This window comes from Roseomonas sp. CAU 1739 (assembly GCF_039839775.1).
In the GTDB taxonomy this organism is placed as follows: Bacteria; Pseudomonadota; Alphaproteobacteria; order Acetobacterales; family Acetobacteraceae; genus Neoroseomonas.
On record NZ_JBDOQQ010000002.1, the window covers coordinates 1 to 113,120 of the forward strand.

At 69.0% G+C, this 113,120-nt stretch carries 106 protein-coding genes, 2 tRNA genes and 1 pseudogene (1 of these 109 running past the window's edge); 50 read left to right on the forward strand and 59 right to left on the reverse strand.

The features are described from left to right. The 6 genes and pseudogenes from AAFN86_RS03585 to dndA all read left to right on the forward strand — a co-directional run. Positions 1–106: pseudogene (locus AAFN86_RS03585) on the forward strand (IS5/IS1182 family transposase); the annotation flags it as partial. A 163-nt stretch (positions 107–269) separates the two neighbouring features. Then, a complete protein-coding gene (gene dndB, locus AAFN86_RS03590; RefSeq protein WP_347541859.1) occupies positions 270–1,382 on the forward strand; it encodes a DNA sulfur modification protein DndB in 1,113 nt (370 codons plus the stop codon). Continuing rightward, a complete protein-coding gene (gene dndC, locus AAFN86_RS03595; RefSeq protein WP_347541860.1) occupies positions 1,382–2,869 on the forward strand; it encodes a DNA phosphorothioation system sulfurtransferase DndC in 1,488 nt (495 codons plus the stop codon). Before dndB ends, dndC begins: the two co-directional genes overlap by 1 nt. Then, positions 2,866–4,881 (forward strand): DNA sulfur modification protein DndD, encoded by a 2,016-nt coding sequence (dndD, locus tag AAFN86_RS03600; RefSeq protein ID WP_347541861.1) that lies wholly within the window; start codon positions 2,866–2,868, stop codon positions 4,879–4,881. Before dndC ends, dndD begins: the two co-directional genes overlap by 4 nt. Further along, a complete protein-coding gene (gene dndE / locus AAFN86_RS03605; RefSeq protein WP_347541862.1) occupies positions 4,862–5,239 on the forward strand; it encodes a DNA sulfur modification protein DndE in 378 nt (125 codons plus the stop codon). The genes dndD and dndE overlap by 20 nt, the downstream gene beginning before the upstream one ends. 10 nt (positions 5,240–5,249) lie before the next feature. Further along, positions 5,250–6,416: a cysteine desulfurase DndA gene (gene dndA, locus AAFN86_RS03610; RefSeq protein ID WP_347541863.1), complete on the forward strand. Its 1,167-nt coding sequence runs from the start codon at positions 5,250–5,252 to the stop codon at positions 6,414–6,416. 6 nt (positions 6,417–6,422) lie between these two features. Here the strand turns inward: dndA and AAFN86_RS03615 are convergent, their stop codons facing one another. The 6 genes from AAFN86_RS03615 to AAFN86_RS03640 all read right to left on the reverse strand — a co-directional run bounded on the left by AAFN86_RS03615 (position 6,423) and on the right by AAFN86_RS03640 (position 13,372). Then, a complete protein-coding gene (locus AAFN86_RS03615) occupies positions 6,423–8,240 on the reverse strand; it encodes a DUF262 domain-containing HNH endonuclease family protein (RefSeq protein WP_347541864.1) in 1,818 nt (605 codons plus the stop codon). A gap of 21 nt (positions 8,241–8,261) precedes the next feature. Beyond that, complete coding sequence (locus AAFN86_RS03620) at positions 8,262–8,726, reverse strand: hypothetical protein (RefSeq protein WP_347541865.1); 465 nt, start codon at positions 8,724–8,726, stop codon at positions 8,262–8,264. Continuing rightward, positions 8,723–10,660: an AAA family ATPase gene (locus AAFN86_RS03625; protein WP_347541866.1), complete on the reverse strand. Its 1,938-nt coding sequence runs from the start codon at positions 10,658–10,660 to the stop codon at positions 8,723–8,725. Before AAFN86_RS03625 ends, AAFN86_RS03620 begins: the two co-directional genes overlap by 4 nt. Position 10,661: 1 nt before the next feature. Continuing rightward, entirely contained in the window at positions 10,662–10,805 is a 144-nt protein-coding gene (locus AAFN86_RS03630) for a hypothetical protein (RefSeq protein WP_347541867.1), read from the reverse strand. Positions 10,806–10,897: 92 nt separating this feature from the next. Beyond that, positions 10,898–12,817 carry a DEAD/DEAH box helicase family protein gene (locus AAFN86_RS03635; RefSeq protein WP_347541868.1) on the reverse strand — a complete coding sequence of 640 codons (1,920 nt, stop codon included), beginning with the start codon at positions 12,815–12,817 and terminating at the stop codon, positions 10,898–10,900. A gap of 480 nt (positions 12,818–13,297) precedes the next feature. After that, positions 13,298–13,372, reverse strand: a tRNA-Gly gene (locus AAFN86_RS03640). Positions 13,373–13,509: 137 nt separating this feature from the next. On the opposite strand from AAFN86_RS03640, the gene AAFN86_RS03645 reads away from it, so the two are divergent. Together AAFN86_RS03645 and AAFN86_RS03650 are read left to right on the forward strand one after the other, a co-directional pair. Continuing rightward, positions 13,510–14,481, forward strand: coding sequence for a tripartite tricarboxylate transporter substrate binding protein (locus tag AAFN86_RS03645; RefSeq protein WP_347541869.1), 972 nt, complete (start codon positions 13,510–13,512; stop codon positions 14,479–14,481). Then, positions 14,482–14,988 carry a prolyl-tRNA synthetase associated domain-containing protein gene (locus tag AAFN86_RS03650; protein ID WP_347541870.1) on the forward strand — a complete coding sequence of 169 codons (507 nt, stop codon included), beginning with the start codon at positions 14,482–14,484 and terminating at the stop codon, positions 14,986–14,988. Positions 14,989–14,996: 8 nt separating this feature from the next. Here AAFN86_RS03650 and AAFN86_RS03655 read toward each other — a convergent pair whose 3' ends face one another. Further along, positions 14,997–15,584 carry a 2'-5' RNA ligase family protein gene (locus AAFN86_RS03655; protein WP_347541871.1) on the reverse strand — a complete coding sequence of 196 codons (588 nt, stop codon included), beginning with the start codon at positions 15,582–15,584 and terminating at the stop codon, positions 14,997–14,999. 134 nt (positions 15,585–15,718) lie between these two features. Here AAFN86_RS03655 and AAFN86_RS03660 point away from each other — a divergent pair, with 134 nt between their 5' ends. Genes AAFN86_RS03660 through AAFN86_RS03675 form a run of 4 tightly spaced genes read left to right on the forward strand, consistent with a single transcriptional unit; the run spans position 15,719 to position 17,909 of the window. Further along, entirely contained in the window at positions 15,719–16,657 is a 939-nt protein-coding gene (locus AAFN86_RS03660) for a tetratricopeptide repeat protein (protein ID WP_347541872.1), read from the forward strand. 6 nt (positions 16,658–16,663) lie between these two features. Beyond that, on the forward strand, positions 16,664–17,329 hold the full coding sequence (locus AAFN86_RS03665; RefSeq protein ID WP_347541873.1) for an LON peptidase substrate-binding domain-containing protein: 666 nt from the start codon (positions 16,664–16,666) through the stop codon (positions 17,327–17,329). A gap of 12 nt (positions 17,330–17,341) precedes the next feature. Further along, entirely contained in the window at positions 17,342–17,539 is a 198-nt protein-coding gene (locus AAFN86_RS03670; protein WP_347541874.1) for a Trm112 family protein, read from the forward strand. A 4-nt stretch (positions 17,540–17,543) separates the two neighbouring features. Continuing rightward, complete coding sequence (locus AAFN86_RS03675; protein WP_347541875.1) at positions 17,544–17,909, forward strand: DUF971 domain-containing protein; 366 nt, start codon at positions 17,544–17,546, stop codon at positions 17,907–17,909. 26 nt (positions 17,910–17,935) lie between these two features. Here the strand turns inward: AAFN86_RS03675 and AAFN86_RS03680 are convergent, their stop codons facing one another. Beyond that, positions 17,936–18,619, reverse strand: a complete 684-nt coding sequence (locus AAFN86_RS03680; protein WP_347541876.1) for a class I SAM-dependent methyltransferase — start codon at positions 18,617–18,619, stop codon at positions 17,936–17,938. A gap of 68 nt (positions 18,620–18,687) precedes the next feature. Between AAFN86_RS03680 and gloB the strand changes: the two genes are divergently transcribed. From gloB to AAFN86_RS03695, 3 genes are read left to right on the forward strand one after another with little or no spacing between them, the layout of a single operon-like run. Then, entirely contained in the window at positions 18,688–19,413 is a 726-nt protein-coding gene (gloB, locus tag AAFN86_RS03685) for a hydroxyacylglutathione hydrolase (protein ID WP_347541877.1), read from the forward strand. A gap of 16 nt (positions 19,414–19,429) precedes the next feature. After that, positions 19,430–20,029 carry a glutathione S-transferase N-terminal domain-containing protein gene (locus AAFN86_RS03690; protein WP_347541878.1) on the forward strand — a complete coding sequence of 200 codons (600 nt, stop codon included), beginning with the start codon at positions 19,430–19,432 and terminating at the stop codon, positions 20,027–20,029. After that, on the forward strand, positions 20,029–20,493 hold the full coding sequence (locus tag AAFN86_RS03695; protein ID WP_347541879.1) for a cupin domain-containing protein: 465 nt from the start codon (positions 20,029–20,031) through the stop codon (positions 20,491–20,493). The genes AAFN86_RS03690 and AAFN86_RS03695 overlap by 1 nt, the downstream gene beginning before the upstream one ends. A 109-nt stretch (positions 20,494–20,602) precedes the next feature. Here AAFN86_RS03695 and AAFN86_RS03700 read toward each other — a convergent pair whose 3' ends face one another. After that, positions 20,603–21,640 carry an amino acid ABC transporter substrate-binding protein gene (locus AAFN86_RS03700; protein ID WP_347541880.1) on the reverse strand — a complete coding sequence of 346 codons (1,038 nt, stop codon included), beginning with the start codon at positions 21,638–21,640 and terminating at the stop codon, positions 20,603–20,605. Positions 21,641–21,754: 114 nt separating this feature from the next. After that, on the reverse strand, positions 21,755–22,792 hold the full coding sequence (locus AAFN86_RS03705; protein WP_347541881.1) for an amino acid ABC transporter substrate-binding protein: 1,038 nt from the start codon (positions 22,790–22,792) through the stop codon (positions 21,755–21,757). Between the two features lie 98 nt (positions 22,793–22,890). Here AAFN86_RS03705 and AAFN86_RS03710 point away from each other — a divergent pair, with 98 nt between their 5' ends. Then, entirely contained in the window at positions 22,891–23,643 is a 753-nt protein-coding gene (locus AAFN86_RS03710) for an SDR family oxidoreductase (protein ID WP_347541882.1), read from the forward strand. A gap of 327 nt (positions 23,644–23,970) precedes the next feature. Here AAFN86_RS03710 and AAFN86_RS03715 read toward each other — a convergent pair whose 3' ends face one another. From AAFN86_RS03715 to AAFN86_RS03730, 4 genes are read right to left on the reverse strand one after another with little or no spacing between them, the layout of a single operon-like run. Beyond that, positions 23,971–24,663 (reverse strand): ATP-binding cassette domain-containing protein, encoded by a 693-nt coding sequence (locus tag AAFN86_RS03715; protein WP_347541883.1) that lies wholly within the window; start codon positions 24,661–24,663, stop codon positions 23,971–23,973. Next, positions 24,663–25,931: an ABC transporter permease DevC gene (gene devC / locus AAFN86_RS03720; RefSeq protein WP_347541884.1), complete on the reverse strand. Its 1,269-nt coding sequence runs from the start codon at positions 25,929–25,931 to the stop codon at positions 24,663–24,665. The genes AAFN86_RS03715 and devC overlap by 1 nt, the downstream gene beginning before the upstream one ends. Continuing rightward, positions 25,928–26,968, reverse strand: a complete 1,041-nt coding sequence (locus AAFN86_RS03725; protein ID WP_347541885.1) for an efflux RND transporter periplasmic adaptor subunit — start codon at positions 26,966–26,968, stop codon at positions 25,928–25,930. The genes devC and AAFN86_RS03725 overlap by 4 nt, the downstream gene beginning before the upstream one ends. Continuing rightward, positions 26,965–27,543 (reverse strand): TetR/AcrR family transcriptional regulator, encoded by a 579-nt coding sequence (locus AAFN86_RS03730; RefSeq protein WP_347541886.1) that lies wholly within the window; start codon positions 27,541–27,543, stop codon positions 26,965–26,967. The genes AAFN86_RS03725 and AAFN86_RS03730 overlap by 4 nt, the downstream gene beginning before the upstream one ends. 185 nt (positions 27,544–27,728) lie before the next feature. Between AAFN86_RS03730 and AAFN86_RS03735 the strand changes: the two genes are divergently transcribed. From AAFN86_RS03735 to AAFN86_RS03765, 7 genes are all read left to right on the forward strand, one after another. Further along, positions 27,729–28,703: a tripartite tricarboxylate transporter substrate binding protein gene (locus AAFN86_RS03735; RefSeq protein ID WP_347541887.1), complete on the forward strand. Its 975-nt coding sequence runs from the start codon at positions 27,729–27,731 to the stop codon at positions 28,701–28,703. A 382-nt stretch (positions 28,704–29,085) separates the two neighbouring features. After that, complete coding sequence (locus AAFN86_RS03740) at positions 29,086–30,108, forward strand: amino acid ABC transporter substrate-binding protein (protein ID WP_347542374.1); 1,023 nt, start codon at positions 29,086–29,088, stop codon at positions 30,106–30,108. A 94-nt stretch (positions 30,109–30,202) separates the two neighbouring features. Then, positions 30,203–31,405, forward strand: coding sequence for an amino acid ABC transporter permease (locus AAFN86_RS03745; protein ID WP_347541888.1), 1,203 nt, complete (start codon positions 30,203–30,205; stop codon positions 31,403–31,405). Between the two features lie 10 nt (positions 31,406–31,415). Continuing rightward, on the forward strand, positions 31,416–32,552 hold the full coding sequence (locus tag AAFN86_RS03750) for an amino acid ABC transporter permease (protein WP_347541889.1): 1,137 nt from the start codon (positions 31,416–31,418) through the stop codon (positions 32,550–32,552). A gap of 138 nt (positions 32,553–32,690) precedes the next feature. Continuing rightward, the gene (locus tag AAFN86_RS03755; RefSeq protein WP_347541890.1) at positions 32,691–33,485 is read left to right on the forward strand and encodes an amino acid ABC transporter ATP-binding protein; all 795 of its coding nucleotides are present in this window, start codon (positions 32,691–32,693) and stop codon (positions 33,483–33,485) included. Positions 33,486–33,863: 378 nt separating this feature from the next. Then, entirely contained in the window at positions 33,864–35,825 is a 1,962-nt protein-coding gene (locus AAFN86_RS03760) for a potassium transporter Kup (RefSeq protein ID WP_408906583.1), read from the forward strand. A 2-nt stretch (positions 35,826–35,827) separates the two neighbouring features. After that, on the forward strand, positions 35,828–36,193 hold the full coding sequence (locus tag AAFN86_RS03765; RefSeq protein ID WP_347541892.1) for a hypothetical protein: 366 nt from the start codon (positions 35,828–35,830) through the stop codon (positions 36,191–36,193). A gap of 179 nt (positions 36,194–36,372) precedes the next feature. On the opposite strand, the gene AAFN86_RS03770 is transcribed toward AAFN86_RS03765, so the two are convergent. Beyond that, positions 36,373–36,448, reverse strand: a tRNA-Ala gene (locus AAFN86_RS03770). A 124-nt stretch (positions 36,449–36,572) separates the two neighbouring features. Between AAFN86_RS03770 and AAFN86_RS03775 the strand changes: the two genes are divergently transcribed. Further along, on the forward strand, positions 36,573–37,310 hold the full coding sequence (locus AAFN86_RS03775) for a CoA transferase subunit A (protein ID WP_347541893.1): 738 nt from the start codon (positions 36,573–36,575) through the stop codon (positions 37,308–37,310). 13 nt (positions 37,311–37,323) lie between these two features. Beyond that, positions 37,324–37,977 (forward strand): CoA transferase subunit B, encoded by a 654-nt coding sequence (locus AAFN86_RS03780; RefSeq protein ID WP_347541894.1) that lies wholly within the window; start codon positions 37,324–37,326, stop codon positions 37,975–37,977. 283 nt (positions 37,978–38,260) lie between these two features. Here the strand turns inward: AAFN86_RS03780 and hrcA are convergent, their stop codons facing one another. Next, positions 38,261–39,334, reverse strand: coding sequence for a heat-inducible transcriptional repressor HrcA (gene hrcA / locus AAFN86_RS03785; RefSeq protein ID WP_347541895.1), 1,074 nt, complete (start codon positions 39,332–39,334; stop codon positions 38,261–38,263). Between the two features lie 114 nt (positions 39,335–39,448). Between hrcA and AAFN86_RS03790 the strand changes: the two genes are divergently transcribed. The 4 genes from AAFN86_RS03790 (at position 39,449) to rdgB (ending at position 42,478) form a co-directional block, all read left to right on the forward strand. Then, entirely contained in the window at positions 39,449–39,766 is a 318-nt protein-coding gene (locus tag AAFN86_RS03790; RefSeq protein WP_347541896.1) for a hypothetical protein, read from the forward strand. Next, positions 39,763–40,953 (forward strand): hypothetical protein, encoded by a 1,191-nt coding sequence (locus AAFN86_RS03795; RefSeq protein ID WP_347541897.1) that lies wholly within the window; start codon positions 39,763–39,765, stop codon positions 40,951–40,953. Before AAFN86_RS03790 ends, AAFN86_RS03795 begins: the two co-directional genes overlap by 4 nt. A 39-nt stretch (positions 40,954–40,992) precedes the next feature. Beyond that, complete coding sequence (gene rph / locus AAFN86_RS03800; RefSeq protein ID WP_347541898.1) at positions 40,993–41,709, forward strand: ribonuclease PH; 717 nt, start codon at positions 40,993–40,995, stop codon at positions 41,707–41,709. Between the two features lie 145 nt (positions 41,710–41,854). Further along, entirely contained in the window at positions 41,855–42,478 is a 624-nt protein-coding gene (gene rdgB / locus AAFN86_RS03805; protein WP_347541899.1) for an RdgB/HAM1 family non-canonical purine NTP pyrophosphatase, read from the forward strand. Positions 42,479–42,847: 369 nt separating this feature from the next. Here rdgB and AAFN86_RS03810 read toward each other — a convergent pair whose 3' ends face one another. Then, complete coding sequence (locus AAFN86_RS03810) at positions 42,848–43,321, reverse strand: hypothetical protein (protein ID WP_347541900.1); 474 nt, start codon at positions 43,319–43,321, stop codon at positions 42,848–42,850. A 100-nt stretch (positions 43,322–43,421) separates the two neighbouring features. Continuing rightward, entirely contained in the window at positions 43,422–44,954 is a 1,533-nt protein-coding gene (locus tag AAFN86_RS03815; RefSeq protein WP_347541901.1) for a class I adenylate-forming enzyme family protein, read from the reverse strand. Positions 44,955–45,546: 592 nt separating this feature from the next. Between AAFN86_RS03815 and AAFN86_RS03820 the strand changes: the two genes are divergently transcribed. Beyond that, a complete protein-coding gene (locus AAFN86_RS03820; RefSeq protein WP_347541902.1) occupies positions 45,547–46,656 on the forward strand; it encodes an alpha/beta hydrolase in 1,110 nt (369 codons plus the stop codon). Positions 46,657–47,032: 376 nt separating this feature from the next. Continuing rightward, positions 47,033–47,683 (forward strand): Hint domain-containing protein, encoded by a 651-nt coding sequence (locus AAFN86_RS03825; RefSeq protein WP_347541903.1) that lies wholly within the window; start codon positions 47,033–47,035, stop codon positions 47,681–47,683. A 230-nt stretch (positions 47,684–47,913) separates the two neighbouring features. Here the strand turns inward: AAFN86_RS03825 and AAFN86_RS03830 are convergent, their stop codons facing one another. Then, the gene (locus AAFN86_RS03830; protein ID WP_347541905.1) at positions 47,914–49,476 is read right to left on the reverse strand and encodes a hypothetical protein; all 1,563 of its coding nucleotides are present in this window, start codon (positions 49,474–49,476) and stop codon (positions 47,914–47,916) included. Positions 49,477–49,956: 480 nt separating this feature from the next. Between AAFN86_RS03830 and AAFN86_RS03835 the strand changes: the two genes are divergently transcribed. Then, complete coding sequence (locus AAFN86_RS03835) at positions 49,957–52,257, forward strand: NADP-dependent malic enzyme (protein WP_347541907.1); 2,301 nt, start codon at positions 49,957–49,959, stop codon at positions 52,255–52,257. 51 nt (positions 52,258–52,308) lie between these two features. Beyond that, the gene (locus AAFN86_RS03840) at positions 52,309–52,752 is read left to right on the forward strand and encodes a DUF488 domain-containing protein (protein ID WP_347541908.1); all 444 of its coding nucleotides are present in this window, start codon (positions 52,309–52,311) and stop codon (positions 52,750–52,752) included. A gap of 625 nt (positions 52,753–53,377) precedes the next feature. On the opposite strand, the gene AAFN86_RS03845 is transcribed toward AAFN86_RS03840, so the two are convergent. From AAFN86_RS03845 to AAFN86_RS03855, 3 genes are all read right to left on the reverse strand, one after another. Continuing rightward, positions 53,378–53,737 carry a hypothetical protein gene (locus AAFN86_RS03845; protein WP_347541909.1) on the reverse strand — a complete coding sequence of 120 codons (360 nt, stop codon included), beginning with the start codon at positions 53,735–53,737 and terminating at the stop codon, positions 53,378–53,380. Positions 53,738–53,811: 74 nt separating this feature from the next. Further along, on the reverse strand, positions 53,812–54,024 hold the full coding sequence (locus AAFN86_RS03850; protein ID WP_347541910.1) for a hypothetical protein: 213 nt from the start codon (positions 54,022–54,024) through the stop codon (positions 53,812–53,814). Positions 54,025–54,073: 49 nt separating this feature from the next. Continuing rightward, positions 54,074–55,036, reverse strand: a complete 963-nt coding sequence (locus tag AAFN86_RS03855; RefSeq protein WP_347542375.1) for a tripartite tricarboxylate transporter substrate binding protein — start codon at positions 55,034–55,036, stop codon at positions 54,074–54,076. Positions 55,037–55,374: 338 nt separating this feature from the next. Between AAFN86_RS03855 and AAFN86_RS03860 the strand changes: the two genes are divergently transcribed. The 5 genes from AAFN86_RS03860 (at position 55,375) to AAFN86_RS03880 (ending at position 59,840) form a co-directional block, all read left to right on the forward strand. Continuing rightward, positions 55,375–56,370 (forward strand): methyltransferase, encoded by a 996-nt coding sequence (locus AAFN86_RS03860; protein WP_347541911.1) that lies wholly within the window; start codon positions 55,375–55,377, stop codon positions 56,368–56,370. A 241-nt stretch (positions 56,371–56,611) separates the two neighbouring features. Next, complete coding sequence (locus AAFN86_RS03865; RefSeq protein ID WP_347541912.1) at positions 56,612–57,271, forward strand: EI24 domain-containing protein; 660 nt, start codon at positions 56,612–56,614, stop codon at positions 57,269–57,271. Between the two features lie 271 nt (positions 57,272–57,542). After that, the gene (locus AAFN86_RS03870; protein ID WP_408906584.1) at positions 57,543–58,037 is read left to right on the forward strand and encodes a polymer-forming cytoskeletal protein; all 495 of its coding nucleotides are present in this window, start codon (positions 57,543–57,545) and stop codon (positions 58,035–58,037) included. 392 nt (positions 58,038–58,429) lie between these two features. Beyond that, a complete protein-coding gene (locus tag AAFN86_RS03875) occupies positions 58,430–58,909 on the forward strand; it encodes a hypothetical protein (protein WP_347541914.1) in 480 nt (159 codons plus the stop codon). A gap of 16 nt (positions 58,910–58,925) precedes the next feature. After that, the gene (locus AAFN86_RS03880) at positions 58,926–59,840 is read left to right on the forward strand and encodes an AEC family transporter (RefSeq protein WP_347541915.1); all 915 of its coding nucleotides are present in this window, start codon (positions 58,926–58,928) and stop codon (positions 59,838–59,840) included. Positions 59,841–59,858: 18 nt separating this feature from the next. Here the strand turns inward: AAFN86_RS03880 and AAFN86_RS03885 are convergent, their stop codons facing one another. Then, a complete protein-coding gene (locus AAFN86_RS03885) occupies positions 59,859–60,539 on the reverse strand; it encodes a hypothetical protein (protein WP_347541916.1) in 681 nt (226 codons plus the stop codon). Positions 60,540–60,700: 161 nt separating this feature from the next. Here AAFN86_RS03885 and AAFN86_RS03890 point away from each other — a divergent pair, with 161 nt between their 5' ends. Further along, complete coding sequence (locus tag AAFN86_RS03890; RefSeq protein ID WP_347541917.1) at positions 60,701–61,681, forward strand: adenosine kinase; 981 nt, start codon at positions 60,701–60,703, stop codon at positions 61,679–61,681. 139 nt (positions 61,682–61,820) lie between these two features. Here AAFN86_RS03890 and AAFN86_RS03895 read toward each other — a convergent pair whose 3' ends face one another. The 3 genes from AAFN86_RS03895 to AAFN86_RS03905 all read right to left on the reverse strand — a co-directional run bounded on the left by AAFN86_RS03895 (position 61,821) and on the right by AAFN86_RS03905 (position 64,850). Next, entirely contained in the window at positions 61,821–62,936 is a 1,116-nt protein-coding gene (locus AAFN86_RS03895) for a glycosyltransferase family 4 protein (protein WP_347541918.1), read from the reverse strand. A 253-nt stretch (positions 62,937–63,189) separates the two neighbouring features. Further along, positions 63,190–63,687, reverse strand: coding sequence for a L,D-transpeptidase (locus AAFN86_RS03900; RefSeq protein ID WP_408906577.1), 498 nt, complete (start codon positions 63,685–63,687; stop codon positions 63,190–63,192). Further along, complete coding sequence (locus AAFN86_RS03905) at positions 63,684–64,850, reverse strand: GTP cyclohydrolase II (protein WP_408906578.1); 1,167 nt, start codon at positions 64,848–64,850, stop codon at positions 63,684–63,686. Before AAFN86_RS03905 ends, AAFN86_RS03900 begins: the two co-directional genes overlap by 4 nt. Before the next feature lie 252 nt (positions 64,851–65,102). Between AAFN86_RS03905 and AAFN86_RS03910 the strand changes: the two genes are divergently transcribed. Beyond that, positions 65,103–65,819 carry a response regulator transcription factor gene (locus tag AAFN86_RS03910; protein ID WP_347541919.1) on the forward strand — a complete coding sequence of 239 codons (717 nt, stop codon included), beginning with the start codon at positions 65,103–65,105 and terminating at the stop codon, positions 65,817–65,819. Between the two features lie 35 nt (positions 65,820–65,854). After that, a complete protein-coding gene (locus tag AAFN86_RS03915; RefSeq protein WP_347541920.1) occupies positions 65,855–66,241 on the forward strand; it encodes a carboxymuconolactone decarboxylase family protein in 387 nt (128 codons plus the stop codon). A gap of 44 nt (positions 66,242–66,285) precedes the next feature. On the opposite strand, the gene AAFN86_RS03920 is transcribed toward AAFN86_RS03915, so the two are convergent. Together AAFN86_RS03920 and AAFN86_RS03925 are read right to left on the reverse strand one after the other, a co-directional pair. After that, positions 66,286–67,590, reverse strand: coding sequence for an AMP-binding protein (locus AAFN86_RS03920; protein ID WP_347541921.1), 1,305 nt, complete (start codon positions 67,588–67,590; stop codon positions 66,286–66,288). Between the two features lie 5 nt (positions 67,591–67,595). Next, positions 67,596–67,865, reverse strand: coding sequence for a phosphopantetheine-binding protein (locus AAFN86_RS03925; protein WP_347541922.1), 270 nt, complete (start codon positions 67,863–67,865; stop codon positions 67,596–67,598). A 51-nt stretch (positions 67,866–67,916) separates the two neighbouring features. On the opposite strand from AAFN86_RS03925, the gene AAFN86_RS03930 reads away from it, so the two are divergent. Next, positions 67,917–68,876 carry a polysaccharide deacetylase family protein gene (locus tag AAFN86_RS03930; RefSeq protein ID WP_347541923.1) on the forward strand — a complete coding sequence of 320 codons (960 nt, stop codon included), beginning with the start codon at positions 67,917–67,919 and terminating at the stop codon, positions 68,874–68,876. Between the two features lie 125 nt (positions 68,877–69,001). Here the strand turns inward: AAFN86_RS03930 and AAFN86_RS03935 are convergent, their stop codons facing one another. Then, positions 69,002–69,436, reverse strand: a complete 435-nt coding sequence (locus AAFN86_RS03935) for an RES family NAD+ phosphorylase (RefSeq protein WP_347542378.1) — start codon at positions 69,434–69,436, stop codon at positions 69,002–69,004. After that, the gene (locus AAFN86_RS03940; protein ID WP_347541924.1) at positions 69,433–69,822 is read right to left on the reverse strand and encodes an antitoxin Xre/MbcA/ParS toxin-binding domain-containing protein; all 390 of its coding nucleotides are present in this window, start codon (positions 69,820–69,822) and stop codon (positions 69,433–69,435) included. Before AAFN86_RS03940 ends, AAFN86_RS03935 begins: the two co-directional genes overlap by 4 nt. A gap of 311 nt (positions 69,823–70,133) precedes the next feature. Between AAFN86_RS03940 and AAFN86_RS03945 the strand changes: the two genes are divergently transcribed. Beyond that, on the forward strand, positions 70,134–70,976 hold the full coding sequence (locus tag AAFN86_RS03945; RefSeq protein ID WP_347541925.1) for a hypothetical protein: 843 nt from the start codon (positions 70,134–70,136) through the stop codon (positions 70,974–70,976). A gap of 110 nt (positions 70,977–71,086) precedes the next feature. Here the strand turns inward: AAFN86_RS03945 and typA are convergent, their stop codons facing one another. From typA to AAFN86_RS03985, 8 genes are all read right to left on the reverse strand, one after another. Then, positions 71,087–72,925, reverse strand: coding sequence for a translational GTPase TypA (gene typA / locus AAFN86_RS03950; protein ID WP_347541926.1), 1,839 nt, complete (start codon positions 72,923–72,925; stop codon positions 71,087–71,089). A 254-nt stretch (positions 72,926–73,179) separates the two neighbouring features. Beyond that, entirely contained in the window at positions 73,180–73,896 is a 717-nt protein-coding gene (locus AAFN86_RS03955; protein WP_347541927.1) for a hypothetical protein, read from the reverse strand. Between the two features lie 389 nt (positions 73,897–74,285). Then, complete coding sequence (locus AAFN86_RS03960; protein WP_347541928.1) at positions 74,286–75,164, reverse strand: DUF6683 family protein; 879 nt, start codon at positions 75,162–75,164, stop codon at positions 74,286–74,288. A gap of 117 nt (positions 75,165–75,281) precedes the next feature. Continuing rightward, complete coding sequence (locus tag AAFN86_RS03965) at positions 75,282–75,878, reverse strand: malonic semialdehyde reductase (protein WP_347542379.1); 597 nt, start codon at positions 75,876–75,878, stop codon at positions 75,282–75,284. A 313-nt stretch (positions 75,879–76,191) separates the two neighbouring features. Continuing rightward, positions 76,192–76,761, reverse strand: coding sequence for a NifU family protein (locus AAFN86_RS03970; RefSeq protein ID WP_347541929.1), 570 nt, complete (start codon positions 76,759–76,761; stop codon positions 76,192–76,194). A gap of 304 nt (positions 76,762–77,065) precedes the next feature. Continuing rightward, positions 77,066–77,572, reverse strand: a complete 507-nt coding sequence (locus AAFN86_RS03975; RefSeq protein WP_347541930.1) for a universal stress protein — start codon at positions 77,570–77,572, stop codon at positions 77,066–77,068. A gap of 8 nt (positions 77,573–77,580) precedes the next feature. Then, on the reverse strand, positions 77,581–78,360 hold the full coding sequence (locus tag AAFN86_RS03980) for a TIGR02186 family protein (protein ID WP_347541931.1): 780 nt from the start codon (positions 78,358–78,360) through the stop codon (positions 77,581–77,583). Next, positions 78,357–79,271 (reverse strand): sulfite exporter TauE/SafE family protein, encoded by a 915-nt coding sequence (locus tag AAFN86_RS03985; RefSeq protein ID WP_347541932.1) that lies wholly within the window; start codon positions 79,269–79,271, stop codon positions 78,357–78,359. Before AAFN86_RS03985 ends, AAFN86_RS03980 begins: the two co-directional genes overlap by 4 nt. Before the next feature lie 210 nt (positions 79,272–79,481). Between AAFN86_RS03985 and AAFN86_RS03990 the strand changes: the two genes are divergently transcribed. After that, the gene (locus AAFN86_RS03990; RefSeq protein WP_347541933.1) at positions 79,482–81,068 is read left to right on the forward strand and encodes a 5'-nucleotidase C-terminal domain-containing protein; all 1,587 of its coding nucleotides are present in this window, start codon (positions 79,482–79,484) and stop codon (positions 81,066–81,068) included. A 363-nt stretch (positions 81,069–81,431) separates the two neighbouring features. Continuing rightward, a complete protein-coding gene (aqpZ, locus tag AAFN86_RS03995) occupies positions 81,432–82,139 on the forward strand; it encodes an aquaporin Z (protein WP_347541934.1) in 708 nt (235 codons plus the stop codon). Between the two features lie 242 nt (positions 82,140–82,381). On the opposite strand, the gene AAFN86_RS04000 is transcribed toward aqpZ, so the two are convergent. After that, positions 82,382–82,918 carry a Yip1 family protein gene (locus AAFN86_RS04000; RefSeq protein WP_347541935.1) on the reverse strand — a complete coding sequence of 179 codons (537 nt, stop codon included), beginning with the start codon at positions 82,916–82,918 and terminating at the stop codon, positions 82,382–82,384. 106 nt (positions 82,919–83,024) lie between these two features. On the opposite strand from AAFN86_RS04000, the gene AAFN86_RS04005 reads away from it, so the two are divergent. Then, the gene (locus AAFN86_RS04005; RefSeq protein ID WP_347541936.1) at positions 83,025–84,320 is read left to right on the forward strand and encodes an AmpG family muropeptide MFS transporter; all 1,296 of its coding nucleotides are present in this window, start codon (positions 83,025–83,027) and stop codon (positions 84,318–84,320) included. A gap of 27 nt (positions 84,321–84,347) precedes the next feature. Next, on the forward strand, positions 84,348–86,378 hold the full coding sequence (locus tag AAFN86_RS04010; protein WP_347541937.1) for an FUSC family protein: 2,031 nt from the start codon (positions 84,348–84,350) through the stop codon (positions 86,376–86,378). Between the two features lie 474 nt (positions 86,379–86,852). Here AAFN86_RS04010 and AAFN86_RS04015 read toward each other — a convergent pair whose 3' ends face one another. The 5 genes from AAFN86_RS04015 to metK form a co-directional block, all read right to left on the reverse strand. Next, positions 86,853–88,460 (reverse strand): ABC transporter substrate-binding protein, encoded by a 1,608-nt coding sequence (locus tag AAFN86_RS04015; RefSeq protein WP_347541938.1) that lies wholly within the window; start codon positions 88,458–88,460, stop codon positions 86,853–86,855. A gap of 147 nt (positions 88,461–88,607) precedes the next feature. Then, positions 88,608–89,156, reverse strand: a complete 549-nt coding sequence (locus tag AAFN86_RS04020; protein WP_347541939.1) for a hypothetical protein — start codon at positions 89,154–89,156, stop codon at positions 88,608–88,610. Between the two features lie 105 nt (positions 89,157–89,261). Next, complete coding sequence (locus tag AAFN86_RS04025; RefSeq protein WP_347541940.1) at positions 89,262–90,020, reverse strand: SDR family NAD(P)-dependent oxidoreductase; 759 nt, start codon at positions 90,018–90,020, stop codon at positions 89,262–89,264. Beyond that, complete coding sequence (locus AAFN86_RS04030; RefSeq protein WP_347542380.1) at positions 90,011–90,754, reverse strand: tRNA (guanine(46)-N(7))-methyltransferase TrmB; 744 nt, start codon at positions 90,752–90,754, stop codon at positions 90,011–90,013. Before AAFN86_RS04030 ends, AAFN86_RS04025 begins: the two co-directional genes overlap by 10 nt. A gap of 14 nt (positions 90,755–90,768) precedes the next feature. After that, positions 90,769–91,956: a methionine adenosyltransferase gene (metK, locus tag AAFN86_RS04035; RefSeq protein ID WP_347541941.1), complete on the reverse strand. Its 1,188-nt coding sequence runs from the start codon at positions 91,954–91,956 to the stop codon at positions 90,769–90,771. 440 nt (positions 91,957–92,396) lie between these two features. Here metK and AAFN86_RS04040 point away from each other — a divergent pair, with 440 nt between their 5' ends. Continuing rightward, positions 92,397–94,193: an ATP-binding protein gene (locus AAFN86_RS04040; protein ID WP_347541942.1), complete on the forward strand. Its 1,797-nt coding sequence runs from the start codon at positions 92,397–92,399 to the stop codon at positions 94,191–94,193. Between the two features lie 178 nt (positions 94,194–94,371). Here AAFN86_RS04040 and dapB read toward each other — a convergent pair whose 3' ends face one another. Next, positions 94,372–95,145 carry a 4-hydroxy-tetrahydrodipicolinate reductase gene (gene dapB / locus AAFN86_RS04045; protein WP_347542381.1) on the reverse strand — a complete coding sequence of 258 codons (774 nt, stop codon included), beginning with the start codon at positions 95,143–95,145 and terminating at the stop codon, positions 94,372–94,374. A gap of 207 nt (positions 95,146–95,352) precedes the next feature. Between dapB and AAFN86_RS04050 the strand changes: the two genes are divergently transcribed. After that, complete coding sequence (locus AAFN86_RS04050) at positions 95,353–95,739, forward strand: PRC-barrel domain-containing protein (protein WP_347541943.1); 387 nt, start codon at positions 95,353–95,355, stop codon at positions 95,737–95,739. Positions 95,740–95,947: 208 nt separating this feature from the next. Here the strand turns inward: AAFN86_RS04050 and dnaJ are convergent, their stop codons facing one another. Together dnaJ and dnaK are read right to left on the reverse strand one after the other, a co-directional pair. Further along, the gene (gene dnaJ / locus AAFN86_RS04055; protein ID WP_347542382.1) at positions 95,948–97,102 is read right to left on the reverse strand and encodes a molecular chaperone DnaJ; all 1,155 of its coding nucleotides are present in this window, start codon (positions 97,100–97,102) and stop codon (positions 95,948–95,950) included. A 315-nt stretch (positions 97,103–97,417) separates the two neighbouring features. Next, a complete protein-coding gene (dnaK, locus tag AAFN86_RS04060) occupies positions 97,418–99,340 on the reverse strand; it encodes a molecular chaperone DnaK (protein WP_347541944.1) in 1,923 nt (640 codons plus the stop codon). Between the two features lie 352 nt (positions 99,341–99,692). On the opposite strand from dnaK, the gene AAFN86_RS04065 reads away from it, so the two are divergent. Continuing rightward, a complete protein-coding gene (locus tag AAFN86_RS04065; protein ID WP_347541945.1) occupies positions 99,693–101,066 on the forward strand; it encodes an FAD-dependent oxidoreductase in 1,374 nt (457 codons plus the stop codon). Between the two features lie 128 nt (positions 101,067–101,194). On the opposite strand, the gene AAFN86_RS04070 is transcribed toward AAFN86_RS04065, so the two are convergent. From AAFN86_RS04070 to bchC, 12 genes are all read right to left on the reverse strand, one after another. Further along, positions 101,195–101,836: a biliverdin-producing heme oxygenase gene (locus AAFN86_RS04070; protein WP_347541946.1), complete on the reverse strand. Its 642-nt coding sequence runs from the start codon at positions 101,834–101,836 to the stop codon at positions 101,195–101,197. A 14-nt stretch (positions 101,837–101,850) separates the two neighbouring features. After that, entirely contained in the window at positions 101,851–104,034 is a 2,184-nt protein-coding gene (locus tag AAFN86_RS04075) for a GAF domain-containing protein (RefSeq protein WP_347541947.1), read from the reverse strand. Beyond that, entirely contained in the window at positions 104,031–105,383 is a 1,353-nt protein-coding gene (ppsR, locus tag AAFN86_RS04080; RefSeq protein ID WP_347541948.1) for a transcriptional regulator PpsR, read from the reverse strand. The genes AAFN86_RS04075 and ppsR overlap by 4 nt, the downstream gene beginning before the upstream one ends. Positions 105,384–105,503: 120 nt before the next feature. Continuing rightward, on the reverse strand, positions 105,504–106,526 hold the full coding sequence (pufC, locus tag AAFN86_RS04085; RefSeq protein ID WP_347541949.1) for a photosynthetic reaction center cytochrome PufC: 1,023 nt from the start codon (positions 106,524–106,526) through the stop codon (positions 105,504–105,506). Next, the gene (gene pufM, locus AAFN86_RS04090; RefSeq protein ID WP_347541950.1) at positions 106,523–107,500 is read right to left on the reverse strand and encodes a photosynthetic reaction center subunit M; all 978 of its coding nucleotides are present in this window, start codon (positions 107,498–107,500) and stop codon (positions 106,523–106,525) included. The genes pufC and pufM overlap by 4 nt, the downstream gene beginning before the upstream one ends. A 14-nt stretch (positions 107,501–107,514) precedes the next feature. Further along, the gene (gene pufL / locus AAFN86_RS04095; RefSeq protein ID WP_347541951.1) at positions 107,515–108,342 is read right to left on the reverse strand and encodes a photosynthetic reaction center subunit L; all 828 of its coding nucleotides are present in this window, start codon (positions 108,340–108,342) and stop codon (positions 107,515–107,517) included. 108 nt (positions 108,343–108,450) lie between these two features. Then, the gene (gene pufA / locus AAFN86_RS04100; protein ID WP_170055584.1) at positions 108,451–108,615 is read right to left on the reverse strand and encodes a light-harvesting antenna LH1, alpha subunit; all 165 of its coding nucleotides are present in this window, start codon (positions 108,613–108,615) and stop codon (positions 108,451–108,453) included. A gap of 14 nt (positions 108,616–108,629) precedes the next feature. Next, on the reverse strand, positions 108,630–108,839 hold the full coding sequence (pufB, locus tag AAFN86_RS04105) for a light-harvesting antenna LH1, beta subunit (RefSeq protein ID WP_347541952.1): 210 nt from the start codon (positions 108,837–108,839) through the stop codon (positions 108,630–108,632). Between the two features lie 196 nt (positions 108,840–109,035). Further along, positions 109,036–110,490, reverse strand: coding sequence for a chlorophyllide a reductase subunit Z (gene bchZ, locus AAFN86_RS04110; protein WP_347541953.1), 1,455 nt, complete (start codon positions 110,488–110,490; stop codon positions 109,036–109,038). Positions 110,491–110,495: 5 nt separating this feature from the next. Further along, positions 110,496–111,989: a chlorophyllide a reductase subunit Y gene (gene bchY, locus AAFN86_RS04115; protein WP_347541954.1), complete on the reverse strand. Its 1,494-nt coding sequence runs from the start codon at positions 111,987–111,989 to the stop codon at positions 110,496–110,498. A 4-nt stretch (positions 111,990–111,993) separates the two neighbouring features. Continuing rightward, positions 111,994–112,917, reverse strand: coding sequence for a chlorophyllide a reductase iron protein subunit X (locus AAFN86_RS04120; protein ID WP_347542383.1), 924 nt, complete (start codon positions 112,915–112,917; stop codon positions 111,994–111,996). 92 nt (positions 112,918–113,009) lie between these two features. Next, on the reverse strand, positions 113,010–113,120 hold the 3' portion of the coding sequence (gene bchC / locus AAFN86_RS04125) for a chlorophyll synthesis pathway protein BchC (protein ID WP_347541955.1). It continues 846 nt past the right edge of the window; 111 of the gene's 957 nt are visible here — the last part of the coding sequence; its start codon lies off the right edge, out of view — the gene reads right to left on this strand; it ends in the stop codon at positions 113,010–113,012.

Below are 113,120 nucleotides of genomic sequence, written 5' to 3' on the forward strand. Positions count from 1 at the left end.
CTCCAAGCTCAAGCAGTTCCGCCGCGTCGCCACACGCTACGAAAAGACCGCCCGCAACTTCCTCGCCGTCGTCACCATCGCCGCCACCATCCTTTGGCTCAGGTAACTGTCCACGGAACCTAGGGCAACGCATCGCACGCGGCAGCAGACTTACTTCCGAGCCGCATCCGGAAGTCGAATTCCAGCAGAAATATGACGTCCGCAACTCCAAAATTGACTTCCTGACGATTCGCAGGTATTCATGGTTAGGTGCACCGGATCACGGGTCGATGGACGGAAACAGCTTGGATTTCACCGCTATCCGCGGCGTGCAGGCCGGCAGCGCCTACTACGTCATCATGGTGCCGCTGAAGGTGGTTCCACGGTTGTTCAAATTCGATGACGAGGCCATGCCTGCCGAGCTTCGCGCGCAACGGGTCCTGAACAAGGCGCGGGTTCCAGCCATCGCGACCTACATCACCAACAATGCGTCCGAGTACATCCTTTCGTCGCTCTGCGCTTCAATCGACGGAGAGATTGAATTTGAGCCCGCCGCAGCGGATGGGTCCTTGCGAGCCGTTGGCAAGCTCCGCATTGCAATGTCCGCCACAATTCTCATCAACGATGGCCAGCACCGGCGCGCGGCAATCGAAGAGGCCATCCGGGAGCGGCCGCTGCTTGGCGACGAAACCATCTCGGTCGTGGTCTTTGCGGATCGCGGCCTGAAGCGATCGCAGCAGATGTTCGCCGACCTGAACATCCATGCCGTCCGGCCGACTAAGTCGATCAAGCTGCTCTACAACCATCGCGACGCCCTGGCCGCTCTTTCCCGCGGCGTCGTGGCGGCCGTGCCGCTCTTCAGGGATTTCACCTGCTACGACAGCAGCAGCATCTCCAACCGCTCGATCAAGCTGTTCACCCTCAGCAGCCTGCACCAGGCGACGGCCGAATTGATCGGCAAAAGCAGCGTGGGCCAGGTTGAAGCAACGGACAAGGATCTCGCGATTGCCTTCTGGACAGAGGTGATCGCCAACATGCCTGATTGGCAGAGAGTTGGAACGCGTGAGGTCGCCGCCTATGAGCTGCGCCGCGACTACATCCACGCGCACGGCGTTGCGGTTCAAGCGATCGCGGCCGCTGGGGCGCAGTTGATCAAGAGCGCGCCGAAGGATTGGGGTGCGCGGTTGACCAAACTGCGCACGATTGACTGGTCCCGTGCAAATCGGGGGCTTTGGGACAATCGCGCGCTCGTCGCCGGCAAAGTGAATAAATCGAAGAATAACGTCACGCTCGTAACGAATATCGTCATGAAGGCTTTGGGGCTGCCGCTGTCGGTCGAGGCCCAGCGGGTCGAGGACATGTACGCCCCGTCGACCGACGTCTCGTTCAAGGCCGCTAGCTGATGGCACGCAACTCGCCTCTGGACGGAGCGGTAATTGAAGACCGGTGCCGGGAAATCCGGGAGGTCTATCTTTCCGACAATCGGCCCTGGGTCATCGGCTATTCCGGCGGCAAGGATTCGACCTGCGCGCTCCAGCTCGTTTGGACGGCCTTGCTCGGCCTCTCGCCTGAGCAGCGTACGAAGCCGGTCTATGTGATTACCTCCGACACCTTGGTCGAGACGCCGGTGGTCGTCCGCTACATCGACGTCACCCTGGCGCGCATCGCCGCGGCGGCGGCAGAGCAAAGTCTTCCGATCAAGACCGAGAAGGTGACGCCAAACGTCGACCGGAGCTTCTGGGTTAACCTGATCGGCCGCGGATATCCGGCGCCCTCGCGGCGGTTTCGCTGGTGCACCGAACGCCTGAAAATCGAGCCTGCCAACGACTTTATCAAGGCGCGGGTGGCCGAGTTCGGCGAGGTCGTCATGGTGCTCGGCGTTCGCTCCTCCGAAAGTGCGACCCGTGCTCAGGTCATGTCGTTCCACCGCATCAAGGGCTCGGTGCTGTCGCGGCATTCGTCGCTGCAAAATGCGTTCGTGTACGGGCCGATCGAAGCTTTTTCGACGGACGACGTCTGGACTTACCTGCTGCAAAGCCCGTCCCCCTGGGGCAACGACAATCGCGACCTTGTGGCGATGTACCGTAACGCCCAGGCCGGCGAGTGTCCGTTGGTTGTGGACAAGACGACGCCGAGCTGTGGCAACTCACGGTTTGGGTGTTGGGTATGCACGGTCGTCGAGCGGGATCGCTCGATGGAGGCGATGATCGACTCTGGCGAGGACTGGCTTGAGCCGTTGCTGGAGTTTCGAGACCTCCTCGCTGAAACCCAAACACCCGAGAAGAAAAGGCTCTACCGGGAGTTCCGTCGGCGGAACGGCCATGTGGCGTTCATCCGGGGAACCGACACGCCTGTGCCCGGGCCCTACACGCTCGACTTCTGCAAGACGCTCTTGGAGCGCTTGCTCGAAACGCAGGTGAAGGTGCAACGCGAGGCGCCCCCTGGTGACGACACCCTGCTCATTCATGACGCGGAACTGCATGAGATCCGGCGCATCTGGCGCGCCGAGCGGGGCGATTGGGCCGACTCCGTTCCCGCCATCGTTCGGGCAGAGCTCGGCCGCGATCTCGACTGGGTTATGGAGGACAGCGTCAGCTTCACGGCTGAAGACAGTCGGCTGCTCGATGAGGTCTGCCATGACCATTCGGTTCCGACCGAGCTGGTCATCCGGCTGCTCGATGTGGAACGCGCCGCTCATGGCCTGAAGCGCCGCCACGCGATCCACACCCGTATTGAAGAGCTGTTCCGACAGGAGTGGCGTGATCTCGACTTGGTTTTGCAGGAGCGCTTGGCGAGCCGACCCGCTGACGCCGCCGACGTTGACGACATCGACGAGGCGGTTGAGCCGGAATTGCCCTTCCTCGACGCACAGACGGAGGGGGCGCGGTGATCCTGCGAAATGTCCGACTTGAGGACTTCGGCCTCTACGTCGGGGTCACGGATTTCGACCTGATTCCACGGCGGCGGCTTGGCGGCCCGACCCCGATCATTCTGATCGGCGGGAAGAACGGCGCCGGAAAGACAACGCTTTTGGAAGCGGTTCGGCTGGCTCTCTACGGTCGGCGCGCCCTCGGCGCTCGCGTCGGCCAGGCGGACTACGAGGCCTACCTACGCGAACGCATCAACCGCAACGCCTCGACGCAGGCGGCCGCTGTGGCGCTGGAATTCGACTATGCCGAAGCGGGTACCGTTCATCGCTACCGTGTCCGCAGAGAGTGGGCGGTCCGAGGCAAGAGCTTGGTCGAGAGCCTGCTGCTCGACAAGGACGGTTCCGCGATCGCCTCCGTCCCACGGGAGGAATGGCATCACTTCCTGCAGGAGCTGATACCGCCGGGCGTTTCGCAGCTGTTCTTCTTCGACGGCGAGAAGATCGGCGAGCTCGCCGACGGCGAGGAGGACAATGAGCAATTGGCCGAAGCCGTTCGGGGCTTGCTCGGGATCGAACTCGTCGGGCGCTTGCGGACAGACCTCGGACTCTATCTCGCGCGGCATCAGCGACACGATGATGGCGCCCTGTCGGCGCGGCTGGAAAGCGTCATCCGCGACATCGGGATCGCGGAACGGAACGCCTCCGTGCTGGCTGATGAGGTCGCTGAACTCACCTCGAGCCGTGACTCCCAGGCGCGCGCTGCGGAGCAGGTGAGACGCAGGTTTGTCGCCGAAGGAGGCGACGCGGCGGTTCATCGCGCCCGGATAGAGGCAGAACGGGGTGAAGTTCAGCGCGCGATAAGCCGAGGCGAGCACGAGCTTCGGGAACTCGCCAACAAACTGCTTCCATTCGCGATGGCGCCCAAGCTCATCAGCGCATTCCGCATGGCACTGCATCGGGCCAGCGGGACCGACGGCCAGCAACTATCAGCGGAAGCGATCGAAGATGCGGTGATGGCGTGGCGCGCCGGTGATGGACCGGAGCGACAGGCGCACTGGAATGAAAAGCACTGGGCTGATCTTCGTCGATTCCTGGCGCTTCAAGTGCGACCAGCGCCGTCGGCGCTCACCTCGCCCGCGTTCCGGGAAGTGGGCGATGGGGCGACCGCGCTATCCCGCCTCGCGGAGGTGGGCACCGTGGTGCGGCCGCGGGCGATCGCGCTTTTGGATGAACTCGATGCTCTTGCTCGACGCAGCCGTGAGTTGGACGTTTCCCTTTCCCGCGCCGACAACGCAGCGTCGGGAGTGATACTGGACGAGCTGCGCCTGGCCGATCAAAGGGTGGGATCGACTGAAGCCACCCTCAAAGCGCGGCAGGAAGAGCTCAAGCTCGTTCGCGGTCAACTGGTCACCCTGGAGCGTGAGCGTCGTCGTCTTTTGGAAGAGCAGGCCGGTTCGACCGCCGCGACCCAGAGGGCGGAGCTCGCCGCCAGGGCGGCGCAGGCGTTGGCAGACTACGAACGCCGTCTCTTGGACCACAAGCTCATGCAACTGCGAGCGGAGTTCGTGCGCTGCTTCAATCGGCTCGTCCGGAAGGACGACCTGATCGCCGATGTCCGAATCGACGTGAACTCGTTCGCCACCACCCTGTTCGACAGCGATGGGCGAGAGGTCCCGAAGGCCGCACTTTCGGCAGGCGAAAAGCAGGTCTACGCGATCGCCATGCTTTGGGCGCTCGCACGAACCAGCGGTCGGCCGCTTCCGATGATCATCGACACGCCGTTGGCGCGGCTCGATTCCGAGCACCGGTCCAATCTTGTCGAGCGCTATTTCCCAGCCGCGTCGCATCAGGTCATCCTGCTGTCGACGGACACCGAGATCGACGACCGGCTGATCAAGAGCCTCGAAGCGAGTGTCTCTCATGCTTACCGGCTCGACTATGATCCCGCCTGCGGCCGCACGGTGGCCTCGCACGGATACTTCGCAGACGCAGACCTGAAGCGGGAGGCTCGGCGTGCACTACAGCAAGCTTAGGATCTCGGCAGACGCCACCAGCAAGCTGCGATCGCTCCGACAACGCACCGGGGTGACGCCTAACCTCCTCTGTCGGATGGCGATCATGTTGTCGCTTGAGGAAGGACCGCTCGGCGGCGCCGTGATCCCCGACGAAGACGGCTCGGAGTTCAACGCCTACACGCTCACGGGTGAGTATGCGGCTTTAATCGCAGCCTTGTTGCGGTTCGTCGAAGAGGGACACGAGCCCGAGGCACCGCTTGAGGACTCGATGTTGCTCGATCGCCTGCGGGGGCACATTCACCGGGGCGTCGGGACCTTGTCAGTGCGGGCGAAGTCGCCAGCAGACATCCTTCGCCTCCTGCCCGCAGCCGCCTGACAGCCACCTCATGCCCAATCCCATCTATCTCGACCACAATGCGACGACGCCGATCGATCCGGCGGTCGTAGCCGCGATGGAGCCCTATCTGCGGGAGGTGTTCGGCAATCCTTCGAGCGTCGAACATGCCCACGGGCATGCGGCGGCTTCGGCGGTCGATCGGGCCCGCGCGCAGGTGGCCGAGGCCCTCGGCGCCCAGCCTAAGGAAATCGTGTTCACGGGCAGCTGCACCGAGGCGAACAACTTAGCGATCCTGGGCGTCGCGCGCGCCCACGCCGACAAGAAGCACATTGTCACCAGCGCCATCGAGCATCCCGCGATCCTCGAGCCAGCCCGGGCACTGCAGCAGGACGGTTGGCGGGTCACCTATTTGCCCGTGGACGAGATGGGCCAAGTGAGCGTCGCAGCCGTCGCCAGTGCGATCCAGACCGACACCGCCTTGGTTTCGATCATGGCGGCGAACAACGAAGTCGGCACGCTGCAGCCTATTCGCGCGATCGGTGAAGTCTGCGAAGCGCGCGGCGTGCTCTTCCACACCGACCTCGCCCAGTTTGTCGCCTATGGCGAGGTGAACGTCGAGCGGGACCACATCCACCTGGCCAGCGTGTCCGCCCACAAGGCTTACGGCCCCAAGGGGATTGGGGCGTTCTACGTCCGCGCCCGCAAACCGAAGGCTCGCGTCGCGCCGATCCTCTTTGGCGGCGGTCAGGAACGGGGATTGCGGCCCGGGACCTTGAACACGGCGGCCATCATCGGCATGGGCGAAGCCCTCTCAATCGCGCGGCGTTCGGCGGAAACGGAGGGCCGGCGCCTACGCACCATGTGCGACACGTTCCGCGATCGGCTGCTCGCCGGTTTGCCCGCTGCCACCCTTAATGGGCATCCGGTGGAGCGGCTGGCGAACAACCTGTCGTTCTCGATCGAGGGGGTCGAGCCCTTAGCCCTGATCCGCAACTTGCGGGAGGATCTGAGCTTCTCTGCGTCGAGCGCATGTGCGACCGATAAGATCGAGACCTCGCACGTATTGAAGGCCATGTTTGGAGATACGGCGCGGGCGCGAACCGCGTTTCGGATCGCGCCCGGACGTCACACCCGGCAAGAGGATATGGATCGCGCCTTCGACCTCATCGTCGCCGAGGCGAGGCTGCTCACCAGCTTCGCGCGGCCCGCAGCCTGAGCTGCGTCAGGCCGTCATTCGAAAGACCTTCAAGGCGACCTTCTCCAAGTCGGTCTGCCGCGCCTCGACGACCGCGGCGGTCCAGGCGGTGTTCTTGGCGATTTCCTGATTGAGGCCGACCAGGGACTTCTCGAAGATGGTCTTCTTTTTCGAGAAGGGCTTGTTGCCGGCGGCGTCGTTGTCGGTGGAGCCGAGAAGCGTCAGGTTGCCCAGAGTGTCGAGCAACGGTTCGAGCGTCCCGTCGGCCGGCGACGCCTTCTCTGGATAGACGTGCTCCACCGTCGTGGCTGACGGGTCGAACACGACCATCTTGTCGAGGCACTTGGGCGCGCCCTTCGCTCCGGCGCGATACCAGCGCAGATAGCTCTCCAGCGTGATGAGTAGGTACTTCAGAGGCTTATTGGTCAGCTCCCGCGAATACATCATGCCCTGAAGGCGGCTTTTGAAGACCATGTCGTTGGCGCTCTTGTCCAGGAGCCCCTGAAGCTCTTTTCTTAGCTCGGCGATCTTGTAGGACGTCGACGCTTTGCGAATTTTGACCGCCTGGGCGTGATAGATGCTCGTGGCGGCGCCGATATGGGCGTCGCAAATGATCTTGTAGCGGAACATGAGCCGCTCGAGCATCTGAACGACCTCGGCAAAGTCCTTCTCGACGAGTTGGGCGGCCGCCAGCAACAAGGGCATGCAGTTGGTGTGCTTGAGCTCGTTGATGAGCAGCCCCAGACGGCTACGGTCCCAGGCGGTGACCTTGGTGCTGGAAGGGAAGGGCCATTCGCCGCCCTGAAGCTTCACGAGGAGATTGATCTCGACGTGAAGCCGTTGGACTTTGGCGACCACCTCTTGCACCGCGCTTGCGGACAGCGGAAGGCTGGCGAGCTCAGGAAAGCAGCCTGCGAGGAACTCGTCCAGCAAGGTGGTTTTGCCGGGCCGCTTGCCGATCATGGAGGCGTAGATCGAACGCAGCTGCTGTTCGACGACCTCCGGCGGCTCGCCCAAGATGGTGTCCCAGGTTTCCTCTACGCTCTGCATCTGAGCGCTGGTGGCGACGCCGTCGAGCGCCTCCAGAAGCTGCGCCCGCAGGAGCTCCCCTTCGGTGAGGCCGGTCCCGCGATCATTGAGTACTCGGAACAGGCGATAGGCCTCCGCCTTAGAGTCCGTGATCATATGGATGAGGATCCAGTCCTCCTCCATCACGGTGTCGACCCGCGACAAGGCCTCCGCCTTCGCAACGTCCGCGCTCTCGGCGGCGACAATTTGCGCCAGCTTCGCGCCGATCCGGTCCCACGCCTGCTTCAGAAGTTTGTGCGAGGTGCGGCTCGTGGTCGGGTTTCGCCCCTCGATCAGATCCTTGAAGAAGACCAGATCGGGTTTTGAAAGCTCCAGGCGGTCAATCTCGACCACCTGGAGTTTGATCTTGTCCTCGTACCGCTCGTATTTGGCCTTCAACGTCTTGGCGAACGCCTGGAGGAATTCCTTCGGATTATCGGCCGCACTGGTGTCGACGGCGTCCGCCAGCTGCAAGGCCGCATTCCTCAGTTGGGCCGCCAACATGAAGAACGACGCCAGCCGCTGCTGGCCGTCGATGACTTCCATGTTTTGCCGAGAGCTGCCTTCAACATTGGTCCGCACAGTGACCAGACCGCCAAAGAAGTGCTCCCGGGTCGTTCCCGCGGCTCGCGCCTTCACGCAAAGCTCCAGGTCCGTCAGGAAGTCGGCGATCTGCTCGGCATCCCAGGCGTAGTAGCGCTGATAGCGCGGCACACGGAAGATGAGGTTGGTGCCGAAGAGGTGGCCGACGCTCTCAAGCGCGGGATGGATCGACATGTTCTGGGAACTCTTTCAAGCTCAGGCTTCGGCCGACTCGGCGCCGACATGCCAGAAGCGATGATAGGCGACCAGGAACTCCTCGATCGTGCTCGGCGGCATGATCTTGTCCTGGATGAGGGCTAAGCCTGCGGCGGCGTAGAGGTTCAGCAGCTTGTTGCCGTCATTGTTCAGGCGCGTGGCGGACGTCGGATCGATCAGGCGAGTCATCTCGCGTTCAATACTGGCACGGTCCTCGGCCAGGATGTCCTTACGGTCAAGTTCCGCGTCGATGAGGAGCCCGGCGATGATGTCGGCCTGGCCTTTGAAGTCGTCCGGATAGCCATTGAGGAACGGGTCGCTGTCAAGCTCCTCCGGAGCCCCGACTTTGCGGGCGTCCAGCCCCGCCATCAGGCAACAGTAGTAGGCGTCGAACATCAGGAACTTCGGCGGAGAGATGATCCCCCGGAAGAAGGTTCGGCCGGCTTGGCTGATGACGAAGCTCATGCTGCGGCCTCGACCTGGTGGAAGGCCTGGAAGAACGGCAGCCCGTCGCGGACTTCCGTACGCTCGTCATCGGCGCGCCAGAGCGTGATGTAGCGCACGCTCTCGCGGCCATAGAAGGCGTCGGCGAAGCCTTCCCGTTCGCTGGAGATCACGAACATGATCATCTGATCGAACAGGTCCGGGATCAGATCCCCAACTTCCCGCCGGACGGCCGTGTCGAGGGAGACCGCCGGGCTGTCGACGATGAAGGGCAATTTGTAGGGCGCCTCGGTTAGCAGAGATGTCAGGAACGCATAGGCGACCGCCAAGCTCTGGCCTTCGCTGACGCCTGCCTTGGACGCCAGTCCTCCAGCGCCGAGCTCCAGGGAACCGCCGATCCGCGCCACCTGAAGGGACTCGCTGGGGACGAACTGGACGAGCTTTTCATTGGTGGCGAGACGGACGCGCTCGCGCAGCCGTTCAAGCGCAAGCGTCGCGACCGTGCTCACCAGCTCCTTCACCCGCTCGGACTGGAGTACAAAGCGCAGGGTGTCGGTCGCGGTCGCGAGCTTCTCCTGACACCGCTTCACCTCCGCATCGCAGAGCGCGATGTTGTTTTCGTCAGTGGCGCCCAATACCCGCTGCCGGATCGGATCGCGGGTGGTGAGCTTCTCGAGCCTGGTTTCCGAAGCTTCAAGGTCGTGGCCGAGCTGCCTCACCTCTTCGCGCAGACCCTCAAGCTCCGTGTCGCCAGCTTCGACCCGTTCAAGCTCCAACTGGTCATGCGCCATCTTATTGCGCCTCAGATTCCGGAGCGCTCCGTTTAGCGTCGTCGCAACGGTGGTGTATTCGCTGGCGTCGGCGCTGCTCTCCCGGAGCGCCAGCTTCATCTTGTTGATGACCAAGATCTGGTCCTCGGCCAGATAGCTCTCGGCACGAGACAGGATCGCCGCTTTGAACGGCGGCGTGATCTCCCTACCGCAAACGCACTCGGGCTGTTCCGCCAGTTCCTTGAAGAACTCAGCGGAGATCGTTTTGGGAAGCTTGAGGCGGGTGAGCTTCTCGCCGAGCGCTCGGAGCCGTTCTACGACCTTCGGATGGACCTTGGCCGGCGAGCGCAAGACGCTCATGCCCTGCGTCGTCGCCTCGAAGATGGCGCGGTCGATCGCTTCGCGTTCGGTGTCCAACTGCGCCTTGCGCTGCTTGAGCGCATCGTCCTGCTCAATTCGCTCGTTGATCTCGGCCGCCAGCTTTGTCCGCCGCGCCTCCATCTCCTTGCGACGCTTCTGGAGATCGCGCTGCTCGGCCGCCAAGGCCGTCTTGCGCCCGACGGCGGCGTCGTAGGCGCGTTTCCAACGGGTGACGCCCTTGCGTTCTGTCGCAGTGGAGACCGCCGCCGCGCGCTGCTGCTGTTCTTCTACCAATCGCCCAATCTGTACGTTCAGGTGTTCCAGCCGGTCCAACCGGTAGAGGGTGCGGATCGCCATCGCCGCGCGGTCCTTGCCGACCGCACGAATCTCCTTGGCCAACTCCCCGTCGAAGACGAAAAGCCGGGTGAAGTCGGGGGTAAGGAGCCGCTTCAGATCGATCGGAAGGGAAAGCCCCTCTTCCAGTCCGCCGGTTCGAACTTCGGATCGAGCCGTCCAGTACTGATGGGTTCCATCCTTGAAATTCAATCTGAGCTGGATCCGAAAAGGCTTGCCGTCGATCGAGAGCCGCACCTCGAAAAGGCCGCTGTCGACATCGTCGGAGGCACGCAGGTCGCGGACGAAGTCCGGCGAAAGATTCTCGCCCGAGAATGCCGCTCTGAACAACGACATGGTGGTGGTCTTCCCCGTGCCGTTGGGCATCTGGATAAGGGTCCATCGGCCTGGAGCGCTCTCCAGGTCGATGTTGACCTCACGCAACCCGCCGCGAAGGTTCTCGTATCGCCAACCCAGGACGCGAATATTCACCTTAGTCCTCCAGGCCGTCGTCGACGGTGGCGAGTTCGATGACTTCCCGCACATCATCGTCGCCGAGGTTTGAGGTGGTCGCGTTCTCGATAAGCTTGCGCAGGCGCCGCCTGAATTCCGGCGATTGGTCAGCGGCCGCGGCCATGGCTTCCGTGACGGCGCTTTCTAGATCTGGATGCAAGGCTGCCAAAGCGGTCCCCCCGGGTTGTCAATTGCGGCGACGCAACGAGAAAATCCTTAATGCTGCATGCGCTGGGTGGCGGCCAGGTCTCGAAACCAGTCCCGCCGATCTTCGTCGGCGCTCAGCTCGCCCGTCGGGTCCTCTTTGTCGTCATGGTCCACACGAATGAAATCGACGACGGTGGCCCGCTTATCGGGATTGTTCGGATCGATCCTCAAGCAACGACCCAGGCGCTGCACAGTCTCCAGACGTGCGCGCGCCGACGCAAACAGTACGATGTTGTTGACCGATCGTATGTCGATCCCCTCAGAGATTCGATGGCAGGTTACGAGACAATCGAGCTCCCCGCGGGCAAACCGCCCCAGATTTGCACGGTCATCGTCCCCATAGTAGGTGTGGAAGTCGATGTTCTGCGCCATTAGGATGTCTTGCACGAGCATTCCATATTCAGCCGTCTCGACGAAGATCAGGGACCGCTGTAGGACTTCAGGGTGAGCTCTTACATAAGCCTGAAACGGCAGAATCTTCTGTTGAGAGAGCTTTCGGATGCGCGCGATGTCCTGATAGAGGGCCTCGATCGGTGGAGCTTCGCCAGCACGGGCCTTCGCATGATACCGACGGATCGCCTGGACTACGGCAGCTCGGTCCTCATCGGAGAACTCGTACTCCAACTCCACATAGTCGAAGCCGCATAGGATGCCCTTCTTGATTGCATCCTTGAGGCCGAACTCAAAAATGACCGGCCCGATCTCATCTTCGATGAAACGATTGCCATCGCCATCATACTCACGCTCCGGCGTTGCACTTAAGCCCAGCCTAAAGGCGAAAGGCTTTAAGCGTCCGGAAAGCGAGGCGACGAGACTGGGCGATCCTATCCCGTGAACCTCATCGCAGATAAGAAGAGCCTTCGTATACGAATTCGCGTGCAGTTTTGGGAGGATATCGGCGAGTGCTTGGCGCGACGCCAGCAAAATCGCGCCTTCCGGGTCATTGAGAAATGACTGGGCCTCGTGGTGCCTTTCATAGGCTCGAAAGACAGGCAGGCCGGTACGACGTACCAGTTCCTTATGCCACTGGTCGAGAAGGTCGGTGCCATAGGCGGCCACGACTGCAGTATTGATCGCGCCGCGCTCCTGAAGTTCTTCAGCGATGGTCAACGCCGTACGCGTCTTTCCCGTGCCAGTCGCCATCTCAAGGATCCCGGCTTTCGCCCTAAGAAATGCGGCGACCGCGTCGCGCTGGTGCTCCCACCGGGCAGCACTTTCTCTTTTCCCAGTGCGTGGCGCCGGGTAGGGCCGCCGCGAATGGGTCGTGAACTCGATCAGATTACGCCGAACTGCGTCAGGAAGCTCGTAGACGCGCAGATTGATATCCCCATTCCCCCAAATGAGGTTGAATCGCTCCTGTTCGTTTCGAACGCGGTTCGCTTCACGGTCATCGATCCAGGAGTAGAAAACGCTGATCGACTCGTAGTTCCGGAAGGCATTTTCGCTGTCGTTGGGCGAGCCGTGGAACGCGACGGCATCTTGCATCCCGTCTCGAAAGACGCCGAACTTGTCGTGAAAATCCCCGTCAAGCTCACCTGCGGGAATCGCGATTCGAAATTCCAGGAGCTCATCGGCGATCATCCAGGCAAGGGCCGCCAGAGTATCGTGGGCCAGGTCGTGCTCGAGATCCACAATCGTGCGCTCCAGGGCGGCCCGCAGTTTGGGATCGTTGCGGGCATCCGCCCCTTGGTTCAGGGCGGCGCAGTCCTCGCGATCCAACTTAGGGCTGGCGATGATCCGGGCCTTGCCGGCGTTGGTGGCGAGCGCAGCCAGACCCGTCGCAGCGAGCCGGAGCCAGTTCGACGTGAAGTAACCAACACCTCGATCGTAGCTTGTCGCGAGGGTCAGCGCCGGCACGTAAAAGAGCTCCAGGACCTTGTGAGTCGATGTCGTAAAGTGTGGCGTTGTAGGAAGTTCGCGAAGGCTCATGGTTCCGCCGAATCCCATAATCAATCTAAATTACAATTGGCGCTTGTCCAACGTGGATCGAGTGCATCGCCTACGAGGCGAACGCAGGCTGCTTGACGCGAGAGCGCCTATGAACTGGCCCAAATCGGTCTTGCCAACGTCGCCATGGGGGTATGGTCGGGGATAGTTGCGCCCCAAGCTACTGCTGCGCCTCAGGGAACTTAGCGTGCGATCAACGATTCGCAGCAATGAATGATTGCTGGGCCAATCGGATTACTGAATTTCGGACGCGGCCGCGGAAAAACAGGCCCATAGTTCAACGGCTTAAGCTTGAGGGTAAAATCGACCTACCCTCAAGGTTCGGAGACTCTCCGCTCTCTCCGGCCGAAATTCCGCGGTGGTTGCGCCCTCGAACCATCAAGGTCCACGCGCAAACCCCGGCCAAACCTGTGCCTCAGCGCAATGCACCGTGCAGGAGAGACAGGTTGTGAGAGAGAAGAATGGAGCGGGCGAAGGGATTCGAACCCTCGACCCCGACCTTGGCAAGGTCGTGCTCTACCCCTGAGCTACGCCCGCGCTCCGTGCGGGCCGGGCTAATGACATGGGCCGTTGGCGATTGCAAGCCACCCTCATGAGGATTCTGCCATTCCCCTCGACAGCCCGATGGCGCCGGCGCGATCATGCCCGCAACGACAACCCCGGGAGAATAGTTCATGGACCGCCGCACTGCCCTCGGCCTCGCTGCCGGGGCCCTTGTCGTGCCAGCCTTGCGCAAGGCCTCGGCCCAGACCTTCGACCATGCAGTCCGCTTCATCGTGCCGTTCGCCCCGGGTGGCACGTCGGACATCCTCGCCAGGCTGCTGTCCCCTGAACTGACGCGCGCCTTCGGCCAGAATGTCGTGGTCGAAAACCGCACCGGCGCCGGCGGCAACATCGGCGCCGACCTGGTCGCGAAATCCCCGCCCGACGGCCACACGCTGCTGGTCATCGACGTCTCGACGCTGGCGACGGCGCCCTCGCTCTACACCCGCCTGCCCTTCGACCTGAAGCGGGACCTCGCGCCGGTCACCATGCTGATCTACGCGCCCTACATCCTCGCGGTGCACCCGTCCCTGCCTGTGCAGAACGCGGCGGAACTGGTGGCCTATGCCAAGGCCAACCCGCAGCGGGTCAATATCGGCCACGCGGGGATCGGGGTGGGCAACCATCTCACCGGCCTGCTGGTGGCGCAGCATTGGGGGGCGGATCTCACCCAGGTGCCCTATCGCGGCGGCGCGGCCGCCCTTACCGCGGTGGCCGCGGGCGAAGCGCAGGTCATCATCAACGGCGCCACCGCCACCGCGCCTTTCTGCAAGCAAGGCACGCTGCGCGCCATCGCGGTGACCGGGCCAAACCGCCTGCCGGACTTCCCCGACGTGCCGACCTTCAAGGAACTCGGCTGGCCAGCGGCCGAATCGGGCACCTGGCAGGGCGTGCTCGCCCAGGGCGGCACGCCAGCCCCAATGGTCAACCGCATCTCCAACGAATTGCGCGCCGCCATGGCCGTGCCGGCAACCGCTGAACGCATTACCGCGCTCGGCGCCTTCAACCGCGTGGAAGGCCCGGACAGTTTCCGCACCTGGCTCAACAATGAGATCGAGGTATGGGCACGCGTGGTGCGCGCCAACAACATCAGACTGGACTGAATGCCCGAATCGCCCGAAGGCCTGCTCGCCCGCCTCGCCGCCGCCGGCATCGCCGCCGAGACCCGCCGCCACCCGCCCGTCTTCACGGTGGCGGAAAGCCGCGACCTGCGCGGCGAGCTGCCCGGGGGCCACACCAAGAACCTGTTCCTGAAGCCCGCCAAGGGCGACGGCCCCTTCCTGCTGGCCACGCTGAAGGAGGACCGGCAGGTCTCGATCAACGCGCTCGCCCGGTTGGCCGGCGCCGGCAAGGTGTCAATGGCCAGTGCCGCGGAACTGGACGCCACGCTCGGCGTGCCGCCTGGTTCCGTGACACCCTTCGGCTTGGTCAATGCCGCGCCCGGATCAGTCCGCTTCGTCCTGGATCGCTATCTGGCCGAAGGCTTCGACCGCATCTGGGTTCATCCGCTGACCAATGCGGCCAGCACCGGCCTCGCGCCCGCCGACCTGCTGCGCTTCCTGGCGGGTATCGGGCATCCGGCCACGCTGCTGGACCTCGACGCCGCCTGAGTCGCTTGTCACAGCGCGAAGGTCGCAACCGTCTCGAAGGCCAGCGTGGGATAGACGGTCTCGCGCACCAGTCGCAGCTGACGGACTTCCACCGACACGTCCAGCGCCTCCGGAATGCTAACCCGCGCCGCCTGGCGGAAGCGCGCAAGAGTCACATGCGTGATCCCCGGAAGGCGCACCGGGCGTTCGGGCAGCGCGCAGCCACCGGCCAGCCGGGCGCGCAAGGCCGCCAGCGGATTGATCCCGTCCAGCGCGACGATCGCCCGTGGAAAGGCGCGCAACCGGGCGAAGTGCATGCGGAACGGCGACGTCGCCCGGCAAGCGTCGGCAATGGCCCGCTGCCAGGTGGCACCGTGCCGGTCCCACAGGACGGCGGGGGGTGCGGAAAGCCGTTCCGCCACATCGATCAAGGGCAGCACCGTGACATGCAGGAAGGCGGGCGGAATGACATGCAAGGCCGCGTCACCATGCGCGCTGACCAATGCCTGCGCCGCCACCAGCCCCGGCTCCGCCGCGAGCCCGATCTGCAGCTGCCAGGCCTCGCAGCCCGTGCCATACAGCGGGTCCGCCTCGCCGCAAGTCGAGGTGACGCTCATCCCCTCCATCATCGCCCCCATGTTCCGCCAGCAGCATCCGGCTTGCTTCCCGCCGCGGACAGCGCATCTATGGGGCTGAACACCAGCCCGGCCGCCCACCCGCCGGACCCGCCAAGACCTGAGGAAAGCCTGCCATGGACGTGATCTTCGACCCCGCCCGCCAGGGTGCGCCCGCCGCCGCCGACGGCGTCATCAAGGACGGCGACCAGAAGACCTTCATGCAGGACGTCATCGAGGCATCGCGCCAGGTCCCCGTCCTGGTTGATTTCTGGGCAACCTGGTGCGGCCCCTGCAAGACCCTGACCCCGGCGATTGAAAAGGTGGTCAAGGCCGCCGCCGGCCGCGTCCGGCTGGTCAAGATCGACATCGACCAGAACCGCTCGCTGGTCCAGCAGTTGACCCAGATGGGCCTGCCGCTGCAATCCGTGCCGACCGTCGTCGCCTTCTGGCAGGGCCAGATCCTCGACCTGTTCCAGGGCGCGCTGCCTGAATCCGAAGTGAAGCGTTTCGTCGAAGGCCTGCTGAAATCCGCCGGCGGCCAGATGCCCACGGCCGACCTGCTCGCCGAGGCCGAGGCCGCCGTGGCCGAGGGCGACCACGCCGCCGCGCTCGAGCTGTTCGGCGCCCTGTCGCAGCAGGAACCGGAGAACGCCAAGGCATTGGCCGGCGTGGCCCGCGCACTGCTCGCGCTGGGCGAGGATGCGCAGGCGCTCGCCGTGCTCGACAGCGCGCCCGCGAAGATCAAGGAGGCCCCCGAGGTCACCGCCGCGCGCAGCGCCATCGAGATCGAGGTCGAAAGCCGCCGCGCCCGCGACCAGCTCACCCAGCACCAGGCCCGCGTCGATGCGGATGCCGACGACCACGCCGCGCGCATCGACCTCGCCATCGCGCTGTCCGCCAACGACCAGCGCGACGCCGCCGTGGACACGCTGATCGAAGCGATCCGCCGCGACCGCGCCTGGAACGAGGAAGCCGCGCGCAAGCAGCTGCTCAAGCTGTTCGACGCCTGGGGCTTCGACGACCCCGCCAGCAAGGCCGGCCGCCGCAAGCTGTCCGCCGTCCTGTTCCGCTGACGACCCATGCCGGCCTTCCACCCGCGCTTCGCAGACCTGCCGGAGGAGATCGCGGTCTTCCCGCTCTCCGGCGCTCTGCTGCTGCCGCAGGGAAGGCTGCCGCTCAACATCTTTGAGCCGCGCTACCTGGCGATGGCGCTCGACAGCCTGGCGCAGGGGCGGATGTTCGGCATGGTGCAGCCCGATGCGCAGAAGCCCCGCGGGGCGACTGGACCGGCGCTTTATCGCGTCGGCTGCCTCGGGCGCCTGTCCTCCTTCAGCGAGACGGATGACGGGCGGCTGCTGGTCACGCTCGCCGGGTTGATCCGCTTCCGCATCGCCGGGGAACTGCCGCTTGCCCCCGGCGGCTATCGCCGCGTGCGCACCGACTACGCCGAATTCGCCGCCGACCTGGTGGTTCAGGACGGCGCGCCGCCCTATGATCGGTCGGCATTGCTCGCCGCCCTGCGCCCCTATTTCCGCGCCCGCGGCATCGAGGCGAACTGGGACGCGGTGGAACAATCCGCCGACACCATGCTCGTCACCACCCTGTCCATGGTCTGCCCCTTCGAAGTGCCGGAGAAGCAGGCCCTCCTGGAAGCCCCCGACTGTGCGGAGCGTGCGCGCATGCTCGTCGCGCTGATGCGGATGGGGGCCGCCGCCAATGCGCCGCCCGAAGGGCGGCCGAGCTAAAGGACGACCGACATGTCCGACACCATCCAGCCCGGCGGCGCGGTCGATCCGCGCCTGCTCGAGATCCTGGTCTGCCCGGTGACCAAGGGCCCGCTGCGCTACGACCGCGAGAAGGGCGAACTGGTCAGCGACCGCGCCGGCCTCGCTTATCCGATCCGCGACGGCATCCCGATCATGCTGCCGGACGAGGCGCGCAAGATCGCCGGCTGAGCGCGTGGCCGCCCCCTCGGAAATCCGCCTCAAGCGGGCGGAGCAATTGCTTGAGGTCGCCTGGGCAGACGGCGCGCACTTCCGCCTGCCGGCCGAATACCTGCGCGTGGAAAGCCCCAGCGCGGAAGTGCAGGGGCACGGGCCGGGGCAGAAGGTGATCGTCCCGGGGCGGCGGCATGTCGGCATCATGCGGGTCGAACCGGTGGGCAACTACGCGGTGCGGATCGTATTCGACGATCTGCACGACACCGGCATCTATTCCTGGGCGTATCTGCGCACGCTGGGGATGGAGCAGGAAACGCGATGGGCGACCTACCTTGCGGAACTCGGGGCGCGCGGATTGTCGCGCGAACCGGCACGACGGGGGTGAGGGCTGGAGGGGTGGCGCGCCCCTCATCACGCCTCGACCACCACCTGCCGCCCCACCGCCACCCGCCCGGCCGGCGACCCGGCCAGCAGGTCCTTCCGCGCCTCGACGATCGCAAGCCCGGCATGGCGCGCCGGCCAGATCGCCCGGCCCGCCGTCTCCCACGCCCCGCCGGCGCGCAGGAACGGTGCGTAGGGCGGCACGTACAGCACCGAATCGCGCCGTTCGACATGGAACAGGTGCCGTTGCAGCAGCCGCGTCACCTGGCCAGGGGAATAAGGCTGGCCGTGCCCGAAGGGCGTGTGTTCGGCGTGCGCCCACAGGCCGCGGCGGTTGGGGGCCACCACCAGCAGCCGCCCGTCATCCTTCAGCACGCGCCAGACCTCGCGCAGCAGGCGGCGGGCGTTTTCGGTGATCTCCAGCCCATGGACCAACAGGACGCGATCGAAGGAAAGGTCGGGGAAGGGCATGGTGGCCTCCTCCGCAACCAGGGCGGTGGCGTCGCCGGCGATCTGCGCGGGGCTCAAGGCAATGGCGCGGACCGTCTCGGCCGACCACAGCGGCAAATACGGGGTGGTGTGCCCGATGCCGAGCAGCGCCTGGCCGCGCAGGGATGGCCACAGCACGCGCAGCCGGTGCGCCAGCAGCCGAGCGGCGGCCGCCCCGGCGGGGGAGGCGTAGAACGCGGCGAACCCGTGGACCTCTCCACCCATGCGGGGGATATAGAGGACGGAAGCGCGCAGGGGGATTCCCCCTCGCAGATGCTTGGGGAATGCGAGCCATGCCGATCACCGTCACCGGACTGCCCTGCCTGTCGGACAACTACACCTGGCTGCTGCGCGCGCCCGATGGGCGGCTGGCGATCTGCGACCCCGGGGAGGCCGCGCCGGTGATCGCCGCGGTGGATGCGGCCGGTGGCAAGCTCGACATCATCCTGCTGACGCATCACCACGGCGACCACGTCGCGGGCGTGGCGGACCTGGTGGCGCGCTACGGGTCGAAGGTGATGGGGGCGAAGGCGGATGCGCATCGGCTTCCCGCCCTCGACATTGTGGTGGAACCCGGCCAGCGCGTGGATGTGCTGGGCGTGCCGGCCGATGTGCTGGCCAGCGACGGGCATACCCGTGGCCACATCGCCTACCATTTCCGCGAATGCGGCATCCTGCTGTGCGGGGATACGCTGTTCTCGCTGGGCTGCGGGCGGCTGCTGGAAGGCACCGCGGCGGAGATGTTCGACAGCCTGCAGCTACTCGCTGCGCTGCCGCCGGAAACGCTGGTCTGCTGCGGCCACGAATACAGCGAGAGCAACGCCCGCTTCGCCCTGACGGTGGAACCCGAAAACCCCGCGCTGCGCGCCCGTGCCGACAAGATCGCGCAGCAGCGCGCCGAGGGCCGCGCCACCGTGCCGACGACGATCGGCGAGGAACTGGCCGCCAACCCCTTCCTGCGCGCGCGGGATGTCGCGACGCTGGCGCGCATCCGCACCGCCAAGGACAATTTCCGCTGAACCCGAGGAACGCTCCATGAAGCTGCATCACTCGCCAGCCAGCCCATACGTCCGCAAGGTGATGGCCTGTGCCATCGCGCGCGGCATCGTGGGGCGGATCGAGACGGTGAACACCAACCCGCATGTCTCGCCAGCCGACCTGCTGGCGGACAACCCGCTGTCGAAGGTGCCGGCGCTGGTCGCCGATGACGGCACGGCGATCTACGACAGCCCGGTGATCTGCGAATACCTCGACACGCTGGGCGACGCGCCGGCGCTGTTCCCGCCGACCGGCAGCGCGGCGCGGCTGTCCGCGCAGATCATGCATGCGGCGGCGGATGGCATCCTCGATGCCGCGGTGGGGCGGCGGCTGTCCATGCCGCATCCGCAGGATGATGGCCGCAGGGCATACGACGCGCGGCAGAAAGCGGCGGTGGATCGCGCGCTGGACGTGCTGGAGAAGGCGCCGCCGAAGGGACTGTCGGATATCGGCGCGATCGCGGTGGGCTGCGCGCTCGGCTACCTCGACTTCCGCTTCGCGGCCGAGCCGTGGCGGGAGACGCATCCGAAGCTTGCCGCCTGGTTCGCCGAGGCGTCGAAGCTGCCGCCGCTGGCCCAGACGGTGCCGGTCGGCTGATGTTCGACCTGCGCGATCCGTCGGTGACGGCCGCGCAGGTCATCGCCGCGCTCGATCTGAAGCCGCACCCCGAGGGCGGGCATTACCGCGAGATCTGGCGCGACGCGCCGGCGGATGGCTCGCGCGGCGCCGGCACTGCGATCTATTTCCTGTTGGCGGCGGATGAATTCAGCCATTGGCACCGCGTCGATGCCGCCGAGGCCTGGCACTGGTATGCCGGCGGGCCGCTGGCGCTATCGATGTCCGGAGATGGACATGATGCGCAGGCGGTGCATCTCGGCCCCGACCTGACGCGCCATCAGCGACCCTTCGCCGTGGTGCCGAAGGGGTGGTGGCAGGCGGCGGTGTCGTTGGGGCGCTGGACGCTGGTAGGCTGTACCGTGTCGCCAGCCTTCGACTTCGCCGGCTTCGAGCTGGCACCGCCTGATTGGCGGCCCGTGCCGCGCCCGGGGCGAGGGGCGTGAGCGCGACGGCGCGACATTCCGCGCTGCTGATGGGAGAGGGGCGCCGCCCCTCTCCGTTTCCCGCATCACGCCATCGTCGCGGCGTCAGGGCGTGAACCCCTCGCCGCGGTCAGCGCATCGGCAGTGCGTAGAGCAGCCCGCCTTGCGTATGCAGCCGGTTCGGCCCGCGCGGCAGCGCGACCGGCGTGGCCTCGCCCATGGTCCGCTCGTAGAGCTCGCCATAGTTCCCGATGGCGCGGATCGCGTTGTAGGCCCAGGCCGGATCGAGCTTGATCGACTGCCCCAGCTCCGGCGTCACGCCGAGCAGGCGCCGCGTGTTCGGGTTGACGGAGGTCCGGCGCTGTTCCTCGGCATTCGCCGCCGTCACGCCCTGTTCCTCCGCCTCGATGATCGCCGTGGTGAACCAGCGTACGATGTCGTGCCAATTGTCGTCGCCACGGCGGATATAGGCGCCGTAGGGTTCCTTCGAGAAACGCTCCGGCAGCACGGTCCAGTCGGCCGGCGTCGGCATGGTGGACCGCACGGCGGCCAGCTGGGACGCATCGGTGCCGAAGCTGTCGCAGCGCCCCGCGGCGAGTGCGGCCGCGGCCTGGTCGGTGCGTTCGAACACAACGGGCTGGAAGCGCACATTGACCGACCGGAAGTAGTCCGCCGTCACCTGTTCATTCGTTGTGCCCTGGATCAGGCAGATCGTCGCGCCCGCCATGTCGCGCACGCGCGTCACGCCGGAATTGGCGCGCACCATGAAGCCGTGGCCGTCGAAGAAGTATGTCGTGACGTGACGCAGGCCGAGCGTGGTGTCGCGCAGCATCGTCTGGGTGCTGGTGCGGAACAGCACATCGACCTCCCCCGACCCCAGCGCGGTGAAGCGCGTGGAGGAGGACAGCGGCATGAAGCGCACTTTCGACGGATCGTTGAAGATCGCCGCCGCCAGGCCGCGGCACAGATCCGCATCAAGGCCCTGCCAGACGCCGCGGCTGTCCGGCAGCGCGAAGCCGGCGACGCCGGTGCCGACGCCGCAATTCAGGGCGCCCCGCGCGCGGATGGCGTCGAGCGTCGGGCTCGGGATGTTGTTCTGCGCCTGCGCCGCACCGGCAAGGCCCGCGCACAGCACGGCGAATGCAGCCGCCAGGCTCTGTTTCAGCATGATGCAAAGTCTCCCAGACTTGTGTTTGCGTATGGATCGTCGTGATCGCCCTGCCGGGCCTGCTACGCACCGGCAGGGTGTGCGCCGGGCGATGCATCGCCCGGCGCCGCAGGGTCAGCGCATCGGCAGCGCGTAAAGCAGGCCGCCATCGCTGTGCAGGCGGTTCGGCCCGCGCGCGAGACCGACCGGCGTATCCGGGCCCATCGTGCGGTTGTAGATCTCGCCGTAATTGCCGATGGCGCGGATCACGTTGTAGGCCCATGCGGGGTCGAGCTTGAGCGATTGGCCGAGCTCGGGCGTCACGCCCAGCAGGCGCCGGGTGTTCGGGTTCACCGAGCTACGCCGCATCTCCTCGGCATTGGCCTGGGTGATGCCCTGCTCCTCCGCTTCGATGATCGCCGTGGTGTACCAACGAACGATGTCGTGCCAGTTGTCGTCGCCGCGGCGGATGTAGGCGGCGTAAGGCTCCTTGGAGAATCGCTCCGGCAGCACGGTCCATTCCGCCGGCACGGGCATGGTGGACCGCATGGCGGCCAGCGAGGACGCATCCGTGCCATAGGCGTCGCAGCGCCCGGACAGCAGTGCGGCCTGCGCCTGGTCCGGCCGCTCGAAGATCACGGGCTGGAAGGGCACGTTGACCGAGCGGAAGTAGTCCGCCGTCACCTGTTCGTTGGTCGTGCCCTGCAGCAGGCAGATCGTCGCGCCGCGCATCTCGCGCGCCTGGGACACGCCGGAATTGGCGCGCACGATGAAGCCGTGGCCGTCATAGAAATACGTGGTGACGTGGCGCAGCCCCAGCGTGGTGTCGCGCAGCATGGTCTGCGTGCTGGTGCGGAACAGCACATCGACCTCGCCGGACCCCAGCGCGGTGAAGCGCGTGGAGGAGGACAACGGCACGAAGCGCACCTTGGACGGGTCGTTGAAGATGACAACGGCGAGGCCGCGGCACATCTCAGTGTCGAAGCCCTGCCAGACGCCGCGGCTGTCGGGCAGCGAGAAGCCCGCCACGCCAGGATTGATGCCGCAGGCGAGCGCGCCGCGCGCGCGGATGGCATCGAGCGTCGGGCTCGGAATGTTGTTCTGCGCCACGGCGCCGCCCGGAATGGCGGCGCACAGCAGCGCCCACGCGACCGCAAGGCCCCGTTTGAGCATGATGAAAGCCTCTCCTGTTTCTTTGGTCTCCCGCCGGGGATGCTCGCCGTTCGTGGCGATCGCTGTCAACAATGGCCGACACGACCCGGAGGAAACACATGACCGATCGCTTCGCCCGCTACCCCAGCCTCGAATCCCGCGCCGTCCTGGTGACGGGGGGCGCGAGCGGCATCGGCGCGCAGATGGTGTCGCGCTTCACCCAGCAGGGGGCGCGCGTCGCCTTCCTTGATTTCGATGCGGAAGGCGGGGCGAGGGTCGCCGCCGAGACCGGCGCGCTGTTCATCCCCTGCGACCTGCGCGACATCGCGGCCCTGCGCGCCGCGGTGGCCGAAGCCGGTGCGACGCTCGGCGACATCACCGTGCTGGTGAACAACGCCGCGCGCGACGACCGCCACGGGCTGGAGACGGTCGAACCGGACTACTGGGACGAACGCATGGCGACCAACCTGCGCCATCAGTTCTTCTGTGCGCAGGCGGTGGTGCCGATGATGCGCCGCGCCGGTGGCGGGTCGATCATCAATCTCGGTTCGATATCCTGGATGAACCGCACCGGCGGCATGCCGGTCTACACCACGGCCAAGGCGGCGGTGCGCGGCATGACGCGCGGCCTCGCCCGCGACCTCGGCCCCGACCGCATCCGGGTGAATGAAGTGGTGCCAGGCTGGATCTACACCGAGCGGCAGATCGCTCTGTGGGTCACCGAGGAATCAGAAGCGCGCAGCCAGGCCAACCAATGCCTGAGGGGCCGCCTGCTGCCGGACGACATCGCGCGCATGGTGCTGTGGCTGGCAGCGGATGACAGCGCGATGGTGACGGCGCAGCACTTCGTGGTGGATGGCGGGAGCAACTGAATTTGGTTGCGGCGGAACCGGGAGGGACTGCGCCTCATCGGTGTGAAGGCAAGGTTGGAGGGGCCTTGCCCCTCCAAGCCACCCCACCAGGGGCCTGCGGGCCCCTGGACCGCGAGGCGTTGGCACCGGACAGTGGATGCATTCCCTGGTTTGGGCTGACGTGCCTTGTCCAACGCCAGAAATTCCCTTGCTGCCGTGCGCAAGGGACGTTCCCGCGACGCGAACGACAGCCCCGCCCAGCGCCAGGTGATGGTTTCCAAAGGCCCACCGGCCTTTGGTGGGGAGAGGCTCGGAGAGGGGCAAAGCCCCTCTCCGACACACCGCCCCTCAAGCCTGCGCCGCTACCTCACCCTCGACGATCCGCCCATCCTCCATCGCCACGATGCGGTCGGCGATGTCGAGAATGCGCGGGTCGTGCGTCACCATCAGGATTGGCGTGCCACGAGATTTGGCGATGTCGCGCAGGAGATGCGCAACCTCCCCGCCCGACACCTTGTCGAGTGCGGCGGTCGGTTCATCCGCCAGCACCAGCCCGGGATGGCCGACCAGCGCGCGCGCAATGGCAACGCGCTGGCGCTGCCCGCCGGACAGCTTGGAAGGCGGCTTGTCCTCATGCCCCGCCAACCCGACTGCCGCGAGCATCGCCCCGGCGCGCTCCAGCCGCTCCGCCTCGGGGACGCTGGCGTCCAGCTCCAAGCTCATCGCCACGTTCTGCCGCGCGGTGAGGAAGCCGAGCAGGTTGTGGTTCTGGAAGATGAAGCCGATCGACCGGCGCAGCACGACGCGCTCGCGTTCCGGCGCGCCAAGAAGTTCGTGGCCGAGCACGCGGCAGGACCCATGCTGCATGCCGCGCAGCGCACCGATCAGCGTCAGCAGCGTGGTCTTGCCCGAACCGGACGGGCCGGTCAGCAGCACCACCTCCCCGGCATGGACGGTCAGCGCGACGTCGCGCAGCACCGGCCGGCGCAGTTCGCCCTCGCCATAGGCGAAGTTCAGGCCGTCGATGCGGATGGGGTCCATCAGAACATGTCTGCCGGATTGGCGTCGCGCAGCTTGCGCATCGCCAGCAGCCCGGCCGCCGCGCACATGCCGAAGATCAGCGCGAAGACCATGGTCGCGCGTTCGGCCGTCATCACCAGCGGCAGGAAGGTCGCATCCGCGACGATGCCGTACAGCCAGGTGGACAGCGCCGCACCGGGCAGGAAGCCGATGACGGCGAGGATCAGCGCCGCCGCCATCACCACGCGCGCAAGATAGAAATTGGAATAGCCAATCGCCTTCAGCGTCGCATATTCGCGCAGGTGGCTGGCGATGTCCGAGAACAGGATCTGGTAGACGATCACCATCCCGACGATCAGCCCCATCACCGACCCGAAGGCGAAGATGAAGCCGATCGGCGTGGCGGTCTCCCAGTACATTCGCTCATGCGCCACCAGTTCGTCATGGTCCAGCACCAGCACGTCGGGCGGCAGGATGGCGCGCAGGCGCTGCTGGGCAGCGGCGATGTCCGCGCCCGGCCGCAGGCGGATGGCGACGACGTCGGTATTGGCCGCGGTGCGCGTCGCCACCATGCGGCGGAAATTCACCTCGCTCATCACCAGGTTGCCGTCGGCACCGAAGGACGGGCCGATGCTCACCAGGCCCACCACGTCGACCATGCGGTTGCCGACCTGCACGGGGAAGGGCCCCTGCTGGTCGAAAAGGCGTTCGACCTCCCCGAACTCGGGGCGGGAGCGCGTGTCGAAGCCGACCGCATCGATCCGCCGCAGGGCTGGGGCGATGGCATCCAATCCCTGGAACTGCATCGCGCCGGCCTCGACGTCGAAGCCGATCATCTGGATCGCGCGGCGCGATCCATCCTGCGGATTCCGCCATGTTGCCTGCGCCAGGTAGACCGGCACGGCCTGCGCGACCTCGGGCAGGGCGAGCGCCTGGTGGGCGCGGATGCGCGGAAAGGGCTCGGGCCGGAAGCTCGCCACGGTCATCGGGCTCATCAGGAACAACTCGGATTCCATGGCCGAGAGCAGCCGTGTCGCACTGTCGAACAGCGCCGAGCGGAAGCCGAGCTGCATGAACACCAGCACCGCCGCGAACATCACGCCGGCGATCGCCGAGAACAACCTGGCGCGTTCGGCGCGCAACTGCCGCCAGGCCAGCCGCGCCGGAAGCCACAGCAACGCGCCAAGGCCCGGCCGCGCCGCGATGACGGCGGAAGGCGGGGCGGGCAGTGCCTCGCCGGTCTTCTCCGGCGCCCAGGGCAGCAGGGTCGTCTTGGTCAGCGCGTTCATGGCCGTATCGCCACCTGGACCTGCATGTTGGATCGCCGGCGCAGCAACTCGGACCCCGCCTCGTCCAGCGCGAGGCGGACTTCGACCGTGCGGCTGTCCACCGCGGCGACCGGGTCGGTATTGGCCTGGGTCGTGCGGCGCACCGTCCAGCCGATGTCGCGCACCGTGGCGGTGAAGCGTCGCGTCTCTCCGGGTACGACCACCTCGGCCACGGCACCCATGCGCAGCCGCGGCAGGTCGGTTTCATAGACGTCGGCGACGATGTCCATCCTCGTCAGGTCGCCGATCTCAAGCAGCCCGTCGCTGCCGACCTGGTCGCCGGGTCGCGCGATGATGCGCAGGATGGTGCCGGCGAAGGGCGCGCGCACGCGCGACAATTCCGCATCGGCGCGCGCCTTGGCGAGCGCGGCCTCGGCGGCGGACAGGCGCGCCTCGGCCAGTGCGATGTCCTCGGGGCGGGAGGAGAGCAGGCTTTCGAGGTCCGCCTCGGCCTGGCGACGTTCGGCGGTCAGGCGAACCGCGGCCGCGCGGTTGCGGTCGGCCTGGGCGACCGCGCCGGCGCCGGTCGGCACCAGGCGGTCGGCGCGTTCGGCCTCACGCAAGGCGAGGTCCTCCTGCGCGGTCAGCGCAGCGATCCGGGCGCGCTGGGCGTCGATCTCGGTCGGGCGGCCGGCGGCGCGGATCCGATCCAGGCTGGCGCGGTATTCGGCCACCGCCGCGGCCGCCTGCGCCACCGCGGCATCCTTCTGCGCGGCATCGGCGAATTCGGCGAGCAACTGGCCTTCGGTCACCGCGGCACCTTCCTCGACCAGCAATCGGTCGAGCCGCGTCACCGCCATGCCGCCCGGCTGGGTCAGGCGACGGATGCGCGACGCCGGCTCGACACGCCCGAGCGCGCCGACGCCGACCGGGCCGGCCGGCGCGGCGGCGATCGTGGGCGCCGGGCGCGTCGCCTCCCCGCGCGTCAGCAGCGCATAGCCGCCGGCCGCGACGCCAAGGGCCGCGAGCCCGACCAGCAGGCGCCCGCGCTTCGTCATGCCGGCCGCTCCAGCAGCCCGTCGAGGGTCGCGCGCAACGCCGCGAGGTCGGTCTCCGTCGGCGGGTAGAGGCCGAAGAGATGGGCCATGAACAGCCCGTCCGTCGCGGTCAGGATGGTCATGGCGACGCCATGGGGGATGTCGTCGGCCAGCAGGTCGGCCTTCATCCGCGCCATCACCGCGCGCATCGGGTCGAGCAGCGCCGGGTCATGATGGAACGCTGCCAGGAAGACGGCGGCGGCGCGGTCGTGGCGATCCTCGCCGGGATAGCAGTCGCTTTCGCCGAAGGCCCAGGCGATCTGGACGCGCGCGAAGCGTCCGGGGCCTTCCGGCTGGCGCGCGACGCCGGCCGCATATTCGGCAGCGACGAAATCCGACAGGCGCTGCAGCAGCCCGGTCAGCAGCGCCTCCTTGGAGGCGAAATGATAGAGCAGGCCGCCCTTGGAGACGCCCGCCTCGCGCGCCGCGGCTTCCAGGGTCAGGCCGCCGACGCCCTTGTTCACGATGATCCGTTCCACGGCGTCGAGGATGCGGGTGCGGGCGTCGGTCGGCGGGGTCGTGGCGCGCGTGTCCATTATGGAGGGGTAACTATACCGTCCGGACGGTCCATTCAACCGTCCGGACGGTATAGTTTACGTGAGCGGACCGATCCGGCGCCGCGCCGGCCCCGCGGATGCGCGCGGCGCTCCGGCCGGTTGTTCCGGCGCATCGCCGGATGCCCTACCCTGCCGGTCTGGAAACGACAGGAAAGAACCAGGTCATGGTCCAACGGATCGGCCGGCGGGCCGCGCTGTTTTCCACGCCCGCCCTGCTCGCGGCGCCGGCCGCGCGGGCGCAGGCCTGGCCGTCGCGGCCGGCGCGGATCGTGGTCGGCTTCGCCGCAGGCGGCGCCAACGACATCATGGCGCGCCTGCTGGCGCAGAAACTGTCCGAACGCATCCACGGCGGGAACTTCATCGTCGAGAACCGCCCCGGCGGCAGCACGCTGGTCGCCGCCGACCATGTGGCGCGCTCCGCCCCGGATGGCACGACCTTCTTTTACACCTCCCCCTCCACGCTCATCTCGGGACTGGTGAACCGGTCCCCGGTGGTCGAACAGGTGCAGTCCCTGGCGCCGGTCGTGCTGGCGCAATCCTCGCCGCTGGCGCTGGTCTGCCGGCCGGATTTCCCGGCACGCACGGTGGCGGACTTCATCGCCCTGGCCCGCGAACGCCAGGGCCGGCTGACCGTGTCCCACCCGGGCACCGGCGCGATCAACCACCTGGCGATGGTGCTGCTGATGCGCCAGACCGGGATCGAGGTGACGCTGGTGCCCTATACCGGCAACCAGCCTTCCATCACCGCGCTGATCCGCGGCGATGTGGACGTCGCCCATGACGGCCTGTTCACGCCGCGGGCGCAGTTGGAAGCCGGCACGCTGCGGGCGATCGCGGTGACCAGCGCCGAACGTGCCCCGGCCTATCCGAACGTGCCGACCTTCGGGGAGACGCTGCCGGGCTACGCGGTCGGCTTCTGGGGCGGGATGCTGGCGCCGCGCGGCACGCCGGATCCGATCCTCGACCGGATGAACCAGGAACTCGACGCCATCCTGAAACAGCCGGACGTCATCGAGCGGGTGCGTGGCTTCGGCGCCGAGCCGGTCGGCGGCGGTCGCGACCGCTTCGCGCAGACGCTTGCCGAGGATTGGGCGAAGTGGACCCAGGTGGTGCGGGAGAACAACATCCGGGCGGAGTAGGCGGGACGGCCCCGTCCGACCCGCACAGGCCGACGAGGCCGCTGGCGATGGCAGCCTCGATGATGGCCTGCACGATGTCCCCCGCTTCGGCCAACGCGCCGGCGCTGGTGTCGACCACCAGCGTCGCGCGGGCCATTTGCAGCATGCGGCCCTCCGGCGACGGCGGCTGCCGCCTCTGCGCCTGTCCGGCCCGTCATTTGCTTGGCCCGGATGACCGAGGGTGGAAGTTTCGCCACGGATGGTTTGCGCGTTGATCCGTGCCATTGCGTGGCGCAGCATGCCTGTAGCATAGGCAAGAATGTTGGGCGGCCCGCCGAAGGGGTGCCGGAGCAGGATGGGGAGAACTGGCGTGACACAGGTTTCGAGGCATTCGGTATTCCGCATGTTCGGGGCTGCGCTTGTTGCCTCGGTGATGGCGATGCCCGCACTGGCGCAGCAGCAACCGGCGGCACAGGCCACGGCCACGCTCGACGCGATCCGCGCGCGCGGCACGCTGATCTGCGGCGTGAACACCGGCCTGGCCGGCTTCGCCCAGCCGGACAGCCAGGGCGTGTGGCGCGGCTTCGACGTGGATTACTGCCGCGCCGTCGCGGTGGCGCTGTTCAACGACCCCAGCAAGGTCCGCTACGTCCCGACCACGGCGCAGAACCGCTTCACCGCGCTGCAGTCGGGCGAGGTGGACATGCTGTCCCGCAACACGACCTGGACGCTGTCGCGCGACACGTCGTTGGGCTTCGACTTCCCGGCGATCAGCTTCTATGACGGCCAGGGCTTCATGGTGAAGGCTTCGCTCGGCGTGCGCACGGCACGGGAGCTCGATGGCGCCACCATCTGCGTGCAGCCCGGCACGACGACCGAACAGAACCTGACCGACTGGGCGCGCGCCAACCGAGTGACCTTCACCCCCGTGGTGATCGAGCGGCTGGAGGAACTGGTGACTGCCTTCGTCGCCGGCCGTTGCGACGCCTTCACCACCGATGTGTCGGGGCTTGCCGCGACGCGCTCGGCGCAGCCGCGCCCGGCCGACTACACCATCCTGCCCGACGTGATCAGCAAGGAGCCGCTGGGCCCGCTGGTGCGCCATGGCGACCAGCGTTTCTCGGACCTGGTGCGCTGGGTGCATTTCGGCCTGATCGGGGCCGAGGAGCTCGGCATCAATGCCGCCAATGTGCAGGAGATGGCCGCCAATGACACACGGCCGGAAGTGCAGCGCATGCTGGGCAAGAATGGCGACCTCGGCCGCATGCTCGGCGTCGACAACGCCTGGCTGGTCAATGTGATCCGCGCCGTAGGCAATTACGGCGAGGTCTTTGGGCGCAGCCTTACGCCGATCGGCATCCAGCGCGGCCCGAATGCGCTGTGGACCACGCCGGGCGGGCTGCAATATTCGCCGCCCTTCCGCTGATCGCGACGATACGCGGGGCGGGGGAGCAATCCCCGCCCCGCGCTGCTTCCCCGCCCCCGGGGCGGGCCACAAGGACAGGTGAGGCCGAAAAACAATGTCCGACGCAACCGTCGATCCCCGATTCCGGCGCAAGCCGCCCAAACGCCCGCTGCGCCTGTCCTGGGCAGATGAACGCATCCGCGGGATCGTGTGGCAGGTGCTGGTCGTCGGCCTCATCGGGTCGATCATCTACTGGCTGTGGTCGAATACGGTCCACAACCTCGAGGTGCGGCGGATCGCGACGGGCTTCGGCTTCCTCAACCGCGAGGCCGGGCTGCCGATCGCCGAGCATGTGATCGCCTACGATCCGACCGACACCTACCTGCGCGCGCTGACCGTCGGCGTGCTGAACACGCTGAAGGTCGCGGTGGTGGGCGTCATCCTCGCCACCTTCATCGGCACCTTCATCGGCATCGCGCGGCTGTCGAAGAACTTCCTGGTCTCGAAGATCGCCGGTTTCTACATCGAGGTGATCCGCGACATCCCGCTGCTGCTGCAGTTGCTGTTCTGGTACACGGTCATGCAGGGCTTGCCCGGGCCGCGACAGTCGTTGCACCCGGTCGAAGGCGTGTTCCTGTCCAACCGCGGCCTGCGAATGCCCGCGCTGGTCTGGGAATGGCCGCATACCATGGCCGCGCTGGCCTGCATCGCCGGCGTCCTGCTGACCGGGCTGTATGCCAAAAGCGCGCGCGCCAAGCAGATGGCCGATGGCCAGCCCCGCCGCGTCTGGCCGGCCGCGATCGCGCTGATCATCGGGCTTCCGGTCGCGGTCTGGCTGGCGATGGGCGGGCCCTGGACGATCGACTGGCCGGCGCTGCGCGGCTTCAACTTCCAGGGCGGCATGGCGATCAGCCCGGAATACGCCGCATTGCTGATCGGCCTTGTCACCTACACGGCCGCCTTCATCGCCGAGGTGGTGCGCGCCGGTATCCAGTCGGTCAATCTGGGGCAGTGGGAAGCGGCGCAGGCGCTCGGCCTGCGGTCGGGGTCGGTGCTGCGGCTGATCGTGCTGCCGCAGGCGCTGCGCGTCATCATCCCGCCGATGACGTCGAACTACCTGAACCTGACGAAGAATTCCTCGCTGGCGGTGGCGATCGGCTACCAGGACATCGTGTCGATCGCCAACACCACGCTGAACCAGACCGGCCAGGCGATCGAGGGCATTGCCATCATCATGCTGGTCTACCTGACCATCAGCCTGTCGATCAGCCTGTTCATGAACTGGTACAATGCGCGCATCGCGCTCGTAGAGCGGTGAGGGTCCGGCCATGAGCGATATCACCATCAACACGCCAATCCAGAGCGAGCCGCGCGACGCGCCGATCACCGCCGCCGGCCCGGTCGCCTGGCTGCGGGAGAACCTGTTCTCCGGCTGGATCTCCACCGCCGTCACGCTGCTTCTGGGCTATTTCATTGTCCGGTCCGTGATGGGTTTCGTGGACTGGGCCTTCATCAACGCCATCTGGTGGGTGCCGGTCTCGCCCACCGGCGTGGCGCAGACCCAGGCCTGCCGCGACCTGCACGGCACCGGCGCCTGCTGGGCGGTGATCACCGAAAAGCACCGCTTCATGCTGTTCGGGACCTATCCGTACGAACAGCATTGGCGCCCGGCGCTGGTCTGCCTTCTGTTCGTCGGGCTGTACATCGTCTCGGCGCTGCGCAGCTTCTGGAACTGGCGCCTGATCCCGATCTGGGCGCTGACGCTGACGGCGATCGGCGTGCTGATGTGGGGCGGCGTGCTCGGCCTGCCCTATGTGCCGCAGGAACGCTGGGGCGGGCTGCCGATCACGCTGATCCTGTCGACCTTCGGCCTCGCCTTCGCCTTCCCGCTGTCGATCCTGGTGGCACTCGGCCGGCGGTCGAACCTGCCGGCGATCAAGGTGCTGTGCGTCGTCTATGTCGAGCTGATTCGCGGCGTGCCGCTGATCTCGCTGCTGTTCATGGCGTCGGTGATGTTCCCGCTGTTCCTGCCGGAAGGCATGAACATCGACAAGCTGCTGCGCGCGCAGATCGCCATCATCCTGTTCGCCGGGGCCTATCTGGCGGAAGTGGTGCGCGCCGGCCTGCAATCGCTGCCGAAGGGGCAATACGAAGCCGCCGACGCGATGGGCCTGTCCTACTGGCAGAAGACCGGCTTCATCATCCTGCCGCAGGCGCTGCGCATGGTGATCCCGCCGCTGGTCAACACCTTCATCGGCTTCTTCAAGGACACCTCGCTGGTGCTGATCATCGGCATCTTCGACCTGCTGACCGCGGGCAAGACCGCGATCGTCGAGCCCGCCTGGCAGGGCTTCGGCGTCGAGGTCTATGTCTTCGTCGGCCTGATCTACCTGGTGTTCTGCTTCGGCATGTCGAAATACAGCCAGGGGCTGGAAGCGGACCTGAACCGCCACCGTCGGCGCTGAGGCACGGATGACCGGCACCGCCACGCGCCCCCACCCGAATGCCCGGCGGCACGGCGCCGCCCGGGCTGCCGGCGGCGGGGCGGGCGGGCGCCGGTTTCAGCATCCATTCAAACAACGGCTCTGGGACACGAGACAACAATGAGCGCTGCACTGCAAACGGATGGCTTCATCGCCTCTTCCGTCCGCACCGACGCCCCGCCGGCGATCGTGCTCGACAAGGTCAACAAATGGTTCGGCGCGCTGCATGTGCTGCGCGACGTGGACCTCCAGGTGGCCTTGGGTGAGCGCGTGGTCGTCTGCGGCCCGTCGGGGTCCGGCAAATCCACCATGATCCGCTGCATCAACCGGCTGGAGACGCACCAGGAAGGCAAGATCCTGGTGGACGGGATCGAATTGTCGGACGACCTGCGGGCACTCGACGCCATCCGGCGCGAGGTCGGCATGGTGTTCCAGTCCTTCAACCTGTTCCCGCACCTCACCATCCTCGAGAACTGCACCCTTGCCCCCATCTGGGTGCGCAAGATGCCGAAGAAGGATGCCGAGGAACTGGCGATGGAATACCTGACCCGGGTGCGCATCCCCGAGCAGGCGAAGAAGTATCCGGGCCAGCTGTCCGGTGGCCAGCAGCAGCGCGTCGCGATCGCCCGTGCGCTTTGCATGAAGCCCAAGATCATGCTGTTCGACGAGCCCACCAGCGCGCTCGATCCCGAGATGATCAAGGAGGTGCTCGACACCATGGTCATGCTGGCGGCCGAGGGCATGACCATGATCTGCGTGACGCACGAGATGGGCTTCGCGCGGCAGGTTGCCGACCGCGTGGTGTTCATGGATCGCGGCGAGGTGGTGGAATCCGGCACGCCGGAGCAGGTGTTCAACGACCCGAAGACCGAACGCCTGCAGCTGTTCCTGAGCCAGATCCTGCGGGGGCACTGAGATCGGCCCTTCGGCCGATCTCAGACCCGCGGCCGCCTGTGGCGGCCGCGGGTGAGTTTTTGTTTGTGCCCTCAGACGGCGGGCGGCGGCCATCCGGCCGCCTTGCCTTCGCGCCATGCGCTGGCGCACCGGGGCGGCGCGGTTGGTCTGGGCGCGGTCGCGCTTCGCGCTCGCGGCCCGATGCGGGGGCATCGGGCCGGAGGGTTGGGAAACATCCGGCCCCCCCTCGCCTTTGCAGACTGGGCTGGCGCGGGGGGCGGTGCTCGGTTTGGGCGCGGTCGCGCCTTGCGCTCGCGGACCGATGCGCGGCATCGGGCCGAACGGTGAGCAGGGCGCCGCAGGTTGCTGGGCGATCGTTCCGATCGCGCGCAGGTGTCATTGGGGCAGGATTGCGGCAGCGGGGCCGGCGGGCCTATCACTGCGCAGTCTGCCGCACTGCAACGAGGCCCTGTGACCGCGCACACCCCTGACGCCGACAAGACCCGCGCCCTGACCCCTGCCCTGGTGCTGGGCGTTCTGGGCGTCGTCTATGGCGACATCGGCACCTCGCCGCTCTATGCGCTGCGGGCCGCACTGCTGCATTTCTCCGATGACGGGCTGGAACGCTGGGAAATCCTGGGCATCCTCAGCCTGATCATCTGGGCGCTGATCCTGACCGTCACGGTGAAATACGTCTTCTTCGTGCTGCGCGCCGATAATCGCGGGGAAGGCGGCATCCTCGCCCTGATGGCGCTGGCGCAGCGCAGCGTCGAATCGCCGCGGGCGCGCTGGGCGATCGCGCTCGTCGGCATTGTCGGAGCCTGCCTGTTCTTCGGCGACGGCATCATCACCCCGGCTATCTCGGTGCTGTCGGCCGTCGAAGGGTTGAAGGTGGTGGACGACGCCTTCGAGAAGGCGGTGATCCCGATCGCGGTCGTCATCCTGGTGGGGCTGTTCCTCGCGCAGTTCCGCGGCACCGGAAAGATGGGCGCGGTGTTCGGCCCGATCTGCGCCGCCTGGTTCTTCGTGCTCGGCGCGCTGGGCGTGGTCGAGATCGTCATCAACCCGTCCGTGCTGGCGGCGCTGTCGCCGCATTTCGCCGTGCAGTTCTGCCTGGAATACCGGCTGCTGGCCTTCGTCGCCTTCGGTTCCGTCGTGCTGGCGGTGACGGGGGCGGAGGCGCTGTATGCCGATATGGGCCATTTCGGCCGGACGCCGATCCGCTGGGCCTGGCTGTGGCTGGTGCTGCCGGCGCTGATGCTGAACTACCTCGGCCAGGGGGCTCTGCTGCTGCGCGACGCCTCGGCGCTGGAGAATCCCTTCTACCTGCTGGCGCCGGAATGGTTCCGCCTGCCGCTGGTGTTCCTGGCCACCGCGGCGACCATCATCGCCAGCCAGGCGATGATCTCCGGCGCCTACACCATCGCGCGGCAATGCGTGCAACTGGGCTTCATCCCCCGCCTGGAGGTGCGCCACACCTCCGAGACCGAGGAAGGGCAGATCTACATGCCCCAGGTGAACACGCTGCTGCTGATCGGCGTGCTGATCCTGGTGCTGTCCTTCCATACCTCGGACAATTTGGCGGCGGCCTATGGCATCGCAGTGACCGGAACCTTCGTGTGCACCTCCATGCTCGCGATGATCGTGTTCCGCAGGCAGTTCGGCTGGGCCTGGCCCGTGGTGATCGGCGTGTTCGGGCCGCTGCTGCTGCTGGACGTGCTGTTCTTCGCATCCAACGTGCTGAAGATCCCGCAGGGCGGCTATGTGCCGCTCGTGCTAGGGGCCGGGCTGTTCGCCATGATGACCACCTGGCATCGCGGGCGCGAATTGCTGTTCGCGCGGTTCCGCCAGGATGGGCTGCCGCTCAAATCCTTCATCGCGCGGCTGCCGCAGTCCCGCACCATCCGGGTGCCAGGCACCGCGGTGTTCATGACCAGCCAGGCCGACTTCCTGCCCGGCGCCTTGCTGCACAACCTCAAGCACAACAAGGTGCTGCATGAGAGGGTGTTCTTCGTCACCGTCACCAATGAAGGCATCCCCGCGGTCCCGGTCGAACGGCGCCGCGAGGTCGAGGAACTCTCCCCCAACATCCACCGCATCTTCCTGCGCTACGGCTTCCAGGAAAGCCCGAACATCCCGAAGGAACTCGAGGCGCTGAAGGAGGTCGGGATCCCCTTCGAACCGATGCAGACCTCCTATTTCCTCGGCCGCGAGACGGTGGTGGCGGCCGCGGTGCCGAAGATGTCGCGCTGGCGGCAATGGCTGTTCACCATCATGTCGCGCAACGCCGTGCCGGCGACGGAATTCTTCCGCATCCCGTCCGACCGCGTGGTCGAGCTCGGCGTGCGCGTGGCGATCTGACCATGGTGACGGTGTTGCTCGCCTTGGCGGCCGGCCCTGGTTTCCCCGAGGGCAACCCCGAACACCGGTACGAGATTTCGCTGGTGCTGGATCCCGGCGGGCGGCCCGATACGGCCGCCTGGCTGGCGGACCCGGTGCCTTGGCGGGCGCGGCGGGTGACGCCCGGCGCGGCGCCGGTCGAAGGCGATGTGCAGTTCGACCCGGACCATGGCTGGTCGATCCGCTTCTTCGGTGCGGCCGCGGAAGGGCCCGATGCACCCGAGACGCAGTTCGACTGTGGGACGGAACCGGTGCGGCCCGGCGAATACGTCACGGTCACCGAACCCAGCGGGGCGATGTTCTCCTACCGGGTGGTGGCGGTGACCTGACGCCAAGGGGGCGTTGCCTGGGCTCCGATACCGCTACCGGCGCGGGGCCCGCTCAGCCGGGCGTGCAGGCCACCCCAGCCGCGCGTTGCGGGAAACATCGTCACCTGAGCCGATGCGTGGCAACCGCCGCGATCCATGAAAAAGGGCCCGGGCAGTGATGCCCGGGCCCTTTGTCGAACTGGTGGAGCCAATCGGAATCGAACCGACGACCTCCTGAATGCCATTCAGGCGCTCTCCCAACTGAGCTATGGCCCCCCGGGGAAGAGGCGCGCCGTATAACCTTCACTTGCCCCCCCTGCAAGAGGGCAACTCCCTCTTTCGGCGCGCCGCGCGGAACGGTAGGGAGTGAGCCTCGGAAGTCCAGAGCGGGGAAGTGTCCATGGGCAAGGTCTATCCAGACGCGACGGCGGCGCTGGCCGGCGTGCTGCGCGACGGCATGGTAATCCATTCCGGCGGCTTCGGCCTGTGCGGCATCCCCGCCCTGCTGATCGAGGCGATCCGCGAATCGGGGGTGAAGGACCTCACCGTCGTGTCCAACAATGCGGGCATCGACGATGCGGGGCTGGGGCTGCTGCTCAAGACCCGGCAGATCCGCAAGATGATCTCTTCCTATGTCGGGGAGAATGCCGAATTCGCCCGCCAGTTCCTCGCCGGGGAGCTCGAGATCGAGTTCAACCCGCAAGGCACGCTGGCCGAGCGCATCCGCGCCGGCGGCGCGGGCATTCCCGCCTTCTTCACCAAGACCGGCGTCGGCACCGATGTCGCGAAGGGCAAGGAGACGCGGGAGTTCGACGGCGAGACCTATGTGATGGAGCGCGGCATCTTCGCCGACCTCGCCATCGTCCACGCCTATATGGCCGATACCGAGGGCAACCTCGTCTATCGGAAGACCGCGCGGAACTTCAATCCGATGATGGCGACCGCGGCGAAGGTGACGGTCGTGCAGGTCGAACACCTGGTGCAGGCCGGCGAGATCGATCCCGACCACATCCACACCCCCGGCATCTTCACCAAGCGCATGATCGTCTGCCCAGCCGGCTACGAGAAACGCATCGAACAGCGCACCGTGCGCAAGCGCCCCGCCGCCGCCGCGGCCGGCGCCGAATCCCTGGCCTGAGGAGCAGCGGAACATGCCCTGGACCCGCGACGAGATGGCCGCCCGGGCGGCCCGCGAACTGCAGGACGGCTTCTACGTGAACCTCGGCATCGGCATTCCGACGCTGGTGGCGAACCACGTCCCGACCGGCTTCAACGTGCAGCTGCAATCCGAGAACGGCATGCTCGGCCTCGGTCCGTTTCCCGTCGAGGGCGACGAGGATGCCGACCTGATCAATGCCGGCAAGCAGACCATCACCCAGCTGCCGACGTCGTCCTTCTTCGATTCCGCCCAGTCCTTCGGGATGATCCGCGGCGGGCATATCGACCTGTCGATTCTCGGCGCGCTGCAGGTGGCGGCGAATGGCGACCTCGCCAACTGGATGATCCCCGGCAAGATGGTGAAGGGGATGGGCGGCGCGATGGACCTGGTCGCCGGCGTGAAGAAGGTGATCGTGCTGATGGAGCACACCGCCGGCGGCAAGCCCAAGCTGCTGAAGGACTGCACCCTGCCGCTGACCGGCGCGCGGGTGGTGGACATGGTGATCACCGACCTCGGCGTGTTCGAGGTGGCGCGCAAGGGGCCGACGCGGCTTGTGCTGACCGAGCTCGCGACGGGGGTGAGTCTCGAGGAGATGCGCGAGAAGACCGAGGCGGCGTTCGAGGTGAGGCTGAAATTGGCCGCGTAGCGACCGCAGGCGGCATCGCGGGGCCTGACCTCGCGGTGCCGGCTGGGCGCGTGCCGGTGGCCCGGACGTATGCGCCACGCCCCGACGCTTGCGGCCCGGGGCCTTATACCAACGGCCGAATTCTTCGACCGTTGGTATCGGCTTCGGCCTGCCTTCGGACGCATCGTGCCGAAGGCACGCCCATGGCGTGAGGCGCAAACCTCCGGTTTGCTTGGCTTTCGCCGGACGACCGGCGGGCCGCCTTCGCGGCCTCGGCACAGGTCAATGACTCGTGCCGTTGGTATTACCCCAGCAGCCGCCCGATCACCCGGGCCGTATAATCCACCACCGGGATCACGCGCCCGTAGTTGATCCGCGTCGGCCCGATCACCCCGATCGCGCCCACGATCTTCTCCGCCCCATTGCGGAAGGGTGCTACCACCATCGACAGCCCGGCGCTGTCGAACAGCCCGCTTTCCGCCCCGATGAAGATCTGCACCCCTTCGCCGCGCTGGGCGAGGTCCAGCAGCCGAAGCATCGTCTCCTGCTGCTCCAGCCGCTCGAACAGCCGCTTGATCTCGGACACGCGCGCTGCCTGGTCGATCGTCTCCAGCAGCCTGGCCTGGCCGCGGATGATCAGCGACCCGCCCTGCCCACCCGTCCAGGTGCCAAGCCCGGCCTCGATCACCTGCTGCGTCAGGGCATCGAGCGCGGTCCGGTTGTCCGCCACCTCAGTCGCGATGATGCCGCGCGCATCCTCCAGCGTGCGGCCGGCCAGCCGGGCATTCAGGTAGTTCGACGCCTGCACCAGCGCCGAGGGCGGCAGGCCCGCCGGCACCTCGATGACGCGGTTCTCGACCTGCCCATCCTCGTGCACCAGCACGACCAGCGCGCGGCCCGGGCCGAGGGCGACGAACTCGATGTGCCGCACCATGCCCTCGGTGGTGGGTGCGACCACCAGCCCCGCCGCCCCGGCCAGGCCCGACAGCATCTGCCCGGCTTCCCCCAGCGTTTCCTGCAAGGACCGGCCGGAGGCGGCGCAGCGGGCGCTGATCGCACCCCGCTCCTCCTCCCCCAAGGCGCCGAATTCCAGCAGCCCGTCGACGAACAGCCGCAGCCCGCGTTCGGTCGGCAGGCGCCCTGCCGATGTGTGCGGCGCATAGAGCAGCCCCGCATCCTCGAGGTCGGCCATGGCGTTGCGGATCGTGGCGGGCGACAGGCCGAGCGGCAGCCGGCGTGACAAGGTGCGTGAGCCCACGGGCTCGCCCGTCTCGACATAGGTTTCGACCAGCTCGCGCAGAATGATCGCGCTGCGGCTGTCGAGGCCCGCGAGGCTGGCGCTTGTCGGCGCGGGCCGCGGAATTCCGTTCGGTACCATTTTCATTTGTCCATCCGGGAGAGCCTATGGACTCGGCTCGGCTCCGGTCAACGGCCGGGACGCGTGAATCCGTCTCCATCCCGCCATATGGTGCGCCGTCGCAAGGAGATCATCATGGTCGAAACCATTCCACTGACAGTCGATGCCCCCGGAATGAAGGGCTTCGGCGGATTGCCGGGGCAGGAGTTGCTGGGCGATGCTGGCACCACGGTGGTCGACGTCGCCGCCGACGTCCTCGCCGCCGGGTTGCAGAAGATGATCGGCCAGGTGGCGCGCATGCTGGCCGCGGCGGATACCGCCGGCACCGGCTGGGATGTGAAGGAAGCGAAGATCTCGCTTGGCGTCGATGCCAATGGGCAGGTCAGCCTCTGGGCGCTGAAGGGCCAGGCGGGGGCCAAGGCGAGCCTCGACATCACGCTGCGCCGGCCGTGAGCGACGCCGGGGCGGATCGGCGCCGCCTCGGCGAATGGCTGGTGCCGTTGCAGGAAGCCGCGCTCAGCGCCATCACGCCCGACCGCGCGGTCTGGCGCCGCATGCTGGAAGGGCGCGACAATGAGGATTGGGCGGCGCAGGTCTCGGCCAGGCTCGGCGAGGATGACACGGTGCGCGAGGCCCGCCGCGCCCGCCTCGCCGCGCTGGAGGCTGGGCGACTGACGGCACTCGATGCGCCCTGGGTGCTCGACTTCGTGCAGGAGAAACTGGATGCCGTGGCGGCGGCGGCGCAGGCGCTGGGCGCCCCCCCGCCGCGCCGTCCCCCGCTGGTCGCCACCACCATGGGCGGGTCCGTGAATGGCTGGGCGATCGACCCCGGTGTCGCCGGGCATACCCTGATCCTCATTCCGGTCGGGCTGTGCATGTTCTGCAACCTGGCGGCCAAGGCGATCGCCCGGGTGGCGCCACGGCGCGAAACCGGGCCGGGCCGCTTCGCCTTCGACTTCGCACCGCCGGCGCTGCGCCGATCACTCGGGCAGGACCGCACGCCGGCACTGCGCTTCGCCGAGCTGGTGCGCGCCTATCTGCTGGAGGGCCGGCCCGAGGCCGCCCGGCGCAGCCTGCCCGATGCCAGCCACATCCCGCTGCACAACACGCTGCTGCGGTCGATGGAGATATTCCTCGTCGCCCATGAATACGGCCATGTGGCGGCCGGGCATCTCGACCTGCCGCCCAACCCCCCGCCAGATCCGCATCGCTGCGAGCATGAGGCGGATATTGCCGGCTTCGCGGCCACCGCCGCGGTGTTGCGCAGCGAGAATACCGATCCGGTCAATGCGCTGGTCGGCGCGCATCTGTTCCTGCGCAGCGCCGGAATCGTTGCGCGCTGCCTGGCGCTGCTGGGCGGCGAGGACCCCGCGACCGCCGGCGGCGACACGCCCACCCACCCCGCGGCGGCCAGGCGCATCGCCGTGCTCGCCGGCCTCGCCGACCGCATCATCGGCGAGGGGCCGGCCAAGGGTGCGCGGGAAGCGTGCGGCCGCTACGACATCATCCTCGACGACTTCGCCGCCACCGCCGAGGCGCAGATGACCGCCCTGCACAAAGCCGGCTGCGCACCGCACGCCATCTGGCGCCCGGCCGGGCGGGCGCCGCAACAGGGTGCATGGCCGGCCCTGGCATTGTAGAAGCCGCGCCTGACCATTGTTCTTCGGGAACCCTGCCCCATGCGCCCCTCCGGCCGCGACGCCTCCGCCCTCCGCACCGTCAGCTTCGAACCCGGCTTCGCCCGCCACGCCGAAGGGTCCTGCCTGATCCGCATGGGCGTGACCGAGGTGCTGTGCACCGCAAGCGTGGAAGGGAAGGTGCCGCCCTTCCTGCGCGGCCAGGGCCAGGGCTGGGTCACCGCCGAATACGGCATGCTGCCCCGCGCCACCCACACACGCGGCGATCGCGAGGCCGCCCGCGGCAAGCAATCTGGCCGCACCCAGGAAATCCAGCGCCTGATCGGCCGTTCCCTGCGCGCCGTCACCGACATGAAGGCGATGGGCGAGATGACCATCGCCATCGACTGCGACGTGCTGACCGCCGATGGCGGCACGCGCTGCGCGTCCATCACCGGCGCCTGGGTGGCCCTGCACCTGGCCTTCGAGCACTGCCGCCGCATGAACATCATGACCCGCAACCCGCTGAAGGATCAGGTCGCCGCCGTGTCCTGCGGGGTGTGGCAGGGCACGCCGGTGCTCGACCTCGACTATGCCGAGGACAGCAAGGCCGATGCCGACGCGAATTTCGTTCTGACCGGCGCGGGCGGCATCGTCGAAGTGCAGGGGACCGCCGAAGGCGCGCCGTTCTCCGATGCGGAGCTGATGGCGCTGCTGGGGCTGGCGCGGAGCGGGACAGCGGAGCTGTTCGCGAAGCAGCGGGCGGCGGTCGGGCTGTGACGGGCGGCGGGGAAGGTCGGGGGAGGAACACCTCCCCCGAATCCCCCTCCGTTTTCTATCGATTGGCGCCGGCTTTTGTCGCCAGTTCCCAGGATCCAGAAAAAGGAGGGGGATCGGGGGAGTTCTCTCCCCCGACCTTTCTGCCATGACCCATCGCGCCCTGACGCGTGGCGATCGCATCGTCATCGCCACCCACAACAAGGGCAAGCTGCGCGAAGTCGCGGCCCTGCTCGCGCCCCATGGCATCGAGACGGTGAGCGCCGGCGAGCTCGGCCTGCCGGAACCGGAGGAGACCGAGGAGAGTTTCATCGGCAACGCCGCCATCAAGGCGCGGGCCGCGGCGCAGGCGTCGGGCCTGCCGGCGCTGGCCGATGATTCGGGCTTTTCAGTTGCCGCGCTGGTCGGCGCGCCGGGCGTGCGCACGGCCGATTGGGCGATGCAGCCCGACGGGTCGCGCGACTATGCGGATGCGATGCGCAAGGTGATGGAGGCCGCGCAGGATTTCGAGGACCGGACTTCGTGGTTCAGTTGCGCCCTGGTGCTGGCATGGCCGGATGGGCACCTGGAAGGCTTCGAGGGCCGTGCCATGGGCCATTGGGTGTGGCCGCCGCGTGGGCAGCACGGCTTCGGGTATGATCCGATGTTCCAGCCGGATCGCCGGGAGGAGACCTTCGGCGAGATGGACCCGGCCGAGAAGCACCGCATCAGCCATCGTGCCGCCGCGTTCAGGCTTCTTTCGGCAGCATGTCTGCCGCCGGCGGGCGCCTGAAGGCCTGTTGGGCGCGGCACGTCCTTCATCATGCCAGCGGCCGGACCCCTCGACCGCCGGCATCCGCATCCGCGTGCCGCAGGCACACGTCGTGCCGAAGGCAAACCGCGGGGTGGGGCGATGTTCGCGGCCGCGACAGGCATCAGGAACGCCTGCGTTCGGCATGTCCGCCACTTGCTGTGCGAGCCCCGCAAGACAGCCCGAAGTCCGTGGTGCCCAATCCGCCAATGACGACGGCAACGCGCCTGCCCTGCCGGGCGCCAGGCATCGGTTTCCAAAGGCCCACCGGCCTTTGGTGGGGTGGCTTGGAGGGGCAAGGCCCCTCCAACCTTCCGTCGCAATCGGGCGCGATTGACGCGCCGTGCCGCGTCAGTTTGGCGGCACTTCCGAGAAGAACACCTGCGTCGGGATGCCCCGGCCGCGATCGTAGTGGCCGACCCAGATGTCGTACTGGCCGGATTGCGGCTGGCGGAACACGATGCCCGGATTGGTGCCCTGGAAATCGTCGTTGCAAACCCAGCGGCCGTTCGGAAGGTTCACCACCAGCGTGACGTCGGCGTTGGACCGCGCGCCGATCCACAACGGCAGCCCGCCGCCCGCCTGGTAGTTCAGCCGCACATCGGGCGGCTGCGCGATGGAACCGACGCAGCCCGGCCCGCCGATGCGTTCGGCCGGGATGTTGCCGCCGGCGGTGACGTTCACCACGAAGGGATCGGGATTGAAGTTGAAACGCAGATTCGCGGTGCCGAAGGACGGCCGCAGATTGTAGTTCTGCGCCGCGACGCCGCCGGCGCCGAGCGCCAGGACAACCGCCGCGCCCGCCAGGATACGTCTAGAAAACATGAATAAGCCTCCCGAATAAGTCGGGCGGATGATCCCGCGGCGAACCGATCGTCGCAAGCGAAGCTTTGCCGGCGCGGCGGCGATGGACCGGCATGGCCGGCTACTGCGGCATCCGCGCAACAAGACTCGGGCGTGGGCCGTCCTCCAGTGCATGGGTCGCCAGGATCGCCTCCCGCACCCGGGCGCGGACCACCTTGCCCTGGGCGTTGCGCGGCAGTTCCGGCAGCGCCAGCCAGGCGCGCGGATGCTTGGGGCGCGCCAGGGCGGCGACGCGGGCCACGGCGTCATCCTGCCAGCCCGGCGGCGGGTTCTCGGCAACCGCGACGATCACCTCTCCCCAATAGTCGGATGGCAGGCCGACCACGCAGATCGCCCGTCCGCCGGCCGCGCCGTCCAGCACGCTTTCGATCTCGCCGGGATGGATGCGGTAGCCGCCGGACTTCATCACATCGGCCGCGCGGCCGGACAGGTGCACCCGGCCGCGCGCGTCGATCGCGCCGAGATCCCCTGTCCGGTGCCAGGCGCCGGGCGGTCGGGCGGCGAAGCCGGCGGCGCTGATCGTGCCGGCATTCATGTGGCGGCCGCGCAGCCAGATCTCTCCGGGTTCGAGCGGCGGGAGCGCCGTGCCGTCGCCGTCGCGGATGGTGACCTCCACGCCAGGCCCGGGCCAACCGAGGCAGGCGCCGAGGCCAGGGTCGGGCTGCGTCATGATCTCCGCCACCTCGGGCGCTTCCAGCACGGTGATGGGGTTGAAGCATTCGCTCATGCCGTAGGTGATGCGCACCACCGGGCCGAAGGCGTCGGCCGCACGGCGCCACAACTCGCGCGACAGGGTCGAGGTGCCGGTGAAGATGCAGCGCACGCCGTCGAACCGCCGTCCCGGAAACAGCGAGAGGATCTTCGCCAGCACGGTCGGCGGCGCGAAGATCGCGGCGGGGCCGGCGGCGAGGATCGGCTCGATGGCGTCGGCCCGTACGCCATCCTGCAGGACGATCTCCGCCCCCTGCTCCAGCCAGGCGGCGGCAATCAGCGAGGCGCCGTGCACATAGGGCGTCATCAGCAGCACACGATCGCCGCGGCCGGGGGTGAAGGGCAGCACGGCGCGTTGCAGCAGATGCGCGGTCCAACGGCCGCCATGCGTATGCACGATCGCCTTGGGCTTTCCGGTGGTGCCGGAGGTGAAGATCAGCCGGCCCCAGGCCTCGGCCGGGACGGGGGGCAGGGCGATGCCGGCAGGATCGGGAGCGATGGCTTCGATCGGCCAGGGGTCGAAGCCGAGCGCCGCCAGGCGCGCAGTCTGCGCGCCGGGCGCGAGGATGCGGCGGAAGCCGGCCAGTTCGGCGAACCAGAGGATCTCGGCATCGGTCGAATGGGCGTTGACCGGGACCTCCGCAGCGCCAGCGATGGTCACGCCGGCGCTAACCCAGGGCGCGTCGACACCATTCGGCACCAGGGTCGCGATCGGCGCGCCGGGCGCGACGCCGGCCGCGCGCAGCCGATGCGCGGCCGCGTGCGCCCGTGCGGCAAGCGTGGCGAAGGTCATCTCCGCCACGCCATCGGTGACGGCGACGCGGTCGCCGAAGCGCGCGGCCAGTGTGAGCAGGTCGTTGGACCAGGCGATTCCATCCCTCATGGCGGCAGATTCGTCGCGGTGGGCCGGGGCGTCAAACCGGGGGCGCGCGAGGAGCGGCTTTGCGCCCATGCGTGCTGAAGGTTGGAGGGGCGCCCGCCCCTAGGCGCGAGGATAAGGTTCCGGGCGGTGGAACCGGAGAGGGCTTTGCCCCCTCCGGACCTCCCCCACTAAAGGCTTAAGGCCTTTGGAAACCTCGACTTGGTGCAGTGCCCGATGGTTGGTCCCCAGGGTGAACGTGGCCTTGGGCACGAGAACGGATCCCGGGCGCTCATGCGACCCGCTGTGCCAGATATGGGTTTCCAAAGGCCCAGGGACATTGGAAACCGATATCCGGCGCAGGGCAGCGCCGGCTGAAAGAATGCCCGGCTTCGCTTCCGTTCCCGACGCGACATTCACTTCGGGGGATGACCCATCAGCTTGGCACCAAGTGATGGTTTCCAAAGGGCCACTGCCCTTTGGTGGGGTGGTTTGGAGGGGCAAGGCCCCTTCAACGTCCTGCCTGCCATCGCGCGAACGGGCGCCGCCCCTCCGGTGATCTTGATCCTCGCGCCCAATCCGGGCCGGATGCGCGGCAACATCCGGAGGAACGCCCATGGACCCGCTCAGCCCCGCCGCCCTGCCTGCCGGTATCCGGTCGCGCATGGTCCCTGGCATCAACGGCCTGACCATGCATGTGCTGGAGGCCGGCAAGCCGGGCCAGCCCGTCCTGCTCCTGCTGCACGGCTTTCCCGAGCTCGCCTTTTCCTGGCGCCGGGTGATGGTGCCGTTGGCCGAGGCCGGCTTCCACGTCATCGCGCCGGACCAGCGCGGCTACGGCCGGACCATCGGGTGGTCGGACGCCTACGACACCGACCTGCGGACCTTCGCGATGCTGAACCTGGTGCGCGACCAGCTGGCGCTGCTGGCGACGCTCGGCATGCCGCATGTGCATGCTGTGATCGGTCATGATTTCGGCTCGCCGGTCGCGGCTCATTGCGCGCTGGTGCGGCCGGACGTGTTCCGCCGGGTGGCGCTGATGAGCGCGCCTTTCGCGGGGCCGCCGGCCATAGGGTCGTCGCATCGCGCGCCGGCGGCCGATATCGCGCAGGCGCTGGCGGCGCTGCCGCGGCCGCGCAAGCACTACCATTGGTACTACGCCACGCGTCCGGCGAATGGGGACATGATGACCGCGCCGGAAGGGCTGCATGCGGTCCTGCGCGCCTACTACCACCACAAATCCGGCGACTGGGCGGGCAACGACGTCTTTCCGCTGGCCGGCTGGACGGCGGATGAGCTGGCGAAGCTGCCGACCTACTACGTGATGGATGCCGCCGAGACGATGCCGCAGACGGTGGCGCATGAAATGCCCTCAGCTGCGCAGATCGCCGCCTGCACCTGGCTGACCGAGGCGGACCTTGCCGTCTATGCCGCCGAATATGGCCGCAGCGGATTCCAGGGCGGGCTGAACGGGTACCGGACGCGCTTCCTTGGCACGAACATGGAAATGGAAGTGTTCGCCGGCTGCCGCATCACCGTGCCGGCCACCTTCATCGGCGGCGCGCGGGACTGGGGCGTGCAGCAGGCGCCGGGCGCGCTGCGCAAGATGGAAACCGAGGCGACCGCGGATTGGCGCGGCACGCATCTGGTGCCGGGCGCGGGGCATTGGGTGCAGCAGGAACGGCCGGAGGAGACGGTGCGGCTGTTGCTGGGCTTCGTCGCATAGGACGGGTTCCGCGCGCCGCGCCGACGGCGCCCGGACCGCCGCAACCGTCATACCGGCATCGTAGTCGTGCCGATACCGCCTGGTCCGGCCAGGACCGCCAGGCCGGTGGCCGGGACCCCGGCCATGCAATCCCCGGGACCGGCTTGGGCGCCAATATGACGTTTTCGTGAGTCCGCGCGATGCACGGTGCAATCGCAGGTACCCGTCCCCGACCGTCACAGATCGTATCGGGACGCCAAGGAATTTGAACTCAACCCATTGATTGGGTTGGAAAAATTTTCGCGCCATGGTTCCATGGACGTGGTGGAAGTCCCCCTGCTTCCACGCCTGCCAGCGTCTTCCCGGCTGCCTCGGCCGGGATGAATCCAGGCCTGCCATGACCGCCATGACCTTCCGCCGCCCCGACCCCGACCGCTGCGACGCCACCTGCTTCGCGGCCGGAACGCTGATCGCCGTCGCCGACGGCGCGGTGCCGGTCGAGACGCTGCGCCCCGGCGACCTGGTGGCGACAGTCCATGGCGGGCCCCTGCTGCAGCCGCTGGTCTGGGTCGGGTCGCTGCATGTGAACATCACGCGCCACCCAAAGCCCGCGCGCATCGCCCCGGTGATCATCCGTGCCGGCGCGCTGGGCGACGGCGTGCCGTTCCGCGATCTGCGCGTCAGCCCCGAGCACGCGCTGTTCCTCGGCGGACGGCTGGTGCCGGCGCGGCTGCTGCTGAATGGCAGCAGCATAGTGCAGGACATGGTCTGCCGCGCGGTCACCTACCACCACATCGAGCTCGACCGGCACGGCCTGGTCATCAGCGAGGGTGCGGTGAGCGAGACCTATGTCGATGAAGGCAGCCGGCACCTGTTCGACCAGCCGAAGATCGCGGTGCTGGCGGCCGACGGCGCCGCGTTGCGCGGTAACGGGCGCTACGCCGAAGCGGTCTGCGCGCCGGTGCTGATCGAGGGCGATCCGGCGCTGGAGGTGCTGCGCCGGCGGCTCGCGGTATCGCCACGGCCGGCCGGGCAGCAGCCCGGCTGACCGCCGAGACGGCCATGCCCCTTGGTCCACGGCGAGGACCGCTGGCGACGTGAAGGAGACGTGGCGATGCGGGGGGGCCGAAATCCACCGATGCCTCATCGCCATGGGCAAGACCGGGAAGGCGTCGCGCTCGCTCACACGCCCTTCGACCGCCTTGCTGCCCGGGGTTGTCCGCCGGCCGATCCCGACGCCGCTGCACCACCCCCGGCGGCGATGGCCGGTCACCGCCGCTACCGCAACGCCGGCACCGTCCGCGGCGCACCGCCGCGCCGCACCAGGCACCAGCGTTCCTCCTCCGGTGCCGGACCGCAGCCGGGCCAGTACGCCGCCCGGCAGAACCGGTTGGCGCTGGTGAACCATTCGGCGCTTCCCGTGCAGCCCTGCCAATGCAGCGGCTGCGTGGCATCGCGCGACAGGTGCAGCACCTCCAGCCAGATATCGCCCACATCCTCCAGCGTCGGCATCAGGTCGGAAAACCATTCCCAGCGGGCCGGGCGCGCCGGCCGCGCGACGGCGATCGCACCGCGCCCGACGGCGCGCCGGTAGCCCTTCAGGAAGTGTGATTCCAGCCGCACGGTGATGGGGCCGGGCGGCGTGCCGATGATCAGCTCGGCGACCGTCATGTCGCATTCCTCCGGCAGCACCAGCGCGGTGGGGAAGGCGAAGGCGGTGCCCAGGAAGGTCCCGCCGCGCGCGAACAGGTCGATCTCGAAGAAGAAGCCGACCACACGCATGCGGGACGCCACGGCGGTCAGGTAGGCATCCTCGCCGCCCGGCGGGATGCGCGCCCATTCGGCGGCGATGGCGTGCCATGTCGCGGCGAGGCTGGCGTGGTCCGGCTCGGTTTCGGCCCAATGGCGTTCCAGATCGGTGGGGAAGCCGCGAGCGCCACCGTCGCGCTGCTGGGCAATGGCGCGGGCGAGCGTCTCCCGCGCGCCGCTCGCCCCCCAGGACACGACGTGGACCAGATGGTGCCGGGCGCCGCGATGGTCGAGCGTGGCCTGCAAAAGCACGCCCAGGCCCTGCGCCGTGAGGCCGCCCTGGCTCTGTCCGGTGATGAACACCTCCCCGCCGTGCCGGGGATCCGTGGCGTAGTCGGCCGCATCGCGGATCATCCGCAGCGCGGCGTTCGAGACATATTGCGCGCGCCCCATAGTCAGTCCGGAGGCCCAGCTGCGCAGGTCGGTGCGCTCGAACACATGCGTGCCGGCGATGGCGTAGATGCGATGCGCCGGCCGCGCCGCATCCCCGCGCGCTTCCAGCACCATGGCGGCGAAACCCGTGTAGCGGTCGGTGTAGAGGCGTATCACCTCATAGGCCGCGAGGGCATCATCGGGCTCGCCTTCCGCCAGGAAGGGCGGCGTCCCGGCGCCGCTGTCACGCACGTCATAGGCGCGGTTCGCCGCGGCGACGGTCGCGGTGTCCACCCGCCACAACGCCGGGTGGCGCGACCGTCGGTCCTGCAGGACGGCCGCGCCATCAAGGTCGGTGCGATAGGTCGTGGCGGGATGACCGTCGGGCAGCACCAGGTCGCGCACGTCGCGCAGATGCAGTTCGACCCGCGCCAACCGGCCGCGCCCCTCGAAGGTCGCTGACACGCGGTGATGCGCGAGGATGTCGCGCGCGAAGGGCAAGGCGCGCGCGAAGGACAGTTGCAGGTCGCGCACCGGTTCGGCGGTGGCCGCATCGCAGCCGGGCGACTGGGCGCGCACCGCCGATGCGCCACCAAGGAGGAAACACAGCACGAGGAGCACGGCCAGCATGGCGCCGGCGCGCGGATGCGGCGGGGCCATCACGCTTCGGGGGGCGTCCTTGCGGGCGCGACGATTGGAGGGGCGCCGCCCCTCCAAGCCACCCCGCCAGGAGCCAACGGGCTCCCGGACCGCGGGATTCGGGCGGGCGGCAGCGCCCGTGTGGGCCGGCAATCCGATTGGCACCGGGGTGCCTGGGCCGAACCTCGCTCACGCATCAGCCTACATCCCACCCGGGTGGCCTGGCGCCAAGATGACGGAATCCAACATGCCCCGTGCCTCTTGCGGCGGGGGCGAGGCCCCTCTGGCCCTGCCCCTGGGCAGGATCCTGGCGTCGCGCACTGCCGCTCCGGTCTCGCCACAACGTCCCTCGGCGCGGTCCGTTGCCCCTGCGCGCGGCATCCTGTCGAAGCCACGCCGCATCTCTACCGCGACTGCGAAGCCAGGGGGTCGCGGTGCATCCCCCATGGCTGCACAATGGCGCGCATACCAAGCAACGAAACCCGCGACGGGACGAATTCCATGGACGACGTGAAGCTGCCGCCAACCGAAGACACGCGCACCGCCCGCGTGACCGGGGAGGAGGCGCTGGCGATGCACGCCGAGGGCCGGCCCGGCAAGCTCGAGATCCGGCTGACCAAGCCGCTGATCACCGCGCGCGACCTCTCGCTCGCCTATTCGCCCGGCGTGGCCGAGCCCTGCCTGCATATCCACCGCGATCCGAAGCTCGCCTACGACTACACGGCCAAGGGCAATTTCGTCGCCGTCATCTCGAACGGCACCGCCGTGCTGGGCCTGGGCAATCTGGGCGCGCTGGCGTCCAAGCCGGTGATGGAAGGCAAGGTCGCGCTGTTCAAGCGCTTCGCCGATGTGGACGGCATCGACCTGTGCGTCGATACCGAGGATGTGGACGCCTTCGTCAATTCGGTCCGCTATCTCAGCCCGTCCTTCGGCGGCATCAACCTTGAGGACATCAAGGCGCCGGAATGCTTCGTCATCGAGCAGCGGCTGCGCGAGCTGATGGACATCCCGGTCTTCCATGACGACCAGCATGGCACCGCCATCGTGGCGGCAGCGGGGCTGATCAACGCCATCCACCTGACCGGGCGCGACATCAGGACGACGCGCCTGGTGATCAACGGCGCCGGTGCGGCCTCCATCGCCTGCGCCGAACTGGTCAAGGCGATGGGGATGCGCACCGAGAACGTCATCCTGTGCGACACCAAGGGCGTCATCTACCGTGGCCGCACGGAAGGCATGAACCAGTGGAAGTCGGCACATGCGACGACCACCGATGCCCGGACGCTGACCCAGGCGCTGGACGGCGCCGACGTGTTCTTCGGCCTATCGGTGAAGGGCGCGCTGACGCCCGAGATGCTGCGCGCCATGGCGCCGAAGCCGATCCTGTTCGCCATGGCCAATCCCGACCCCGAGATCACGCCGGATGAAGCCCGCGCCGCGCGGCCGGACTGCATCATCGCCACGGGCCGTTCGGACTATCCCAACCAGGTCAACAACGTCCTGGGCTTCCCCTTCATCTTCCGCGGCGCGTTGGATGTGCGGGCCAGCACCATCAACGACGCGATGAAGATCGCCGCCGCCGAGGCGCTGGCGATGCTGGCGCGCGAAGACGTGCCCGAGGAAGTGGCCGGTGCCGGTGCGGGCAAGTCGCTGCGCTTCGGCCCCGAATACATCATCCCGAACGCCTTCGACCCGCGGCTGATTTCCCGCGTGTCGCCCGCCGTCGCCAAGACGGCGATGGATTCGGGCGTGGCGCGCAAGCCGATCATCGACCTGCAGCGCTATTCCCGCGACCTCGCCAACCGGCTGGATGCGACGGTCGGCGCGCTCGAGGCGATCTCGGAATCGGTGCGGCAGAACCCCAAACGCGTGGTCTTCGCCGAGGGCGAAGAAGAGAAGGTGATCCGCGCCGCCATCGCCTTCCGCAACGCCGGCTACGGCACGCCCATCCTGGTGGGCCGCGAGGATCGCATCCATGCGGTGGCCGCGGCCCTCGGCATCCCGCTGCCGGACGGCATCGAGATCCACAACGCGCGCCTGTCCGATTCCAACCGTCGCTATGCCGAACACCTGTATGCCAAGCGCCAGCGCGAAGGCTTCCTGCTGCGCGACTGCCAGCGCCTGGTGAACCAGGACCGCAACGTGTTCGGCGCCTGCATGGTGGCGACCGGCGATGCGGATGCGATCGTCACCGGTTCCACGCGGTCCTATTCGGTGGCGCTGGAGGGGATCAACATGGCGATCGACCCCATCCCGGGTCGCGTCGTCTTCGGCGTGTCGATCATCGTCTCGCGCCGCGCCGGCACGGTGCTGGTGGCCGATACCGCCATCCATGAACGGCCGGATGCGGAAACGCTGGCCGGCATTGCGCGAGGATCGGCGGCGGCGGCGCGGCGGCTGGGGCTGGAACCCCGTGTCGCCTTCCTGTCCTTCTCGACCTTCGGCGACCCACGCGGGACCATTCCCGGCTCGATCCGCGATGCGGTGAAGCTGCTGACCGAACGCGGCGCGGATTTCGAGTTCGATGGCGAGATGTCAGCCGATGTCGCGCTCGACCCCGGCCTGCGGGCGTCGCTCTATCCGTTCTGCCGTCTGACCGGCCCCGCCAACGTGCTGATCATGCCGGGGCTGCACGCCGCGCACATCCTGACGCGTTCGGTGCCGCGGCTGACCAGTTCGACGGTGATCGGGCCGCTGCTGACCGGACTATCCCATTCGGCGCAGATCGTGCCGATGCAGGCGGGGGTGAACCAGATGCTGGATGTCGCCTGCCTCGCGGCCCACGCCGCGACGCTCAAGTGATGGCGGCCCATGCCGCGGCGCGGGAATGACGGCGGGCCAGGCGGCGCAGCCGTGACTCCGGCGGCCGAGGTCCTGACCATCGGCTACGAACGAACCACCCCGGCCGGGCTGATTGCCGCGCTGCAGGGGTCGGGCGTGCGGGTGCTGGTCGATGTTCGCGCGCTGGCAAACAGCCGCAAGCCGGGCTTCGCCAAGACCTCGCTGTCGGCTTCGCTCGAGGCGGCGGGCATCGGCTACCTGCATCTGCGCGCCCTCGGCACCCCGGCGGAAGGCCGCGCGGCGGTGCGATCGGGCCGTCCGGCCGAGATGCGCCGCATCTTCGCCGCCCACCTGGCGGGGACCGAGGCGCAGGCGGCGCTGGCCAACCTGTCCGACCTTGCGCGGCAGCAGCGCGTTTGCCTGCTGTGCCTGGAAGCCGATCCGCGGCAATGCCACCGGACGCTGGTGGCCGAGGCGGTGGGGCTGCCGATCACGCATCTGATGCCTGCCGCGTGAGGATCAGTCGGCGGGGGCCTCGCTGTCCCGTGCCGGGGTGGTGTCCTCCGTCGCGGTGACGCGGTGCGCCGCGTCGGGTGCGGCGACATCGCGGTCAGGCGCCGGGGGCGGTCGGCGCGGCGCGAAGATGCCGGTCGCGCGCTCCGTGGAAGGTCGAGGGTCGCCAGGGGGCGGGCGCTGATCCGGGTGGTGGCCCGACGCGGCGCCGGCCTGCGACGCCGGACGTGCGAAGATGCCCGTGGCGTGATCCTGCGCAAGCGGCGCCGTTCCGCCATGCGGCGGCCGACTGCCCGGCAGAGCGGGCGGCGCAGGGCGTCCGCCCGGCAAGATGGCGGATGGCCGATGATGCGGCGGGCGCTCGGATTCCCATGCCCCGACGCGCCGCGACAGGAAGATCGATGCCCCCGCCAGCAGGAGGACGCAGCGGCGGGTACGGGGCATGCAGGGCACTGCGCGCATCACGCCCGATCATAGGCAGCGCTGCGTTGCAGCACTGTGTCCGGCGGGTTGCGCCGTGCCATGCAATGCGCCGCGCCGCACCAAGCGCCTGTCGAGGCTGCTGCATCAGCCGCGACGCCCGCCCGGAGGCACAGCCGATCCGGATCCGGTCGGAAAGCGAACCGCCCTATTCGCGCGGCGCCGCAGGCTGGGCCGGCGGGCCACCCATCCTCTCGCCCTGCCGCGCCGTCCATTCCCCGGCGCCCTGCATCTGCTGTCCGGTCCAGCGCATCGCGCGGCCCAGCGCCGAACCCGTATCCTCCGCCGCCCGTCCCAGCGCCTGGCCCGTCTGGTCCGCGGCACGGTCGATGGCCGCGCCGCTGCGTTCGGCGACGCCCGGCTGCCGGGGGGCGTTGGGTGGCGGCGGCGCATAGGCCGGCGCCGGCTCAGCCGGCCGCGGTACGGGCGGTGGCAGGCTGCCGGATTGTTGCGCGAGTGCCGGTGCCGCGGCCAGGGCCAGCAGGACGGCGGCAGGGATCAGGCGCATTGTTGCCTCCGGGGATCGGGATGTCGCGGCGATAGATGATGGCCGGGCCCCGTGGCGACAACGGGGCGGCGCGCTCAGCTGCCGAAGGCCCATTGCCCGGCGCGGCGCAGCCGCTCGCCGGTCCAGCCGGCGGCGCGCTCCAGCGCGGAACCGGTGCGCCGCGCGCCGCGCTCGACGGCCTCGCCGGTCCGTTTCGCGCCGCGTTCGATCGCCCGCCCGGTGCGTTGCACCGCGCCGTCCTCGGCCGCCGCCGGCAGGGCAGCGGAACAGGCCAAAAGGCCCAGCATCCAGGCTCGCCGTGTCATACTTGGAATCTTGGCCCGCGGCGCCGCAGGGTCAAGAGTCGAGGCGAATCCCAAGGTCACGGATCAGTGGCCGCCACAACGCATTCTCGGCGGCGACGAAGGCGTCGAACTCGCTCGCCGACCAGCCGGTGGTCTGGATGCCGAGCGCCCGGGTGCGCGCCTGCACCTCATCGGACACCATGGCGCGAACCACTTCGGTGTTGAGCTGCGCGACGATCTCCGCCCGCGCGCCGCGCGGCAGGCTGATGCCCTGCCAGCCGAAGGCGACCGCGTCGATGCCGGCCTCGCGCAGCGTCGGCACCGACAGCGCCTCGGCGGTGCGCGCCTCAGTCAGCACGGCGAGCGCCCGCACGCGGCCGTCGCGGATGAAGGGCAGGCCGGTCGCGGTGTCGATCATCACCAGGTCCACGTTGCCGGCGAGCAGGTCCTGCATCGCCGCTTGGCCGCCGCGATAGGGCACGTGCTCGGCCGCCAGCCCGGAACGCCGCTTCACCAGTTCCATCGCCAGGTGGTGCGGGGATGCGACGGCCGGGGTGCCATAGGTGGGCGCACGGGTCCGGCTTGCCGCCACCAGCGCCGGGACATCGGCCCAGGGCGCATCGGCCCGGCATACGATGTAGAGCGGAAACCGCCCGATGAAGCCGACACCCGTGAAATCACGATCGGGGTCATAGGGCAGGCGGGCATAGAGCGCGGGGTTATAGACCAGGATGCCGTTATCCACATGCATCCAGGTCAGGCCATCCGCCGGTGCGCGGGCGGCGGTCTCGCTGGCCAGCACGGCGCCGCCGCCAGGGCGGTTCTCGACCACGACATTCTGGCCGAGCCGCGGCCCGATTTGCGCCGCCACCAGCCGGGCAAAGACATCCGACGGCCCGCCGGCCGGATAACCGACGATCAGGCGGATCGGGCGGTCGGGCCAGATCGCCTGGGCATGCGCCACCCCCGCCGCCATGGCAATGCCGGTCGCGATCGCGCCACGCCGTCCGATCATGTCCACGCCCTTCGCCTGACTGAGGGCGGCAATCTGGCGTCGGGCCGGCGCGACGCCAAGGGGGCGCCGCGCCATCAGCGTTCGACCAGGCGCCCGCCGGGCTCACCCCAACAGCGGGGCGATTACGGACGATCGTGGCCGGGCCTTCCCGCTGGTGCGCGACGCTGCTGACGTACGCGCGCCGCGCTTGAAGCGCTGTCCGGGCGAGTCGTAGCCTGCGCCGTTGCTCTGGGCCGCAGCGCCATTGCGATGGCGTGGCCACCTTCGGGAAGGGGGAACGCACGATGTCGCAATCAGAACGCATCGCCGGCCCGGACCTCGACGCCTCCGGCGCCATGATGCGCCTGATCACCGGTGCCTGGGCGGCGCGCATGGTGCACACGGCCGCCGAGCTCCGCATCGCAGACCATTTGACCGAAGGGCCACGCGACGCCGGCTTCCTTGCCTCTGCGACGGCATCGCACGCGCCGGCACTGGCGCGCCTGCTCCGTGCGCTCGCCGCGATCGGCCTGCTGCAGGAGGATGAGGGCCGCCGCTACGCCCTAACGCCGCTCGGCGCGACGCTGCGCAGCGACATGCCCGGATCCATGCGGTCGTGGGTGCTGCTTTGCTTCGGGGACGACCAGGGCAAGGCCTGGGAGGTGCTGACCCATGCCGTGAAGACCGGCGAACATGCCTACCGCCACATCTTCGGCGTGGACAAGTGGACCCGCCTTGCGCAGCACCCGGAGGCGGCGAGGCTGTTCGACGCGGCGATGCAGAGCCTCACCGAGGGCGCGAATGGGGCCCTGGTCGCACACTACCCGTTCGGCGACTACCGCTGGATCGTGGATGTGGGCGGCGGGAACGGCTCCCTGCTCATGCCCGTGCTCGCGCGCCATCCGGCCCTGCGCGCGACCCTGTTCGACCTGCCGCACGTGGCCGACGCCGCCCGCGCCCGCATCGCGGAGGCTAGGCTGTCCGACCGCTACGACGCCGTGGGCGGCGACGCCTTCGCGGCTGTGCCGGCGGGCGCCGACGGCTATGTGCTCAAGGGCGTGATCCACGACTGGGAAGACGCCGAGGCGCTCGCCATTCTGAGGAACGTCCGCGCCGCGATGGACGAGGGTGGGCGGCTCCTGGTGATCGAACGCATCCTGCCCGAGCGCATCGATCCTTCCGACGTGCTCACGCCGGGCCGCTTCATTCACGACATCAACATGATGCTCAACCCCGGTGGGCGGGAGCGGACCGAGGCGGAGTTCCGCGACCTCCTTGCTCCAGCGGGCCTGAGGCTTGCGCGGATCGTCCCGATACCCTGCCCTCTGTCGGTGATCGAGGCCGTGCCCGCCTGAATGCGGGATGGCGGCTTCGCCGCGGGGGTGGCCGGCTGCGGTTGCGCGACCCATGCGAGGGCCGGGCGGCGAACCGGCGTGCCGGGACGGGCCGCCGCCCTGGCCTTGATGCTGCCATCGAGGTGCGATCATACAGCATAGGCTCGGCGTCCCTGGGGTCATGGCGCCGCGGGCGCCATCGACGTCCATCAACGTGCCACGGCATCGGCCCGAGCCATCCCGGAAGGCGTACTCCCGCACCATGCCCGCTGCCCTGTTCCTCGCCCTCGGCCAGATCGGCGATCCCGCCTTCCGACGCCCCTTGCTCATCGGCGTGCTCGGCGCCGCCCTGGCGCTGGGCCTGCTGGCCTGGGGCGCGATCGAGGCCGCGGCCTGGGCGGCAGCCGGCGAAGCGACCTGGCTGTCCTGGCTGGCCCAGGCGGCCGGCGGTGCACTCGGCCTGGTGCTCGCCTGGTGGCTGTTCCTGCCGGTGGCGGCGATGATCGCGTCCCAACTGGTCGAACCGGTCGCCGCGGCAGTCGAACGCCGGCACTATCCCGGCCTGGCGCCGCCGAAGGGTGCCTCGGTGGCGGTGCAGATCGCCTTCGGCTTGCGCTTCGGTCTGCGCCTGCTGGTCATCCAGATCCTGTTGGTTCCGCTGCTGTTCATTCCGGTGGCAGGCTTCGCGCTGGCCCTTCTGGTATCGGCCTATGCGCTTGGCGCGGGCATCATGCAGCAGACAGCCCTGTTACGCATGAATCCGGTAGCCGCACGTCTCGCCTGGCGGCGAAATCGGCTATCGGGATGGGTTTTGGGGATCGTGCTCGCACTCATGGCGATGGTGCCATTTCTCAACCTGCTGGTGCCTGTTCTGGGCACGGCGGCGGCGGTACACCTGCTGCATCGATCCACAGCATCGTGATAGCGCGAATCCTGGGGATAAGACCGGTGGTGGCGTTGTAGCCGCCGAACGGCGCGTGCTAGCCCCCATCCCTTCACGCCATGCTTTGGGAATAAGGGAGTCTGTGATGTCGCTGTTCCGCCGCAAGGACGAGCCTGCCAATCGCGCCGCCGGGGACGAAGCCGCACCGACAACCATCCCGGCCGCGCGCGATCCCGATCTTGCCATGCCGCCTTTCCGTCCTGCTGGAGTGTCGCCTGTGAGCACTGCCCCGACCCCGCCCGCCGGCCCGATGGCCCCGAAGCCGAACTCGCCGCCCGCCGCCGCCGGCATCGCCCGCCCGGCCGTGCCGGTCGCCCCGACGGCGCCGCGCCCGACCAGCCCGCGGCCTGAAACCGTGGAACGCCGGACCCTGGTGGTCGGCAAGGGCATCAGCCTGCAGGGCACGGTGACCGAGGCCGAGAAGCTGATCATCGAAGGCACCATGGAAAGCCAGCTGCTGCAGGCGCAGGAACTGGTCATCACCCATTCCGGCGTCTTCAAGGGCGAGGTCCAGGTCGAGGACGCCGAGATCGCCGGCGTGTTCGACGGCACGCTGACCGTCAATGGCAGCCTGACCATCCGCGCCACCGGCCGGGTGATCGGCGTCGCCCGGTCGCGCCGCCTGTCGGTCGAGGATGGTGGCCAGCTCTCGGGCAAGATGGAGATGATCACCGAGGCAGCCTCCGCCTCGCCGGCCGCGCGCATGGCCCCGGCCCCGCGCAGCACCGAGCCCGCCGACGCCTGATCGGCCGAGGTTGGAGGGGCCGCGCGCCCCTTCAATCGACCGGGGCACCCATCGGCCGGGTGCCCCCTTGTCGGCGCGTCCTGCGGGCCAAGCGCGCCGCGATGATGCGAAGAATCGAGAGGGGGCCGTGCCCCCTCCGGGTGTGGTGCCGTGTTCCCCCCCGCACCGAAGGATCGGGTCCTTTGGACTGTCATCCCCTGGTATCGCGCGCGCATGCCCGGTGGCGATGCCGTGCCCAGCACCCGCGAACAAGCGCGGGCTCTCCTCACCCGCCCGGTGCCGGGTATCGGTTTCCAAAGGCCCTGGGCCCTTGGTGGGGTGGTCCGGAGGGGCGACGCCCCTCCGCCTTTCATCGTGGCGGGGCCGCCACGCGGCTCCTGCTGATCCTGCCGTTGCTCGGCTGCGCACCGGACCCCGGGGAGACGACCGCCCTGCTGCAACACGCGCTGGCCTCCACCCAGGCCAGCCTGGCGCTGACCGGCGGCGCGCGACCTGCCGCCCCCGTCGCGGCGGCCCCACCGGCTGCCCCGTCGCCCCAACCAGCCTGGGTGCCCGGCGCGGCCCGCCCACGCGGCAGCGCGCCACCCGCCGCGGCGGCCGCGCTGGTCGGGGTGACGGCCGACCATCTCCGACGCATGCTGGGAGAACCGTCGATCCGCCGGCCGGAGGGGACTGCCGAGGTCTGGCTCTATGAGGCGCCCGCATGCCGGCTCGATGTCATCCTGTTCGCCGAGGGCTCGTCGCTGGTCGTTGGCCATGCCGCGGCGCGGGCTGTGGGCGGGGCGGATGGCGTGACCGAGGCGGCCTGCCTGGGCGCCATGGCCGCTGCGCCGGCAGCGCGCCCGTGGACCGCACCGGGCCCGCACGCATGACGGCCCTGCCCCGCGCATGAGCGCTTGGCTCGACGCCTTTGTCCCCGCCTTCGCCCTGCTTGCCCTCGGTGCGCTGCTCAAGCGGCGGCTGCTGCGCGACGACACCGTCTGGGCGGGGATGGAGCGGCTGATCTACTGGGTGCTGCTGCCTTCGCTGATCGTCGCGGCACTTGCGCCGCTCGACCTCGCCTCGTTGCCTTTGGGACGCATCGCGGTAGCGATCTGGATCGCGCTGGGGATCGGCACGGTGGTGTCGGTGCTGCTGGCACGCGCGCTGGGGCACGGTCATCCGGCCATGACATCGGTGCTGCAGGGCGGCATCCGCTTCAACAACCTGATGGGCTTTGCCATCGTCGGCGCGCTGTTCGGGGCGGAGGGCACCGGCTTCGGCGCGGTGGCCACCGGCATCATCGTGCCCTTCGTGCAGACCGTGACGACGCTGGCCTTCGCCTTCGACGGCAAGCGCGGGCCGCCGCGCCCGGCCACCGTGGTGCGGCATCTCGTGCTGAACCCGCTGCTGCTGGCGGTGGCGGTCGGCTTCGCTATCGCCATGCTGGGCGGGCTGCCGCCGGGCCTCGCGCCGACGGTGCAGGCGCTGGGGCGGGCCTCGGTGGCGCTGGGGCTGCTGTGCGTCGGCGCGGCGCTGTCGCTCGACAGTTTCACCGACCGGGTCGGCACGCAGGCGGCGACCGGCGTGCTCAAGCTGGCCGTCATGCCGGCGCTGACCTGGGGGTTGTGCAGCGCGCTGGGCGTGCCGCCGCTGGCGCTGGCGGTCGCCGTGATCTTCATGGCACTGCCGACGGCGGCGACCTCCTACGTGATGGCGCGCGCCATGGGTGGCGATGCGCCGCTGATGGCGGCGATCACCACCACGGAACACATCGCGGCGATCGCGACGCTGCCATTCTGGGTGTGGCTGGTCGCGCCCTGACGCGCCGGGCCAGGACCTTCAACTGCCGAGGACGTTGATCGCCCGCGAGGCGACAACGACCATCGTCACCAGCGCAATGGTCGCCTCCATCATCATCAGCACCTTCGCCCGCGCGGTCAGCGGCATCACGTCCGTCGAGCTGAAGGCCGTGGCGGTCGAGAAGGCGAGGTAGAGGTAGTCGACATAGCCCGGCAGCCATGCCGGCGCGCCGTCCCCGCCCCCGGCCTGGGGAAACATCCAGTCCCGCGGCGCATCCTCGCCCGTCAGCCGCCCGAGCGGGCCACCGGCATCCATCTGCCAGAACAGCAGCGCGAAGCCGGCGACATTGACCACCCAGGCGACGACGCTCGAGGTGAGAAGTTCGAGCCCGCCGAGCCGCTCGGGCCCTCCGATGATGATGTGCCGGATCAGGGTGGCGAGAGCGGTCACCGTGAGGCCCAGCACGAAGATCGCGACGGCCAGCAACACGACGCGTTCGATGCGCAGCCACCGCCGCTTGTCGCTGCCCAGCGCAACGCCGGCCATCGGCGCCAGGGCGACGATGGCGACCGCGAACGGCGCCCAATACGGCAGCAGCATCAGCCGGTCCGGCATCCCCGCAGCGATGACCAGCACGGCGATCACCGTCAGCACGACGGGCCAGCGCGCTTCGGGCGCCGGCGTGCCGCCGGGGGATGTCGCAGGCTCGGATCCAGACATGCGCGATAGCTTACGATACCCGCGGCGGGTGCGGAACGCCCAGGTTGCGCCAGGTACGCCTGCACCGCGCGGCGACCGTGCGGGCTGTTCCGTCCAGGCGCGGTTGCCGCCGGCCTCGGCCGCCGCTATCCCGCGATCGACGCGAAACCGGAGTGCTGCGCATGACGACCCACGCTCTCGACATCCTCGGCATCGGCAACGCGATCGTGGACGTGCTGGCGCGCTCCGAGGACGCCTTCCTCGCCCGCCACGGCATGGCCAAGGGCGGCATGGCGCTGATCGGGCCGGCGGAAGCCGAACGTATCTATGGCGACATGGGTCCCGGCGTGGAAAGCAGCGGCGGATCGGCCGCCAATACCTGCGCCGTCGCCGCCGCGCTGGGTGCGAAGGTCGGCTATCTCGGCAAGGTGGCGGATGACGGGCTGGGCCAGGTGTTCCGTCACGACATCACCGCCGCCGGGGTGCATTTCCCCACCGCGCCGCTGGTGGGCGGCGCACCGACCGCGCGCTGCCTGATCCTGGTGACGCCGGACGGGCAGCGGACGATGAACACCTTCCTCGGCGCCTGCGTCACCTTCGGGGAGGCCGACCTGGATGAAGCCTCGATCGCCGCGGCGCAGGTGACCTACCTCGAAGGCTATCTGTTCGACCCGCCGGCCGCGCAGGCCGCCTTCCGCGCCGCCGCGCGCATCGCCCATGCCGCCGGGCGGAAGGTTGCCATCACCCTGTCGGACCCGTTCTGCGTCGAGCGCCACCGCGACGCCTTCCGCGCCTTCGTCCGCGACGAGGCCGACATCCTGTTCGCCAATGAGGCCGAGATCTGCGCGCTGTACCAGACCGACAATTTCGAGGCGGCGGCGACCATCGCGCAGTCCGAGGTCGGCTTGGCCGCCCTGACGCGCAGCGAGAAGGGCAGCCTGGTCCTGACCGCGACGACGGCACATGAGGTCGCCGCCGAACCGACCAAGGTTGTCGACACGACCGGGGCCGGCGATGCCTATGCCGCGGGTTTCCTCGCCGCGCTGACGGCGGGGCACGAGCTGGCCGCGTGCGGGCGCTGGGCGTCGATTGCCGCAGCGGAGGCGATCGCCCATTTCGGGGCGCGGCCGCAGGCCGACCTGAAGGCGCTGGTGAAGGGCTGAGGCCGGCGGCACGAGGCCCGGTGGCCCGCGCCCCGATCTTTGGCGCCCCGGACCGGCGCGCGGGGTGGGCCGGGCGGCCGCGCGCGAAGCCGAACCGCGATGGCGCGGCGACGCGGGGCGACCCCTCGCCGCCCCGGTATCAGGCCCCCAGCAGATCCATCGTCCGCCCGACCACCCGCGCCTCATCGAACCGGTCCAGTGCCAACGCCCGCCCGGCCGCGCCCATGCGCCCCCGCTGCGCCGGGTCCTCGGCCAGCCGCGACAGCGCCTGCGCCAACGGCGCATCGGCCATCGGCGGTACCAGGTAGCCGGTCTGCCCGTCCCGCACCTGTTCGCGCGGGCCGCGGATGTCGGTCGCGACCACCGGCAGGCCGGTCAGCATGGCCTCGATGATCGACATGGGCAGGCCCTCGAAATGCGAGGGCAGGCAGAACACGTCCGACGCCGCCAGGATCGCCGCGATGTCGTGCCGGTAGCCCAGGCGCTTCAGCCGCCGCGGCCCGAGCGCCGCCGCGGCGCGCGCGAAATGCGGTTCAAGGTCCTCGCCATGGTCGGAGGCGAGCCGTTCACCCACCACCCACAGCACGGCATTGCCCGGTGTGGTTTCCATGGCGCGCAGCAATTCGGGGTGGCCCTTGTGCCGCACCAGGCGGGAGACGGCGATGATGACACAATCGTCTTCCGCTGCGCCCAGTTCCGCGCGGATCGACGCGCGGGCCACCGGGTCGGGGTGGAAGATGGCCGGGCTGCGGCCGTTCAGCACGGCGGTGGCGCGCGGGTGGATGCGCAGGCGGCGGGCGTCGGCGGCTTCTTCCTCGCTGACCGTCAGGAACACATCGGTCATGCGGCCGCCCAGGCGTTCGAGGTGCAGCGAAAGCGTGCGCCGCCACCATGGGCCGGGCTGATTGAACAGGAAGCCGTGGCAGGTATAGGCGATGTGCGGCACGCCGGCGGCCTTGGCGGCCAGGCGCGCGAGCAGCCCGCTGATCGGCATGTGGGCGTGGACCAGGTCGAATTTCTCGCGCCGGAAGAAGTCGTACAGCGCGTGGAAGGCACGCGCCTGGGGGATGGGGTTCAGGCTGCGGGCCAGCGGCATGGCCTCGATGCGGAAGCCCTCGGCGCGGGGGATTTCAAGCAGCGGGCCTTCGGCGCAGACGCCCACCACCTCATGGCCACGGTCGCGCAGGCCCCGCATCAGCGGCAGCAGGAAGTGGCGCAGCGAGAAATCGACATTGGTAAGTTCGCAGATCTTCACGCAGTCCTCGCAGCCGGAGAGGGGCTTTGCCCCTCTCCGGACCTCACCCCACCAAAGGCCAGGGGGCCTTTGGAATGCCGATTCCGTGGTGCCGGGCACCGCGTGTGCCCTGATTCGACCCAACGCGCGGTGTGCGCAAGGGCGTGTTCCGCCTGACCGGCTGGCAGCCGGGCCAGGCGCCATGTACCGGCATTCCAAAGGCCCCCTGGCCTTTGGCGGGGTGGTTTGGAGGGGCGGCGCCCCTCCAATGGCGTCAGCCGATGATCTCGACCGCCGCCATCCCCGCCGCCAGCAACCGCCGCAGCGCTGCCTCCGGCAGGGCGACGCACCCTTCCGTCGGCGCCAGGTCGGCACGCGCGATGTGCAGGAAGATCGCGCTGCCGCGCCCGCGCAGCACGGGGGCGTCGTTCCAGCCGAGCACGGCGATCACGTCGTAGACCCCGTCATCCCGCCACAGGGTTTCGTGGCGGCCAGGGTGGGGCAGGCGGATGCGGGTATTGTAGTCGCGGTGGGTGGGGTCGTCGCACCAGCCATCGTCCGGGGCGATCGGTTCGGCGGGCAGGGTGGTGGACGGGCGGGGGCCGCGATCGGCGCGCCAGAACACGCGGCGGATCGGCATCAGGCCGGTCGGGGTGGCGCTGTCGCCTTCCTGCTTGGCGGCGCGGATGCCGGCGGCGCCCAGGGCGCAACGCAGGGTTTCGCCCTGGAAGCGCAGCAGGCCATCCGCGGTGACGCGGGCGGTGGTGCTCACTCCGGCAACAGGTGGCCGAAGCGCAACGCCTTGGTCTTCAGGTAGCCGTCATTCACGCCGTTGGGGTCGAAGGCGTGGGCTTCGCGGCCCAGGACATCGATGCCGCAGGCGGTCAGGCCGGCGATCTTGTCGGGATTGTTGGTGAGCAGGCGGACGCGCTCGACACCGACCGCGCGCAGCATGGTGGCGGCAACGAGGAAGTTGCGCTCATCGGCGCCATAGCCAAGGGCGCGGTTGGCATCGAGCGTGTCGAGCCCGCCATCCTGCAGGGTGTAGGCGCGCAGCTTGTTCACCAGGCCGATGCCCCGGCCTTCCTGTGCCAGATACAGCAGCACGCCGCCGGCGGGGTCCTGTGCCATGCGCGCCAGCGCACCACGCAGCTGCGGGCCGCAGTCGCAGCGCAGGCTGCCCAGCAGGTCGCCGGTGAAGCATTCGGAATGGGCGCGCACCAGGGGCGCGCCGCCTTCGGCCGCGGTCTTCTCTGGCGTGCCGATCAGGATGGCCAGGTGCTCGATGCCGCCCTCGGCGGCGCGGAAGGCGATGATGCGGGCCTCGGGTGCGTCCTCGAGCGGGACGCGAGCCTCGGCGACGCGGGTCAGGGAGGTCGCGGCGGTGGCGGGGTAGTCGAGGATGTCGGCGGCATCGACGCTGAGCAGGGACAGCCGCGCCGCGGCAGCCTCGGTGGCCGGGGCGGCGACCAAGGCGGGCAGCAGTCGGCCGAGCTTGGCCAGCGCGATCGCCGCCTGGGCGAGCGGCGGCACCGTCACGCGTTCGGGCAGTTCCGGCAGCAGGCGCTCGGCGGTGGGGTCGGCCAGGCTGCGCAGGGTTTCGGGCGCCGTCAGGCTGGGCGGCAGGCGCAGCGCGACCGCGCCGTCGTCGTCAGGTGCGTGCGGTACGGGGCGCTGCAGCACGGCGGCGGCACGCACCGGGGCGAGCAGCAGGACGGCGGGCTGGCGGGCGGCATGGGTGAGTTCGGCCAGGCCGAGGGCGCCCACCGTCTCGGCCGCGGCAACGACCAGGCAGGCGTCGCGGCCGCGCAGCAGGACGGGGGTCCCGCGGCGCAGTTCCGCCATGGCACGATGGACCTGCCGCAGGCCCGGCACGCGCGGATCCGCCGTCACATCCGACGGAGGCTCGGTGGCAAGGCTGCCGGGTGGCGTCATGAAGGGCGTTCCATCGTTTATCCGATGGCGCGCCCGGAATATGGCGCGCCGAGGGCGGCACTCTGACATTGGATGTGGTACGTTTGGCCAACGCGTCCAGATCCGTGAAGTCGCAATCACAGGTTAGCGATTTCGCGCGGCTGGCGCCCTGGGTGCTGGCACAACCGCCGTCAGCGGTTCATACGTCGAGCAATACTGGTCCGTTTCGCCGGGGGGCGACGCAGACGGCAACAGACGAGGGGATATACTGGCATGGCAGGGCCGCGTCCTGTTCTCATCGTTGAGGATGATGCTGCATTGGCCAGCACCCTCATGGACCAATTGGCTCTGGATGGTGAATTTGAGCCCGTGGTGGTTGGGCGCTTGGCGGATGCGGAAGGACTACTCGCCACCCCGGGCACGCATTTCGACCTGATGCTGCTGGACCTGACGCTGCCGGACGGCAATGGGCGGGATTTCTGCGTGCGGATCCGCCGGGGCGGCTTCCGCATGCCGATCATCATGCTGACCGGGTCGGACAGTGAGGCGGACATCGTCAGCGGCCTCGATGCGGGGGCGAACGACTATATCGCCAAGCCGTTCCGCCTGGCGGAACTTCTGGCGCGCATCCGGGTGCAGCTGCGCGTCTATGACAGCAGCGAGGATGCGATCTTCCAGGTCGGACCGTATCTGTTCCGGCCGGCCGCCAAGCAGCTTCATGACCAGGCCAACGGCAAGCGTCTCCGCCTGACCGAGAAGGAGGCGGCGATCCTGAAGTTCCTGTACCGCGCCGGCGGCAAGCCGGTGCCGCGGCAGATCCTGCTGAACGAGGTCTGGGGATACAACAGCAACGTCACCACCCATACGCTGGAGACACACATCTACCGGCTGCGCCAGAAGATCGAGCCGAACCCGGCCGAGACGCGCATCCTGGTGACGGAAACCGGCGGCTACCGGCTGGAATTGGCCGCCCCCGCCGAGGGCGCCTGAGCGGCAATCCGCCAGCCTTGCGGAGAACGACGCGCATGACCCCGCTGGTGTCCCACGACGAAGCGCCGCCCGAGGTCCGGGCGGTGTTCGACGACATCAAGGCGACGCGCGGCGTCGCCGATGTGAACAATTTCTGGAAGGCGATTGCCGTCCATCCGCCGACCTTGGCGCGCACCTGGGACAGCCTGAAGCAGGTGATGGCGCCAGGTGCGCTCGACCCGCTGGTCAAGGAGATGCTGTACCTCGCGGCCTCGGCGGCGGCGGGGTGCACCTATTGCATCGCGTCCCATACCGCGGCGGCGCGGGCGAAGGGGATGACGGCGGAGATGCATGGCGAATTGCTCGCCGTGCTGGGGATGGCCGCGGAGACGAACCGCCTGGCGGAGACGCTGCGCGTGCCGGTGGACGAGGCGTTTCTGTAGGAGCGGCGCCCGCCGGGCTCCCCTCGCCGATCGCCGTCCCAGCCTTACCGCGTCCAGGCGAGCGCCGCGATGGCACCGCGGCTGACCTTGCCCACCGCGTCGCGCGGCAGCGCAGCCAGCATCACCACCGGCCGCGGCAGGAAGGCCGGCTCGACCTTCGCCCGCAGCGCATCGACCACCGCCGCCGCGCTCAGGCCCGGTGCCACGACGGCTGCGGCGAGCCGCGCGCGCGGGTTCACGTCGAGGTCGTCGGGGGCGACGAAGATGCCGTCCTCGACGCCCTCGATCGCCGTCAGGATGCGCGTCAGCCCCGCCAGCGAAGCCCGCTTGCCGGCGAGCTTGACCATGTCCGCCAGCCGCCCGTCGAGCCGGAAACGGCCCTCGCCGACCCATTCCAGCCGGTCCGACAGGGGCACCGGCGCCGGCAGACCCGGCACGGTAACGCGCGCACCCATCTCGTCGATCTCGAAGCGCATGCCCGGATAGGGCTCCCAGGCCTCGCCATCGAGTGTGCGTCGGGAAGCGATCGAACCGGCCTCGGTGGCGCCGTAGATCTCACGCACCGGCGCGGCCCACGCGGCCTCGGCCTCGGCCGCCATCTGCGCCGCCAGCGGGGCGGTGGCGGAGATCACGCCGACAATCGGCGGCAACGGAACCTGGCTGCCGAGCAGCGCGCGCATCTGCAGCGGCGTCGTCACCAGCAGGCGCGGCGCCGGCAGCCCGGCCAGCGCCTCGGCGATGTCGGAGGGATAGAAGACCGTCCCCGCATGGCCCGCCCCGCCGCCATGCAGCGGCATCATCAACGTCGTTTCGAAGCCATACATGTGCTGCGCCGGCACGGTGCCGAGGATGCTCGTCGCCCCGGTCACGCCGAAGCGTTCGGCCGCCGCTCGCGCCCCGGCCACCAGCGATGCCCAGGACTTTGCATGCGGTCGCGGCTGCCCGGTGCTGCCAGAGGTGAAGCCGATCGCCGCCACGGCGTCTGCCGCGATCAGCGGGTTCGGCGCGGCCTCGCCCGGCGGGGCGTCGGGCCGCAGCACCGGCACGGGCAGCGCGGCATCGGTGTCGGACAGGGCATAGCGCGCGCCATGGCCGCGCGCGATATCGGCCAGGCGCGGGGCCGAGCGGTCAGCCGAGAGCAGCGTCACCTGCCCGCGCGACAGTGCCGCCGCGAAGGCGACCAGCGCGAAATAGCGGTCGGCGCAGAAATTCAGCACCGGCCCTTCCGCCGGCAGGCGCGCGGCCAGCGCCGCGACATCCGCCAGGAAACGCGCGGTCGTGACCGGCACCGTGCCGCGGTGGAAGATCACCTCCTGCGGTCCGCGGCTGGTCAGCGTCAGGGCTGCCATGGCGATCAGGCCGCCGCCCGGTTCTTCTCGACATGGGCGGCCAGCGCGCGCAGCGAGGCGAAGATGCGATGGTTCCGCTCATCGTCGGAGCGCAGCTGGAAGCCATAGCGGCGCGACACGGCCAGCGCGATCTCGAGCGCATCGATGGAATCGAGGCCAAGTCCTTCGCCGAACAGCGGAGCCTCGGGGTCGATCTCCTCCGCCGCGATCTCGAGGTGCAGCGCCTCGACGATCAGGCGCGCGACCTCCGCTTCCAAGGAGAAGGTTGTCGTCAAGCTTGGCCTCCCGCCGCGCGTCACCGTGTCACCCGGGATATGCCGCCAGCCATGCCGATGGCCTTGACGGGGAAGGGCATGACGGCGACGTCCATCACCATGCAGCCCAGTCCCGGACGCCATACCTATCAATGCGAAAGCGGCCGAACAAGGGCGACGGACAGGGCCGCGCGGGGTTTCGCGTCGCTGCCCACGCTGTTCACCTTCACCGTGGACGTCGAGTCGCATCCCGGCGGCGGCGGCGCGGCCGCGCCCACGCGCCGCCTGCTCGACCTTCTGGAGGCGACCGGGTCGCGCGGGACCTTCTTCGTGCTCGACGACGTCACGCGTGCCGACCCGGCCCTGGTGCGCGAGATCGCGCGGCGTGGGCATGAGATTGCCTCCCACGGCCACGCCCATCGCCACCTGGCGGCCGAGGGGCCGGCGGCCTTCCGCGCCGGGATGGCGGCGGCGCGGGCGCGGCTGGGCGACCTGGTGGGACAGGCGCCGATCGGCTACCGGGCTCCCTTCTTTTCCCTGACGCCGGCGGCGGGCTGGGCGCCGGCGGTGCTGGCGGAACTCGGCTTCGCCTATTCCTCCTCCCTGCTGCCGGCGCGCAACCCGCTGGCGGGCTGGCCGGGCGCACCGGCGCGGCCGTTCCGCTGGGCGGCGGGGCTGCTGGAATTGCCCGTGCCGCTCGGGCGGTTCGGGCCGCTGGCATTGCCCTTCCTGGGCGGGATGTACTTGCGCTGGCTGCCAGCGTGGCGGCTGCGCGCGCTGTCGCGGGACTGGGCGGCGAAGGGGGAAGGCGGCGCGCTCTGGTCGTATTGCCACCCCTACGACCTCGATACGGCGGCACGGCTCGCGCGACGGCCCGATGTCGGTGCTGTCGCCAGCCTGATGCTGTGGCTCAACCGCCGCTCGACGCTGCCGCGGCTGCAGGGGCTGTTGCAGGGGCGGCGGTCAGTGCCCTTCGCCGACCGCCTGGGTGAGATCGGGGCGCAGGCCGCGGCATGGCGGCCGGTGGGGTAGATCCGGATCCGATCCGACGATGAAGCACCGGATCAGGCTGCATTGCCTTAGGTCCGGCAACGGTTGCGGTGGCACGTTGCGCAGGGCGATCGCTGCGGGACCCCGTGGGGGGCGCTGCCGGCATGTCAGGTCGCACCGAGCCACAGGCGGGGGTCGAAGGCGAAGGCGTCGATTGCGTCGATCCGCGCCGACGCGGCCGCAGGATGCGCCGGGTTGAGCAACAGGTTCGATGCTGCTGGCACCAGCACCGATGGCACGCGCAGCACCGGCGCGCGGGCCTCGGCCAGCCAGGCATCGCCGGCCGCGCGCGGGTCGACGGGCAGGGCCGGCAGCGTCTCGACAGGGTCCGGCAGCGCGAGGCGCATCAGCACGTAGTCGGCCGGCAGCAACTCGGCCGGCAGGTCGAGATGGACCCGCACTTCCAGCACCGCCAGCGCCGGATGGTCGGCGGCATAGACCATGGCCCGGCCGGGGCTGTTCCAGCGGCCGCCGAAGCGGCGCGCGCCCTCGCCCGACAGATCGGCGAAGGGGCGCCGGCAGAGCCGCCAGGCGGTTATCAGGCGGCGATCCCATGGGCGATGCGGCCGAGAAGGGTCTCCACCTGGCGGGCGCCGATCTCGGTGTCCAGCAGGTCGAGCGGGGCTTCCCCACCCATCGCCGTGGTCGGGCGGCGCAGCCACAGACCGGCGCGGATGCGGTCGGCGAAGGTCGCCTCCGCCTCCGCGATGATGCGCAGGACGCGCAGCAGGCGGTCGGACTGGTCGGGCGTCAGGCGACCCTTGGCGCGCCGGTGGGCCAGGGTCTTGCGGGGGATGGCAAGCCTGTCGAGCTCAGCGGCGCTGACACGGCCGGACGACAGCGCCTCATCCACGGCGGAGACCGGCAGGCCGGCGCGCACGGCGGCAATCAGGTCGGGCGCGAGGGCGTCGAGGGCAAAGGCAGACATGGCGATATGCACTTAGCATGAAGGCGTATCGCCATGCGAGACAATCCGACGGCGTGGCCGCTCCCAGCGGGTGGATCCGGGCGCCGGGCCGCGGGCGGTGCCAGCCGTAGATCCATCCGGCGACGATCGGGCATGCGTTCGCCAAAGCGACGAAGGATTCCCTTCACGCTCCGCTCGCCCCGGGCATAGTGTGCCTGTTCCACCGCCTGTCGCACGGGCCCGGTCTTACCCGCTCGACCGACGGCGCACCGACAGTGACAACGGCCGGCGTACCCCCAACGCCTGGCCGAACAATGCGGAGGAGTGGAACAATGCCGAGCGGCAAGCCGACCAATCACAGCTTCACGCTGACCAATCACAGCGACGACTTCGACTCCCGGGACGAAGCCGGCTGGCACGACGGAAGCCGCGTGTATGGCGGCAATGGCGACGACAGCATCCGCACCGAGGGCGATCACAACCTCGTCTCCGGCGGCAATGGCCAGGACGTGCTGGTTGTGTGCGGTGACTGCAACACCGTCGATGGCGGCAACGGAAAGGACGACCTCCGCGTCATCGGGGACGACAACCGGGTGTATGGCGGCAACGGCGTGGACTGTCTGGTCGCCACCGGCGTGGGCAACCTGCTGGATGGCGGTAATGGCGCCGATCGCCTGGTCAGCACCAGCCGTGGCGGCTTCGGCGAGGTCGGCGAGGGCAATGTGCTGACCGGCGGCCACGGCCCCGACACCTTCGTGCTGAGCAACCGCAGCGACCTGCGCGTGATCAACGACGGCGGCGGTGACCACCATCCGGGGTTGCCTCCCGCACCCGGCACCGGCGTGGTCAGCCAGGGCGACATCATCGTCGGCGTGATGGACGAGATCACCGACTACACCGCCGGCGAGCGCCTGCGCATCAATGCGCAGCATGAAGCGAGCGACCCCATCGGCCTCGATGGAATCCTGCCAGGGCAGCAGCACCTGGAACTGGCGGATGGCGAATACGCCTTCATCCGCGGCGACCAGATCGGCAATGGCCGTTTCGCGGTCGATGACCAGGGCGGCGACCTGCTGCTGGTCTATGACGCCAGCGGCGGCGGGGACGCGCATGTCCTGCAGGGCGCGGTGGTCCTGCAGGGCGTGACGGACGCGGATTCAGTGTTCGTCTGTTGAATGCGACACGGGGAGGGTGACGCCCTCCCCGGTCCGTTCGCGCCCGGTGGCCCAGGCCCGTGCGATACGGGATCGGCACGTGGCGGGACGTTCGGTCCCGCCAGGGCGAATCACGCTGCCTCGGATTCCGCCCGGCGCGCATGCTTCTTGCGCTCATGCGGATCGAGGTAGCGCTTGCGCAGCCGCACCGCGCCCGGCGTCACCTCCACCAGCTCGTCATCCTCGATGTAGGCGATCGCCTGTTCCAGCGACATGCGCCGGGGCGGGATCAGCAGCAGCGCCTCATCCTTGCCGGCGGCACGGATGTTGGTGAGCTTCTTTTCCTTGATCGGATTCACGTCGAGGTCGTTGTCGCGCGAATTCTCACCGAGGATCAGGCCGACATAGACCTTGTCGCCGGGGTTCACGAACAGCGTGCCGCGTTCCTGCAAGTAGAACAGCGCGTATTGGATCGCCTCGCCATCGGAATTGGAGATCAGCGAGCCGTTGCGGCGCCCTTCGATCACGCCGGCCCAGGGCTGATAGCCCAGGAACAGGCGATTCATGATGCCGGTGCCACGCGTGTCGGTCAGGAATTCGCCGTGGTAGCCGATCAGCCCGCGCGAGGGGATGTTGAAGGTCAGGCGCACCTTGCCGCCGCCGGACGGCCGCATGTCCTGCATCATGCCCTTGCGGATCGACATCTTCTCGACGACGACGCCGGAATAGGTCTCGTCCACGTCGATCAGGCATTCCTCGTAGGGCTCTTCCTTCTCGCCCGTCTCGGGATTGTCGCGCGTCAGCACGCGCGGACGGCCGATCGTCAGCTCGAAGCCCTCGCGGCGCATCTGCTCGATCAGCACGCCGAGCTGGAGTTCGCCGCGGCCGGCCACCTCGAAGGCGTCCACTTCCTCGGACACCTTCACCTTGATGGCGACGTTGCCCTCGGTCTCCTTCATCAGGCGGTCGCGGATCTGGCGCGAGGTAACCTTCTTTCCCTCGCGCCCGCCAAGCGGGCCGTCATTGATGCGGAAGGTCATCGCGAGCGTCGGCGGATCGACCGGGATCGCATGCAGCGGCTCGGTCACTTCCGGCGCGGCGATGGTGTCGGGGATGGTGGCCTCGGACAGGCCGGCGATGGCGATGATGTCGCCCGCACGCACCTCATCAACCGGCACGCGATCGAGGCCGGAGAAGGTCATCAGCTTGGTCAGGCGGCCGGATTCGACCACCGAGCCATCCTGGCGTAGCACACGCACGGGCATGTTCAGGCGCGCGACGCCCTGTGCAACGCGCCCGGTCAGGATGCGACCGAGGAAGTTGTCGCTCTCCAGGATCGCGGCGTTCATCGCGAAGGGCGCGTCGAAATCGACGACCGGCGCGGGCACATGCGACAGGATCAGGTCGAACATCGCCGAGAGGTCCTTGCGCGGACCTTCCATCGACGTATCGGCCCAGCCCTGGCGGCCCGAGGCGAACAGGGTGTGGAAATCGAGCTGCTCATCGGTCGCGCCGAGGGCGGCGAACAGATCGAACACCTCGTCATGCACTTCATGTGCACGGGCGTCCTGGCGGTCGACCTTGTTGATGACGACGATCGGCTTGATGCCGCGGGCCAGCGCCTTGGTCAGCACGAACTTGGTCTGCGGCAGCGGGCCTTCGGCCGCGTCGCACAGCACGATGGCGCCATCGACCATCGACAGGATGCGCTCCACCTCACCGCCGAAATCGGCGTGGCCGGGCGTGTCCACGATGTTGATCTTCACGCCCTTCCATTCCACGGCGGTCGACTTCGCCAGGATGGTGATGCCGCGCTCGCGTTCCAGGTCGTTGCGGTCGAGCGCGCGCTCGGCAACATGCTGGTTGGCGCGGAAGGCGCCGGCCTGCTTCAGCAGCTGGTCCACCAGCGTGGTCTTGCCATGGTCGACGTGGGCGATGATGGCCACGTTGCGGATATGGGCAGCGCTCATCGCGGCCTCCTGTGTCGGGCGCCACGCGGCAAACCGCGCTCCTGCCCCGGTCGTGGGCGGGCGGCGCAGCCTTCGGTCGGCGGATTGTGCGGCGCACACATAGGGGCGTCATTGCAGGAAAGCGAGGAAAAAAGCCGAGGGCCTCCGTTGTCGGAGGCGCATGGCGGCCCGCGGCGGGGGGAGTTGCCGCGGGCCGCCTGAGCGACAGGACGCGCCGGACGCTTTGGGGGGGTGACGCCGGCGCGTGGCTCCCGTCACATGCCCAGGGTACGGGTCATGCTGGCCGCTTCGGCCATCAGGGCCGTGGCGGTGTTCACGTCGCCGCGCCCAAGGGCAACCCGCGCCTGCGCCATCCGGGCCACCGCACCGTCACGGACCGGGACCGTTTCGGTCCCCGCGATGGTGGAGCGCGTCAGGAGAAGGCTCTCGGCCCGTTCCACCAATTCGCTGGCGAGCGGCAGGCGGCCCTGGCGCGCGGCCTGTTCGGCCTGGCCGAGCAGGGCGACCGGGGAGGCCGTCGGCGCCACGGTATCCGCGACCGCGGCGGTCCGGTCACCGCCGTTGAGGACCTCGCCCTGCATGGGCAGGGCCGGGTTCGGGGGGACCGCCTGAGCCGGGGCCGGCATGACCGGCGCGGCATAGACGGGCGCGACCGGCATCGGGGCGGGACCGACGCGCAGCGCCTCCCCCACGCCGGGGGCGTTGTGCACGGTGGCCGCGGCGCCGACCGGCGGCACCGTGGGCGCATAGGCCGGCGCGGTGGCGACGGTGGGGCTGTAGACCGTGCCCGGAGCGGCGGCGACACCCGGCGCGGGCGTCATCGGGGCCGCAAATCCGGTCTGTGGTGCCGCCTGGACTGGTACGACCGGCAGCGGGGCGGTCTGCACCGCCGAGCCGTAGGTCTGCGCCAATGCCGGCGCCGCGGCCAGTCCGAGGCCGAGTAGGGCAAGACGAATCGATGAAATCTTCATGATGTCCTCCTTTGTTTGTCAGACATTGAACAGGCGCACGAAGCATCCAGTCCTTCAATGACTGTCCGGACAGCAGGAAAAGGGTGGTTCCTGCCGACGAACAGTGCCGCCTTGGAGCTTCGTCCGGCTCAAGATCGCCGGCGCGTCGATGCAGAACCGATCCTGTTCCGTTTGTCCGGTCGCGATATCAACGCCGTGTCATCGGAAAGGTTGCTACAGAGAGGCCAGGAGATGAGATCCGTGCGATTCCGCGCGGAAGGTACCCCGCAGGCCGCGTTGGCCGCGATGGGTCGATGGGCCGGATCGCATCAGCCGGGGCAAACTCCCGGAGGCAGCGCCACCGCCCTGGCGACGGCTGGACAGACCCGGGCCGGCAAGCCCGGCGGGTGCTACCGTTCCTGGAAGCCGGTCGGGGTGAGTGCGAAGCGGCGCAGGTCGATCCCCTGCCACTGCGCCACCGCCTCGGCGACTTCGGTGCGGTAGGCGATCACCTGCGGACCGGCACCGGCGTTGCGCAGATCCTGGTGGCGCGCCGCGATGGCCATGGCGTGGAAGGCGAGCGTCTCGGCTGTCGCCTGGCGTTCGGCTTCGCTCAGGCGTGCCATGGCCGGATTGCCGGAGAGCATCTGCCGCGCCTGGCCACGCACCGCCGCGATCCCGGCCGGCTGGGCCAGCGCGTCGCCACCCGTCGCGACCTCCCAGGCGATGAGGTAGAAGGCGGCGACCACGTCGGCCAGATCGCGCGGGTCGTAACCGTGCTGCCGCAGCAATTGGTCGAACTCTTGCCACGGCCGGCCCGAATTCACGGCGGCGCGCAGCGCATCCGGGTTGGGGCTGGTCGGCAGCGCCGAGGCCAGCGCCTGCTGGCGCACCCGGGCAGTGACGGCGGGGCTGGGCGTGAAGGCGGTCGGGCTGAGCGCCGGCGGCGCCGCCTGCCCTGACGGTGGCAAGGCGGCAGGCTTGCCGCCCGGCATCACAGGCCCGGTCGCGCCAACCGGCTTCACGATGGCCGGTGCCGCCGGGGCGGTGGGCGTCGGGGCGGATGGCACCGCGGCGGGGGTGGGTGCGGCCGGGGCAAGGACCGCGGCGCCGGTCGTCGGGAACAGCCGCAGGCCGGCGCCGATCGCGGCCGCGCCATCGGCGCCAACCGCGCCGAAGGGCATGACGGCCGGCCGGTCGCTGGCCGTGGCCTTCTGGGCGGTCGCCATGCCGGATGCGGCGATCAGGCCGATCAGAGCGGCGGCGGCGGTCATGAGGCGTCGAGACATGCTGCGCGTCCCTGCCGAAGAAGTCGGACCGCCTGAGGATCGGGCCGACCGGCGCCAAGTTCAAGCATGCCGCCGATCAGGCCGTGAAGCATTTCGGGCCGGCGCGGCCCGGCTGCCTCATTCGAAGCGGGCGGCTTCCTCGAAGGCCAGGCGCGGGCTGCGCGGGAACAGGCCGGACGGGTCGCCATAGCCCAGATTGACCAGGAAGTTCGACTTCCAGCGCGTGCCGGCGAAGAACAGCTCATCCACCTTGGCATTGTTGAAGCCGCTCATCGGACCGGCATCGAGACCGACCGCGCGCGCCGCCAGGATCAGGTAGGCGCCCTGCAGCGAGCCGTTGCGGAAGGCGGTCTGCTCGGCGAAGGACGGGCTGGAGGTGAACCAGGACTTTGCATCCGGCGCGTGCGGGAACAGCACCGGCAGCTTGTCGTGGAAGTCGAGGTCATAGGACACGATGACCGTGACCGGCGCGTTCATGGTCTTTTCCATGTTGCCGGCGGACAGCGCTTCCTTGAGCTTCGCCTTGCCTTCCGGGGTGCGCACGAAGACGAACCGCGCGGGGGAGGCATTGGCGCTGGTCGGCGCGAATTTCAGCAGGTCGTAGAGTTCATGCAGCTTGGCATCCGGCACAGCGCGGTCCTGCCACTTGTTCTGCGTCCGCGCCTCGCGGAACAATTGGTCGAGTGCGGCGGCGTCGATCGTCTCGTGGGCCATGGGGATGTCCTGGTCTGGGAAGGTGTCGAATGCGTCGAAGTCGATGGACATGCATATGCCCGCGCGCCGCAAGCCCGCCAGGGGGGCCGATCAATCGCGGTGATCAACAAGGCGAATGACGGTCATGAGGCGGCGCTGAATGCCCGGAGCCCGAAGGCCGATGACCAGCGCAACCTGGCCCGGCCACGACTTGGTCGCCCAGGGAGCGAGCGTGGTGGTTCGTGGCCGCGATTGCCGGCTCGTCTGTGTCCAGGCGGCGCCCACGGGCCGCGGCTCGATCAACGATTGCCCACAGCGACCGCCGAAGATCGGGTCAGGCCTCCACCTGCTCCACCGCGACCACTTCCGGAACATAGTGACGCAGCATGTTCTCGACCCCGTGCTTGAGCGTCGCGCGGGAGGACGGGCAGCCGGAACAGGCGCCCTGCATGTGCAGGCGGACAATACCTTCGCGGAAGCCGCGGAACACGATGTCGCCGCCATCCCCGGCAACGGCGGGGCGGACGCGGGTGTCGAGCAATTCCTTGATCTGCGCGACGACTTCCTGGTCCACCGGATCGAAATCCTCACCGTGTTCGCCGGCGGCCTCGCCATCCTCCAGCACCGGCATGCCGGACAGGAAATGTTCCATGATGGCGCCCAGGACGCGGGGGCGCAGCATGGTCCATTCGGCGTCGTCCGCCTTCGTGACGGTCACGAAGTCCGCGCCAAGGAAGACGCGGGCGACATCGCCCACCAGGAACACGCGCTCGGCCAGGGGGGATCGTCCGGCGGCGTCGGCCGGGGCGGTGAAATCCGCGGTGCCCCGGCTGCCGAGCACGTCGCGCCCGGGCAGGAACTTCAGCGTGGCGGGGTTGGGGGTCGCTTCTGTCTCGATGAACATGGTGGTGTTCCGCATGTGAACCGCATACCCGACCTATGTGGTCCGGAATGGGCCGGGGCGCAACCATTGGAGTCCCGGCGCGCGCCAGGCGTCGCATGGATCGGCGCGCCCCGTACCGGCGCTCAGGCCATGGCAGGCTGTCCGATGCGGCTCCCGGCACTGAACCTGGGAGCCCGGGGCCACGGTCACGACCAGGCGTTTCCCGCGAAGGCCGCGGCGAGGCAGGCGTGAAGCCTTCGGGTTGAATCCGCGCCTTGGTTCGCGACCGCGCCGGGGGCATCCACCACCGTCGGATCGCAGAACACTACGTGATCCGTTCCAGTTCCCTGTTGTCCAGCGTGCCGGGCACCAGCGTCATCGGCACGGTCAGGCGGCTGGAATACCGCCCGGTCAGCGCCGTGATCAACGGTCCGGGGCCGCCGCCGCCCGGTGCCATCGCCAGCACCAGGATGGAGATGCGCGGATCCTCCTCGAGCAGCTTGAGCAGTTCGTCGCGCCCGTCGCCCTCGCGGATGATCAGTATGGGAAAGCCGCCGGTGATCTCGTTCACCTCGGCGGCGAGGGCCGAGAGCATCTTCTCAGCCTCCTCCCGCCGTTCCTCCTGCATCATGACGCCGACCCCGGCCCATTCGACCAGGCCGACCGGTTCGATCACCCGCAGCAGCGCGACGCGACCGCCGCCCTTGCGGGCGCGCAGGCAGGCGTAGCGCATGGCGATGGCGCGCTCGGGGCTATCATCGACCACCACCAGGAAGATGCGATCCCGCTTGTCGGCGGTGATGGCGGCGGCGGCTTCCTCGCTTCCGGGCATGGCGGACCTCAGTTCCGGCGGAACATCACGCTGCCCAGCCAACCCGCGAGGGCGGCCAGCACGATGCAGACGACACCATAGACCACCGGCGCGGTGCGCGCGACGTAGGCGATCGAGGCCGCGGTACCGACCCGGTCGACGCGCAGGAACAACTCCTGCCGGGCGATGATGCGCTGGTCGCGCACCAGCAGCACCTCGATCCGGTAATCCCCGGTCTGCACCGTGTCGGGAAAGGAGATGCGGGCGCTGAACAGCCGCCCGCCAGCCAGGGTCACGGGGGCGGCGTATTCCTGCCAGCGCCCGTCATGCTGCTTCAGGTCGAGCAGGGCGGCGCGAAAGGCCGGCGCCTGGCTGCCGCTGGCCGCAAGCGGCAGGGCATCCAGCCCCAGCCGCGCGGTGCGGCGGACATCCTCGGGCAGAATCTCCCACACCGGCCGGGTGGCGGCGATGGCGTAGAAGCCCGGCACCTGGCGGAACACCGCCGAGGGTCCGTTGAGCCAGAAGCCCAGCACATTGACCTTGCGCCGCACCACGGTCGCCTGCGGCGGACCCCAGGCGAGAACGACCACATCCTCCCCCGCCTGGGCGCCGATGAGGCGCTCGGTGGCGCCGAACACCATGACCGAGGACCCGGTGAAGCCGGTGGTGATCTCGACCCGGTCGGTCGACAGGTCGGCGGTCAGCTGTGGCGTGTTCGCCGCGGCCGCCGGCGTGGCGGGGGCCTGGGCGCGGGCCGCGCCGGCCAGGGCGAGCAGCAGCAACAGCCCGCGCACCGCCGCGGCGATCACGGCACCGGCCCGATGGTGAACAGGCTGTCCGGCGTGCGCACCAGGTCATAAAGCAGCCCGAGGGCGACGGAGAGCACCAGCAGGCCGAGCAGGGCGCGCGTTTCCTCCCCGCGCAGCTTGGTGCCCATGGCGGCGCCGAACTGTGCACCCACCACGCCGCCGGCCAGCAGCAGCAGCGTCAGCACGATGTCCACGCTGCCCACCTGCACCGCCTGCAGCAGCGTGACGTTGGCCGAGACGAACACCACCTGGAACAGCGAGGTGCCGATCACCACCGAGGTCGGCATCCCCAGCAGGTAGATCATGGCGGGCACCAACATGAAGCCGCCGCCCACGCCCATCACCGCCGACAGCACGCCGATGCCCAGGCCGACCAGCAGCGGCGGGATGACCGAGATGTACAGCCGCGACTTGCGGAAGCGCATCTTGAAGGGCAGGCCATGCAGCCAGGTGTGCTCATGCGCCTTCACCGCGGCGGCGCCGGTGCGCCGCCGGCGCAGTATGGCGCGCACGCTCTCGCGCACCATCAGCAGGCCGACGGTGCCAAGGATGACGACATAGAAGATGGCAACCGCGAGATCGACCTGGCCGGCCTTGCGCAGGATGGCGAACAGCTGCACGCCGAGCGCGGACCCGATGAAGCCGCCGACCAGCAGCACCGAGCCCATCCGCGCATCGACATTGCCGCGCCGCCATTGCGCCATCAGGCCGGACACCGAGGCGCCCAGCGTCTGGTTCGCCCCGGAGGCGACCGCGACGGGTGAAGGAATGCCGATCAGGATGAGGATCGGCGTCAGCAGGAATCCGCCACCCACGCCGAACAGCCCCGACAGCCATCCCACGCCGAAGCCGATGCCCAGCAGCAGCAGGCCATCCACACTCATTTCGGCGATCGGCAGGTAGACCTGCATCGCGTCCGGGCCTCGATTGCAACAGAGATCGATCCCGGTCGGTTTGAACCCGGCAGGACCATGGGACAAGGCACAATCGACAAAGGACGCGGCAGGATTGCGGCAGCGCGGCATCCAGACACTGTTTGTCGCAATGCGGATCGGTGCATCCTGCCGCCCGGCAGTCCGGTTCTGCCGGACATCGTTCACGGGCTCCGACGAGGCATGACCATGTTGCTTTCCCGCCGTCTCCTGCTTGGCGCCGCGCTGGCCGCGCCGACGCTGCGAACTGCCCTGGCCCAGGCCGCGCACAGGCTGCGGCTGGTGCATGTGAACGACTTCCACTCCCGGCATGAACCGGTGGTGCGCGCGACCGGCGCCGCCTGTCGGACGAACGATCCCTGCCTGGGCGGTTCGGCGCGACTGGCGGGTGCAATCGGCGCAGCGAAGGCGGAAGCCGCCGCGGCCGGGCGCGGCGTCGTCGCGGTCGATGCCGGCGACGAGTTCATGGGCAGCCTGTTCTATACGCAGCATCGCGGTGCCGCCGAACTCGCCGTGATGAAGGCCTGGGGCTGCGAGGCGATGACGCTGGGCAACCACGAATTCGACAATGGGGCGGAGAACCTGGCGCGCTTCATCGCCGGCGCGGATTTCCCGATCCTGGCGGCCAATATCGACACGCGCGCGGAACCCGCATTGGCAGGCCGCACCCGGCCGTGGTGGGACACCACCCGCGGCGGCGCGCGGATTGCCTTCATCGGCGTGACGACGCCGGAGACGCCGCTGCTGTCCTCCCCGGGACGCAACCTGCGCTTCACCGACCCGGCCGAGGCGGCCGCCCGCGCCATCGCCGAGATCCGCGCCACCGGCCCGGCGACCATCGTGCTGCTGTCGCATCTGGGCTACGACGTGGACCGCCGGATGGCGGCGCAGGTTGCGGGGCTGGACGTGATCGTGGGCGGGCACACGCACACGCTGCTGGCCAATGAACCCGATGCCGACGGCCCCTTTCCGGTTCTGGTGGACGGGCCGGACCGCGCGGTGCGCATCGTGCAGACCGGCGCCTATGGGCGGTTCCTCGGCATGCTCGACCTGGATGTCGCGACGGATGGGCGGATCGCCGCCTTTGGCGGCGCCTGCGCCCCGATCGGGGCTGACTTCCCCGAGGATGCCCGCGTTGCCGCCATGGTCGCCGAATTCGCCCGGCCGCTGGCCGAGACGCGCCGCCGCCCAGTCGGCACGCTGCCGGAAGCGATGGGCAATGTGGAATGCCGGCGGGGCGAATGCCTGCTCGGCAACCTGGTGGCGGAGGCGATCCTGGCCCGCGCGCCGGGCGCCGAGATTGCCATCACCAATGGCGGCGGGCTGCGCGCCGGGCTGCCGGGCGGCCAGGTGACCTATGGCGACGTGCTGACCACCCTGCCCTTCGGAAATACCGTCGCGACCATGGGTTTGCGCGGGGCGGATGTGCTGGCAGCGCTCGAATCCGGACTGTCGCAGGGGGCGGGCACGGCGGGGCGCTTCCCGCAGGTGGCCGGCATCCGTTTCGCGTGGGACCCGACCGCGCCGCCGGGCAACCGGGTGCGCGCGGCCGAGGTCGCGCAGGGCAGCGGCTTCGTCGCACTCGACCCGGGTCGGGTCTATCGCGTGGCGACCAACGACTTCATGCGCCGCGGCGGCGATGGCTACGGCATGTTCCGCGAGCGCGCGCTCGACCCCTATGACGGCGGCGTGCTGGTGGAAGAAGCGGTGGCCGAGGTGATCGCCGCGGGCCGCGGCAGCGCGATCGCCTTGGATGGGCGGATTTCCGAGCGTTAGAACGGATTTCCTTCGGATCGCATCATGCGAACGCGTGAGCGTGCCTGTCAGACCGCACTTTGGGCAGACGTCGTGAGCGCCGGTGGACGCAGCGTGCGTCGGAGCCCGTCCACATGGGCCGATCCGGGCCGGGTGACGATGTTCGCCCGCCCGTGGCAGGCGCGCCTTCACGCCGCGCAGTGGTCGGTCGAGACGATCGGCGCCCGCCGGGCGCGGCCTTCGGACACCGCCGAGCGGCGCCTGCCGGTCCAGATGCCAGGTTGTTCCGAAATGATCCCTGCTGGCGCTTCCCAACAGTTGCGCTAGCGTGCCGGTCACGGAGGCATCTCCGTGCGCACGACAAGAAAGTGGGGAGTAGATTGCATGTCACGCAAACTGACTGCCGAATTCCTCGGCACACTTTGGCTGGTGCTCGGGGGGTGCGGCTCGGCCGTTCTGGCGGGGGCCTTTCCGGACTATGGGATCGGGCTGCTCGGCATTTCCTTCGCGTTCGGGCTGACTGTCCTCACCATGGCCTATGCCATCGGGCACGTGTCCGGATGCCATCTCAATCCGGCCGTGACGATCGGGCTGGTGGCAGGCGGGCGCTTCCCGGCCGGGGAAGCAGTGCCCTACATCATCGTGCAGGTGCTCGGCGCCATTGCCGCGGCCGGCATTCTGTACGTCATCGCCAGCGGCAAGCCGGGCTTCGAACTGGGCGGCTTCGCGGCCAATGGGTACGGCGACCATTCGCTGGGCAAGTTCTCGCTGCAGGCCGGGCTGGTGAGCGAGGTCGTGATGACCTTCTTCTTCCTACTGATCATCCTGGGATCCACGCATGGCAAGGCGCCGGCGGGTTTCGCGCCGATCGCCATCGGGCTGGGGCTGACGCTGATCCACCTGATCAGCATCCCGGTCACCCAGACCTCGGTGAACCCGGCGCGCAGCACGGGCCCGGCGCTGTTCGTCGGCGGCTGGGCGCTGCAGCAGCTCTGGCTGTTCTGGGTGGCGCCGATCGCCGGCGCGGTGGTCGCGGGCATCCTGTCCCGGACGCTGTGGCCGGAGGAGACGGCGCAGGTCGAGGGCCGCTGAATCAGGCGGCCCGGCGGCCGCGCCGTTGGCGGCCGGCCCGCCGGCCAAAGCGTGGCGTGGCGTGGCGTGCCGCGGGGATCGACGATCCCCGCGGCATCGTCCTGTGCGCGCCGGCGCCGCAGGCTTCCGCACGACCCCTGGGCGCGCGATGCACCGGATGCGCGCCAAAGCCCGCCGATGAGCGAGAAGCCGCACGGTGCCCTGCGCATGGCGGCGCGGGTCGGTGCCCCGCGCCACTGCCGTCAGACAATGATGCCGGTCAGCAGCCGGACCGCGATGTTGACCACGATCGCCACGCCGATGACCGCCAGGGTGAAGGTCAGCGCCTTTTCCTGTGGCACGCGCATCACGATCGGCACGCCGAGATACAGCGTGTAGAGCGCATAGAACCCGCCGATCAGGGCGACCAGCCAACCCAGGATCGGCACGATGATCGCCGCACCCGCGACCCAGGCTGCAGTTGGAGAGAAGGCGGCAAGCTTCAGCGCCGCATCGGCATCCTGCGGGCCGCCAAAATTCGGGGCCAGGATCTCGATGATCTTCGCGGTCACGAAGACGCTGACCAGCGACAGGATGTAGCCCACCACCGCACCGGTGAAGGCGTGGACAGGCGCCCAGACCACCAGGAGCAGAAAGCCCGCCACGGCTGGGATCGCGGCCAGGATCATCACGTAGCGGGTGAACAGCGGCACCAGTTCCACCGGCTCGCGCTGGATGGCTCGCCATTCATCCGCAGGGGCCAGGATCATGCCCTTCACGCGCGCGATCAACTCGTTCATGCCGCCCCCTGACGGTTCATTGCCGATGCAATACTGCGCGGCACAGGCCCGCCGGAGCAAGCCTGCCGCGCTGGTCGTGTGACCTGGGTTCTGCCAGCCTGCGGCGATGTCCGACTCGGCCCTGCCCGACTGGCGCGACCGGCGCTTCCTGATCCTGCTCGCCCTCGGCTTCTCGGCCGGGGTACCGCTGCCGCTGACCGCCTTCACGCTGCGGCAGTGGATGTCTGAATCGCAGATCTCGCTGACGGCGATCGGGCTGACGGCGCTGATCGGCCTGGCCTATTCGCTGAAATTCGTCTGGGCGCCGGTGCTCGACCATGTGGCGCCGCCGGCCTTTCGCGGCCTTGGCCGGCGGCGCGGCTGGCTGGCCACCATCCAGCCGGCGCTGGCCCTGGCCATCCTCGCCCTCGGCCTGACCAACCCGGCGGTGGATGCCACGACCACGGTGGCAATCGCAGTCGCGGTCGCCTTCCTATCGGCCAGCCAGGACATCGTGATCGATGCCTTCCGCATCGAATCATTGCCTGAACGGGAACAGGGCTACGGTCTCGCCTGCTATGTCTGGGGGTATCGCGGGGCGCTGCTGGCCTCCGGTGCCGGGGCCTTCGGCATGGCGGAATTCGGCGGCTGGGCCTTTGCCTTCGCGATGTGCGCGGCGATGATCGGCGTCGGCTTCGCCGCGGTGCTGGCCGCCCCGGAACCCGGCCGCGCGCCGGCCGAGCCGACCGGCGGCTGGGCGGCGCGGCTGCGCGCGGCGATCGTCGACCCCTTCGCCGATTTCCTCAGGCGCCGCTACTGGTTCGCCATCCTCGCCTTCGTCGCCCTGTTCAAGCTGGGCGAGGCGCTGGCCGGCATCATGACCGCGCCCTTCTACCGCGAGCTCGGCTTCAGCCGGTTGGAAGTCGCCTCCGTCTCCTCGGTGTTCGGTCTGTTCGCGACACTGGGGGGGGCGCTGGCCGGGGGCTGGCTGGTGGCGCGGATCGGCACCGGGCGGGCACTGATCCTGACCGGCATGACGCAGATGCTGTCCAACCTGATGTATGTGGCGCTGTTTTATGCCGGGCACGACCTGCGCATGCTGTTCGCCCAGGTGGGGGTGGAGAACTTCACCGACGGCCTGGCCGATGCCGCCTTCGTCACCTACCTGTCCGCGCTGACCAGCCGGTCCTTCACGGCGACGCAATATGCGCTGCTGTCGTCGCTGGCCGCGGTGCCGCTGCGCACCCTGGGTGCGAGTTCCGGCTGGCTGGCCGAGGCCATGGGATGGCCGGCCTTCTTCGTGCTGACCACGGTGGCGGCGCTGCCGGCGATGGGCATCATGCTGTTCCTGCTGTGGCGGTTGCCGCCGCCCAAGCCGCGTGCCGCCGCACAACCGGCGGCCGGCGCCGCCGAAGCGGGATGACGCGCCACGCGTGACAGCCGGCCCGCCTTGACGCCACACCCGGGCGCCGGCCTGCCGGCCACCTTCAGCATCGATCCGCGGCTGCTGAACCTGCCGGAGGGGCTGCGCAGCGGCCTCGCCATCGCCTCGGTGATCGTGCTCGCCGAATGGGTGCATCTGCCGGGGTTGGTCTGGGCGGCACTGGCGGCCTGGCTCGCCTGCCTGGTCGATCCGGGCGGGCCGTTGCGGGTCCGGCTGCGTGCGCAGTTGCTGTTCGGCGGCATCGGGGCGGCGATCACCATGGGCTTCGGCGTGTTGCTCGCCGTGCTGCCGCTGCCGGTGATGGTGGTGCTGGGTGCGGCCGTCGTCTTCGCCTTGTCGCTGTTGCGGGTGCTGGGGCCGGGTGGGGTGCAACTCGGCACGCTGCTCTCGGTGGTGCTGGTGCTGGCGCTGCGATCTGCGCTGACGGACCTGCCCGCGGCCGGTATCGCCGGCGCGCTGTTCCTGGCCGGCGCCCTGTGGGCAATGCTGCTGACCGCGCTGCTGTGGCGCATCCATCCGTTCCAGACATCGCGCGGCGCGGTGGCCGGTTGCTGGCTGGCACTGGGGCGGCTCAACGACGACCTGCGCGCCATGGTGGCGACGCCGGCGGGCGCAACCGCCGACTGGGTGCGCCATGCGCGGCAGCACCGGCGCGACGTGCGCCTGGTGCTCGAGGATGCACGCGGCCGCATCCTGGCCCAGGCCGCCGAACTGCGGGATGCCGCCTGGCGGCTCGACCCGTCCTGGCAGCGATTGGAGGCGGCGGAACAGGCCTTCGACGCGCTGGTCGCCCTGGGGGATGTGCTGGAACAGGATGAGGCGCCACCGACCCGTGCCGCGGCGGCGCGGCTGCTTGAAGCGCTGGGGCCGTTGCTGCGCGACTTGGCGCAGGACCCGGCGACGAACCGGGCGGTTGGGTTCGCCCCCCAGGTCGCGCTGCTGGCCCAAGCGGCCGCGGCGCCAGGCTGTGCGGCGCTGCGCCCGATCGTCGCGCGGCTGCTTGAAGGGCTGGATGCGGCACCCGCCCAGGCCGCTTCCTGGCGCGACACGTCTATCGCCACGGCGGCCGGTGGCTGGCGGGCCATCGGCGCACAACTGCGCCGCGACGCACTGTTGCTGCGCCACGCGCTGCGGGTTGCCGTCGCGGCGGCGGCCGGCATCGCCGCGATGCTCCTCTGGCCGGCCGAACACGACTACTGGCTGACCATCGCCCTGCTGGTGACGCTGCAGCCCGATGTCGCGACCACCATGGCACGGGCGGCGGAGCGGATCGGCGGGACCCTGCTCGGCGCGATGGTCGGCGCCGGCATCGCGATGCTGCTGCCGTCGCCGATGGCGATGGCGCTGGCCGTCCTTGCCCTGGCGGTGCCGACCGCGGCGCTGCGCCGCGTGAGCTTCGGCATCTTCGTCGCCGGCGTGTCCGCGGTCGTCGTCGTCCTGCTGGAGATCGACCACCCGGGCCAGGCCGAGGCGCTGCGCGTCGCGGCGCAACGCGCCTTCTACACCCTGGCCGGTGGGGCACTGGCGCTGATCTGCTCGGTGCTGCTGTGGCCCGATTGGGCGGGCGCGCGGTTGGAAGCCGCCCTGCGCGTCGCGTTGGCGACCGTGCTCCGGTACGCCGGCCTGGCCGTCGCCCAGTTGCGGGGTGAGGCGGATGAGGTGGCGATGCTGGAGGTGCGCAGGACCGTCGGCCAGACGAGCGCCCTCGCCGAGGACCTGCTGCAACGCACGCTGCTGGAACAGGGCCGCAGCGGCAGCGCGGCGCTGGGCGCAGCGCTCGGCGTCGATGCCGCGATACGGCGCGCCGGGGGGCGTATCGCATCGCTGCGGCTGACGACCGATCGAGTGGATCGCGCCGCGGGTCAGGCATGGCGCGGCTGGTTCGATGCGGCCGGCGCAGCCGTGGCGGCGGGGCAGCCCAACCTGCCAGCGCCGCCGGGCATCGAAACCGTGCCGGCGCTCGACGAGATCGGGCGGCACTGCGTCATGGCAGCGGAGGGCTTGGAACGGTTGTCGCGGCGCGCAGACGGGTCCTGACGGTGGCGCCGGCCGACGCTGAAGGCCGGAGGGGGCACGGCCTCTGCTGGCCTTCTCGCCCGGCCACGCAATGCCCGGGGCGGTGGGGCAACAGCCCGTAAGCGCAGGGATGGGGTTGCGACGGGTAGGAAGGGCCTTGCCCGTCCAACCTGCAGCCCTGGATCGTGTCGAGCAGCCGATCCACCGCTCCGGCGATCTCGCCTTCGCGGATCAGGCGCCAGACCAGCGCTGATGGACCGGCGCCGATCCGGTGTGACCGAAAAGCATTCTGGAGCCGCTCCCGCTCGCCTTGGCTCACGGCAGCGGCTCCAGCCAGTGTTCTTTCGAGCATCTTCACCCGATCAGGTGATTCCACCTGAACGCGATCTGCTCTGGAGCATGCAGTGTTCGCATGCGCTCACGCCACATGCTCCAGCCCATTGTTTTGAGAGCATCTTCACGCGTCCAGATGAGTCCATCTGAACGCGATCTGCTCTAAGCGACCCGGATCGGCGTCAGGTCCTGATACCATGACTGCGCCTGGGTGAAGTTCGACAGCCGCCGCGACAGGCCGCGCGGGTTCACGTCGTGCACCACCCAGATCCACATCGCCTGGTCGACCAGATGGCCGTGCAATTCGGCCAGAATGGCGTCCTGCGCCGCCGGATCGAAGGTCTGTCGTGCGCGCCGGCCCAGTTCGTCGGCGCGCGCATCGGAGAATTCGCCCCAGTTGAAGCCGGATCCGCCAGCGGGCTTGCTGATGGACGGGCCCAGCAGGCCGATATCCGGATCCCAGAAGGCCCAGGAATTGTTGATCGCGTGGAGGCCACGATTCTCGGGCGCGGCGGCGCCGGCACGCCGGCGGCCGCGAAGGGCTTCCCAGTCCATCACCTCGAACTCCAGGTCGATGCCAACCTCGCGGTAGTTCTGCTGCAGCAGCTCATTCATCGGCAGCGGCTGCATCTGGCCGGAGCCCGACGGCGCGATGATGAATTTCGTCTTCACCCGGTTGTTCGGGCCGAAGCCGGCCTCGGCGAGCAGGCGCCGCGCGCGGGCGGGATCGTAGGACAGGTCCACCGTCGGCCGGCCGAACCACGGATGGCCTTCATTCACCTGGCCCTTCGCCGGCAGGGCGAGGCCACCGAGCAGCCCCACCATCGCAGCCCGGTCGATCGCCATGTTCGCCGCCTGGCGCACACGCAGGTCGCGGAACGGGCTGTCCGGCATGAAGGAGAGCTGGTGGCACCAGATATGCGGATAGGCGTTGGTGACGACGCTATGGCCGGCCGCGCGGATGCGCGCAGCGGCATCGGGTGGCGGCGCCTCGATGAAATCCACCTGGTTGGACAGCAGGGCGGACACGCGTGTCAGTGAATCCGGGATCGGCAGCAGCACCAGGCGTTCATGCTGCGGGCGGCGCGCGGGGTCCCAGTATTCACCGTTGCGTAAGGCCTCCAGCCGCTGCCGTGGCACGAAGCGGTCGCCGATATAAGGGCCGGTGCCGGAGGGGCGCTCGGCGAAGCGGTCCCAGTTGTTGCCGACCTCGGCATACCGCGCCGGGGAGGAATAGAAGACGTTCGCCATGTTGTAGGGAAACACGGCATCGGGAGTCCTGGTCTCGATCTCGATGGTGCGCGCGTCCCTGACCTGCCAGCGCGCGATGTTGCTGACGTAGAGCCCGGCTTGCGCGGCCTGCTGGCGGTCGAAATGCGGCGCGTCGCGATCGAGCAGTTTGGCAAGGTTCCAGGCGACGGCATTCGCGTCGAAGCTGCTGCCGTCATGGAAGCGCACGCCGGGACGCAGGTTGAAGGTCCAGACCTTCCTGGTCGCATCGTCCACCGTCCAGCGTTCGGCGAGGCCCGGCTTCAATGTCGCGGCGCGGTCGGATCTCGACAGGTCCCAGGCGACCAGCGGGTCGTACAGCGTGATGCCGAGGAACCGGTTGCCTTCGGCGCCCTGGTTGGGCTGGCCGGTGGTCAGCGGAATGTCGCCCGCGGTCATGCCGACGCGCAGCGTGCCGGACGGGGCGGGCAGGGCAGTAGCAGGCGCAAGGGGAGCGGCGGCGAGCGCGGCGGCGCCTGCGAAAAGGTCACGGCGATGCAAGGCGGGGTCCTCCGCTGCGTGAAGCCGTGTGAACCCCTGGCGTCGAGTGTTGGCGGCAGGATGACGTCGACGCGCGGACGCGACAAGCGTGTAGCGTGCCGCCGGTCGTGCGGCTGGCGATGCAGATGCGCCGCCGCGGCGTGATGATCAGGGTCGATGGCCCTGCAGGCCACGGACGATGCGGCCACGGTCTCGGACGAAGAGAAGCGGCAGCACCAACCCCCGCGCGGTGCTGAGGGTGAGCAATCGCCTCAAGGGCGATAACGTGCCGGGGCGGATCGTCACAATCGTGGAAGACGTGCCGCCTCGATGCGCGTATTCGGGGAAAAAGGCGACGTCGGCACCAGGCTTGCCGACGTAGAGGATGGGTTCATGCGCGCCGGCGGTGTAGAGATTGCCGCCAGTATCGCTCACTGATTGATAGTCGGGGGAAATATAAACTTTGTAGCCGCGGAAGAACACCTTGCCGAAAAACAACCCCGTGAACAGAAAGAACCCGAGAGATACGATGAGCAGGCATGCGGCGGTGGGAAAAACACCGAAGAAAACAAGAAGGCTGGGCTGGCCGTGAAATAAGCCCAACAGCATGACTAGGGAGATCAGCAACGTCAAAAGATAGATGCAGCAAAAGAAAAAAGCCTTCGTGAAGCTCCAGCGCACGACCTTTGGCGCATAAGGTTCCGCAGGATGACGCATCGTTGGTGCAAGGGCCTTAAGCTGGTCCGATGAAGAAGGACTGCCCGCTGTCTATAGCGGCGCGAGAGGCGCGGGGGGAAGAATCGGCGGGCGGGCCTAGGCTTCTTAGGGCGGCAGGCGCAGCGCCGAATCGAGCCTCAGCGTGGTGCCGTTCAGCAGCGGATTGGCACAGATCGCCAGCACCATCCGCGCGAATTCCTCCGGCTTGCCGAGCCGTGCGGGGAACGGCGGCAGCGCACGGATCGCGGCCTGCGCCGAATCCGGCAAGCCCGCCAGCATCGGCGTCTCGAACAGCCCGGGCGCGATGGTGACGACGCGGATGCCGGATTTCGCCAGTTCCCGCGCGGCCGGCAATGTCAGCCCCATCACCCCTGCCTTGGACGCGGCATAGGCGCATTGGCCGATCTGCCCGTCCTCGGCGGCGATGGAGGCGGTGTTGATGATGACCCCGCGCTCATTGTCCGGCGCCGTGGGGTCCAGCGGCTGCATCCGTTGCGCGGCCAGCCGCAGCACGTTGAAGGTGCCAACCAGGTTGACGCGGATGGTGCGCTCGAACAGGGCAAGGTCATGCGCGCCGTTGCGGCCGACCACGCGCGCGGCGGGCGCGATGCCCGCGCAATTCACCACCAGCCGCAGCGGGCCGAGGCCGGCAGCGGCTTCCAGCGCAGCCGCGACATCGGTTTGGCTGGCGACGTCGCCGGCGATGGGCGTGGCACCGCAGCGCGCGGCCAGCGCGGCAAGACCTTCGGCGTTCAGATCCATCGCGACCACGCGGGCACCGGCGGCGGCCAGCGCCTCGGCCGTCGCGGCGCCGAGGCCGGAGCCGGCCCCTGTCACCAGCGCGGCGGCGTCATTCAGCTGCATGGCGCGTCGGTCCTGACGAAGGTCCAATACCGCGGCTTGCGACCCTCGCGGATCGCCTTCGCCTCATACCGCGTCGGGTGCCAATCGGCGCCGCGCTCCGTGACCACGGATTGCAGGGCGAAGCAGGGCTGGTCTGCGAACACCTCCTCGACCCAGGCCTGATAGGTCGGGTCGTCGGAGGCGATGCGCCATTCGGCACCTTCGCGCAGCACGCGGGCGACCAGCGGCAGCATGGCGGCATGCACGAAGCGCCGCTTGGCGTGGCGCGCCTTCGGCCAGGGGTCGGGGAACATCAGGTACAGCCGCCCGAGCGCGGCATCGGGCAGCAGCGCGACGAGGTGCCGCGCATCCTCGGGCCACAGGCGCAGGCGTTCGGGCACCGGGGCAGTCGCCTCGGCCCCTTCGGGCACGATGCGCGTCAGCAGCGAACACAGCCCGTTCTCGAAGACCTCCGAGGCGATCAGGCCGATGCCGGGATTCGCCGCGGCCAGGGCGAGCGCGTGTTCGCCGCCGCCGAAGCCCACTTCAAGCCATAGGTCCTCGGCGCCGGGGAAGATGGCACGCGGATGGGCCGCCTCCGCCGCCGTCAACCGGAGGCGCGGCAGGGCAAGGTCGAGCAACCTTTCCTGCCGCGGGCGCAGAGGGTGGCCCCGACGGCGGCCGTACAGCCGGTCGGGGATGCCCTCTGGCGTCAGCGAGGGCGCTCGATGCGACGGGGTGTCCTCCGTCGGCATGTCGCCCATGGCGGTCACCGGCCGAAGGCGCGCTTCAGCTCATCCACCAGGTCGGTCTTCTCCCAGGTGAAGGTGCCCTTGTCGTCTTCCGGCGTGCGGCCGAAATGGCCGTAGGCGGAGGTCGGCACGTAGATCGCGCGGTTCAGGTGCAGGTGTTCGCGGATGCCGCGCGGGGACAGGTTCACCAACCCGTCGATGACCTTCGCCAGCTTCACCTCATCGACGTCGCGCCCGGTGCCATGCAGGTCGAAATAGACCGACAGCGGCTTGGACACGCCGATCGCGTAGGAGACCTGGATGGTGCACTTGTCCGCCAGCCCGGCCGCGACGACGTTCTTCGCGACGTAGCGCGCGGCATAGGCGGCCGAGCGGTCCACCTTGGTCGGGTCCTTGCCGGAGAAGGCACCGCCGCCATGCGGAGCCGCGCCGCCATAGGTGTCGACGATGATCTTGCGCCCGGTCAAGCCGCAATCGCCGTCCGGCCCGCCGATGACGAACTGGCCGGTCGGGTTCACGTAGATCTCGTTGTCCGGGCACATCCAGCCGGCGGGCAGGCTGCTTTCGATGATCGGGCGCAGCAGGCGCTTGATCTCGGCCTGTTCCATCCCCGCTTCATGCTGGGTGGAGACAACGATCGAGGTCGCGCCGACCGGCTTGCCGTCGATGTACTTCAGCGTGACCTGGGACTTCGCGTCGGGCAGCAGGCCCTTCACCGCGACGTCGTTGGCGCGACGCATCTCGCTGATCCGGCGCAGGATGAGGTGCGCATAGTACAGCGGCGCGGGCATCAGCTCCGGCGTCTCGGTGCAGGCGTAGCCGAACATGATGCCCTGGTCGCCGGCACCCTCGTCCTTGTTGCCGGCCGCATCGACGCCCTGCGCGATGTGCGCGGACTGGGCATGCAGGTGGCAGGCGATATCGGCGTGCTGCCAGTGGAAGCCTTCCTGCTCATAGCCGATGTCGTGGATCGCGAGGCGCGCCAGGTGCATCAGGTATTCCGGCGTGACGGAGCCCGGGCCACGGACCTCGCCGGCCAGGACGACGCGGTTGGTCGTCACCAGGGTCTCGCAGGCCACCCGCGAATAGGGGTCGGCAGTCAGGAAGGCGTCCAGCACCGTGTCCGAGATGCGGTCGGCCACCTTGTCCGGATGGCCTTCGGAAACGGATTCAGACGTGAAGAGATATTCGCCGGTATCGCGCATGGCGTGGTTTGCCTCTTGTCGCGGGGGGATGTGCCGGCGGGGAGCCCCGGCAGGCTTGCGCCCGGAGGATCCGGGACGGTCGCGTATCGCAAGGGGGGGTGGCGGGGTCAAGGCAGCCCCGGTTCGGTGCCAGCCCCGAATGGCCGAAACGTTGCCCATGACGCGGGATCTCGGTATCCAGCAGCCGCGCCACAGGCGGCAGGGCGGCGCCGTGACGACACCGCAATGGGTCGGCCGGATCGGGATGCCGCCAGGGGCCTGGGGCCGCGGCGCCCGGCGAATTGTGGGGCTGCCCGGTACCTCGGCGCGCGGCCGGACCGACATTGCGATGCCGTCCATCGCAGGCCCCGGTACCAGCAACGATGCGCGAGGGTCCCTTTGGGGGCCGGCGGGCGTGTCGCGCGAAATCGTTCGGCTGTTGGATTGGGGGCTTTGTTGACGTGACCGGCATCACAAAACTGCGTGTCGGCGACGAGGACTTCCTCGTCGCCAGCATGATCGAGCGCTGCCCGAAGTCGATGATGCTGCGCGAACTGGTCAAGAATGCACTTGAGGCTGCCTGCCTGGCCGAACGCGGGCAGCGGACGGTCGAGATCACCGCCGTGATGGTCGATGGGGTCCGCAAACTCCGGTTCTGGAACACCGGCCCGGGCCTTGATGCGGACGAGCTGTTCAGCATGTGCGACATCGCATCCTCGGTCGGCAAGGTGCAGGCGCTCGACCGCAATTTCGGCATGGGGGCCAAGGTCGCGACCCTGCCGTCGAACCACCTCGGGGTGCGCTACCGGTCCTGCAAGGGCGGCATCGTCAGCGAGGTGACCATCGGCAAGCGCGGCGGCGTCTATGGCCGCGTGCTGCGCAACGACGGTCCGGGTGGGTCCATGGTCGCCGTGCTGGATGTCACGCGGCAGGTTCGCGAAGCCGGCGGCGATACGTCGCGCGACTGGACCGAGGTGACGCTGCTCGGCCAGCGCGCGGACCAGGATACGGTGGCCGATCCGTATGACGGCAATCCCCGGATGCCGAAGGGGTGGGTACTGCGCGAATTGCAGCATCGCTTCTTCCGGATCGGCGGCGGCGTGCGGGTCATGCTGGGCCCGGATGTCAGCAACGCGGTCCGGATGCGCGCCTTCCTGCCGCTCGCCAGCCATATGGAGGAACGCTACGCGCGCTGGGAGGCGATCGAACTGGCCGACGGGATCGTCGCGCGCTTCGGCTACGATCCGGCGCACCCGTCCCTGCCGGGGCGCAATGCATCCTTCGTCGATCGGCTCAGCCCGGATTTCAGCTTCGCTGGCCTGGTCCACGATGATGAGTTCTACGATTTCCGCACCGGCATGCGCTGGACCCAGGAAGCGCCGGGCTACGGCATCAGCTTCGGCGCGCGGCACCTGTCGGTGGTGATCGAATTGCCCCCGGGATACCCGGTGCGGCCCGAGGGATACCGGCAGTTCCTGCGCTACCGGAACGGCGCCCAGGACCAGGTGCGGCTCAACGACTTCGCGGCCATGGTCCGGGCGCACAGGCCGGGCTGGGTGCGCGACCTGGTGCAGAGCCTGTCGCCCGATCTCGACCTGCTGGGCGATGTGAACGAACAGTTGCAGAAACTGATCGCCGAGTTGGGCATCACACGCAAGCGCTTCAAAGTGCGCCGGCCGCCGCCGGTGAAGGACCCGGTCCGCGGCATCGAGGACGGCGTGGCGGGCGCCGCGCGCGCGGCGGACCCCGCGGCGACGACGCCGCCCCCGAAGCAGGAGGTGGACGGCGCGGCCGTTGATGAGTTCGAGGATCTGGAAGCGATTCCGGAGTTCCTGCTGTTGCGCAGCGAGGACGAGATCGCCGACCGGAACCTGACCTATCGCGCGGCGCGCTTCTATCCCGAGACGCATCAGGTCTACGTCAATCTCTGCTATCCGAGCGTCGCGCGGATGGCCGATGCGCTGGCGGCGACGGCACCGGGCGCGGTGCCGGTCGACCGGGCGGAAGCCATCGCGCTGAACGTTGCGGAACACATCCTGGTCCTGCGGCTTGGACAGGCGCTTGTGTACGGCCTGTCCAAGCGAGAAGCCGAAAAAGGCTGGAGCGCAGCCGAGAAGCTGCAGGCGACGGGCAGCGAGATGCTGACCATGATCGCCGAGACCCTGCCGAACGCGATGCTGGAGGCACGGCAGATGTTCGACGAACGCCTTGCGGATGCGATGGCGGCCGCTTCAGGGCGCGGCATGGCCGGGGCGTGATCGCCACGGTCGGGCGATTGTCGGTGCGGCCGCGAGCGTCGGCGCGGCCGGGCGAGGGACCGGCTTGCCCGCCGCGCGTGCCGCGGGCACGACGCCCCCGACGGCATGCAGAAGCGGGTTCCAACGATGCGAAGGGCGGCCGGTGCCAGGGGGCTTGGAGGCCGCCGCCGATGCCGCCCTACATGCCGAGCACGTCGCGCATGCCATAGAGCCCCGGCGCGCGACCCTTGACCCACAGGGCCGCGCGCACCGCGCCGTTGGCGTAGACGCGCCGGTCGAAATTGCGGTGGGTCAGGCTGATGTGTTCCGACGCGCCAGCGAACAGCAAGGTGTGCTCGCCGATCACCTGGCCACCGCGCAGCGCCGCGAAGCCGACCGTGCCGGTGCCGCGTGCGCCGCAATGCCCGTCCCGCCCGCTTTCACGGCCGGCTTCCTCAAGCGTGGTGCCGCGCCCGGCCGCGACGGCCCGACCCAGGGCGATGGCGGTGCCCGACGGCGCATCGACCTTCTGGCGATGGTGCATCTCGACGATCTCGGCATCGTACTGGGCGGGCGGAAGGGCAGCCGCCATGCGTTCGGCGATGGCGAGGAACAGGGCAACGCCCGGGGCGAAGCTCGCGGCATAGACGATGGGGATGCGCTTCGCGGCCTCGGCGACGGCCGCCTCATCGGTCGCCGACAGGCCCGAGGAGCCGAGGATCAAGGGCGTGCCGGTCTCGGCCGCCGCCAAGGCATGGGCGCGGGCGGAATGGGCGTGGGTGAAGTCCACCACCACATCCGCGCCGGCGCAGAGCGCCACGATGTCGGGCAGCACCGGCAGGCCCGGTGGCAGCGTGTCGAGCGAAGCGCCGGGGCGCAGCGTGCCGCCGGCCAGGGCGGCGCCCGCGGCGATGGTTTCCTCGGCAAGGAGGCGGCCCATGCGGCCGGCGATGCCGGCAATGCCGATGCGGATGGTCACGGACTGTCCCCTTCCTGTGAAGCCGTCGCCCGATGGCGACCTGGCGGTGTGGGCCAGGATCATCGCGTTCGCGGCGGCGGCCGGCAAAGCCCGTTGGCGCCCGCGGCCTCTCGGGATTGTCATGGGCCGTTGCCGCGGCCGGCACAACCCGCGGCGCCCGCGCACGTTCTTCCTCCGACAACACCGTGAGGAGGATCCCACATGAACACGCTCGACCCGCGCCGCGACGCCCGCCCCACCACCAAGGACATGACCGCGCCGACCACCGGGCACCTGATTGCCGGTGGCAAGGTGTCGGGCACCGATGTCTATTCGCTGGATGCCGAACACATCGGCGCCATCGAGGATGTGATGCTCGACAAGCAGACCGGGCGCGTGTCCTACGCCGTGCTGTCCTTCGGCGGCTTCCTGGGCCTGGGGTCCAAGCATTACCCGCTGCCATGGGACATGCTGCGCTACGACACCAACCTCGGCGGCTATGTCGTGAAGCTCGACAAGGCGCGGCTGGAGAGCGCACCGGTCATCGAGGAGGGCTGGGCCGACCGTCGCCGCATGGTGGATGACTACTGGGCGACGCCCGTGCTGTGAGGGTAGCGCAGGCGCGCCTGCCCCCCGACCACTCCCCCGCCGGGGGTCCCCATCGGCGTCGCGACCGTCGTCACGTCGACTGACCGCAACGGCCCCCTGACTGCGATGCCGAGGTGCCAAACCGCAACGACCTGGCGCCAAAGCCCCGCGGTCCAGGGGGCCGCAGCCCCCTGGTGGGGGAGTTCGAGGGGGCGACGCCCCCTCGACTCTACCGCGCCAGCCCGTCCCAGAATTCCTTCACCTTCGCGAAGAACCCTTCGCTTTCCGGGCTGGTCTTGCCGCCCGTCACCGCCTCGGTTTCGAATTGCTCCAGCAATTCGCGCTGCTTCGGCGTCAGGTTCTGCGGTGTCTCGACGCTGACCTGCACGTACATGTCCCCGCGCGCGGCGGAGCGCAGCACCGAGAATCCCTTACCCCGCAACCGGAACTGGTCGCCGGTCTGGCTGCCGGCCGGTATCGTCACGCGGGCCCGGCCGCCGTCGATGCTCGGCACCTCGACATGGCCGCCGAGTGCGGCCTGCGTCATGCGCAGCGGCACGCGGATGAAGATGTTCGACCCGTCCCGCTGGAAGATCGGGTGCGGCTTCACCGCGATATCGACGTAAAGGTCGCCGGCCGGCGCACCGCGCAGCCCTGCCTCCCCCTCACCCGTCAGGCGGATGCGCGTGCCGTCTTCCACCCCGGGCGGGATGGTGACGTTGAGGTTGCGCTCGCGCTGCACGCGACCGGCGCCGTGGCAGATCTTGCAGGGGTTCTTGATGGTGCGCCCGGATCCGCCGCAGGTCGGGCAGGTGCGCTCGATCAGGAAGAAGCCCTGCTGGGCGCGCACCTTGCCCTGGCCGTTGCAGGTGCCGCAGGTCTGCACGCCGGAGGACGACCCGTCCTCGGCGCCCGTGCCCTTGCAGGCTTCGCAACTCACGGAGCTGGGGATGCGGATATTGGTCTTTGAACCGGCGAAGGCTTCCTCGAGCGTGATCTCGACCTGGGTGCGGAGGTCGGCGCCACGTCCGGTCGCGCCCCCGCGCCCGCCGCGGCCGCCGCCGCCGAAGCGGCCGAACATCTCCTCGAAGATGTCCTCGAAGCCGCCGCCACCGAAGGGGCCGCCCTGGAACCCGCCGCCGCCACCGGGCCCGCCCTGTTCGAAGGCAGCGTGGCCGAAGCGGTCATAGGCGGCGCGCTTCTCGCTGTCCTTGAGGACGTCATAGGCCTCGTTCAGTTCCTTGAAGCGCGGCTCGGCGTCCTTGTCCCCGTGGTTGCGGTCGGGGTGGTACTTCATCGCGAGCTTGCGATAGGCCTTCTTCAGCGCGTCCTCGTCGGCGTCGCGGCCGACGCCGAGGACTTCGTAGTAGTCGCGCTTAGTCATGGACATTGTGCTGGCCCTCAGACGGCGGGCGGCCGGCACCAGCCGACCTCGCCTTCGCGCCATGCGCTGTTGCGCTGGCGGCGGCAGGTGGTTTGGGCGCGGTCGCGCCGTGCAATCCCGGATCGCGGGTGGCCGCGATCCTGAGAAGGTTCCGGGCCGCGCGGCTTGCCGTGCTCCGAATGGGATGACGCGCCGATATGGCCGGCGCGGGTGTGAATAGGTGAGCGCTGGTCACGGTGGTGGTCCCGAAATCGGCGCCGCCCGGTCCTTGCTGGAACCGGGCGGCGTTGCTCATGGTTGTCGCAAATCGTCCGATCAGGACGGCTTGCGCTTGTTCGGGTCCACTTCCTCGAACTCGGCGTCCACGACCTTGTCGCTGCCGCCGGCACCCGGCGCAGCGCCAGGTGCCGGCCCGCCTTCGGCCGGCGCCTCGGCCTGGGCCTTGTACAGCGCCTCGCCCATCTTCATCGCCGCCTGGCCCAGCCGCTCATTGGCGCGGGTCATAGCTTCGACGTCCTGGCGCTCCATCGCCGCCTTCGCCTCGGTGACGGCGGCTTCCACATCGGCCTTCTCGGCCGGCGGGACCTTGTCGCCATTCTCCTTCAGCGTGCGCTCGGTCTGGTGCACCAGGGCTTCCAGCTGGTTGCGCGACTCGACGCTCTCGCGGCGCTTCTTGTCCGCTTCCGCGTTGGCTTCCGCGTCCTTCACCATCCGCTCGATATCGGCATCCGACAGGCCGGACTTAGCCTGGATGCGGATCTGCTGCTCCTTGCCGGTGGCCTTGTCCTTCGCGCTGACGGACACGATGCCGTTCGCGTCGATGTCGAAGGTCACTTCCACCTGAGGCACGCCGCGCGGCGCCGGCGGGATGCCCGTCAGGTCGAAGGTGCCGAGCTGCTTGTTGTCGGCCGCCATCTCCCGCTCACCCTGGTAGACCTTGATGGTCACCGCGGTCTGGTTGTCGTCGGCCGTGGAGAAGACCTGCGACTTCTTGGTCGGGATGGTGGTGTTGCGGTCGATCAGTCGAGTGAACACACCGCCCAGCGTCTCGATGCCGAGGCTCAGCGGCGTCACGTCGAGCAGCAGGACGTCCTTCACGTCGCCCTTCAGCACGCCGCCCTGGATCGCGGCGCCGATGGCGACCACTTCATCGGGGTTGACGTTGCGCGCGGGCTCCTTGCCGAAGAAGGCCTTCACCGCCTCAACGACCTTGGGCATGCGGGTCATGCCGCCGACCAGGATCACCTCGTCGATCTCGCCGGCCGTCAGCCCGGCATCCTTCAGCGCCTGCTTGCAGGGCTCAAGGGTGCGCTGGATCAGGTCGTCGACCAGGGCCTCCAGCTTCGAACGCGTCAGCTTCATCACCAGGTGCTTCGGCCCGGAGGCGTCAGCGGTGATGAAGGGCAGGTTGACCTCGGTCTCCTTGGCGGAAGACAGCTCGATCTTCGCCTTCTCGGCCGCTTCCTTCAGGCGCTGCAGCGCGAGCTTGTCGCCGCGCAGGTCGATGCCCTGCTCCTTGCGGAACTCGTCAGCCAGGTAGTCGATGATGCGCTGGTCGAAATCCTCACCGCCGAGGAAGGTGTCGCCGTTGGTGGACTTCACCTCGAACACGCCGTCGCCGATTTCCAGCACGGACACGTCGAAGGTGCCGCCGCCGAGGTCATAGACCGCGATGGTGCCGCCCTTCTTCTGGTCCATGCCGTAGGCCAGCGCCGCCGCCGTCGGCTCATTGATGATGCGCAGCACCTCGAGGCCGGCGATCGCGCCGGCTTCCTTGGTGGCCTGGCGCTGGGCGTCGTTGAAATAGGCCGGGACGGTGATGACGGCCTGGGAGACAGCCTCGCCGAGATAGGCCTCGGCGGTCTCCTTCATCTTGGTCAGCACCATCGCGCTGACCTGCTGCGGCGCGTAGGACTGGCCGTCCACTTCCACCCAGGCGTCGCCATTGGCGGCCTTGGTGATCTTGAAGGGCGCGAGGCCGATGTCCTTCTGCACCATCGGGTCGTCGAAGCGGCGGCCGATCAGGCGCTTCACCGCATAGAGCGTGCCCATGGGGTTGGTGACCGCCTGGCGCTTGGCGGACTGACCCACCAGGCGCTCGCCATTCTTGGCGAAGGCGACCATGGAGGGGGTGGTGCGGGCACCCTCGGCGTTCTCGATGACCCTGACGTCCTTGCCTTCCATGATGGCGACGCAGGAATTCGTGGTGCCGAGGTCGATGCCGATGACCTTGCTCATCCGTGTACTCTCCTCTGCGGCAGGCGGGGACGGCCCGAATGTGGCGCCATGCCCGCCCCCTGTGCTGAACCGGCGGCGAGGGCCGCTGCGGATGGGGTGGTTGGGGTGCCCCGCGCAAGGCGGGGCTTCGTGACGGATGGGATGTATTGATCCGGGCGGCTGGGGACAAGTCCCGTCATGGGGCCGGCGCCGTAGAAGAGTCGCGGCGCGCGCCGCATGGCGCCCTGCACGGCGCGCATGATCCCTTTGCCCCAGCGCAAGGCGCGGGGCGGCCGCCCTGTGATCCGCCGCCGTTGCGCTGCCGGGCCGACCCTCCCTAGGCTCCAGGCCATCCACGGAAAGGATGTCGTTCATGGCCATGCCGGGCTTCGGCCGCCGTGCCCTACTTCAGGTGCTGGCCGCGGCGGCGGCGCCCGCCGCCCGCGCCGGGGCGCCGGACCGCCCCCTCAACGTCGTGGTCATCGGCGCCGGCCTGTCGGGCCTCGGTTGCGCCCGCGACCTCGCTGATGCCGGCCACCGCGTCACCGTCCTCGAGGCCCGCGCGCGCACTGGCGGGCGCCTGCACACCGTCGATTTCCGCGGCGTCCGGCTCGACATGGGCGGCGCCTGGATCCATGGGCCGGAGGGCAATCCGCTCACCCCGCTCGCCGACCAGGCCGGCATCCGCCGCATGCCGACCTATGACGTCCGCTCCGTCATGGCCGATGCCGATGGCCGCCGCCTGACCGAGGCCGAAACCACCGCCATCTTCGACGAGGTCGGCCGGTTGATCGCCCATGACAGCCCCCATGCCTGGCGCGGCGCGCGCGACGTCTCGCTGGCCGAGGCGGCGCCGGTGCTCGACCCGACCACCCGCGCCACACCCTATGAGCAGCGCGTCGCCGCCTGGCTGTCCGCCTACGTCGCGGGCTATGCCGGGGGCGATGCGGCGGAGGTGTCCGCCCAGGGTTGGTTCGGCGGGGAGGGGGAGATCCCGGAGGAAAACCACCTCCTCGCCCAGGGCTACAACGCCGTGACCGACCTGCTGGCGCGGGGCCTCGACATCCGGTTGCGCCAGGTGGTGCGATCGGTGCGGCTGGTGGGGTCCGGCGTGGTGGTGGCAACCGCCGACCAGGCCCATTTCGCCGACCGCGTGGTGGTGACGCTGCCGCTGGGTGTGCTCAAGCGCGGCGACGTCGCCTTCGACCCGCCGCTGCCTGCCGCCCATCAGGGGGCGATCGCGCGCATCGGCAACGGGCTGCTGAACAAGATCGTGCTGGCCTTCCCAAGCGCATTCTGGCCGGCCGAGGCGCATTACCTGCGCAGCCTGTCCGCCACGCGCGACAATGTGGCGCCGGAGATCGTCTCGCTCCAACCGCATCTGGGCGTGCCGGTGCTGGTGGCGCTGGTCGGCGGGTCTGCCGCGCAGCGGATCGAGATGCTGCCGGACGTCGCGCAGGTGGACCTGGCGATGACCGTGCTGCGGCGGATGTTCGGCAACGGCATCCCCCGCCCGGTGGATACGCGCGTCACCCGCTGGTCACGCGATGTCTTTGCGCGCGGGGCCTATTCCTTCCTGCCGGTCGGGGCATCGCTGGCCGACCATGCCGCGCTGTCGCGGCCGGTTGCGGGGCGGATCTTCTTCGCCGGAGAGGCCGCGACGACCGAGGCGCCGTCCTATGCCCATGGGGCGCTGCTGGGCGGGCGACGGGCCGCGAGGGAGGTCGCGGCCAGTCGGGCCGGTTAGAGCAGGATCCCGATCAGGTCGAGTCACCCGCTCGGGTGAAGAGGCTGGTTGAAGCCCCGGGGCCGGAGCGGCTTCCGTGCATGTGTGCGAACGGCGTGCGCTCTGACAGCGCGCACAGGCGTTTCCGCTTATGACGGGCGTTGCTCGTCGCCATCGGCCCCCACAAGGCGTTCGAATACGAGGAATGCCTCCATCGCGGCCGCGACCATGGCGCTCCGGGCCTCATCGGTCGCGCCCAGGCTCTCGATCGCGTTGCACAGGGCGCGCCACATGCGTCCATGGTGCGCCCCGTAGCCGAGCAGGAAGCTGCGCCCGCCGGCGCCGCCCGGCGGCAACACGCCATCGAGGCATCGCGACAGGGCAAGCCCGCCGAGCCGCGACCCCTCGCTGACATACAGGTAGCCGATGGCGGCCCCGGCGCTGGTCGGTATCGGCAGGTCGCCCAACGACAGTGGCGGCAGGGTGCCGGCCGGCGCCCCAAGGGCGTCCAGGTCGTCCAGCAACTGTCCGGACCGCCTTCGTTCAGCACAATCGATGCCGTGGACGACCAGGGCCGGCCCTCGCGCCAGCCGATCCTCGATGACAAGGTGAAAGGCGAGGAGCCGACGCAACAGAAGGATGTAGTCGCTGCGCGAGATGCTGCCCCCGGCGAGGCGACGCAGGGCCGGTATCCGGTGCAGCCGCTCATGGATGGCGCCGGTGGCATGGCGCAAGGCATCGCGGGCCACGCCATCGTCCCGCGCACCGGCGGTCGCGGCCTGCTGTGGCATGGTCCTGTCCAGGCCTAGGGCCGCTTCGGCGACAGGTGGCGCGCGTGCCAGATCAGCACCTCGAGCACATCCGCCGTCCGCGCGACGGAAGCCCGCACGCTTTCCAGCAGCTCGGGCATCCGCTCGGGCTCGACGCCGTCGGTGATCTCCAGCGCCGCAAGCTGCGCATTCTCCACCACCGTGGCGAGCAGCGTGCGGAACACGAGGTCTTCCTGCGACCCGAGGCGACCGGCGCGCAGGCGCGGGCCCTGGACGATGCCATCCTGGAAGTGCCGGCGCGCCGCGTCGGCCTCCTTGCGCTTGGTCAGATCGTTGAACAGGAACACGAAGCCCAGCACGCGATCGGGCGCGGAAAACACCGGATCGGCACGCACCAGCAGCGCCTGGCCCATGCCGTTCTGCGCCTTCAGCCGGACCTCGCCGCGCCAGCTGCGCAGGTTGCCAAGCAGGTCGCGCAGGCGACGCTGGATCAGCTCATCGTCGGTGAAGCAGCGCAGCAGGTCGCTCATCTCCCGCGGCAGCGGGCGGGCGGCATCCGGCAGCAGCCGCTCGAAGGCCTCGTTCATCAGGTGGATGGATCCTGACGGATCGCAGATCAGCACCGGCAGGTCGGATGCCTGGACCTGCCCGCGGACCAGGTTCAGCTGGTCCTGCGCGATCAGCATCCGCACCGAGCGGAACTGCAGCACCACATCTGTCACCGTCTCGCCGATGATGCGGGCCGCGGTCAGGTCGCGCGGCGTCCAGGGATCCCCGGTGCCTTCGACCACCTGGCGCCATTGCGCGAAGGATCGGCGCGGCGACAGGTCCGACGGGTTGTTGCCGACCACGACAGCCTTCGTCGGATCCCCGCCCCAGGTCACCGTGCGCTTGCGCTCCGGCCGGAACCACAGCAGGTATTCGCCCGGTGCGGTCGATATCGATGCGGCGATCAACCCGCTTGCCACCGGCGTCAAATTCGCCAGCGACGGCACAAGCAGGCCGAGCGCGTTGATCGCGGTCACCGGCGCGCGGGGCTGGTGATCCAGCCAGCGGCCGATCTCCCGCAGCTCGGCGGTACCGGGCACTTCGCCCGCGGTCTGCACCTGGCCCTCGAACAACAGCGCGGCGCCGGTGGCGCCCACCGGCGCCAGCAGGGCGTCGGCGGCCTCGAACAGCGCGGCGCGCCAGTCGCCCTTGCGGGAGATGGCCTCGACCATGCGCTGTTCCAGCCGGCGCACGGCGATCTCGGCCTGGCCCTGGGCGAAGCTCTCCAACGCCGCGATGCGCGTCCCGAGCGCCTCGGCCAGCAATTCGCAAACGGCGCGGATTTCGAAGGACGCGGCGCGCGGCACATAGTGGTGGCAGGACACCAGTCCCCACAGCCGGCCACCGACCATGATGGAGGCAACCAGCGTCGCGGCGACGCCCATGTTCCGCAGATACTGCACGTGAATGGGCGACGAGCTGCGCAGCACGCACAGCGACATGTCGAGCTCGACGCCGGTCAGCGGGCATATCCGGGGCTCCAACGGCACCGGCGTGTAGTTGATGTCGATCAGCACCCTGACACGGTTGCGCTCATACAGGCGCCGCGCGATCTGCGGGATGTCGGAGGCGGGGTAGCGATTGCCTAGGAACGGCTCGAGGTCCTGCCGCCGCTGCTCGGAGAAGACCTCGCCATGGCCTTCCTCGTCGAAGCGATAGATCATCACGCGGTCATAGCCGGTGACGTCGCGGAAGACCCGTGCCGCCTCGTCGCATAGCGCCGGCAGGGTGTAGGTCGCCAGCAGGCGCTGCAGGGCCTTCTCGACCTGGCGCGCGAAATCCACCGTCTCGCCGGCGGGTTCGAGCTCGACCACCAGCCCGCCGCTGGGGGGGCGGTGCACCAGGACATCGCAGATGATGGCCGCGGGTCCGGCCCGGCAGCGCAGGGCGACCGGCACCGCATCCATCGGCTCGGTGAGCATCGGCACGATCCGCGCCACCAGGTCGTCGCCGAGGTGATCGAATGTCACATCGGCCGCGTCGCAGCCAAGGAAGGCCGCGCAATTGGCGCTTGCCTGCACCACGGCCAGGTCCGGTTCGCGCAGCACCAGCAGTGCGCCATGCGGCTGTATCGAACCCGCCAGGTGGATCTGCTCGCGCTCGCAGTTCGACAGGTCGGCCTGACCGAAGGCCGGCAGGAAGGCCTGCGCCAACCTGGTCGCCTCCGTCACCCTGTCTGCTCCGCATCCTCGTCGAGGCCGGCGTGGAATCCGTATCGCCCCAGCTTGGCGTAGAGACTCTGGCGGCTGAGCCCCAGCAACTCAGCGGTCGCGGTGCGATTGCCGTCGGCCAGCGCCAGCGCGCGCTCGATGCAATGCCGTTCCAGCGCGGCTGCCGTTCGCCGCACCAGGGCGGGCAACGGCGTGGTGCCGATGTCCTTCTCGATCTCGCCGATGGCGTCGCGCAGGGGCGAACGCCCGTCGCGATCGTCAATACGGCGACCGACATCGCGGATCACCATGCCGATGGCGCGCGACGGCCCGATCCCCGTGCTTGCGGCCGAGATCTCCACCTCGGCCTCAAGACCCACCTCACCGGTGATGACGGTGGGAAACAGGCGAACCTCGCCATGGTCGTGCAGGCTGGCCAGCAGCACGCCAAGGCCCGATCCGGGCCGGGCGAGCCAGCGGCCGGCCGACTGGCCAAGCGCGCCGGCTTCGGTGGCGACCTGGACCAGTTCCAGGAAGGCCTTGTTGGCGCGCCGCACCGTGCCGTCCTGATCGGTCACGATGAAGGCGTCCGGCAGGCGCTCCAGCATTTCCTCGACCCGCAGCAGCGTTCCGCGCGCGGCGGACTGCGTATCGGTCCCCGCATTGGCCAGCTGCAGCAGGAAGACGGGGCCGGGGTCGCGCGTCATGAGCGTTGCGCGCACCAGCCAGGAGGCCCGCTCGGCGCCGAGATGCACCAGGATACCCGGCGCGCGGCCCTGTTCGCGCGCACGTCGCAACATGCCGCGGAACGCCTCCTCGTCGCGTGGCGCGACCTCGCGCAGGAATTCCCAGCCCGGGGCCAGGCCAAGCGCACGGATCGCCGCCGGGTTCGCCTCGATCACACGCAGCGATTCGGCCTCGACCACCAGCACCGCTTCGTTCGAGGCGTCAAACAGCAGGCGCGAGCGGGTCTCGATCTCGCGCAACTTCCAATAGTCCTGCTCGCGCGCCTGCTGGGTGGCGATCAGGCGCGACTGGAGCTCGGCCACGGCCTGCAGGTTCTTGCCGACGGCGATGAGGCCGGCGCCCGCGCCGAGCCGGACGGTGGTGTATTCGATGGGCAATTCAAGCCCGCTGGGAAAACGCTGGCGCACCTGGCGAAAGGCGGAGACGCCGCGATTGCGCGCGTCATCCAGCATTCGGCTGATCCAATCGCCGCCCGCATCGCCAACCGTATCGGTCCAGGGATGGCCAACCCAGTCGCCGACCTCTTCGGTCGGGATGGCGCTCGACAGCGCAGCCTCCCGGATCACGCCCTCCCAATCGAGCATGAGCGTAATGTCGGGCTGCGCGAAATTGACTCGGTTCATGGTACGTTCCAGCGGCGCCAGCGCGATGCTGCCGCCGACCCGGTGTCGTTTTATACCAAATCCGCGCGCTTTGCAGGCCTGGACCGTGCCAGGCCTGCAAGGCGCGACGGCAGCCGCCGATCACCGCGCCGCTGGGGCGGCGAGTTCCGGATAGTCCCGCAGCATCGCGGCGCCGAACAGGGGCCGGTTCACGCCCTGGTGGCAGGTCGCGCAATTGACCTGCAAGGCATCGCCCATCGGCCCCCGCCGCTCGGCCGGAAGGATGTCGCGGAGTGGACCGACATAGGTGTTGTTCAGGTCCCGCACCATGCGGATCCCGTGCCATGCCGTCAGACGCGGGCCGTGGCTTTCGTTCCAGGCCGAGAAGGCGCGCGTGTTGTGGCAGAAGGTGCAATTGACCCCCAGCGCGCCGGAGATGCTCATCATCAGGCCATAGACCGATTCGGCGTTCTGCACCGAATGCGGGGCCGTGGAGGCCAGCGCCGCGGGGCTCTGCAGCCGGATGTTCTCCGCCCCCGACAGGTAGTGGGTGAACGGGTCATGTGGCAGCGATGTCAGCCCCACGCTCGGTTCGCCGCGGTTCTGCATGCGCGGGGATGCCGCCATGCCGCGCGCGCCCTGCTCGGGGGCGGCCGACCACACCTGCTCGGGCACCTGGCGACCACGATGGCAGGTGTAGCAGGTCACGCCGGTCTGCTGCACATGGCTGGCCCAGCCGCTGTTGACGTGGCGGACCATCTCGATCATCCGCCGCGCCACTTGCTTGCGGTAGTTGGCGTTGGACGCGAAATCGCCCTCGACATGGCAGCCGTTGCAGCCGGCCTCGGGCGAGACCCATTCGGTCATCGCCTGCATGATGCGCCCGAACTGCTCGATGCTGAGATGCCCCAGCAGGGGAACATTCTCATAGATCGAGGAAGCCGGGTCGCCGTCGGTGCTGGCGGCTTCCGGTGCGGGCGGCACCTGGTTGCGCGCCCACAGGGCGGCCTCGCTCCGCGGATTGGCGACCTGGAGCATGCCGGTTCCGCGGAAGCCGTTCTGCGTGCTGTGCACGGGCGGCCGTTCGAAGGCCTGCAGGACGAAGATCACGCCGAAGAAGGACGCGATCAGGGCCGCCAGGGCCAGGGGGAAGCGGTATTTCATCGTGTGCCTCCCGCACTGAGCGCCGGATCGAGAAGGATCGGCGCGATCGAGGGGTAGGTCGGCGCGTAGCCGCGCTGCATCGCCCAGGCGTACCAGTTGTCGACCACCGTGCCGGTCAGCAGGATGCCGATGCCGCCGGCGATCGGGCACAGCGCGGCGAACCACCAGGCCCAGCGATGCAGGGATTCGAAGGTGGCGTTGAAGCCCATGGTCCAGCGCCAGAAGATCGCGGCGCGCTCGGCCGCGGTGCCGCGATCCACCGCCTGCTCCACCTCCCGCTCACCGCCGAAGCGGCTGACGGCGAGGATGGTCGCGCCATGCATCGCGAACAGCAGCGTCGATCCGTAGAGGAAGACGATCGAGAGGGCATGGAACGGATTGTAGAACAGGTTGCCGTACTGGATGGAGAACGCCGCAGTCCAATCCAGATGCGGGAAGATGCCGAAGGGCACCGCCTCCGACCAGCTGCCCATCAGCAGCGGGCGGATGAAGCCAAGCACCAGGTACAGCCAGATTGCCGCGGCGAAGGCCCAGGACAGATGCGTGCCGAGGCCGAGCTGGCGTGCGCGGCGATACAGCCTGGCCCACCACAGCAGCACCGACATCGTCAGGAAGAAGCCTGCCATCAGCCACCAGCCGCCCTCACGCAAGGGGGGGAAGTGCAGTCCATAGGCGGGTGATGGGGGTTCCAGCGCGAGCCAGGGCAGCCGCCGGACGAACTCGATCGGGCTCCAGTTCACCGAGGCCAGCATGTTCAGCCCGATAATCTCGAAGGCGATGAAGCCGCAGACCAGGGACAGCACGCCGAGATAGCCAAGGTACAGCGGGCCGATCTGCGCATCGCCGATCTTGCCCAGCAGATAGTTGAAGCCGCTGCTGCGTCCTCGGTATCGACCGTCGTGCCCGATCGGCACGCCCGCATACAGCGGCCCGCGTACCTGCACGCGGGTAAAGAGATTGAGGTATTCAGCCATCGACCTGTCCTCCCTTACCGCGCCCAGATGGGCAGGTTGAGCCACCAGCCCCACCATTCGGGCCAGCCGCGTGTCCAGAACGGACCGCTGATGACGATGCAGACCGCACTCCAGAAGCCGGCAGACAGCGCGATGAACAGCCCGAGGCGATGGATGCCAAGCGTGCCGATCGAATAGCCGATGGCGTCACGGAAGAAGGTGTTCTCGTGCTCGGAGGTCTTCACCGGTTCGCCGCGCGCCGGATTGATGGCGGCCAGCACGACCGAGGCGTGCATCGACAGCGCGAATGTGGTGGCGAAGAAGAAGCTCACCGCGATCATGTGCGCCGGGTTGTAGTGGAAGTGCAGATACTGGTAGCCGACGTTCGACACCCAATCGAGATGCGTCCAGATGCCGTAGGGGAAGCCGTGCCCCCAGGCGCCCATCAGCACCGGCCGGATCACCACCAGGGTGAAATAGGCGAAGATCGCCATGCCGTACGCGAAGGGAATGTGCATGCCCATGCCGAGCTTGCGCGCGATCTCCGCCTGGCGCAGCGCCCAGGAGACGAAGGCGCCCAGCGCGCAGACGGTGATCGCCTGCCAGAACCCGCCCTGGCGCAACGGCGCGAGCGACAGGCCATAGTCAAGATCCGGCGGGGCGACCGAGATCTTCCATGGATTCCACACGCCGTCGAGCGCGGTGGAATACAGGATCAACGCCGTGCCGAGCGTGGCGAAGAAGATCGTCGTGACGCCGAAGAAGCCGACATAGAACGGTCCGACCCAGAAATCGAACAGATCACCGCCGACCAGCGTTCCGCCGCGAACACGGTACTTTCTCTCGAATGACAGCATCGCCATGGGCGTGTCCTCCCGCCTGCCGCGGCGACGCAAGGTCGCCTGAAGGGAGCCCGGCGGCGGGCGGCACGGTGGGAAATGCCGTGCCGTTCCGTCGCCGGGCGGTCTCCACTACCGGGGCGCCGAGGCAGCCGGAGCGGGTCGCGGGCCCTCGATCCAGTTGAACCTGTCGGTGCTGAGCAGAATGAAGTGGATCAGCAACGCCAGGGTCATCAGGAAGACCGAGAGAGCGACGAGTACGCGACGCGGATCGAACAACAGCCAAAGTCGCCACATGTCCTGCGCTCCCTTCAGACGAAGAAGTTCGCCGCGGTCGTGACGCCATCCAGCAGTTCGGTGTAGCCGCGCGGCCCTGGAAGCCAGGGACGCCACATCCACACCAGGATGTGCGCAATGATCGCGATGACAGTGAAGCCGATGAAGCTCGAGACGAAGATTCCGTGGAATTCCTTCGCTTCGGTCTCCGTGAGGCCGCTGATCGTTCCTTCCGTATTGGCCATTATGGGGCCTTTCGGATGGCGGCCCGAGGGCCGGTTACCGCACATCTCCCGTGCGGCAGGGACGCAGCCAGCCCGCAGGGCCGAATGCGGCGATCGGCCCGGCGGAACCGGGTCGGCGCTCGTACTCCGCGGATGCGTGCATCCGCGGAGGCCAGGCGGCGCGAACGCCGCCCGAATGGGGTGCGATGCGGCGCGCTCATGCTGGCGCGACCTCCCGGACGCGGCCCAGCGTGGCCTCGACGCGTGCGCGCGTGACGCGCGCCTCGCCTGCCGCGCGCGCCGCTTCCTCGACCTGCTCGCGAAGCTGCTTCGCGGTGGAGATGCGGATCAGGAAGGGCGCGTCCTCGACATGGGCGTCGAGCAGGTCGCGCGCTGCATCTTCCCAACTTTCCGTCGCTGTAGTGCGCGCGGGCGTCGCAGCCGCCGCGCGGTCGATCTGCGTGCCCAGCGGCAGGATGTGGAACAGCGCATCGAACAGTGCGTTGCAGTATTCCTGCACCAGGTAGGTAGCGCCGGCATAGCCCATGAAGGGCGTGCCGGTGGCCCGGCGGATGATCGCACCCGGGAAGCTCGCCGGGATGTACTGCGCGCGGCAGCCGGCCTCGGCGGCATACATCCGTTCGTTGAAGGACCCGAACAGCACCAGCGGCGGGGTGCGGGCGATCGCCTCGCGCACTGCCGCGTTGTCGGTCTTCTCGCCGGGCTTGCGCCCGAAGCTGAAGGCACAGGGAATGCCCAGCTCATCGGTCATGAAGCGCCGGATGCCGAGCGCGTAGGTCTCGGTCGCGACGATCGCGAAGGATGCACTGGCGAAGAAATCCTGCGTCACGCTGCGCCACAGATCCCACAGCGGCTTCAGCGTGGTGTGCTTCTCACGCTCGATGAACGGTTCGGGATCCAGACCGGTAAGTTCGCCGAGCTTGCGCAGGAAGTTCGTCGTCGCATGCATGCCGATCGGTGCACGCAGCCAGGGGCGTTCCAGCGTCTCGCACAGCCGCGCACCGAATTCGCGGTAGAGGCAGATGTTCACCTCGGCGTCGGCGAGCTTCGGCACATCCTCGATATGGCTTCCAAGCGGGAAGACCATATTCACCTCGCAGCCGATGCCTTCGACCAGGCGGCGGATCTCGGCGAGATCCGAAGGCATGTTGAAGGTGCCGTAGATCGGGCCGATCAGGTTGACGCGCGGGCGCTCGCCTTCCTTGCGCGGCTTCAGCGCCTTGACGCGCTTGGCACCGAATTCCGTCCACAGCCAGTTGATGGCGCGATCGCCGGCCTGCCATTGGTCCTCGTCAATGGTGCGCGGGATGAAGCGGCGGAGGTTGGATCCTTCCGGCGTCACGCCGCCGCCGATCATCTCGGCGATCGACCCGGTGACCACCACGGCCGGCAGGTCCGCGTCCTGCGTGGCGGCGGCACGCGACAGCAGCGCCTCGGTGCCGCTCTGCGACAATGCATCCTCGTCGATGCCGGTGACGACGATCGGCAGTTCGTGCGGCGGCAGGCCGTCCGTGTAGTGCAGCACGGCGGTGACCGGCAGGTTCTCGCAGCCCACCGGGCCGTCGATCACCACCCGCAGGCCGCGCACCGCGCTGAAGGCATACACGGCCCCCCAGTACCCGCCGGCCCGGTCATGATCGAGGACGAGCATCGGCGTCAGGTCCCCACCGCTTCTTCGGCCTTGGCCCTCGCGGCGCGCAGCTTGCGCTGGCGCTCACGGAAGCCGGGCGGATCGACCGGGCGTTCGCGGAAGCCGTAGCCAGCCCCATCGGGCGTGCCGACGCCATTGAAGAAGGACACCATGCGCCCGAAGCGTTCGCGGCCGCGCGTCTGCGCGGCGACGATCCCGGCGAGTGAGGCCGCCCCCGCCGGACCGAACAGCGGCCGCGCCGAGACCATGTTGGTGAAGTACAGCGCGGGGATGCCGAGTTCCTTCGCCTTCTGCACCAGCGGCGTGGTGCCGAGCGCGAGATCCGGCTTCGCATCGCGCATCGCGGCCATGTCCTGTTCCAGGCTGGCGCGGTATTGGACATGCGTGCCGTGGGCGGCGAGCCAGGCGCGATCCGCCTCGCTCCATTCCGTGCGCGGGCAGGCGGTGCCGACATAGGGAACCTCGGCGCCGGCCTCGGTCAGCAGACGCGCAACCAGCAGCTCCGATCCCTCATAGCCCGAGACCGTGACCCGCGCGCTGATCGGGTTAGCGGCAAGGGCGACGCGGATCGCGGGCAGCGCACGCGCCTTGGCGTCGTCGCGCTTCGCCTGGCTGACGCCGGCCGCGGTCGCAATCCCGTCGAGCCAATCGGCGGTGCCATCCAGACCCACGGGCCCGGAGCCGACGACCGGACGCCCGGCGCTGCGGAACTCCCGGATCGAGGCGACGTAGAAGGGGTGCACGGCGGCCGCGACCGCGCAATCCAGCGCGCCGTACAGGTCGCGCCATTCGCGCGCCGGCAGTTGCGGGGCAATCCCCAGGCCGAGCGGCGCGAGCAGGGCGGCGATGCCCGGCGGGTCGGCCGGAAACAGCTCGCCGATCAGCGCCACGCTGCGTGTGCCGTCCTGCATTGCCTGCGGTCGCGCGACCGGGCCGGCCTCGGCTTCCAGTCGCGCCTGGCGCAGCATGGCGCCGGCCAGCACGTCCTTCGCCTCGGCATGCGTCGGCACGCCGAAGCCGGGCACGTCGATGCCGATGATGCGCACGCCGTTGATGACCTTCGGCAACAGGTCGAGCGGCACGCCCGAGGCGGTCGGCACGCACAGATTGATGATGACGACCGCGTCTTGTTCGGCCGGGTCTGCCACCTGCTGGACGGCGTCGCGGATGTCCTCGAAAAGCTTGCCGGTGACGAGCGTCTCTGAATTGAAGGGAACGTAGCCCACGCTGCGCCGCGCACCGTAGAAATGGCTGGTGAAGGTCAACCCATAGACGCAGCACGCCGAGCCCGAGAGGATCGTCGCCACGCGCCGCATGCGCAGCCCGACGCGCAGCGAGCCGAAGGCCGGGCACATGGATTGCGGCTGGTCATGCGGGCCGCGTGGATAGTCGGCGGCCAGGCGATCCATCACGTCGCTCTTCCCCGCGGCGCGGGCGGCGTCGAGCATGGTCTCTCGCCCGCCATGGCAGCCCGTCGCGTTGGGGGGCAGCGTGTCCATCGGCTCAGCTCCCCTCATAGACCACTTCGAGGGACGGCTTGTGCAACACCTCGGCCGCGCACATGTCCTCCATCGTGGCGGGGTTCAGCACGACATGGCGGCCGACCGTCTCGCCCTTGAACAGGCCGAGCAATGCATCCTGCGTCAGCGGCGTCGGGCGCAGCGGTGGCGCTTCCGCCACCTGTTCGCCGAGCAGTTCGAACAGGCTGGCCCATGGGCTGCCGGGCCGGCCGATGATCTCGTAGTTTGCGGATTTGCGCCGGATGTCGTCATCGGCAGGAATGGCGGCGAGCACCGGGATGCCGGCCGCCGCTGCGAAAGCTGCTGCCTCGCCGGTGCCGTCATCCTTGTTCACCACCATGCCGGCGACGCCGACATTGCCGCCAAGCTTGCGGAAATAATCGACCGCCGAGCAGACATTGTTGGCGACATACAGCGATTGCAGGTCGTTCGAGCCGACGACGATCACCTTCTGGCACATGTCGCGCGCGATCGGCAGGCCGAAGCCGCCGCACACCACGTCACCCAGGAAGTCGAGCAGCACGTAGTCGAAATCCCACTGATGGAAGCCGAGCTTCTCCAGCAGTTCGAAGCCGTGGATGATGCCGCGGCCGCCGCAGCCGCGCCCGACCTCGGGTCCGCCGAGTTCCATCGCGAAGACGCCGTCGCGCTTGAAGCAGACATCGCCGATCGCCACCGGCTCACCCGCCGCCTTCTTGCGGGAGGAGGTCTCGATGATGGTCGGGCAAGACTTGCCGCCGAACAGCAGGCTGGTGGTGTCGCTCTTCGGGTCGCAGCCGATCAGCAGCACGCGCTTGCCCTGCTGCGCCATCATGTAGCTAAGGTTGGCCAGGGTGAAGGACTTGCCGATGCCGCCCTTGCCGTAGATGGCGATGACCTGGGTCTTCTTGGTGGCTGGCGCGGTCATCACCGGGTCCGGCCCGATGGCGGCCTCGGCGCGCAGCCGGTCGGCCATGGAGACCGCCGCGGGCGCACCCTGCGTGCTGACAAGGGGAGCGTTCATGCAGCACTTCTCCAATCGAGGGCGAGCTTGAGACAGGCGGCGTCGTCGAAGGCCGTCCGATAGGCCCGTTCGGCCTGGGCGGCTTCGGCCCGGTGCGTGATGAGGCC

Coding starts and splice junctions, on each gene's coding strand:
- dndB (WP_347541859.1), top strand. CDS start 270: ATGGACGGAAACAGCTTGGATTTCACCGCTATCCGCGGCGTGCAGGCC.
- dndC (WP_347541860.1), top strand. CDS start 1,382: ATGGCACGCAACTCGCCTCTGGACGGAGCGGTAATTGAAGACCGGTGC.
- dndA (WP_347541863.1), top strand. CDS start 5,250: ATGCCCAATCCCATCTATCTCGACCACAATGCGACGACGCCGATCGAT.
- AAFN86_RS03615 (WP_347541864.1), bottom strand. CDS start 8,240: ATGTCGATCCATCCCGCGCTTGAGAGCGTCGGCCACCTCTTCGGCACC.
- AAFN86_RS03620 (WP_347541865.1), bottom strand. CDS start 8,726: ATGAGCTTCGTCATCAGCCAAGCCGGCCGAACCTTCTTCCGGGGGATC.
- AAFN86_RS03630 (WP_347541867.1), bottom strand. CDS start 10,805: ATGGCCGCGGCCGCTGACCAATCGCCGGAATTCAGGCGGCGCCTGCGC.
- AAFN86_RS03635 (WP_347541868.1), bottom strand. CDS start 12,817: ATGAGCCTTCGCGAACTTCCTACAACGCCACACTTTACGACATCGACT.
- AAFN86_RS03645 (WP_347541869.1), top strand. CDS start 13,510: ATGGACCGCCGCACTGCCCTCGGCCTCGCTGCCGGGGCCCTTGTCGTG.
- AAFN86_RS03650 (WP_347541870.1), top strand. CDS start 14,482: ATGCCCGAATCGCCCGAAGGCCTGCTCGCCCGCCTCGCCGCCGCCGGC.
- AAFN86_RS03655 (WP_347541871.1), bottom strand. CDS start 15,584: ATGAGCGTCACCTCGACTTGCGGCGAGGCGGACCCGCTGTATGGCACG.
- AAFN86_RS03660 (WP_347541872.1), top strand. CDS start 15,719: ATGGACGTGATCTTCGACCCCGCCCGCCAGGGTGCGCCCGCCGCCGCC.
- AAFN86_RS03665 (WP_347541873.1), top strand. CDS start 16,664: ATGCCGGCCTTCCACCCGCGCTTCGCAGACCTGCCGGAGGAGATCGCG.
- AAFN86_RS03670 (WP_347541874.1), top strand. CDS start 17,342: ATGTCCGACACCATCCAGCCCGGCGGCGCGGTCGATCCGCGCCTGCTC.
- AAFN86_RS03680 (WP_347541876.1), bottom strand. CDS start 18,619: ATGGGTGGAGAGGTCCACGGGTTCGCCGCGTTCTACGCCTCCCCCGCC.
- gloB (WP_347541877.1), top strand. CDS start 18,688: ATGCCGATCACCGTCACCGGACTGCCCTGCCTGTCGGACAACTACACC.
- AAFN86_RS03690 (WP_347541878.1), top strand. CDS start 19,430: ATGAAGCTGCATCACTCGCCAGCCAGCCCATACGTCCGCAAGGTGATG.
- AAFN86_RS03695 (WP_347541879.1), top strand. CDS start 20,029: ATGTTCGACCTGCGCGATCCGTCGGTGACGGCCGCGCAGGTCATCGCC.
- AAFN86_RS03700 (WP_347541880.1), bottom strand. CDS start 21,640: ATGCTGAAACAGAGCCTGGCGGCTGCATTCGCCGTGCTGTGCGCGGGC.
- AAFN86_RS03705 (WP_347541881.1), bottom strand. CDS start 22,792: ATGCTCAAACGGGGCCTTGCGGTCGCGTGGGCGCTGCTGTGCGCCGCC.
- AAFN86_RS03710 (WP_347541882.1), top strand. CDS start 22,891: ATGACCGATCGCTTCGCCCGCTACCCCAGCCTCGAATCCCGCGCCGTC.
- AAFN86_RS03715 (WP_347541883.1), bottom strand. CDS start 24,663: ATGGACCCCATCCGCATCGACGGCCTGAACTTCGCCTATGGCGAGGGC.
- devC (WP_347541884.1), bottom strand. CDS start 25,931: ATGAACGCGCTGACCAAGACGACCCTGCTGCCCTGGGCGCCGGAGAAG.
- AAFN86_RS03725 (WP_347541885.1), bottom strand. CDS start 26,968: ATGACGAAGCGCGGGCGCCTGCTGGTCGGGCTCGCGGCCCTTGGCGTC.
- AAFN86_RS03730 (WP_347541886.1), bottom strand. CDS start 27,543: ATGGACACGCGCGCCACGACCCCGCCGACCGACGCCCGCACCCGCATC.
- AAFN86_RS03735 (WP_347541887.1), top strand. CDS start 27,729: ATGGTCCAACGGATCGGCCGGCGGGCCGCGCTGTTTTCCACGCCCGCC.
- AAFN86_RS03740 (WP_347542374.1), top strand. CDS start 29,086: ATGTTCGGGGCTGCGCTTGTTGCCTCGGTGATGGCGATGCCCGCACTG.
- AAFN86_RS03745 (WP_347541888.1), top strand. CDS start 30,203: ATGTCCGACGCAACCGTCGATCCCCGATTCCGGCGCAAGCCGCCCAAA.
- AAFN86_RS03750 (WP_347541889.1), top strand. CDS start 31,416: ATGAGCGATATCACCATCAACACGCCAATCCAGAGCGAGCCGCGCGAC.
- AAFN86_RS03755 (WP_347541890.1), top strand. CDS start 32,691: ATGAGCGCTGCACTGCAAACGGATGGCTTCATCGCCTCTTCCGTCCGC.
- AAFN86_RS03765 (WP_347541892.1), top strand. CDS start 35,828: ATGGTGACGGTGTTGCTCGCCTTGGCGGCCGGCCCTGGTTTCCCCGAG.
- AAFN86_RS03775 (WP_347541893.1), top strand. CDS start 36,573: ATGGGCAAGGTCTATCCAGACGCGACGGCGGCGCTGGCCGGCGTGCTG.
- AAFN86_RS03780 (WP_347541894.1), top strand. CDS start 37,324: ATGCCCTGGACCCGCGACGAGATGGCCGCCCGGGCGGCCCGCGAACTG.
- hrcA (WP_347541895.1), bottom strand. CDS start 39,334: ATGGTACCGAACGGAATTCCGCGGCCCGCGCCGACAAGCGCCAGCCTC.
- AAFN86_RS03790 (WP_347541896.1), top strand. CDS start 39,449: ATGGTCGAAACCATTCCACTGACAGTCGATGCCCCCGGAATGAAGGGC.
- rph (WP_347541898.1), top strand. CDS start 40,993: ATGCGCCCCTCCGGCCGCGACGCCTCCGCCCTCCGCACCGTCAGCTTC.
- rdgB (WP_347541899.1), top strand. CDS start 41,855: ATGACCCATCGCGCCCTGACGCGTGGCGATCGCATCGTCATCGCCACC.
- AAFN86_RS03810 (WP_347541900.1), bottom strand. CDS start 43,321: ATGTTTTCTAGACGTATCCTGGCGGGCGCGGCGGTTGTCCTGGCGCTC.
- AAFN86_RS03815 (WP_347541901.1), bottom strand. CDS start 44,954: ATGAGGGATGGAATCGCCTGGTCCAACGACCTGCTCACACTGGCCGCG.
- AAFN86_RS03820 (WP_347541902.1), top strand. CDS start 45,547: ATGGACCCGCTCAGCCCCGCCGCCCTGCCTGCCGGTATCCGGTCGCGC.
- AAFN86_RS03825 (WP_347541903.1), top strand. CDS start 47,033: ATGACCGCCATGACCTTCCGCCGCCCCGACCCCGACCGCTGCGACGCC.
- AAFN86_RS03830 (WP_347541905.1), bottom strand. CDS start 49,476: ATGGCCCCGCCGCATCCGCGCGCCGGCGCCATGCTGGCCGTGCTCCTC.
- AAFN86_RS03835 (WP_347541907.1), top strand. CDS start 49,957: ATGGACGACGTGAAGCTGCCGCCAACCGAAGACACGCGCACCGCCCGC.
- AAFN86_RS03845 (WP_347541909.1), bottom strand. CDS start 53,737: ATGCGCCTGATCCCTGCCGCCGTCCTGCTGGCCCTGGCCGCGGCACCG.
- AAFN86_RS03850 (WP_347541910.1), bottom strand. CDS start 54,024: ATGCTGGGCCTTTTGGCCTGTTCCGCTGCCCTGCCGGCGGCGGCCGAG.
- AAFN86_RS03855 (WP_347542375.1), bottom strand. CDS start 55,036: ATGATCGGACGGCGTGGCGCGATCGCGACCGGCATTGCCATGGCGGCG.
- AAFN86_RS03860 (WP_347541911.1), top strand. CDS start 55,375: ATGCGCCTGATCACCGGTGCCTGGGCGGCGCGCATGGTGCACACGGCC.
- AAFN86_RS03865 (WP_347541912.1), top strand. CDS start 56,612: ATGCCCGCTGCCCTGTTCCTCGCCCTCGGCCAGATCGGCGATCCCGCC.
- AAFN86_RS03870 (WP_408906584.1), top strand. CDS start 57,543: ATGGCCCCGAAGCCGAACTCGCCGCCCGCCGCCGCCGGCATCGCCCGC.
- AAFN86_RS03880 (WP_347541915.1), top strand. CDS start 58,926: ATGAGCGCTTGGCTCGACGCCTTTGTCCCCGCCTTCGCCCTGCTTGCC.
- AAFN86_RS03885 (WP_347541916.1), bottom strand. CDS start 60,539: ATGTCTGGATCCGAGCCTGCGACATCCCCCGGCGGCACGCCGGCGCCC.
- AAFN86_RS03890 (WP_347541917.1), top strand. CDS start 60,701: ATGACGACCCACGCTCTCGACATCCTCGGCATCGGCAACGCGATCGTG.
- AAFN86_RS03905 (WP_408906578.1), bottom strand. CDS start 64,850: ATGACGCCACCCGGCAGCCTTGCCACCGAGCCTCCGTCGGATGTGACG.
- AAFN86_RS03910 (WP_347541919.1), top strand. CDS start 65,103: ATGGCAGGGCCGCGTCCTGTTCTCATCGTTGAGGATGATGCTGCATTG.
- AAFN86_RS03915 (WP_347541920.1), top strand. CDS start 65,855: ATGACCCCGCTGGTGTCCCACGACGAAGCGCCGCCCGAGGTCCGGGCG.
- AAFN86_RS03920 (WP_347541921.1), bottom strand. CDS start 67,590: ATGGCAGCCCTGACGCTGACCAGCCGCGGACCGCAGGAGGTGATCTTC.
- AAFN86_RS03930 (WP_347541923.1), top strand. CDS start 67,917: ATGCCGATGGCCTTGACGGGGAAGGGCATGACGGCGACGTCCATCACC.
- AAFN86_RS03940 (WP_347541924.1), bottom strand. CDS start 69,822: ATGTCTGCCTTTGCCCTCGACGCCCTCGCGCCCGACCTGATTGCCGCC.
- AAFN86_RS03945 (WP_347541925.1), top strand. CDS start 70,134: ATGCCGAGCGGCAAGCCGACCAATCACAGCTTCACGCTGACCAATCAC.
- typA (WP_347541926.1), bottom strand. CDS start 72,925: ATGAGCGCTGCCCATATCCGCAACGTGGCCATCATCGCCCACGTCGAC.
- AAFN86_RS03955 (WP_347541927.1), bottom strand. CDS start 73,896: ATGAAGATTTCATCGATTCGTCTTGCCCTACTCGGCCTCGGACTGGCC.
- AAFN86_RS03960 (WP_347541928.1), bottom strand. CDS start 75,164: ATGTCTCGACGCCTCATGACCGCCGCCGCCGCTCTGATCGGCCTGATC.
- AAFN86_RS03965 (WP_347542379.1), bottom strand. CDS start 75,878: ATGGCCCACGAGACGATCGACGCCGCCGCACTCGACCAATTGTTCCGC.
- AAFN86_RS03970 (WP_347541929.1), bottom strand. CDS start 76,761: ATGTTCATCGAGACAGAAGCGACCCCCAACCCCGCCACGCTGAAGTTC.
- AAFN86_RS03975 (WP_347541930.1), bottom strand. CDS start 77,572: ATGCCCGGAAGCGAGGAAGCCGCCGCCGCCATCACCGCCGACAAGCGG.
- AAFN86_RS03985 (WP_347541932.1), bottom strand. CDS start 79,271: ATGCAGGTCTACCTGCCGATCGCCGAAATGAGTGTGGATGGCCTGCTG.
- AAFN86_RS03990 (WP_347541933.1), top strand. CDS start 79,482: ATGTTGCTTTCCCGCCGTCTCCTGCTTGGCGCCGCGCTGGCCGCGCCG.
- aqpZ (WP_347541934.1), top strand. CDS start 81,432: ATGTCACGCAAACTGACTGCCGAATTCCTCGGCACACTTTGGCTGGTG.
- AAFN86_RS04000 (WP_347541935.1), bottom strand. CDS start 82,918: ATGAACGAGTTGATCGCGCGCGTGAAGGGCATGATCCTGGCCCCTGCG.
- AAFN86_RS04005 (WP_347541936.1), top strand. CDS start 83,025: ATGTCCGACTCGGCCCTGCCCGACTGGCGCGACCGGCGCTTCCTGATC.
- AAFN86_RS04020 (WP_347541939.1), bottom strand. CDS start 89,156: ATGCGTCATCCTGCGGAACCTTATGCGCCAAAGGTCGTGCGCTGGAGC.
- AAFN86_RS04025 (WP_347541940.1), bottom strand. CDS start 90,020: ATGCAGCTGAATGACGCCGCCGCGCTGGTGACAGGGGCCGGCTCCGGC.
- AAFN86_RS04030 (WP_347542380.1), bottom strand. CDS start 90,754: ATGCCGACGGAGGACACCCCGTCGCATCGAGCGCCCTCGCTGACGCCA.
- metK (WP_347541941.1), bottom strand. CDS start 91,956: ATGCGCGATACCGGCGAATATCTCTTCACGTCTGAATCCGTTTCCGAA.
- AAFN86_RS04050 (WP_347541943.1), top strand. CDS start 95,353: ATGAACACGCTCGACCCGCGCCGCGACGCCCGCCCCACCACCAAGGAC.
- dnaJ (WP_347542382.1), bottom strand. CDS start 97,102: ATGACTAAGCGCGACTACTACGAAGTCCTCGGCGTCGGCCGCGACGCC.
- dnaK (WP_347541944.1), bottom strand. CDS start 99,340: ATGAGCAAGGTCATCGGCATCGACCTCGGCACCACGAATTCCTGCGTC.
- AAFN86_RS04065 (WP_347541945.1), top strand. CDS start 99,693: ATGGCCATGCCGGGCTTCGGCCGCCGTGCCCTACTTCAGGTGCTGGCC.
- AAFN86_RS04070 (WP_347541946.1), bottom strand. CDS start 101,836: ATGCCACAGCAGGCCGCGACCGCCGGTGCGCGGGACGATGGCGTGGCC.
- ppsR (WP_347541948.1), bottom strand. CDS start 105,383: ATGAACCGAGTCAATTTCGCGCAGCCCGACATTACGCTCATGCTCGAT.
- pufC (WP_347541949.1), bottom strand. CDS start 106,526: ATGAAATACCGCTTCCCCCTGGCCCTGGCGGCCCTGATCGCGTCCTTC.
- pufM (WP_347541950.1), bottom strand. CDS start 107,500: ATGGCTGAATACCTCAATCTCTTTACCCGCGTGCAGGTACGCGGGCCG.
- pufL (WP_347541951.1), bottom strand. CDS start 108,342: ATGGCGATGCTGTCATTCGAGAGAAAGTACCGTGTTCGCGGCGGAACG.
- pufA (WP_170055584.1), bottom strand. CDS start 108,615: ATGTGGCGACTTTGGCTGTTGTTCGATCCGCGTCGCGTACTCGTCGCT.
- pufB (WP_347541952.1), bottom strand. CDS start 108,839: ATGGCCAATACGGAAGGAACGATCAGCGGCCTCACGGAGACCGAAGCG.
- bchZ (WP_347541953.1), bottom strand. CDS start 110,490: ATGCTCGTCCTCGATCATGACCGGGCCGGCGGGTACTGGGGGGCCGTG.
- bchY (WP_347541954.1), bottom strand. CDS start 111,989: ATGGACACGCTGCCCCCCAACGCGACGGGCTGCCATGGCGGGCGAGAG.
- AAFN86_RS04120 (WP_347542383.1), bottom strand. CDS start 112,917: ATGACCGCGCCAGCCACCAAGAAGACCCAGGTCATCGCCATCTACGGC.